The organism is Cupriavidus sp. FW306-01-F10A, assembly GCF_058782785.1.
This window is the reverse complement of the sequence record NZ_JBYSYA010000007.1, coordinates 1-110,846: the sequence shown is the minus strand read 5'-3', so window position 1 is coordinate 110,846 and position 110,846 is coordinate 1. Positions and strand designations below refer to the sequence as shown.

Here is a 110,846-nt window from a genome sequence, read left to right as displayed (position 1 = left end):
TGGGCGTTGCTGATGACCAGCGGCTGCGGCTGCACGCCTGCGCCGCCAGCCACGCCTGCCGGATAGCCGGTCACTTGCAGGCCCTGCATATTGGTGATGCGGCCGTCTTCCTGGCGCTGGAACTGGCCATTGCGCGAGTAGTAGACCGCGCCTTCCGGGCTGGTCAGGCGGAAAAAACCATTGCCGTTAGTGATGGCCACATCCAGCGAGCGGCCGGAGGCCTCGATATTGCCCTGGTTGAACGACTGGACCACGGAGTTCACGCGCACGCCCAGGCCGATCTTGGTGCCCGCGTAGATGTCGGCAAACTGCGCTGCCGATTGCTTGTAGCCAACCGTGTTGGCATTGGCGATGTTGTTGCCAATCACGTCCAGATTGGACGCGGCGGCGTTCAGGCCGCTTACCCCTTGACCGAAACCCATGATTGCTTCCTTTTGACTAGGCTGTCGTTGAAGCCGGCCGGCGCCTGTGCGCTGCCGGCACCTGCGTACTAGAGAATGCGGCGCACGTCGTCGACGTTCGCGGTCTGTCCGTCGCCCAAGTCCACCAGCACGCCGCTGGCGTCGCCGCTGATGCTCTGGACCTTGCCGTAGACCAGCGCCACCGGCTGCACCGAGGTGCCGTTGGCGGTGGCGGTCACCTTGAAGGTGTAGTCGCCGTCGGCCACGGCCGCGCCGGCGTTGTTCTTGCCGTCCCATGCGACGTTGTGCACGCCCGCGGTCTGCCCTTTCATGTCAATGGTGCGCACCACGTTGCCGTCCTTGTCGAGCACGTCGACGGTGACCGCATCCGCGGTCGACGGCAGGTCCAGGCCGAACTTGCCCGGCACGCCGCCTGCCACCGACACCTGCTTGCCCGGCACCATCACGGTATGGCCGATCAGCGCTGCGGAGTCCATGGCGCGGCTGGCGCTGACCTGCGACAGCAACTGCGACAGCGTGGCGTTCATGGTCTGCATGCCGCTGACCGTGCTGATCTGCGCCAGCTGCGAGGTCAGCTGCGCGTTGTCCATCGGATTGAGCGGGTCCTGGTTGTTCATCTGCGTGACGAGCATGGTCAGGAAGTTGTTCTGCAGCTCGGACGCGCTGGCGCTGCCGCTCTTGAGGGCGTCGTTGATGCCCTGGGTGTTGCTGCCTACCGCGGAGGTGGTTGTCATGTCGGTTCGTTGTCTGCGTGCTGGTGGAGGCGTTGCCGATACAGGCCGGGGCTTGTCACTGGCCGATCGTCAGCGTCTTGAGCATCATGTTCTTGGCGGTGTTGAGCACTTCCACATTGGCCTGGTAGGAGCGCGAGGCCGAGATCATGTTGACCATCTCTTCCACCGGATTGACGTTGGGCATCACCACGTAGCCCTGGGCATTGGCCATGGGGTGCGTGGGGTTGTGCACCATGCGCGGCGGCGACGGGTCTTCCGACACGCCTCGCACCTGCACGCCGCCGATGTCCGTCTGCCCCGGCGTGGGCGCCATGCCAAACACGACCTGCTTGGCGCGATAGGCCTGGCCGTCGGGGCTGACCACGCTGTCGGCATTGGCCAGGTTGGAAGCGGTCACGTTCATGCGCTGCGACTGCGCGGCCATGGCCGAGCCCGCGACGTCGAAGATGTTCATTGCCGGCATGCGCTCTCTCCCTTACTGCTCGATTTATTGCTGGATCGCGGCCAGCATGGTCTTGATCTTGGAATTCATCACCGTCAGGCCGGACTCGAAGTGCACGGCGTTGTCGGCGAAGGCCACGCGCTCGGCATCCATTTCCACGGTGTTGCCGTCGACGCTGGACTGCAGCGGGATGCGGTAGGCCAGGTCGAATTCCTCGCGCCCCGGGGCCTGCGCGGGCAGATGGCGCACCGAGGTGGTGGACAGCGACATGCCTTCATTGCGGTGGCCGCGTTCGACGCTCTGCGCCAGCGTGCTGGAGAAATCAAAATCGCGCGCCTTGTAGCCGGGCGTGTCCGCGTGCGCGATGTTGGAGGCAATCACCGACTGCCGCTGGTTGCGCAGGCTCAGCGCTTCCTGCTGGAAACGTAGTGCCGCGTCGAGTCTGTCAATCATCCTGGCATCTCCCTGCTCACATGAACGGAGCGAACGACCTTCTTCAGGGTTGCCATCTTAGGCGGCGACCTGTCACGCCAATCGGATGAATAAGGACGGGAAATCCATGCATTTCGGCCCGCCCTCGCGCGAGGGGCTGCCTACAATGGGACCCCGATGACAGATGTAGACGGGGCGCGCAGCCAGTCACGGGGCCGGGCGCCAGGCATGCCGTGCATGCCGTGCCGTCCTTGCCGGGAAGTCCAGATGAAACAGAATCGCCGCAACGCCCGCAGCCTGGCGCAAGCCCTGCTGGCGGCCTGCCTGCTTGGCCCGGCCGCCGCCGGTGCCGCGCCCGCGCAGGTCATGCCCGTCGCCATGCAGGCGCCGGCCGCGCACGGGCAGCAGCAGGCCGCTCATGCAGGCAATCCCGCTGCCAGCCCCTTTGCCGAAGACCCCGCGCGCGTTGCCGTGGAACGCTTCCTGCTGCAGCAGACCGCCGGCCTGCCGGGCAAGGTCAGCGTGCAGGTGGCACCGCCTTCGGGTGGGCGCGCGCCGGATTGCCTTGCGCCCGACCCGTTCCTGCCCGCCGGCACGTCGCCGTGGGGCCGCGTCTCCGTCGGCGTGCGCTGCGGCGGTGAGCGGCCGTGGGTGCGCTACATGCAGGCGCGCGTGGCGGTGCTGACCGATTACTACGTCGCCGCGCGCGCGCTGGGCCCGGGCGAGCCGGTCGGCCAGGCCGATATCGAAGTCCGCCAGGGCGACCTGGGCACGCTGCCGCGCGCGGTGATCACCGACCCGGCGCAGCTTGCCGGCGCGCTCACCGCCAACCGTATTGCCGCCGGCTCACCGATACGCGCCGACCTGCTGCGCAAGGCCATCGCCGTGCGCCAGGGCCAGACCGTCACCGTGGCCGTGGAAGGCGATGCCTTCCAGATCACCAGCGAAGGCAAGGTGCTGGCCGACGCCGCCACCGGCAACACCGTGCAGGTGCGCCTGCGCAGCGGCCAGGTGGTCAACGGGCTGGTGCGCAGCGGTGACACCGTGGTGCTGCAGTAACCCCCCGAAAGTGCCTTGATCGTGGCCAAAAGACTGGAAACCCGTGGCGGGCGGCATGCGAAAATGCCGCCGAAACCGCCGCGCGGCGAAATCGGGGCGAGCGCCCTAAAGAATTCGCCGGCGCGACCGTAATGCCATAGGAAACCAGCAAGGAACGCCCCGTGAAGATCAACCACACCGCCTCGTCCCGGCCCGCCGACGCCCCTGCGGACGCCGCCGCCGCCCGGCCCCAGGCCGCGCCGGCCAGCGCCGCGGCGCCGTCCGCCGGCCTGAGCGTCAGCCCGCTGGCCGCCCAGGTGCGCGACATCAGCGCCCGCCTGACGCAGCCCGCGGACGACGATATCGACACCGCCAAGGTCGAAGAGATCCGCCAGGCCATCGCCGAGGGCCGGATCAGGATCGACCCGGGCAAGATTGCCGACGGCCTGCTCGCGACCCTGCGCGAGCTTGGCCAGGCTGAACCCCGATAGCCCAAATGAACCAGAGCCTGATCCAGTCCCTGCAGCGCGAAACCGAAGGCATCCAGGCCTTCGGCCAACTCCTCGCCGAAGAGCGCGACGCCCTCAAGCGGGGCGACTTCCAGTCCCTGAGCGGACTGCTGACGCGCAAGGTTGAACTGGGCCAGGCCCTGTCCCGCCAACTCAAGGCCCGCGAAGCCCAGATGGGCGCGCTGGGCCTGCGCGCCGGCCCCGAAGGCCAGCTGCTCGGCCGCCAGGTCGACCCGGCCGTGGCCGATGCCTGGCGCGGGCTGATCTTTGCGGCCTGCACCGCGCGTGACGCCAATGCGCTCAACGGGGCGGTTGTGGACGCCCATCTCGACTTCACCCGTGAAGCCATCCAGGCGCTGCGCCAGCATAGTGGCGGGGATGCGGGGTTGTATGGGAAGGATGGGAAGGCGGCGGCTGGGGTGGGTGGGGTGAGTCTGGCGGCGGGTTGAGGGGATCGCCAGATGTTCCGTTCTTTCGTCACTTATTCAGAAGTGACGAAAGAACGGAACATTCACTCCTACCGAAACCCCACCACCACCTCATTACTCCGCCCCTGAAGCACCGGCACCAGGCTCCCCTGCCCCGGCACCCGGAACGCAAATACAAAGCCCTTGGTGGCATCATCCCCGAAGAACGCATCGGTCTTCCCTTCCGCCTGCGGCAGCAGCACGCAGCGCTGGGCATTGCAGAGATAGGCTTGCAGTTCCAGCGGTGGGGTCTTGGCGAAGCTGTAGCGCCAGCGCACCGAGGTGATGACCCCTTCTGACTGCGGCAAGACGCCGGTGGGCAGGATCGGCGGCGACACCGCGCGCTGTCCGCGGCAGTGGAGTGCCGGCCCGTTGACCGATCCGGTCCAGGCATGGCGGGTGCCGCCCTCAATGGCGGCCCAGGCGCAGGCCGATACGGCAGCCAGCAGCCAGCAAGCGCCGCGCGCGGCGCGGCCCAGCGCCTGCATCACAGCAAGCCGCGCAACTGGTTGCGCAGCCGCGTGATCGCCTGGCCGCGGATCTGGCACACGCGCGACTCGGTCACATCGAGCACCGCGCCGATTTCGCGCAGGTTCAGTTCCTGGTCATAGCACAGCGACAGCACCAGCTTTTCGCGCTCGGGCAGGCGTTCGATGGCGCGCACCAGTGCCTCGCGCATGCCGCTTTCCATCAGCACGGTCAGCGGGTTGCCGTCATCGCTGCCGCCAAGGTGCCGGTCCAGGAAGTCTTCTTCGCCGGAGCGCTCGAAATCCTCGTAGTGCAGCAGCTGGCAGCCATAGACCTCATTGAGCAGCAACTGGTATTCGTCCAGCGCCATCTCCATGGCCTCGGCCACTTCGGAGTCGACCGGTGCGCGCCCGAGCTTCTGCTCCAGCCCGCGCTGCGTGCGCTCGATGCGCCGGGTGAACTGGCGCAGGCTGCGCGACTGCCAGTCGTTGGCGCGCACCTCGTCAAGCATGGCGCCGCGGATACGCTGGCTGGCATAGGTTTCGAAGCGCGCGCCGTGGGTGTCTTCATAACGCTTGGCGGCATCCAGCAGGCCGATCATGCCGGCCTGGATCAGGTCGTCGATCTGCACGCTGGCAGGCAGCCTGGCGGCCAGTTGCAGGGCGATGCGGCGCACCAGCTGTGCATGCGCCTTGACCACATCGGCCTGTTCGAGCTTTCCCTGGATCGTGTACATGGTGCAATTCTCGTGAATGCTGGATTGCTGGACCGCCGCAACGTGCGGCGGGGGCTGGCTCAGGGTCTGGTTCGGTTGGATGGCATGGCTGGCAGGCTCAGGCCATTGCGGCTGCGGGCGCGGGGGCGGACGTGTCCGCGCGCAGCGGCCAGGCGCCGATGCTGCCGGCGGTGCGGCGCAGCGCGGTGGTGGCCGGCGCCGCCGGAAACGCCTCGACCACGCAGCGCCCCAGTTGCACGCCGCGCGCCACCAGCGGGTCCGACGGCAGCCAGCCCGCGCACAGCGCCTCGACGCCCAGGTACTGGCTGGCCGTGCGCGCCAGGTTGCGCAGGATCGCCTGCACCGTAGCCTCGCTCGCCGCCATGTTGACGATCAGGTGGAACTGGCGCCAGGCATACAAGTGGTGCAGGCGCTTGATGCAGGCATAGGCGGCGGTGATCGACGCCAGCTCAGGCCGCATCACGATCAGCACATTGTGTGCGCTGCCCGCTAGCGCCGACAGCGCGCCGTCGGCATCGACGCAGGCATCCACCAGCACGCTGCGGAAACCGCTCGCAGCAGCAGCCGGCAAGGCGCTGCCCGGCACAGGCCGGCCAGCCGGCAGCACCGACAGCACGCCACCGGGACCGGTGCCTGCCGCAGCGTCCAGCGGCAGTCGGCCTGCGCTGACATCGGCCAGGGTGCCGGCGGGCCTGGCGCCGGACAGCCGCGTGGCGCGCGCCGCGGCGGCGTCTTCGTCGACCAGCAGCACGCGTTCGCCCTGCATGGCCAGCGCGTGCGACAAGCCCAGCGCCACGGTGGTGGCGCCGGCACCGCGTTCGCTGGCGACCACGGCGATGCGGCGCGTCGTGCGCGGCGCCAGCATCCGGCGCAGGCTCTCGGCCTGGTCCATGGCGAGGGCGCTCACTGCAGCACCTCCATCGTTTCAGCGGACACGGCGCTGCCGCGGCCCGGATAGTTTTCCAGCACGTCGAGCAATGCCAGCATGCGGCCCATGCCTTCATTGAGCACCGTGCCCGGCACCGGCACGCCCTGGCGCACGGTGCGGCCAGCCAGGCGCGCGAGGAAGGCGGGCGCGGCCGCGGTCGGCGCGTGTTCCAGGCGCAGCACGGACAGGCCCAGCTGCAACGCGGCCAGCGCGGCGCCGGCGGCGTGGCCGTTTTCGGCGTCCTGGGCGAAGTGGTCGATGGCGTGGCGCAGCGTGCGCAGGCGCGCATCGGCTGCGTCGGTCCACAAGGCCCAGCGCGCTACCTGTGCGGCGTCCTGCGCCAGCGCCGGATCGCACAGCAGGTAGCGGGTATCCAGCAGTTCGCCGGTGGCGCGGTCGGCCAGGCGTGCCACCACCAGGCAGGCATCGATGCCGCCTTCGGGCGTGCCCTTGCCACGCGCCGGGCTGTCCGGCACGCGCACTTCGGCGCTGGCCAGCCAGCGCACGGCTTCACGCTCGCGCACGGTGTCCTCGCCCACGGCGTGGAAGGTCAGCGTGTCGGCCAGCGCATCGAGCTTCCAGGCGGCGCCGGCGCTGACCACGCGCGCGGTCTTGCGCGCGCCGGCCACCCAGCGCTCGCCGGCCTGCTGCCAGCGCGCCAGCGTGGCGGCGGTCGGCACGGCATCGATCAGGTTGACCACCTTGCGCGCGGCGCTCATGGCGGCGCGCAGGCTGGCGGCATCGGTCTCGGCCTCGCCCAACGGCTGGCCGGCACGGCCGGTCGGGGTCACAGTGGCGGCCAGCGGCATGCCGTCGCGGTCGGCGAGCCACAGCGTGTGCTGCATCGGCTGCGGCGTGCGGCGGCCGGGCACGGCCACTTGCAGCGTGGCGGCGCAGGCCAGCACGTACTGCTCGCACTGGCGGGTCACGTCGCGGCAGACCGCTTCGCGCACCTGCTGCGACATCGCGCGCAGGGCCGGGGCGCCGGCGCTGCGCTGTTGCCACAGCGAGCGGGCCAGGTCGAGGCCCAGGCCCGCGCCATTGAGTTCCGCCACGCACTGGCTCAGCGCGTCGGCGCTGTCGGTCAGCGAGCGCAGCACCTCGTCGGCGCCGCCACGCGCGGGCGCCTCGTCGTCGGTGCCGGCGCTGCGCCGGCGTGCGGCGTCGGCATCGGCAAACACCGAACCGCGGCGCGGCGTCAGGAAGGCGCGCTCCACCAGCGCGGTGCTGTTGGCCAGCTCAAGGTGCTCGGGCACGCGCTGGCCGGTAGAGGCGTAGAACACCGGCAGGCGGTGGCGGATCACCACGTCCAGCACCGAGCCCAAGTGGGTGGCTTCGTCCAGCTTGCTGATGATGCAGCCGTCGATGCCGCCGCCATCGGGCGCGGCGTCATGGCGGTAGGCATGCACCACTTCATTGAGGGTATCGCCGTGGCTGACACCGTTGAGCAGCAGCACGCGCTGCACCGGCGCCGGCACGCCGGCCAGCATCGCGATCTGTTCCGACAGGCTGCGGTCGCGCTGGCTCATGCCGACGGTGTCGATGATCACCAGGTGCTTGTCCTTCATCGCCGCCAGCGCGAAGCGCAGGTCGGCGGCATCCTTTACCGCATGCACCGGCACGCCCAGGATGTCGCCGTAGATGCGCAGTTGCTCGTGCGCGCCGATACGGAAGCTGTCGGTGGTCAGCAGCGCCAGCTTGTCGGCGCCGTGGCGCAGCACGAAGCGCGCCGCCAGCTTGGCCGTGGTGGTGGTCTTGCCTACGCCGGTGGGACCCACCAGTGCCAGCACGCCGCCTTGCGCGAACAGGCTGTCCTCATCGCCCAGCACCGGCAGCTTGCTTGCCAGTTCGGTGCGGATCCAGCCCATGGCCGCGGGGCGGTCATAGCCCAGCGGCAGCCGCGCCAGCAGCGTGCGCGCCAGTTGCCCGGAGAAGCCGGCGCCGACCATCCATTCAAACAGGGATTCGCGCAGCGGGTCGCTGGCGGCCACGCCGTGCGCTGCCGCGCTTGGAACCGCGCTTGGGGCAGGGCTGATCCCGGCCAGCTGGCGCTCCAGCATCGCGCGCATCGATTGCAGCTCGCCGCGCAGGTCGCCGATAGCGGCGGGCTCGACCACCGGCGCGGGTGGCACGTAGACCTGCGCGGTGGCCTGCACGCTGCCCAGATCCGTATCGCGCATGGCGACGATCTCCACGCCGCCCTCGACGGTGCGGTTGGACAGCACCACGGCGTCCGGACCCATGGCTTCGCGCACCTGGCGCATGGCTTCGCGGCCGTTGGCCGCGACAAACTTGGCTACGCTCATCTTTGACTCCTCACGCGCCGATCATGGCGGTGATGCGGATATTGCGGTTGTCCGGGACTTCGGCATGCGACAGCACCCTCAGCTGCGGCATGGTGCGCCGCAGGAAGCGCGCCATCAGCGGGCGCAGCTGCGACGGCACCAGCAGCACAGGGTCCATGCCCATCTGCTCCTGGCGCGTGACCGCGCCCTGGGTCTGCTGCAGCAGCGCGTCGGCCAGGCCCGGCTCGATTCCGCCGCCATTGGTCAGCGCCTGCGACAGCACGCGCTCCAGGCCGGCATCGAGGCCGATCACCTGCAGATCGGCATTGTTCGGGAACAGCTGCTGCGTGATGGCGCGGCCCAGCGCCACACGCACCATCGCGGTCAGCTCGTTCGGGTCGCTGATCTTGGGCGCGTGCTCGGCCACCACATCCAGGATGGTGCGCATGTCGCGGATGGGCACGCCTTCGTCCAGCAGGTTCTGCAGGATCTTCTGCAGCGCGGTCAGCGAGATGGTCTTCGGCACCAGGTCTTCGGTCAGCTTGGGCGAGTCCTTGGCGATGCGGTCCAGCAGCGCCTGCACTTCCTGGCGGCCCAGCAGTTCGGCGGCGTGCATGTGGATCAGGTGGTTCAGGTGCGTGGCCACCACCGTGCTGGCATCGACCACGGTATAGCCGTAGGACTGCGCCTGCTCCTTGATGCCCGCATCGATCCACACCGCAGGCAGGCCAAAGGCGGGATCGCGCGTGGCCGCGCCCGGCAGCGTGCCGCTGACCTGGCCCGGGTTGATTGCCATCCACTGGCCCGGCATGGCTTCGCCGCGGCCGATCTCCACGCCCTTGAGCGTGATGCGGTAGGCGTTGGGCTTGAGTTCGAGGTTGTCGCGGATATGCACCACCGGCACCAGGAAGCCGATCTCCTGCGCCACCTTCTTGCGGATACTCTTGATCCGGCCCAGCAGCTCGCCATCCTGCGCGCGGTCCACCAACGTGATCAGGCGGTAGCCCACTTCCATGCCGAGCGGGTCGACCAGCGTGACATCGTCCCAGCTGGCTTCGGTCGATTCCTGCGCCACCGCCGGGGTGCGCTCTTCGCGCTGCCTGGTCTGCGCCTGCGTGGCCGCGCGGCGCGCGACGTAGCGGCCCATCCACACCAGCACGCCAGCCAGCAGCAGGAAGGCAAAGTGCGGCATGCCCGGGATGATGCCCATCAGGCCGATGATGCCCGCGGTCAGGTACAGCACGCGCGGGTTGGCAAAGAGCTGGCCGGTGAGCTGCTCGCCCACGTCCTGCTCGTTCGACACGCGCGACACGATCACGCCCGCGGCAGTGGAGATCACCAGCGCCGGGATCTGCGCCACCAGGCCGTCGCCGATGGTCAGCAGCGTGTAGTTGTGCACGGCGGTGCCGAAGTCCAGGTCGTGCTGCACCATGCCCACCACCATGCCGGCGGCGATATTGATGAACATGATCAGCAGGCCCGCCACCGCGTCGCCGCGCACGAACTTGCTGGCACCGTCCATGGCGCCGTAGAAGTCCGATTCCTGCGCCACCTCGGCGCGGCGCTTCTTGGCGGCGGCTTCGTCGATCAGGCCGGCGTTCAGGTCGGCGTCGATCGACATCTGCTTGCCGGGCATCGAATCCAGCATGAAGCGCGCGCCGACTTCGGCGATACGCCCCGCGCCCTTGGTGATCACCATGAAGTTGATCACCACCAGGATGGCGAACACCACTATCCCCACGGCAAAGTTGCCGCCCACCAGGAAGTGCCCGAAGGCCTCCACCACCTTGCCGGCCGCATCCGGACCGGTATGCCCTTCCAGCAGCACCACGCGCGTGGACGCCACGTTCAGCGACAGCCGCAGCAGCGTGGTGAACAGCAGCACCGCCGGGAATGCCGCAAAATCCAGCGGCTTCTGCGTGTACATGCTGACCAGCAGCACCATGATCGCCAGCGCGATATTGAAGGTGAACAGCAGGTCCAGCACAAAGGCCGGCAGCGGCAGGATCATCATCCCCAGGATCATGATGATCAGCAGCGGCCCGGTCATGGCCTTGAGCTGGCCGGCGGAGCGCAGGCCGGGCAGGTTGAACAGGTTGCTCAGAGCGTTCATTCGCGCATTTCCGGTACGGCGAGTTCATCGGGCACCGGCAGGTCCGCGGGCGCCTGCGGCTGCGGGCCCTGCGAGTAGTGCCAGTGCTTCAGTTGATAGACCCAGGCCAGCACTTCAGCCACGGCGGTATAGAGTCCGGCGGGGATTTCCTGGCCCAGCTCCACGTGGCGGTGCAGCGCGCGCGCCAGCGGCGGGGCCGACATCAGCGGCACGCGGTGCTCGGCGGCCAGCTCGCGGATGCGGGCGGCAATGTCGCCGGTGCCCTTGGCCACCACGCGCGGCGCGCCCATGCGCCCTTCCTCATAGCGCAGCGCCACGGCAAAGTGGGTGGGGTTGGTCACCACCACGTCGGCCTTGGGCACCTCGGTCATCATGCGGCGGCGCGCCATGGCGCGCTGCTGCTGGCGGATGCGGTTCTTGATATGGGGGTCGCCCTCGCTCTCCTTGAATTCCTGCTTGACCTCTTCCTTGGTCATGCGCAGCTTCTTGAAGAATTCCCAGTACTGCCACGGCACGTCGATGGCCGCCACCACCAGCAGCGACAGCGACACCACCAGGCAGCAATGCATCACCAGGTCGACCATATGCAGCAGCGCTTCCTGCACCGGCGCATTCATCAGCGCGATGGCCTCGGGCAGGCGCTTCCACAGCACCCAGGCGCCCACGCTGCCTACCAGCAGCGACTTGGCCAGGGCCTTGAGCAGTTCCACCAGCGAATGCGCCGAGAACATCCGGCCCAGCCCCGCCAGCGGCGACAAGCGCGAGAACTGCGGCGCGAAGGACTTGGTCGAGAACACCCAGCCGCCCAGCAGCAGCGGCGCGGCCAGCGCGGCCACGCCGAACAGCAGCAGCAAGGGCAGGAAGGCGAGCAGGCTGTCCCACACCATCAAGGCAAAGCGCGACAGCATGCGCGAGGTATCGAACGCCGTCGCCGGCTCGAAGCGCAGCGCCCCCTGCATCACCTGGTTCAGGCTGCGGCCCAGATGGCCACCCAGCGTCCACAGGCCGGTCACGCCGGCGATCAGCATGATGAACGTGGCCAGCTCGCGCGAACGCACCACCTGCCCCTCCTCGCGCGCCTTTTCCAGGCGCCGGGGTGAGGCGGGTTCGGTTTTCTCGAGGTCGCTTTCTTCGGACATCCATGCTCCGTGCGAAGCGGCAGGCCGCTATTCGTCAGCAGGGATTATCGAAGCGTGGGGGGGTTCCCATTCCTGGGAAAAGGCGGGGGAATTGGGTGTTGTTTGGGAAATGGGGGGTGATTGGGGGTTAACGGCGGGCGGGTTGGGGGACTTTAGGGGGAATGTGGGGAAGCCATTGACCGGCGAGAGTCCTGAAGCAAGCAACCGGCCGTAGCCTTCCAACGGCCGTTCTACATGGTCGCGTAGCCGTTCATGCAGCCACAGACTTCCGGCATCGACCGCAAGCGGAACCTGACCGGCCACTGGTCTAGGGATAAATCGTTTCGCCGCGATTGAGCATGCCGATGAACTCCTCGATCTTGCGCACCCGTGTTGCGGGCTTTTTGGCATTCTGTATCCGAAACAGGATGGCGTAGCGGTTTCGGCCGTTCAGCGTCGCAAAGAACGCGCTGGCCTTGGGATTGGCATCCAGTGCGGCCTGCAGGTCGTCCGGCACGACCGAGTTGCTGGCCGACGTATAGGCAGCCTCCCAGCGGCCGTCCTCTTTGGCTTTCTCGATTTCTCGCATGCCCGAAGGAAGCATTCTGCCTGCAGCAATCAGCGCTTCGGCCCGGTCTTTGTTGAGCTTGGACCAGATACTTTTTGCGGAGCGTCGGGTGAAGCGTTGCAACCAGTATTCTTCACTTTCAGTCTGTTTTTGACCATCGATCCAGCCATGACAAAGGGCACTTTCCAGCGCCTGTTCGTAGGTCAAGGTTGGCTGCCCGGCGCCCTTTTTGGCAAGGCGCAGCCATATCCCGGTCGAGGTACCGCCGTTTTGCGTCAACCAGTTTTCCCATTCATTCTGGTCAGGGAATGTCAGACGAGGCTCAGTCATGGAGGATCCGAAAGGTTGCATTCAGGCAGCGAGGCCTTTTCGTTCACTGAAACCTCGCAGATTACCGATTTGCGCGGATTTTGGAATACCCGATTTATCGACAATTCAGCGTGTATCCATCGGAGGAACCTCTGCCATTGCCATCGGTTCCGGCGACGACCGGTAGGGGTCGTCTCCAGCCCCACGCGGGCCACTGCGGCCAGGAATGCTCTGTTGTGTTCAGCGTTGGTCCGCATGCGGCCAGGAACGGCCCTTGGAAGTCCGACGCCCGCTTTGTCGAATGATCAAGTGCTAGTCGAGCCGCTGGAATGCGGCGCGAAAGCTAGAGTTACGTTTGCAGCGGCCGCACCTCATCGCAGAGGAACTCCGTAAGGTTCAAAGGCCCCTTGGGCGGGCGAGGGAACCACTCCGAAGCGCCGGGAAAGGGATCGTATTCCGCGAGCGCTGTGATTAGGTCATTGGCTAACTCAAGGCGGGAGATGAAGACGCCTTCGTCTACGATCCAACCGGTTCCCCCGCGAGACGTCGCTGGACGAGCAATCGAGTAGCCCTTGAGCTTCCTATTGCCTTTGTCTCGCTGAGGTTCAAATTTTGCCAAGGGCACGCGTACAGTGCCAAACCTATCGCAGAGCGCGGCAAACGTTTTCTGTTGAGGATGCTTGAATTCCTTCAACCTATCTTTGAAGGTGCGAAGCCATTCATACGCGCCCATGAGCCACAGGCCCGAGAGCGTCACCTGATCTGTCAGGGTATCGGCGTAATATTGATCACGATTCGCACACGCCAGTAGTCTTCGATCGCCTTCAATTAACCTAGCGTCAAGCCTGGCAAGGCCCTGCAGACTCTCGTAGAACCACAACTTGTTCCCATACCAAGTCGAAACGTCCGAACTATCCATGGCGTCGACTGGCACCCTCATATCTCGGTGCCGAGCGTCCACGTGCTGGACCTGCAATAGCGGAACCATCCAATTCTGCAATCTGTCTTTGTCCATCCCCACCCACTTATAAGTCCATGTCTTTACCGTGCGCTTTCAGGTGCACGCGCCTGCTCCGACCTAGAACACCAGATGATCTGTTTTTGCCCACAAGTGACGGGTGAGCTCATCCGATTCTCAATCGGTGACGGATCTACGCTGCAGTACGCAGGTCTTGCACATCTCGTACGACGGCTGCCGACCGAGACTCGGCGAGACGACTGTCGTTCGTCCGGAAGAAATTTTTGGTCACGCTACCTAACGGTAGGATCTCGATTCAACGACACCCCACGGGAGGAGGGGAGGGCGGCGGCCAAATGATTTCGAGATGGGGTTATTCCGCTACATGATTAGGACGGTAAAATCTTACCTATCTCGATTGCGCCCCGCTCGCTCTTGGAACGGTGGCAGGCTACATACCAACGGAGCTTTTCTTGCTAACCGAATCAACAAATCAAGCCTTGGCCGAAGCAAAGGCAGCTCGTGCTCAGATATCAAAGGTACCAGGCCGCATGGTCGGTGATGTCCAGAATCCGCCGGCAGGCATGTACCTCGAGAATTACGCTCAATGCTTGCTTAATCGTCAGATCGACATATTCGATGATGCCGTTTTTTTGCTGGATAACAATCGCTTCGCTTCGGCGTGCTCCATCAGTCGAGGGCTAATCGAGACATACGCATCCGCCAAATTTATCGATGATCAAATCGAAAAAATTCTATTGGATTCCGAAGGACAGAAAAGCGTCGATAAATGTTTAGAATTTGTTGTCAAATCTGTAAATAGTTCAAGACTAAAACAAAGCGAACAGGACAAAATAGCTAAGGGCGTTTTTGAAATAGAAGATTATCAATTTACCGAACAAGCCGCTGAGAGAATGCGTGAAGGCCTTGCTTCAAGCGCGCATGTGCTAAAAGCACTTCGTGCGCTTTACCAAGCAGAAGTCTCACACACCAGTCGAAAAGAAAGCCATTTCGAGTTTCTCTATGATGCTTTGAGCGAGTGGGTGCACCCCTCCCAGACCAGTATCTTCCACCAGTACACGCCGGAGACCCATCTAATTCCCACGTCTTTTGGCGACGTTCATTTGTTTGATGGCGCGAAGATGAATTGCGTCAAGGCACTGCATTTTATTACCGACTCATTTTCAGTACACACCGGACTTCTCGAGCTGTCTGCGGAGATTACGCGACGCGACGAAAATAGCAAGGGTCGAGATATATTTAGATTATTGGATCAGCTTTTTTCTTCGGCCGTCATGGCGTCAAAGGACAGCGAATAGCTTTCCCAATGGATGCTGAACAAAGTCCTCGGAAGACTTTCAAACACCGGCGACTTAGCTGGAGCGATGTGCCTTGATACTGCGTCAAACAGAAAAAGGTTCGCAGTGGTCCTGGCCTCAGTTCTACCAAGAGCGAACTGCCGGCACAACTGCCGCCGGAGACTGAGTTCGGCCAGAAGCGGTCGCTTCAAATAGAGCCCTAGATTGTGTGAATTTTTCGCCGGAAGTACACTCGCGGTCTATATCGACTCTCGGACAGGCGGCGGGCGAGGGAGAACGCTAGCCATAAGCCCCGATGAACAGGAACCCCGGCCAATTCCGCCGCCGGCCGTTCGGCAGCAGACGCCCAACAAGTGCGTTGAACTGTTTAAGCGCCTCTGCTATAGCCTTGTTGCTTCGACCTCCCTATGGGGGACTGGACTTTGCGTACATAGCACCGGATCGAGGAAATTAGATAAATGACCCAATCAGACGACAAACTAAGGCTGGTAGCTGAGCAGATAAAGAACGGCGTCGCTCCGCAAAATGAAACGGTGCGATCCTTCTTGGCTTGGTTCAATGTCGCACGCAGAGGCTATCGTGCTACACGACGGATCAGAGGTGCGTTGCGTAGGCATGGACTGACAACCGACCCTGATTTCGAGTGGGCATACATTGATCGTCAGATTTCCTTTCAAAAAGCGCCGCCGGATGGAAATGCGGTCCCTGATGACTCCGCGGCCGACCCAACTTATAGAATAAATTTTCTTTCTTCGGCCAACAGAGTACCTGTATCTGTAAAACCGGATTCGACGTTCCAACAGGTTGTCACCGTTCTACTCACCAATGATTTCTCGCAAGTCCCCGTTATGACGGGACCGAGAGATGTAAAAGGCGTCATAAGCTGGAAGAGCATCGGTACTCGGCTCGCCTTGAAACGGCCAGCAGATCACGCAAGGGATTGTATGGAGGACGCGCGGATATTGAATCACCGAGAATCGTTATTTTCCGCCATCTCAATAATATCCGATAACGATTATGTACTTGTAGAGGCAAATGACAAGAGCATTTGCGGAATCATTACCGCAAGCGATCTCAACGATCAATTTCAATTGCTGGCAGAGCCATTTTTACTTGTCGGTGAGATCGAAAACGGGGTCAGGCGCCTCTTGCATGCAAAATTTACATTACAAGAACTCAATGATTCAAAAGCGCCCGGAGATGATGATCGGAAAATTGAAACGCCGGCGGATCTTACTTTTGGCGAGTATATAAGGCTAATAGACAACCCTGGCCGCTGGATAAAACTGAAACTTGAAATTGATAGGGTAGCTCTTGTAAGTCAATTAAATCGAGTAAGAGATATCAGAAATGATGTCATGCATTTTGACCCCGACGGTCTAGATGACGACGATCTCAAATTTTTGCGGGAATTCGCGGCTTTTCTAAAACGACTCCGAGAAGTGGGTGCTGTATAGATTAAACCCTTCGTCTCAGCGATGTCCGTTTGGGAGAATGTCGAGCGGCAGCTTCGGGTCATTCTGCGACCCTCAGTCCCAAGGCCAAACTGCCAATGCTCCAAGGATGGGGCGGCAGCCGATTACACGGCTGCACACCCCGCCCCAACATCACTCATCCTGCAACGCCTGCCCCTGCACCACAGCCAGCTCACTCAAAACCTGCGTCTCATGCGCCAGCCAGGCCGCGAGGGAAAGCACGCTTTCCCAAGTGCCCTGCTCCAAATCCACCGGATCCAGACTCGACGCCCCATGATCGCTAGCCATAAGCAACAGGCCATGAAGCTGCGCCGCACGTTGCACAGCAAGACTCAGCGGATTCTCCCCCGGGCTATGGGCGGTCACGAGCATGTCGGCACCATTGTGTTCCGCTGTAATACCGTGATGACTATGGCTATACATGGCACACCTCCGCATACGCGTCTAGCTCGCGCTGCTGCATTGTGCAGATACTGAAGATTGCCAATCGCCCAGAATGGGCAAGTAAGAACTGAAGCATGGGAATGCCCCCTATCCATACAGGTTCAGTCCCGCTCCCCGGGTGCTGATAGGGGTGGGCGGGCGCAAGGCAGGGTTAGCAGACCGGGAAAGAGGCGAAAGCCGGCGAGCCCGAAGGCTCCCCTGCCAGGGCCCGCCCAAAGAAGGGGCGTGCGCAGGCACGGCGAACGTAAGGATACCGCCAGGAGGCGGTCGTTCGGCCCTTTCGTCCGGGCTGCTAAACCCGGTCGCCACGACGCAGCGACGAACCCAGTATGAAGAGAGACAGCAAGCGCGAGTATGGGCAAACTCTTAAAAAGCGAGCCCAACCAAAACCTCAGAACCCCAAACTCGCCAACAAATCATCCACCTGCGCCTGGTCCGACACCACATCCGGCTTCCCTTCCGGATTCACCTGCGGCCCATTCATCAGCGTCGACGGCGCCTGAACTTCCACGCGCCGCTCGGACGGCACGTTATCGATCAGCACTTGCAGCAGTTCCTGCTCCAGCGTGCGGATCATGTCCATCATCTTCTTGATCACCTGCCCGGTGAGGTCCTGGAAGTCCTGCGCCATCATGATGTCGAGCAGGTGGCTGTTGGTGGCGCGGGCTTGCCCCGGCACCTCGGACAGGAAGGCGCGGGTGTCCAGCACCAGCGAGCGGGCGTCGGCCAGCTCCACCGGCTTCTCGAACCAGGCCTCCCAGCGCTTATCCAGCGTCTCGGCCTGCCGCTCGATATCAGACTGGATCGGCTGCGCCAGTTCGACCGCGTTCAGCGTACGCTCGGCGGCCTGCTCGGTCATCGCGGCGATGTAGTTGAGCCGGTCGCGCGCATCGGGGATGGCCTGCGCGGCGCGCTCGATCTCCTTGTCCAGGCCGAGCTCGCGCATATTGTCGCGCAGCATGCGCGTCAGGTTGCCGATGCGGAGGATCAGTTGCTCGGCGGAATCATTGCTCAGGGTGGGGGTCATGACAAACGCGCCTCCGCCTCAGCCGCCGAGCTTTTCGAAGATCTTGGTGATCTTCTCGTCCAGCGTGGCGGCCGTGAACGGCTTGACTACGTAGCCGTTGGCGCCGGCCTGGGCCGCTGCGATGATGTTTTCCTTCTTGGCCTCGGCCGTCACCATCAGCACGGGGATCTTGCCGATATTCGCGTCGGCGCGGATCGCCTGCAGCATCGACAGGCCGTCCATGTTGGGCATGTTCCAGTCCGAGATCACGAACTGGAAGCTGCCGTCCCTGGCCTTCTCCAGGCCGGCGGCGCCGTCCTCGGCTTCCTCGACGTTGACGAATCCCAGCTCCTTGAGCAGGTTGCGGATGATCCGGCGCATGGTCGGGAAATCATCCACGACCAGGATCTTGATGCTCTTGTCCACTTTGAGGGCTCCAGGTAAATGCAATATTGGCTAGTCGGTCCAGCTTGTTGTTTCAGCTTGTTGTCTGGTCTTGTTCAGGTTTCCGGGTCCGTTCAGACCCGTTGCGCGCGCGTGCCGTACGTGGCCAGGCGCGCCATCACGCGCTGGGTCATCGCCGGCAAGGGCACGATTTCATGCACGCCGCCGGCGGCAATCGCCTCCTTCGGCATGCCAAACACGATGCAGGTGTGCTCATCCTGCGCCAGGTTGTAGGCGCCGGCCTCGCGCATGCGCAGCATGCCGCGCGCGCCATCCTTGCCCATGCCGGTCAGGATCACGCCGATCACGTTCTTGCCGCCATGTTGCGCGGCCGAATCGAACAGCACATCGACCGACGGCCGGTGGCGGTTGACCGGTGCCTCCTGCGACAGGTGCGCGACGTAGTTGGCGCCGCTGCGTGCCAGCAGCAGGTGCGAGTCGCCCGGGGCGATATACGCATGGCCCGGCAGCACGCGCTCGCCGTGCACGGCTTCCTTGACCGTGATGCGGCACAGGCCGTCCAGCCGCTGCGCGAACGAACGCGTGAAGCCGGCCGGCATATGCTGCACGATCAGCACCGCGGGGCTGTCGGGCGGCAGCGGCATCAGGAATTCCTTGATGGCCTCGGTGCCGCCGGTGGAGGCACCCAGGATGATCAGCTTCTCGGTCGACAGCAGCGGGCTGCGCAGCATCGGCACGGGCGCGGTGCCGGTGGCGGATGGCGCGGCCGGCTGGGCTGCTGCTCGCACGCGCGCGCGCGACGCGGCGCGCAGCTTGTCGGCGATGGTGTCGGTGTATTCCAGCAACCCGTCGCGGATGCCCAGCTTGGGCTTGGTGACAAAGTCCACCGCGCCCAGTTCCAGCGCGCGCATGGTGATTTCCGAGCCGCGCTCGGTCAGCGACGACACCATCAGCACCGGCATCGGCCGCAGCCGCATCAGCCGCTCCAGGAAGTCCAGGCCGTCCATGCGCGGCATTTCGACGTCCAGCGTCAGCACGTCCGGGTTCAGGCGCTTGATCAGGTCGCGCGCGACCAGCGGGTCCGGCGCGGTGCCCACCACTTCCATGTCGGGCTGGCTGTTGATGATCTCCGTCATCAGGCTGCGGATCAGCGCGGAGTCATCCACGCAGAGCACCTTGATCTTGGCGGCAGTCATGATTGATCGTGCTTGTAAGGGTTTCAGGGAAGCGGGCGCGGGTAAGGCTGCTGCCGCGCAAACAGTTCAGGCGTGCGCGCGGGCTCTCGCGCCGAGGTGGCAATGGCCCGCGCCAGCGCGCGTTCGTCGCGCGCCACCGAAACCTGGTCGTCCTGCCGCGTCAGGCGGCGCACCAGCGCCAGCCCGCCAATCGGAAAATAGCTGACGCGGCGCGCATGCGGGCCGCGCAGGTCCTGCGCCGCCACGCGCACCTCTTCGGTCTTCAGGTAGCGCAGCACGAAGTCCGCATTGCGGTCGCCGATGTTCAGCGTGGTCATGTTGGCCAGCACCGCCCCGCCGCCGAAGACCTTGGCCTCCAGCCGCTCGCGGCGCGCGCCCATCTTGAGCAGTTCGTTGATCAGTACTTCCAGCGCATAGCTGCCGTAGCGCATCGACGCCGACAGCATGCGGTCGGCGCTGCCGTCGTCGTCGGGCAGCATGAAGTGGTTCATGCCGCCCACGCCGGCGGTCTCGTCGCGGATGCAGGCGGCCACGCACGAGCCCAGCACGGTGGTCAGCACCACGTCCTCACGGGTCACGTAATACTCGTTGGGCAGCAGCTTGATGGCCTGCTTGCCGAACTCGCGGTCGAAGTAGGTGCGCGTGGCGAGGGCTTCGGGCAGATGGGGCGTGCGCATCACGGCCTTCCTGCCGCCGCGGCGGGCGCCAGTTCATAGACGGTCTGCCCGCGCAGCTGGAACGCGCGCGTGACGTAGGAGAAGTTCTCCGAATGGCCGGCGAACAGCAGCCCGTGCGGCTTGAGCAGCGGCACGAAGCGCTCCAGGATGCGCCCCTGGGTCGGCTTGTCGAAGTAGATCATCACGTTGCGGCAGAAGATGGCGTCGAACTGCTCGCGGATGCCCCAGTCGGGCGCGAGCAGGTTCAGCGGCTCGAACGCGATGGTGGCGGCCAGCTCCGGCTTGACCTTGACCGAGCCGGTGCGCGGGCCCGTTCCCTTCAGGAAGAAGCGCTTGAGCCGTTCCGGCGACAGCCGCGCGACCTGGTCGGCCGAATAGACGCCGCTGCGGGCCTTGGCCAGCACCTGGGTGTCGATATCGGTGGCCAGCACCGTGCCGGCGCGATCGCCCAGCGCCTCGGCCAACGTGATGGCGATGGAGTACGGTTCTTCGCCGGTGGAGGCGGCCGAGCACCAGACACTGTAGGGCCGGCCGGTTTTCTTCGCGTGCTCGGCCAGCAGCGGGAAGTGGTGCGACTCGCGAAAGAACGAAGTCAGGTTGGTCGTCAGCGCGTTGGTGAAGAATTCCCACTCCGGCGACCGGTCATCCGCATCCAGCAGCGCCAGGTACGAGGCGAAGTCCGACAGCTGCAGCGTGCGCAGCCGGCGCGCCAGCCGGCTGTACACCATCTCGCGCTTGTGGCTGCCCAGCGAGATCCCCGCGCGCCGGTGGATCAGCGCGCGGATTTTCTCGAAGTCGCGTTCGGTCAGCAGGAAGTCGCGCGCTTCGTCGCGCCGCAGCAGGGCGGCCGGCGCGGGAGTCGACCCGGTGTGCCCGGGTACGCTGGCTGCGGTGCGGAACGGCGTCATGGGCTGTGCTTCGGTAATGCGGGAATCAGGCGTATTCGGCCTCGACCAGTGCCATCTCGGGGCTGGTCATCAGCTTCTCGATATCGATCAGCACCAGCATGCGGCCGTCGATGGTGCCCAGGCCGGTCAGGTGCTCGGTCGAGATCGATACGCCGAACTCGGGCGCGGGCTTGATCGCCTCGCCGGTCAGCGTCAGCACGTCCGACACGCCATCCACCACGATGCCCACCACGCGGCCGGCCACGTTCAGGATGATGACCACGGTCTGGTGGTCGTAGCGCACGTTGCCCAGGCGGAACTTCAGGCGCAGGTCGACGATCGGCACGATCACGCCGCGCAGGTTGGTCACGCCCTTGATGAAGTCCGGTGCGCTGGAGATGCGGGTCACGGTCTCGTAGCTGCGGATCTCCTGCACCTTGAGGATGTCGATGCCGTATTCCTCCGACCCCAGCGTGAAGACCAGGAACTCCTGGCCCGAAGCGTCGCTTCCGGGGGTATCGATGTGTCCGATGCCGGCCATGATCTCTTGTTCTCCTGTGATTGGACGATTACTGCTGCAGCGCCGGTTCCTGCCGGCGCACGCCGGTGCGCTGCAGCGCGCCGACATCGACGATCAGCGCCACGCTGCCGTCGCCAAGGATGGTGGCCGCGGAAATGCACGGCACCTTGCGGTAGTTGGTTTCCAGGTTCTTCAGCACCACCTGGTGCTGGCCGATCAGCTGGTCCACCAGCAGCGCAAAGCGCTTGCCTTCGGCCTGCAGGATCACGGCGATGCCCTGCGTGGGCTCCTGCAGCGCGCCGGCCACGTTGAACACGCGGTGCATTTCCAGCAGCGGCAGGTATTCGCCGCGCACGTGCATGACGCGATCGGAGTTGGCGGCGGTGTGGACATCCTCGGCCTTGGGCTGCAGCGACTCCATCACGCAGTTCAGCGGCAGGATGAAGGTCTCTTCGCCCACCTTGACCGACATGCCGTCGAGGATCGCCAGCGTCAGCGGCAGCACGATGCGGATGGTGGTGCCCAGGCCCGGGCGCGAGCTGATCTCGACATGGCCGCCCATCTCCTGGATGTTGCGCTTGACCACGTCCATGCCAACGCCGCGGCCCGACACGTCGGTGACGACCTCGGCGGTGGAGAAGCCCGGCGCGAAGATCAGCTGCCAGACTTCCTCGTCGGTGATGGTCTCGGACACCGGCAGGCCGTTCTGGATGGCCTTGGCCAGGATGCGCTCGCGGTTCAGGCCGCCGCCGTCGTCGCTGACTTCAATGACGATATTGCCGCCATGGTGCTGCGCGGACAGGATCAGCTGGCCGGTCGCGTCCTTGCCGGCGGCCACGCGCTTGTCCGGGGTTTCGATGCCGTGGTCCAGGCTGTTGCGCACCAGGTGCGTGAGCGGGTCGATGATGCGTTCGATCAGGCTCTTGTCCAGCTCGGTGGCCTTGCCGAAGGTGACCAGGTCGATCTGCTTGCCGAGCTTGCTGGCCAGGTCGCGCACCAGCCGCGGGAAGCGCGAGAACACATAGTCCATCGGCATCATGCGGATCGACATCACCGCTTCCTGCAGGTCGCGCGCATTGCGCTCGAGCTGGCCCATGCCGGAGAACAGGCGGTCGAACAGCACCGGGTCCAGCGCCGAGGCGGTCTGCGCCAGCATCGATTGCGTGATCACCAGCTCGCCCACTAGGTTGATGATCTGGTCGACCTTCTCGGTCGGCACGCGGATCGAGCCTTCGCCGTGCGCGGCGCTCGCCTGCGGCTTGGCCTTCTCGCGCGCGGCGGAGGGCGCTGCCGCTGCGGGGGCGGGGGCCGTGGCGACCGGGACGGGCGCCGGGACAGGGGCCTCGACCACCGCGGGGGCAGCAGCAGGGGCCTCGGCTTCAGCTTCGATCACGATCTGGTCCAGGTCGATCACGAAGCAGCACACCGCGATGATGTCGTCGGCGCTGCACTGGGTGTTGAGCCACACCACCAGTTCGCCATTCACCTCTTGCTGGCCGGTGATCTCGCCCAGGTTGGCCAGTTCCTCGCGCAGCAGCGCCTGGTCGGAGGCGGAAACCCGGATCAGGCGGATCTTGAGCCCGCCGCCCGCAGGAGCAGCAGCGGGGGGCGTTGCGGCAACAGGTGCGGGCACCGGGGCCGGGGCAGCTGCGCCGGCATGGCCGGCGGCTTCCTGCGCCAGCTGTTGCAGCACGGCGCAGATGCGCGCCAGCGTTTCCGGATCGGGTTCGGTGCCGTTGCGGTAGGCGTTGAGCTGGTCTTGCAACACGTCCTTGGTTTCCAGAAAGGTGTCGATGATGGTCCTGGTCAACGCCAGCTCCTGCCGGCGCGTGCGGTCCAGCAGGTTCTCGAAAATATGGGTGGTCTCGGTCAGCGCCGCGAAGCCGAAGGTGGCAGCCCCGCCCTTGATGGAGTGCGCCGCCCGGAAGATCGCGTTCAGATGCTCGGGATCGGGCGACTCAATGTCCAGGCCGAGCAGCAGCTGCTCCATTTCGACGAGCAGTTCTTCCGCTTCCTCGAAGAAGGTCTGGTAAAACTGAGTGATATCGATATCGACAGACATGGCGTCCTGAGTCACTTGGTTACTGCGCAAGGCGCGCCGGCGGCGCGGCCCCGCGTCATGGTTTGCTGCCCTTGGCTGCCGCGGCTGCCGGTGCGGAGGCTGCCGCCAGTCCTGCCTGCATCTCCTGCGCGGCCTTGCCCGCCTGTGCCGCCACCGAGACCTCCGCGGCGCTGGCGTTCTCGGCCTCGAAGCGCGCCTGCGCCTTCTGGTTGAGCACCACGATGCTGATGCGCCGGTTCACCGGCGCGAGCAGGTCTTCCTTGTCCAGCGGCATGGTCGCGGCCAGGCCCAGCACGCGCAGCACCTTGCCTTCCTGCATGCCGCCCGCGATCAGCTCGCGGCGCGAGGCATTGGCGCGGTCGCCGGACAACTCCCAGTTGCTGTAGGTGCGCTCGCCGTTGGAATAGTTGGCCGCATCGGTATGGCCCGACAGGCTGACCTTGTTGGGCAGCTCGTTCAGCACCGGCCCGATCTCGCGCAGGATGGTGCGCATATAGGTCTCGACCGTGGCGCTGCCGGTGCGGAACATCGGCCGGTTCTGCGTATCCAGGATCTGGATGCGCAGCCCTTCGCTGGTGATGTCCAGCAGCAGCTGCGGCCGGAACTGGCGCAGCACCGGGTTGTTCTCAATGATCTGCTCAAGGCGCTGCTTGAGCGCGCGCAAGCGCTGCGCTTCCTGCTGCTCGTTGCGCCGCTGCTCGTCGCTGGGTTCGTTGTTGCGCGCGCGCATGGTCTCGCCGTCCTTGCGCAGCGCGTCCATGCCGCCGCCCGGGATCACGCTGGGCGACTGGCTGCTCTTTTCGCCGCCGACGATGGCGACCTTGAGCGGCATGCGGAAGTACTCGGCAATGCCTTCCAGCGTCTTCTTGTTGGCGCTGGAGAGCAGCCACAGCACCAGGAACAGCGCCATCATCGCCGTCATGAAGTCGGCGTAGGCGATCTTCCAGCTGTGGTTGCCGTGCGGCCTGGCGTGCGATTTCGCCCGGCGGACGATGATCGGACGCATATCGTGTGCGCTGCTCATGACGGTGCCCCTTGCTGCTTGCGCGCTTAATTCAGGCTCTTGACTTCACGCACGTGGTCGTCGAGCTCAAGGAACGACGGCCGCACCGTGGAGTACAGCACCTTGCGGCCGAACTCCACCGCCACCAGCGGCGCGTAGCCGTTGAGCGAGGCCAGCAGCACCACCTTGATGCATTCGTAGACCTTGACGTTCTCGGACACCTGCAGCTCGATGCGCGCGGCCAGCGGCGAGACAAAGCCATAGGCCAGCAGGATGCCCAGGAAGGTGCCGACCATGGCGTGCGCGATCAGCGCGCCCAGCTCCGCCGGCGGCAGGTCGGCCGAGCCCAGCGCATGCACCACGCCCATCACCGCGGCAACGATGCCAAAGGCGGGCAGCGCGTCGCCGACGCGCGACAGCGCATGGGCGGGGATCTCGGCCTCGTGGCGGAAGGTCTCGATCTCGTGGTCCATCAGGGCCTCGATCTCGAAGGCGTTCATGTTGCCGTTGACCATCATGCGCAGGTAGTCGGTGAGGAATTCCATCACCACCGGATCCGACAGGATGCGCGGGTACTGGCTGAACACGCTGCTGGCGGCGGGGTCCGCGATTTCCTTTTCCAGGAACAGGATGCCCTCGCGCCGTGCCTTGGACAGCAGCACGTACAGCAGCGACATGACGTCCAGGTACAGCTCCTTCTTGTACTTGGAGCTTTTGAACAGGCCCGGCAGCGCCTTGGCGGTGGCCTTGATGGCCTTTGCTGTATTGGTGGCGATAAAGGCGCCGAACGCGGCGCCCCCGATGATCACAAATTCCGCCGGTTGATATAGCGCGCCCATGTGGCCGCCGGTCATGGCGTAACCGCCAAGCACCGCCACAACCACGACGACATAGCCAAGAACTACTAGCACGATCGGATCCCCGTCTAAAAACGCGCGTCAGCCACGCTCATTTGCCCGTTGCACGGGCGCACGGAGAGAATCCGTCCGCCAGCGCAGCAAGCCTGCCAGCCGGCGGACCTTGACCAGGATCAGGCGTTGGTCTGCACGGCGGCGGCGTCTTTCGAGAGCTTCTTCACTTTCCCTGCGCGTGACGGCGGACGGCACAGGCTGCACACAAAATTCGCGTGCGGCTCATACGCGTGCGTGACAAACTGCCCGCCGCAACACGTGCACCGGGACAGCTGCAGCATGTTGCTCTCGAAGAACCGTACTAACGTCCAGGCACGCGTGAAACTTAAGACAATTTCGCCGCCGAGCAGCGAAACATGCTCAAGGTACAGGCGGTAGGCAGCCACCACCGCGCGAATGCCCACGGTCTCGCCCTCCTGCACCATGAACTGGTAAGCAGAGAAGAACAGCGACGAGTGGATATTCGGCAGCCAGGTGGTGAACCAGTCCGTCGAGAAGGGAAGCATGCCCTTGGGGGGCGAGACGCCGCGCAGCTCCTTGTACAGGCGGATGAGCCGGTCACGCGACAGCGTGGTCTCGGCTTCAAGCACCTGCAGGCGCGCACCCAGGCCGATCAGCTCGATGGCGAGCTGGGTCTGGTTGGCGTCCTGGAGCACGCTCTTGCGGCTGGGGACGGAGGTGGCCGTGTAACTCCGGGTAGGCTCGGCCTGCAGGAGCGCGGTCAATTGAGCGACTCCACAGGCTGGCGTGCAAGCAGGATCGCGGCGTGGATCTGCTGCATGTCATGGCTCTTGGCCGTGTGGGTGAGAGTGGACAGAAGCGCATGGTCGTCGAAGCGGAACCTGCACAGCACCATGTTGGATGCCGCCAGCTTGACGAGTTGCGCGGAAGTCAGCTTGGCAAGAATATCCGCGATTTCCTTGCTGACCCCGAGCCGGAACATGGCTTCGACCTGGTTTTCGCGCACCAGGCGTTGCGCGAGCAGCAGATAGGCGAGGTTAACCTCCCTGATCTCCTGGAGAACGTCACTGCTTTCCAATTTATCCCCGCTACCAAAAGCCCGCCGTGGCCGCTTGTCCGGCGCTTACCGATGCCCTCGCGGGCCCGGCGACCAGATCGTTTGTTTGCGGCTGGGCGGGTACAACGTACGACTAAGGAACTACGCCCGTGTCCAACTGTAATCAACCCCGTTACAAGTGTTACAGAGTGTAAGTTAGACTGTTACGTTTATATCGGCAATTCACCCGCAATGCCAATCCCTACTTACGCGGGGGGAACCAAATGTCGCATGAAACATACATGATCGCGCACATTTTGTAACAGTTCACGCCGCTGACACTTGATCTGGCGCAAGCGGGTTTCGCAAACGTCATATCCACAAACGCGCCACGGGTGCCCCCGGTAGCCTGCTGGATTCCTCTATTGACGAGTGCCGTGTGTGGCGTTCAGCACGCAAGCGCCGCCCGTCATCCGTGCACGAAATTCGTGGCCGGATGCAGCGGGCCAGATACCCACCGCGCCCTCAGTGCGCGAACATGCGCCGCAGCCACGCCGCCAGCCGGGCGAACACATCGTCGGGCGCTTCGCGGAACAGCGCCGGGCGCATGCGCTCCACCTGCTCCAGCACCCGCGACGCTTCTTCCGGCCGCACCGAGCCGTACTCCAGGGCCAGGCCCAGCATGCCGCGCAACTCGCCCACGCGTGCGCGGCCCGTGGCTTCGCTGTCTTCGGTCTGCAGCGCGTACATCAGGTCATAGGCGCGCTGGCGCAGGCTTTCGGCCAGGCGCCATGCGGGCGTGCGCATGCGCGCTTCGAGCGCCCGCACGTCTTCCGCCGAGGCCGCCACCTGCGTGGCGAGCGCCTCAGTGAAGGCCGCATCGGCGCCGCATTCTGACAGCACCTGCGCCGCCCATTCGCGCGCATGCGCCAGGCGCTGCTCCGGCGTCCAGTCGGGCTGCACTGCCAGCCCGAAGCCAAAGCGCTGGGCATCGCGCATCAGCGCCGCCAGCGCATTGGGCAACTGCTTGTCGAACACGCGGCGTGCCCAGCCGTATTCACCGCCGGACAGCAGCCGCGAGACCGCGCGCTCGGTGAGCGGGCCGTCATGCTGCAGCAGCCGCGCGCGCAGGAATTCCTGGAAATCTGGCGGCAGGAACTCGCGGTCCAGGCCGGTCGAGACCCCGACGAACTGCTCGAATTCCTTGCGCAGACGGGCCGCATCGTCATGCGGCAGAGCCAGGTTGATCTCGGTCGTCATAGCCTTGCCATCCGGGACGCCGCGCGGCCCGTTGCCAGTGGGGATCAGAACGCGCTCCAGTCGCCGTTGTCGGCGGCTGCCAGCGCGGGCCGCGCGGTCCTGCCTGCCACCAGCCGCGCCGGTTGCGCGGCGACGGCATCAGCCGCCTCGGCTGCGGCGGCATGGTCCGCCGCAGGCGCAGCCGCGGCCTTCGTGCTGGCGGGCAGGGCCTTGGCGACCCGCTTGCCGGCAGCGATGGCGCGCACCGCGCCGGCGGCAGGAGACACCTTGGCCGGCACTGCCGTCGCCGCAGGCAGCGAGTGGGCCACGAACGAATCCGCGCGGGCATCCTCGGCCGCCAGGCGGAACGTCGCCACGGCCGCCTGCAGCCGGCTGGCCTGCTCTTCCAGCGCGCCGGCAGCAGCGGCGGCTTCTTCCACCAGCGCCGCGTTCTGCTGCGTGCCCTCGTCCATCTGCGCCACGGCCTGGTTGACCTGCTCGATGCCCGCGCTCTGCTCGGCCGAGGCCGCGCTGATCTCGCCCATGATGTCGGTCACGCGCTTGACCGCCTGCACGATCTCTTCCATGGTCTTGCCCGCCTGGCCCACCAGCGCCGAGCCGTTGTCCACGCGCTCCACCGTATCGCCGATCAGCCCCTTGATCTCCTTGGCCGCGTTGGCGCTGCGCTGCGCCAGGCTGCGCACCTCGCCCGCCACCACCGCGAAGCCGCGGCCCTGCTCGCCGGCGCGTGCCGCTTCCACCGCCGCGTTCAGCGCCAGGATATTGGTCTGGAACGCAATGCCTTCGATCACGCCGATGATGTCGACGATCTTCTTCGATGCATCGTTGATCTCGTCCATGGTCTGCACCACCCGGCCCACCACTTCGCCGCCGCGCAGCGCCGTCTCCGACGCATTCGCCGCCAGCCCGCTGGCCTGGCGCGCGTTGTCCGCGTTCTGGCGCACCGTGCTGGTCAGCTCTTCCATGCTCGACGCCGTCTGCTCCAGCGCCGCCGCCTGCTGCTCGGTGCGCTGCGACAGGTCGTTGTTGCCCGCGGCGATTTCACGCGAGGCGCTGCCGATGGATTCGGCCGACACCTTGAAATCGCGCACCATGCGCGACAGCTGCTGCTGCATCTGCTGCATCGCATAGACCAGGCTGCCCTTGTCGCCTGCGCGCGTGGCCACCGGCGCGGAGAAGTCGCCTTCGGCAATGCGCGCGGCAATCGCGGCCGCATAGCCCGGCTCGCCGCCCAGCTGGCGCGACAGCGCCCGCGCCAGCAGCACGCCCAGCAGCACCGACAGCGCCAGGCCGCCCAGCACCAGGCCCAGCATCCACAGGCGCGTCGCGTCGTAGACGCTGCGCGCTTCTTCCATGTTGTTGCGGGCGCGGTCGTCGCGGCGCTTGACCATCTGGAACATCACCGCTTCCAGCGCATGGCTGTCCTTGAGCAGCTCGGCGCTCTCGGAGAACACCTGGCTTTCAAACTGCGAGGTATCCAGCGGCTGCTTGCTGACCAGTTCGACGTACTTCTCCATGCGCGCGCGGAACGCCGGCGACAGCTCCTGGTACTGCTTGACCAGTGCCTTGCCCTCGGCCTTCTCGAACGCGCCAGCGACCTGGCGGATGCGCTCGTCCATGGCGCCGAGCGACTTCACGATCTGCTCCTTCTCGGCCGCCCGCTCGCCCATGGTCGATGCCGACAGCAGCCCGATCTGCGCGCGGCTGGCATAGACCAGGTTGATATTGGCGTCCTGCACGGCCTTCAGCGCCTGCAGGTCGCCGTGGTAGATCTTGCCGGTCCAGTCGGCCATGCGCCCCATGTTGACCACACCCAGCAGCCCCATCACGGCGCCGATCACGGCAACGACCAGGAATCCGGCAACCAGCCTGGTCGTGACGCGCAATTGATTGAACCAATGCATAGCAACTCCCCCCTTGTAACTGAAGCCTCGGGCGCGGCGTGCCGCACCCGCTTGGTACGCATGCAGGCCGGTGCTCCGCGCCTGCCTCGTCTTTGATTCGGACTAGGCCTGTGCCAGCGACTGGGCCGCCTCGGCACGCGCATGGGCCGGCAGGCGCTGCGGACGCACCTCGGCCTGCATGCTGACGCGGAAGGTGGCGATGGCGTCGCGCAGGCGCATGGCCTGCTCTTCGAGCGAGCCCGCGGCGGCGGCGGCTTCTTCCACCAGCGCCGCGTTCTGCTGCGTGCCCTCGTCCATCTGCGCCACGGCCTGGTTGACCTGCTCGATGCCCGCGCTCTGCTCGGCCGACGCCGCGCTGATCTCGCCCATGATGTCGGTCACGCGCTTGACCGCCTGCACGATCTCTTCCATGGTCTTGCCCGCCTGGCCCACCAGCGCCGAGCCGTTGTCCACGCGCTCCACCGTATCGCCGATCAGCCCCTTGATCTCCTTGGCCGCGTTGGCGCTGCGCTGCGCCAGGCCGCGCACCTCGCCCGCCACCACCGCGAAGCCGCGGCCCTGCTCGCCGGCGCGCGCCGCTTCCACCGCCGCGTTCAGCGCCAGGATGTTGGTCTGGAACGCAATGCCTTCGATCACGCCGATGATGTCGACGATCTTCTTCGACGCATCGTTGATCTCGTCCATGGTCTGCACCACCCGGCCCACCACTTCGCCGCCGCGCAGCGCCGTCTCCGACGCGTTCGCCGCCAGCCCGCTGGCCTGGCGCGCGTTGTCCGCGTTCTGGCGCACCGTGCTGGTCAGCTCTTCCATGCTCGACGCCGTCTGCTCCAGCGCCGCCGCCTGCTGCTCGGTGCGTTGCGACAAGTCGTTGTTGCCCGCGGCCACCTGGCGCGTTGCCGTGGAGATACTGGCCATGCCTTCCTGGATCTCGTGCACCACCGACTGCAGGCTGCGCTGCATGGTCTGCATGGCCTGCGCCAGCGCGCCGATCTCGTCGGCGCTGCGGTGCTCGAAGCGCGTGGTCAGGTCACCCGCGCCCATGCGCAGCGCAAAGTCCAGCATGTGGCGCACCGGACGGTGCACGCGCGCCAGCAGCATGGTGCCGGCCGCGAACGACGACGCCAGCGCCAGCGCAAAGCCGCCCCACAGCCACGGACGCACCGCGGCCACGCCTGCGCCGCCCAGGGCTTCCACCGCAACCAGTGCGGCCAGGAACCACACCATGCCGCCGGCCTGCGCCCACAGGATGCGGCGCTTCAGGTTCAGGCGCAGCAGGCCCTGCACCAGGCCGCGCAGCCCGGTGCGCACCACGGCGCCGTGGCGGATCGCCAGCCCGTCCGCGCGGCCGCCACGGAAGCGTGCGTAGGCGGCGCCGGCGGCTTCCACCTGCTCGCGCGTCGCCATCGAGCGCACCGAGGTGTAGCCGACCACGCTGCCATCGACGCGCGTGGGCGTCACGGTCGCATTGACCCAGTAGAAGTCGCCGTTCTTGCGGCGGTTCTTGACCACGCCCATCCAGGTGCGGCCGGCCTGCAGGTCCTGCCACAGGTCGGCAAACGCTTCGGGCGGCATGTCGGGATGGCGCACCAGGTTGTGCGCCGCACCGAGCAGCTCCTCGGCCGCAAAGCCGCTTGCCTCGATAAAGGTGCGGTTGGCAAAGGTGATCCGGCCCTTGAGGTCCGTGCGCGAGATCAGGTAGTCCGATGGGGAGAGCTTGTATTCGCGCTGCGTAACGGGTTGGTTGTTTCGCATCTATGACAGTACTGCAGGCCCGGGCGCGGCAAGTTGCTGCACCCCGGGCGGGTTCGGTCCGGCAGGCGGGGCGCCGGCCGGACAACGTTGGCGCTGCCGCGGGATCACGCCACCGCTTCGAGCGCGGCGAGTTCTTCGGTGTTGAGCAGCTTCTCGATGTCGACCAGGATCAGCATGCGCTGCTCGACCGAGCCCAGCCCGCGGATGTAGTCGGTCGCCAGTTCGCCGGAGAAGTGCGGCGTGGGCTTGATCTGCTCGGCGGCGAGGGTCAGCACGTCGGACACGCCATCCACCACGATGCCGGTGGTACGGTCGTTGAGGTCGACGATGATGACGACCGTGTACTGGTCGTAGCTGACGTTCTGCTGGCGGAACTTGATGCGCAGGTCGATGATCGGCACGATGATGCCGCGCAGGTTGATCACGCCCTTGATGTAGTCCGGTGCGTTGGCAATCTGGGTGACCGACTCGTAGCCGCGGATCTCCTGGACCTTCAGGATGTCGACGCCGTATTCTTCCCGGCCCAGCGTAAAGGCCAGGAACTCTTCGCCCGCGCCGTCTGCCTTGTCGATGTGCTTCATCGTCTAGCCCCCCAAATTGGCTGATGCTGGTTTGCTGGCGCTGCCGCGGCCAAGGCCGCTGGCTGGCACCGGGGCATGACTTCGCCCACCAGTGTTTACGGCAGCAATCCGGGGGACTGAAGCGCGACGCCCGGCCTTCCTTACCCTTCCGAGGTAGGGTGCGCGGTGGACAGCAGCGCCGTCACGGCCTGCATCAGCTGGCCAGGATCGAATGGCTTGGGCAGGAAACCCGAGGCGCCGGCGGCGCGGGCCTGCTCGCGGATGGTGCCGTCCTGCTCGGTGGTCAGCATCAGGATGGGAATGCACGCATAGCGCTCGGTGGCGCGCAGGCTGCGGATCAGCGTGAGGCCATCCATGCCGGGCATGACCTGGTCGGTGACCAGCATGCCGAAGCTGGCGCCGGCTGCGAGCGCATGCGCCTGGTCGCCGTCGGCCGCCTCGGTCACGTCAAACCCTCCTGCGCGCAGACAGGCGCCGATCATGCGGCGTAGCGAAGGGGAATCGTCGACGACGAGGATGCTGGGCGATGACATGGAGGCCTCCGGTTTGCGGGACTCGGTTGATCCGCCAGGAAGTTGGACAGCATGGGCAACGCGGCGGCGACGGACGGGCCGGCGCAGGGCTGCGCCGCAAACGCGGGCAGCCTGCCAGACCGGTTATCGGCCGAGTTGCTGACAAACTTTAGGGTCAGGCGCCGCCCTGCCCGCGCAAGGCATCGGCAAAACCGGCAGCATCCAGCGGCAGCGACAGCAGGTAACCCTGCACCTCGTCGCACCCCATTTCATTGAGGATTTCCAGCTGCGATGCCGATTCAACGCCTTCGGCCACCACCTTCATGCGCAGCTCATGCGCCAGCGCCACCATCGAGCCGACGATGGCGCGGCCCTGCGCATCGGTGTCGAGCCCGCCGATCAGGGTGCGGTCGATCTTGAGCGTGCCCACGCGCAGGCGCTTGAGGTAGCCCAGGCTGGAATAGCCACTGCCGAAATCGTCCAGCGCCACCTGGATGCCGAGCGACTGCAGCTCGGCCAGCGTTTCCAGCGACTTGCCGATGTCCTTCATCGCCGCGGTCTCGGTGATCTCCAGCGTGATCGCCGAGGGCGGGATGTCGTGCTGGTGGATCTGCTCGAGCAGGTATTGCGGGAAATTGCGGCTGGCAAAGCGCAGCCCCGAGACATTGATCGCCACCGGCACGGTGGGCACGCCGGCGTCGCGCCACTGGCGCACCTGGCGGCAGACGCTGGTCAGGACCCAGTCGTCGAGCTTGTCGATCTGGCCCGACTGCTCGGCCACGGTGATGAACTCGGCCGGGCTCACCTGGCCCAGCGCGGGATGGCGCCAGCGGCATAGCGCCTCGGCCCCCACCAGCGCGCGCCGGCGCGCATCGTACTTGGGCTGGAACTGCAGCGACAGTGCGTCGTCCTGGATCGCCAGCCACAGGTCGCGCCGGATCACGCGAGTGCGGCGCGCGCGTTCGCCGGCGGCGCTGTTGAACAGGCGCACCTGGTTCGAGCCGCTCTGGCGGGCCTCGGCCAGGCTGACGCGCGCGGCCTGCATCAGCGCCTCCGAGGTCTGCGCATCGCGCGGGTAGATGGCAATGCCGATGTTCACGCCGATCTGCATCTGCAAGCCGCGCGCGGCGATGAACTCGGCCAGCGAGCCGAGCATGCGCGAGCCCAGTTCCTGCGCGCGGCCATGATGAACCAGCTCCGGCACGCCCACGGCAAACTCGTCGCGCGCCAGCCGGGCCAGGAAGTCATGCGGCTCCAGCACGGCCTGCGCCAGCGCGCCGGCGTCCTGGGCCAGGATATCGTCGGCGCGGATCTCGAAGACCTCGTCGACTTCACGGTAGTCGGCAATATGGATCAGCAACACGGCGCAGCCGGTCTCGGCCAGCCGCGCCTGCGCGATGGCCTGGTCCAGCCAGCGGCCGAAGGCGACGCGGTCAGGCATCGTCGTTGCCACGCTGTACTCGCCCACCGTGCCCTGCCCGCGCGCGGCGGCACGCACGGTAAGACGGCCGGGGCGGCCGGGAATGCGCGCGCCGCGCCGCGCCAGGCGGGGCTCGAGCCCGCGCGGCAGGCCGTGCACCTCGTCCGCCAGCTCATCGGCCAGGCCGGCTTCGTGGTGCGCAGCCAGCAAGCCACGCGACTGCGCGCGGTGGACGGCGAACATCAGCGCGCACAGCGCGGTCAGCCCGCCCGCCAGCCAGGCGGGGTGCGGCAGGCCGGCGGCATCGATGCAGCTGCGCGCCGAGACCTGGCCCGCGCTACAGGCGCGGCCCAGGTGGGTGCCAGCCGCGGCCACCAGCCCGGCGCCAGCGACGACCGCCATGATCGCCGCACCACGCCACAGCCGCGTACCCTGGCGCAGCCACTGCACCAGCAGCTTGGCAGCCGCGGTGGCTGCTGCGGCGGCGGCGAAGCTGGCCGCCATCTGCGCGGTGTCGTTGGCCGCCGGCACGCTGCCCGACAGCATCACCACCAGTACAGGCAGGCTTACGCTCAGCTGCGACAACAGTGCCGCCGACCAGGTCAGCGTGCGCAGCGAGCGGCCACCGGCTGACTGGTCCGCACGCCCGGCACGAACGCCGAGGGCGGCGGCCACGCCCAGCAGGGCAGCCAGCAGCAACAGGACGGAACTCAGGGCAATCATTAGGCTGCGCGATGATGAAGAGAATGCGCGAAGAAGGTCAGGACGCGGGGCAAACCCCGCATCATGGCATCTTGCGGTCGCCGTGTGAACAGGGCAATGGTGGGGACAATGGTCTAGAACGCGCTCCAGTCATCATCGGCCCCGGCAACGGCAAGCGCGGGCCTCGCAGCCGGACGGCTTGCCGGAAGCGCCGCGGCCGGGCGGGCGGCAACGGCACGCGGCGCCGCGGCTGCCGCCGGCCGCACCGACATGGTGCGTGCGGTGCGGCCAGCGACAGCCGTCGCGGCCGTGCCTGCCCCTACTCCCGTACCCGTGCCAAGGTTGAACACCGAGACCACGTTCTTGAGCTTCTGCGCCTGTTCTTCCAGCGCACCGGCTGCGGCGGCGGCCTCTTCCACCAGCGCGGCATTTTGCTGCGTCACCTCGTCCATCTGGGTCACCGCCTGGTTGACTTGCTCGATGCCGCTGGTCTGTTCCTGCGACGCGGCGCCGATCTCGTTCATGATGTCAGTCACGCGGCGCACGGCCTGGACGATCTCGCCCATGGTCTGGCCGGCTTCTGCCACCAGCCGGGTACCGCTCTCCACGCGCTGGCCCGACTCGCCGATCAGCGCCTCGATCTCCTTGGCGGCCGAGGCCGAGCGCTGCGCCAGGCTGCGCACCTCGCCCGCCACCACGGCAAAGCCGCGGCCCTGCTCGCCGGCACGCGCGGCTTCCACCGCCGCATTGAGCGCCAGGATATTAGTCTGGAAGGCAATGCCCTCGATCACGCTGATGATCTCGACCACCTTGCGCGAGGCGCCGTTGATCTCGTTCATGGTGTCGACCACGCGGCCCACCACGTCGCCGCCCTTGAGCGCGATCTGCGAAGCCTCGTTGGCCAGCACGCCGGCCTGGCGCGCGTTGTCGGCATTCTGCCGCACCACCGTGGTCAGTTCTTCCATGCTGGCGGCGGTCTGCTCCAGCGACGAGGCCTGTTCCTCGGTGCGCTGCGACAGGTCCAGGTTGCCGGCGGAAATCTGCTGCGTGGCCGATGCCATCGAATCGGCGCCGGTGCGCACGTCGGCAACGATGCCCGACAGGCTGGCCTGCATCGCGGCCAGCGCCTGCATCATGCGGCCGATCTCGTTCTTCGAGACGCTGGCGATGCGCGAGGTCAGGTCGCCGCGGGCGATGCGCTCGAACACAGCCAGCGCTTCTTCCACCGGCGCGACGATGGCGCGGTTCAGCGTGACCGTGCACAGCACCGCGACCGCCAGGCCCAGCACGATCAGCATGATCGACAGCGTGCGGATACGCGCAAAGCTGGCCTGCGCAGCATCGAAGTTGGCCTGCCCGGCTGCCATCTGGAATTTCTGCAGCTTTTCGTGCACGCCCGACATGCTGCGCTGCAGGTCAGGCAGCACCTTCTTCGCCAGCCGCAGGGCCTCTTCCTGGTTGCCCGCCAGCGAGGCCGCCTGCAGCGGCAGCACGCCCTGCTCCATGAACGCCTGGCGCTGCTTGCCCAGTTCCGCGGCGAGCGCCTTTTCCTCAGGATTCTGCGGCAGGTTCAGGTAGCGCTTCCAGGCAGCCTCCGAAGCCTCGACGAACACCCTGGAGCGGTCCACGTGAACCTTGGGGTCGTCCTGCTCGCCCTGCATCACGTTGCGGTCCAGTGCCAGGCGCATACGCGTGGTGGCCTGCATCGCCTCGCTGAGCGCGACGGTGGAGCCGAGCTGGTTGGCATAAGTCTCCCTGAGGGCATTATTGCTTTGTGAAATGCCGTGCAGGCCGGCACCGCCGACCAGCAACAGCAGCAGCGACAGCATTCCCATGGCGCCCCGCAGCAGGGTCTTGATCTGGATATTGTTGTGCAAGGACATGATGAAAGAAGACTGTGGCAACCCGCGGGGCACACCCCTGGCCCCGTTCCGGCAGGATCGACGCCCAGATGATCCGCCCTGCCCGGATAACGGCGCCGCGTTCTCGTACTTGAGCCGCCGCGCCAGTGGCGGGTGCAATTACTCGGCCATAACCGGTATGTCGGATATACGCCACGTAGGCTGCCCCGCTATCGCCGCGAACGCCGTGCCGAATTTGCCGCGGCCGATTATGGCGATTTGATTTTGGCGGCGGCGGCTGGCTGCCGCCGGACCGGTTTGCGCACGGCCGCACCATTTGCGGGCCTGAACCCCGAACTGCAGCCGCAACTGCAGCCGGGCAACATCGTCGTCGACGGAAATGCCGATGACAGACCACGACACCGAAAGTTCACACAATTATCGGCGCCAAGAATTTTCGCAAAAACAGCATCCGATTAGTACGGCAGGATTTGCAGCGGGCGGCGACCCCGTTATAATTGTTTTCAGCATTTTCACCCCCCGCACACACCCACCGCATTCCACTCCACCGGAAACCGAGGACCCAATGGCGACGTATCAGGAAATCGTTCAGAAAATCAGTGAACTGCAGAAGCAGGCCGAGGAAATCAAGGCACGCGAACAAGCCACGGTGATCGCGGATATTCGCGAGAAAATCGAGCAATATGGCCTGACCGCGGAAGACCTGGGTTTTGGCGCAAAGGTGCCGGCCGGCAAGAAGGCGGTCAACCGCAAGGTGCCGGTACGCTATCGCGACAGCGCCGGCAATACCTGGACCGGCCGCGGCAAGCGCCCGGGCTGGCTGACCCAGGCCCTGGCCCAGGGCAAGGCAGTTGAAGACTTCCTGATCCGCTGAAATACGCGATCGGCAGATGGCAAAACGCCACGGAATTCATCCGTGGCGTTTTTGTTTTCTGGCCCTCCGCGGCACATGCACAACACCGCGCAGACCGGCCCGGGCGTCAGGCGTCAAACCCCTGCGGATTCATCGACTGCCAGCGCCATGAGTCCTGGCACATGCGGTCGATGTCATGGCGCGCGCGCCAGCCCAGCAGCTGGTTGGCCAGCGCGGGATCGGCGTAGCACGAGGCGATGTCGCCCGGGCGCCGCGCCACGATCTCATGCGGCACCGGCTTGCCGCTGGCACGCTGGTAGGCCTGCACGACTTCCAGCACGCTGTAGCCGCGGCCCGTTCCCAGGTTCACGGTCATGCTCTTGCCCTGCCCGCGCAGGTAACCCAGCGCCGCCAGGTGGCCGTCCGCCAGGTCGCAGACGTGGATATAGTCGCGCACGCCGGTGCCGTCCGGCGTCGGGTAGTCGCCGCCGAATACCATCAGCTTTTCACGGCGCCCGCCGGCCACCTGCGCCACATATGGCATCAGGTTGTTCGGAATACCGCGCGGATCCTCGCCAATCAGCCCGCTTTCATGCGCGCCGACCGGATTGAAATAACGCAGGTAGGCAATGCGCCAGTCCGGATCCGATGTTTCCAGGTCGCGCAGGATTTGCTCGCCCATCAGCTTGGTCTGGCCATACGGGTTGGTGGCCGACAGCGGGAAATCCTCCAGGATCGGCACCGCATGGGGATTGCCATAAACCGTGGCCGAAGAACTGAACACCAGCTGTTTCACCCCGGCCGCGCCCATTGCCGCGCATACCGTCAGCAGCCCACCCAGGTTGTTGCTGTAATACTCCAGCGGCTGGCTCACCGATTCGCCCACTGCCTTGAGTGCGGCAAAATGAATCACCCCGCTGATGCGGTGTTCGGTAAAGAGCCGGTCCAGCAATGCGCGGTCGCGCACGTCGCCCTGCACAAAATGCGGAGTCTTGCCGGTAATGGTGGCGAGCCGCTCCAGCACCACCGGGCTGCTGTTGCACAGATTATCCAGGCCGATCACGTGGTAGCCGGCATTGAGCAGTGCAACCCAGGTATGCGAGGCGATATAGCCGGTGGCACCGGTCAGGAGCAAGGTTTCAGGCATGGAAAATAGGTGTCGGAATTCGATTCAGGGCCGGGCCTTGGCCTGGCGGATTCAAAACGTGGCGCAAGCACCTCTTTCCGCCGCGTAGGCCGGCGAAGCTGCTTATTATCCACGATCTGCCGATGCGCCCAGGGTAGCCGGCCCGGCGCGCGGGGCTAGACCCGGCTTCCCGGCGCTTCCGCCACCAGCCCCGCCCGCGCCTGCCAGGCCTCATAGGCGGCGCGCAGCCGCCAGCCGGACTCCAGGTCGCGCATGCCCAGGCATTGGGCCACCTCGGCCGGCGCCGTGCCGGCCTCGAAATGCATGGCGGCGCAGGTATTGCGCAGCGTCTGCGGCGAGGCGCGTTCGCTGCGGCCGGCCAGCACACCGGCCTCGTCCAGCAGGATCTCCACGCGCCGGTAGACCGAGGCGGCATGCATCGGCCGGCCCGCCGGCATGGCGGGAAACACCAGGCCGCCAAGCGTGCCGGAGGCTTCGCGCAATGCCAGCCAGGCCCGCAACGGCGCATGGGCCAGGCTGAACAGCGGCACGGTATAGGCCCGGCCGTTGTCCGCGCGGACCATGCGCAGCGCCATCCGGCCGGGTGCGCCAGCTTCGATGGCATCGACCCGCAGCGCCCGGGCTTCGGCGACCTTCAGGCCGCCGCCGAGCAGCACCGCCAGCAGGGCCGCATCGCGGGCGCGCTTCCATTGGGTGGGCGATGCCGCGGTGTGGATGTCGCCGGCCGGCATGCCGGCCGGGCCGAGTATCCGCGCCACCAGCAAGTCGCGCTCGCCCGGCAGCAGGAACGCGGTGGGATCGTTCTCGCCATCGGCCAGGTGGGCGCGCACCGCCTGGCTGGCCGGGTTGTGCATGCCCTCGCGCAGCCGCGCCAGGTGATGGAACACCCGTTCGATCAGCCGCGTATAGCGATAGCGGTGCGATTTGTGCAGCTGCTGCGCGTCCAGGAACTCACCGATCTGCTCCGCCGACCAGCTCAGCGGCGGCAGCCCGCGCTCGGCCGACCAGCGCAGCAGCTTGCCCCACATCGCGCGGTACACCACGCTGGTGCCGTGCCGGAAGCCATGCCGTGCCAGCCAGCCGTCGAACGCGCGCTCCGGATGGTCTCGCCAGGCGGCCAGGTCGGCATCGAACAAGGCCGCCTGGTCGGGATGGGCAGCCGAGGGCTTGGTGGTCACTGACTCTCCTGCCGGGGGCCGGCGTGCGAGGTTGGGATCCCGCCTATTGTAGACAACCCGTCACTGCCCGGCGGGGCGCCGGCACCATTGGCCCCGCATCGCTTGCACGGTGCCCCGGCGCATGCTATTTTTCCACTCACTATGCAACTGGTTGCATATAAACCTGTAACCAGCCCCCTCAACGAGATGCCCGCGCACCGACGCCAGCCAAGGAGACCGACGTGACCACCACCAACCTGATTCCCGCCGCACAGGCCTCACTTGAAGCCTGGCACCAGATGCTGGCCAACGGTTCGATGGCCGGGCTCGACGCCATCGTGGCCGATGAGGTGGTGTTCCGCTCGCCGGTCGCGCACACCCCCTATCCCGGCCGCGACGCGATTGGGCTGGTGCTGACCACGGTGAACCAGGTGTTCCAGGACTTCCGCTATCACCGCAGCTTTGTCAGCGAGGACGGCCACAGCGTGGTGCTGGAATTCAGCGCGGCCGTGGACGGCAAGGCGCTCAAGGGCATCGACATGATCCGTTTCGACGGCGCCGGCCGCATTGCCGAGTTCGAAGTCATGGTGCGCCCGCGCTCGGGCCTGGAGGCGCTGGCCGCCGCCATGGGCGCGCGCCTGGCCAGCCAGAAGGACGTGCTGACCGGTGCGGCCTGACGCAACCCTGTTTCGCAGCACCGCTTTTTCGCTTTACCGAAATACCCAGGAGACTTCACCCATGGCCCTTCCCGCCCAACTCCAGAACCGGCTGTCGCTGCCGGTGGTCTGCTCGCCGCTGTTCATCATCTCCAACCCCGACCTGGTCATCGCCCAGTGCAAGGCCGGCGTGGTCGGTTCGTTCCCCGCGCTGAATGCGCGCCCGGCACCCAAGCTGGAAGAATGGCTGGACCGCATCACCACCGAGCTGGCCGAACACGACGCCAGGCACCCGGACCGCCCGTCGGCACCGTTCGCCGTCAACCAGATCGTGCACAAGTCCAACGACCGGCTTGAACATGACCTGGAGCTGTGCGTGCGCTACAAGGTGCCGATCGTGATCACCTCGCTGGGCGCACGCAAGGAAGTCAACGACGCAGTGCACTCGTACGGCGGCATCGTGCTGCACGACGTGATCAACAACACCTTCGCGCGCAAGGCCATCGAGAAGGGTGCGGACGGACTGGTGGCGGTTGCCGCCGGGGCCGGCGGCCATGCCGGCACGCTGTCGCCGTTCGCGCTGCTGCACGAGATCCGCGAATGGTTCGACGGCCCGCTGCTGCTGTCGGGCTCGATCTCCAGCGGCGACGCCATCCTGGCCGCGCAGGCCGCCGGCGCCGACCTGGCCTATATCGGCTCGGCCTTTATCGCCACGCAGGAAGCCAACGCGCAGGACGGCTACAAGCAGATGATCGTCGACAGCACCGCCAACGACATCGTCTACTCCAACCTGTTCACCGGCGTGCACGGCAACTACCTGCGCGGCAGCATCGAGCGCGCCGGCCTGGACCCGAACGCGCTGCCCGAATCAGATCCGTCGAAGATGAATTTCGGCTCCACCAGCGTCAAGGCGTGGAAGGACATCTGGGGCGCCGGCCAGGGCGTGGGCGCAATCAAGCGCGTGGTGCCCGCGGGCGAGCTGGTGCGCCGCTTTGCCGAGGAATATGCGCTGGCACGCCGCCGGCTGGGCTTGGGCGAGGCCACGCAGGCCGGCACGCGCGCCGTCGACCTGGCCTGACGCAGCCGGTCAGCTGGCCTGGCAGGCCGTAGCCGCCGCCCAAGCGGGCGCGGCTACAGCAGCGGCAGCAGTTCCTCGCCCCAGGCCACCCAGTCCTGCTCGAAGCGGATGCCGCGCTGCAGCAGCGCATAGCGCAACTGTTGCGCGCGGTCCATGTCCGGCGCCGAGAAATCGCGCCGCTCGATGGCCAGGTAAGTCTCCAGCCGGGCCCGGTGCAGCGCGATCAGCCGCCGCATCTCGTCACCGAGGCCAAGCGGCCCGATCACCGCATCGGCGCGCAGCTTGACCAGGATTTCCTCGCGCTGGTCCAGGCTGGCGCCGGGGGTCAGCACCCAGCGTGCCAGTTCTTCACGGCCGGCCGGCAACACCCGGTAGACCTTCTTGCGGTTCTTGCGGTCGCCGCCACCGGCCTCGCCTTCCGCCGCCTCGGTTTCATCCGCGGCAATCCAGCCACTGTCAGCCATCCGTCCCAGCTCGCGATAAATCTGCTGGTGCGTGGCATGCCAGAAATAGCCGATGGAACGGTCAAAGCGCCGTGCCAGGTCATAACCGGACGACGGTTTTTCGATCAGGGAAATCAACAAGGCGTGCTGGGTCGACATGCGTCTGGGCAGTGGCCCGTCGGGGGGCGATGGAAAATGGTTGGAAGCGGATGCGGCAGACCCGGAACCGGGACGCGCCGGCAGCCGCACTTCGCGGGGCTGGCGCTATGGTATCGCAATGCGGGCCTTGGGCAGCACCCTCAGCGATGTCGCCATCGGCGTCGCCAGCAGATGCCATACATTCGTTAAATTTGTCATTTTGGAAATTTCCTGGCAGACAGAATTAAAAAACGCTGAATGGCATTTCTGCGTTGGATGCAATACATTCCATACATTGAAATCCAGTGCGAGCGCATACCCACCCCCGGCCGCACCTTGCAGCAATCCTGGAGTGTGTCCATGACCGGAAGAATCCTGCTTGCCGAAGAGCGCGACGTGGCCTGGGAAGCCGACGCCGTCGAACTCCCGCTCGGCATCCTGCCGCCCATGCGCGACAAGGCGCCCATTTACTACCGCCTGCCCGATACGCCGGACGGGCACCATATCAAGGAATACGCCAGCGGGCTACGCCAGCTAGTGCGCTTTGTCGGCGTCGAAGAACAGGTTGTCAAATTCAGCCTGGGCTGACCGGGCACGTAACCGTTTCCCTGTGGTTGTCTCCTCCGAGCCCGTTCCTGCGGGCAGGGACTTGAACCCGCGAAATTCGCGGGTTTTTTCTTGGCCGGCGGAATCAGAGCTGCGGCGCGCGGCAGGCCGCGCCGTCCGGGTTGGCCGTTTCCGCCATGCCGAACACCGCCCTGGCGCCGCATTGCGAGCCGAACATGCGTGCCTGGTCGTGCCCCACGCCCACCACTTCATAGGCCTGGTGGCGGATCACCAGCCCGGGGCTGGCCAGGTAGCGCTCATAGCGCAGGTAGCCGCGGGCGCGCTGCAGGCGCGTGGGACCTTCGGCCTCAGCGCCGCACGCCTTGTCCAGTACGCGGTGGTTGGGGTCGTTGTCTTCCGTGCCGGCCAGGTAGGTCACCTGACGCCCGGCGTAGCGCTGGTACAGCGACTGGCCATTGGCACCTTTTGCGTAGGGCACGATGTCCTGCATGCCATAGCGGTACTTGTCGTAATCCGGGCACACCGCCTTGTCGTACGGCGCAAACGAGCGGCCGTCCGCGCCGGCCGGGCGCACCGGCGTGAAGTACAGGTAGGACGAGGGGTTGGCCACCACATAGCGCAGGTCGATGCCGCGCGCGCGGATGCGCTCGTCGACATTGTTCAGCACGGCATAGCGATGCACGATCTGCGCGCCGCCCGAATGCCCGGCCACGGTCACCCTGGCCACCCGCGGCAAGCGCGCCTTGTCGGTGACGAAGGCCATCAGGTCATCGAGGACCTGCAGTGAACTGACCGTGAACGGCGCGTTGACCGCGTTCTCGCCACTCATCCAGCCCTGCACCGACCATTGCGGCATGCCGTCGAAGCCCTTGCCGTGGTCTGGCGTGCCGGGGAAGTTGGGCGCGACCAGCAGCACCTCGTCCGGATTGCGTCCGCTGGCCTTGAGCAGCGCAGCACCGGCGGCGTAGTAGTCATCGCCGTTGCGCTGCAGGCCGTGCTGCACGAACACCACCTCGCGGATGCGCGACAGGTCTTGGTCAAGCGGATGGTTGGCGTAGACCGGGAAGTCATAGCCCGCGCCCGTGCCCAGGTGCACGCGCTGCCAGTGCGGCTTCGCCTGGGCCGGCGTGGCCGCCGCCTCTATCGCCCTGGCGGCGGAACGCGTGTCGGGTGCGCTGGCGCAACCGGCCAGTACGGCCATGGCGATGGCGGCACCGGCCAATGCCCGGCATGGTTTGCTTGGCACAACGAGAGCAATGGCTTGCAGCATGGGGAAGGGATTCCTGTGGGAGTGTTTTGCCGGCGGCTGACCCGGACTCGCCGCCCTGGTCAGCCCAGGCGCCTGACCAGCGCCGCCACGTCCGGCCAGGTCACGCGGCGGACCATGACCCGCAGGTCCGGACCGTGGAAATCATCCTCGAATGCCTCGGATTCCTCGCCGCCCAGCCGCTGGTAGAACTCGCGCGCCTGCGTATTGGCTTCCAGCACATAGAGGAACAGCGGCCGCCCGGGCCAGTGCGCGGCCACGCGCTGCGCGCAGTGGGCCAGCAAGCGCTTGCCCAGGCCCTGGCCGTGGAAGGCGGGCAGCACGTGGAGGTTGTCGAGATAGATGCCGAAGCGGGGCTCCGCCTCGGGCAGCAGGCAGGCAAAGCCAGCGGCTTCGCCGTCGACCATGGCCAGCGTGACTTCCACGGGGCCGTCGGCGCCGTTGTGCATGCGGGCGCGCCAGGCGGCCAGCCGTTCCGGGTAGGCCTGGTCCCGCAAGTAAGCAGCCGGCAACATGCCGGGATAGGTGTGCTGCCAGCTGGCGGCGTGCATGGCGGCAAGCCGGTCGGCATCGGCAGCGGTGGCGGAGATCAGCGCAAGATCGGGCATGATAGGCGGCGGTCGGCCTCGGCGCAGCGCCGGCAAGGTGTCGGGAAGCGATCATTGTGCCGCCGCATGCCAAGGCTTGCAAAGCGTGATGCAGGGATTGCAACCGGCGTGCCTTGCCTGCCTCCCGCGCCATCATGCAACACTCCCGGCGCCGGGAACGAAGGTTGCAGGATCCTGCAAAATCGCCTGCCGCAATGAAGAGGAAGCCTTATGTATATGGTCTACTGGTCCGAAGCCGACGGCAGCGGGCTCAGCCCCCACGCGCAGTCATTCCCAAGCGATGCGATGCGTGAAGCCCTGCACTTTACCGAAGCGCTGCGCCAGCGCCAGCATGCGGGCGAGCCGGTGAGCTTTGTCACGCTGTGCTCGGAGAATCCCAACTCGGTAGGACGAGCCGGGGCGGCGGATCCGCCGCCGGACTATGAGTGGAAGAAAAGGCGGCCTTGAAGCGGCGGCGTGCATCGTGAAACATGGCGCGCTGCCCGGCCGGGCAGAGCCCGGCAACTGGCCCGTCAGCCGATGACGTCGAACTGGCTGAAGTACTCCTCGTTCAGCTCCAGGCCCAGCCCCGGCAGGTTGTCGTCGAGCTGCAGGTAGCCGTTGTCCGGCGCCGGATCGCCCTTGAAGATGTAGTAGAACAACTCATTGCCCACCTCCACGTCGTGCACGGGGAAGTACTCCGACATCGGCGAAGCCGTCGAGGCCATGGTCAGGTGGTAGTTATGCATCTGCCCCGCGTGCGGGATCACCGGCACCGACCAGGCCTCCGCCATGGCGTTGATCTTCTGCGCCGCGGTGATCCCGCCGACGCGGTTGGTGTCGTACTGGATCACGTCCACCGCGCGGCGCTCGAGCAGGTCCTTGAAGCCGTAAGAGGTGAATTCATGTTCACCGCCGGAGATCGGGAACGGGCTCGCCTTCTTCAGTTCGGCATAGCCTTCGATATCGTCGGCAATCACCGGCTCTTCCAGCCAGCGCGGGTTGAACTCGGCCAGGCGCGGCAGCATGCGGCGCGCATATTCCAGCGTCCAGCCCATATAGCACTCCAGCATGATGTCGACGCCATCGCCGACCAGCTCGCGCAGCAGGCGCACCTGCTCGATGTTCTTCTGCATGCCGGCGGGGCCGTCCTTGGGGCCGTAGCCGAAGCGCATCTTCATCGCGGTGAAGCCCTGGTCGAGGTAGCGCTGCGCTTCTGCCAGGAAAGCGTCGCGGTCGTCATTGTTGTAGAGCTTGGAGGCATAGCACCAGATCTTTTCCTTGGTGCGCCCGCCCAGCAGCTTGAACACGGGCTTGCCAACCGCCTTGCCCATCAGGTCCCACAGCGCGATATCGACCGCCGAGATCGCCGCCATGCCGATGCCCTTGCGGCCCCAGGCATGGGTGCGGCGGTACATCTTCTGCCACAGGTATTCGTTGTCGAACGGGTCCTGGCCGATCACCACCGGTGCCAGGTACTGGTCAACGATCTCCTTGGCCACGCGCGGCGCCAGCGCGCAGTTGCCGATGCCGACCAGGCCGGTGTCGGTTTCCACTTCCACCACCAGCCAGCCATGGAAGCGGAACGAGCCCATGGCGTCGCCGCGCTCGAACAGGATATCGGTGGCGTTGGTGCAGAAATGCGCCTGCGGCGGCACGGTCTTGCCCTTCCATTCGAAGACACGGGCGCGGACGTTGGTGATCTTCATATTCAGCTCCTGATGGCGATGCGTTGGCGCGAACGCTCCCCGGCCGCGCCGGGGGCGGTCTTGCTGGATTTGGTGTGGTGAAAGTGGTGGCTAGGCTGTGGCGCGCCGCTGCGCACCCATGCGGCAGACGATCTGGAATGCCTGCAGCGTGGCGCCCGGATCGGCGCGGCCCTGCTGCGTGATGTCGAACGCGGTGCCGTGCGCGGGCGTGGTGATCGGCACCGGCAGCCCGCCCTGCACCGTCACGCCGCGCGAGAAGCCCATCAGCTTGATGCCGATCTGGCCCTGGTCGTGGTACATGGTGACGATGGCATCGAACTGCCGCTGCGACGGCCCGCCCTGCACCTTCAGGAAGATGGTGTCGGCCGGGAACGGACCGTCCGCCGCCACGCCGCGTTCACGCGCCGCGGCCACGGCCGGGGCGATCACGTCGATCTCCTCGCGGCCGAAGGCGCCGTTGTCGCCGTTGTGCGGGTTCAGGCCGCACACCGCGATGCGCGGGCGCGCCATGCCGGTGCGGCGCAGGGCCTGGTCGATCAGGTCGATGGCGCCGCCCACGCGTTCCTGCGTAATCATCGCCGGCACGTCCTTGAGCGCCACGTGCGAAGTCACGCGCGAGGTCCACAGCCCGTCCAGAACATTGAACTCGCAGAAGTTGCCGTGGTAGCGAAGCTGCTCGGCAAACCAGTGCAGCTCATCGCTGTGCGCCATGCCGGCGGCGTGCAGCGAGCTCTTGTTCAGCGGCCCGAACAGGATCGCGTCGGCGTGGCCCGCTTGCGCCAGCTGCAGTGCCAGCGCCAGCGTGCCCAGGCTGTAGCGCCCGCCCTCGGCACTGGCTTGGCCGCGCGCATATGCCGGGCGCTCCGGCAGCTGCCAGTGGTACAGGCGCGGCTTGCCATCATCGGCAAAGGCGGGGGCTTCGGTCTCGGCCAGCGCCAGGTCGACGCCTGCGATCCGCATGCCGTGGCGCCATTCGTCGCGGTCGGCGATCAGCAGGATCTCGGCCTGCGCGGCGGTCGCGGGGTCGGCCAGCAGCTTGGCGATCAGTTCAGGGCCGATGCCGGCGGGGTCGCCCAGCACCATGGCGATTCTTGGACGGGAATTCATTGGACTTCCGGGGTTGTTATTGGTCGAGCTTGACGCCCAGTTCAGCGATCAGCTTGCCATAGCGCACATACTCGGCACGCGAGAAGGCATCGAACTGCGCCGCGGTCAGCGCGCCGGGCACCGCGCCCACATCGGCCAGCCGGCGCACGGTGTCAGGGTCCTTGATCACCGTGGCCAGCGCGCTGCCCAGCTTCTGCAGCGTCGCGGGCGGCGTGCCGGCCGGCGCATAGACACCGTACCACGCACTCATCTGGATGCCGGGCACGCCCGCTTCAGCCAGCGTGGGCACGTTGGGCAGCAGCGCCGAGCGCTGGTCCGCGGTGACCGCCAGCGCGCGCAGCTTGCCGGCCTTGATATGGCTGATGACCGACGGCATGGTCTCGAAGCTCATGTCCACCTGCCCGCCCATCAGGTCCACCAGCGCACTGCTGCTGCTCTTGTACGGCACGTGCAGCAGCTTGCCCTTGATCTGCCGCGCGAAGGACGCGCCGGCCAGGTGCTGGGTGCTGCCGACGCCGGACGAGCTGTAGCGGAACTTGTCCGGATTGGCCTGGATCTGCGCCACCAGCGCCTTGACGTCGCGCGCCTGCACCTGGTTGTTGACCACCAGCACATTGGGCACCGACGACACCAGCGCCACCGGCGCCAGGTCCTTGAGCGGATCGAACTGCAGCTTGAGCAGGTGCGGGGCGATCGCTTGCGAAGTCACCACGCCCATCAGCAGCGTGTTGCCGTCCGGCGCCGCCTTGGCGGTGATGTCCGCGGCAATGGTGTTGGACGCGCCGGGGCGGTTGTCGACCACGACCGGCTGCTTCAGCTGCGCGGCGAGCTTGTCGGAGACGATGCGCGCCATCACGTCGGTGCCGCCGCCGGGCGCGGCACCCACCATCAGCCGCACCGGCCGTGTGTCCTGCGCCCAGGCATTGCCCGTGACTGCCGCCACCGTGGCCAGGCCGGCGAGTGCGCCGGCGATCCATGTCTTCATTGCTGTCTCCGTCGTTTTGCTGTCCGGCTCTGCGGCGCGGATGGGCAGACTATAGGAGCATCAGTGATTGGCCACTACTGATGTTTTTTGAACTGGCGATCACCTGGCGTTATACCTCGGCAGCCGCCTGCTGCGCAGTGCGCGGCAATGCCTTCAGGATCGCGACCAGCTGTCGCGCCGCCGCGGACAAGGCGCCGCCGCGCCGCGTCACGATGCCAAAAGTCTGCTGCCGCGACTGCAGCCGCACGGGCAGGATGCGCAGCATCTTCTGGCGCACGAACATCGCCGCCACGCCGGTCGGCAGCAGCGACACCAGCCCGGGGTCGCCCTGCAGCATGGCCACCGTGACGAAGGCCGACGAGGTCGAGATCGCATTGGCGGGGAAGCTCATGCCGGCCAGGTCCAGCTCGCGCTGCAGCAGCGCGTGCATGGGCATATGCCCGGCGTAGGTGATCCAGCGATAACCGGCGAGGTCGGCAAACCCCATCGCACGCGCGCGCGGCGCCGGATGCGAGTGCCCCACCACGACCGCGACCTGCTCATCGTCCAGCGGGTGGTAGTGGTAGCGGGCCGGCTCACCGCTGACCAGCGAGCGGCCGATCACCACGTCGAGGTGGCCGTCATCGAGCAGCCCCAGCAGGCGCAGGCTGGTGTCCTCGATGATCTCCAGCGCCAGTTCCGGCTGCGCCTGGCGCAACTGCGCCAGCGCCGGCACCAGCACCTCCGGCACCGCGCCCATGATCACGCCGATGGCCACGCGCCCGCCGCTGCCGGCGCGGATGCCCGCCACCTCCTCGCACATGGCGCCCAGGTCTGCCACCAGCTGGCGTGCGTGCCGGATCACGCAATGGCCGAAGGCATTGGGACGCATGCCGCGCCTGGAGCGCTCGAACAGCGGCGCTTCCAGCATGCCTTCCAGCTCCTGCAGCGACTTGCTGGCCGCCGACTGGGTCATCGCCATCGCCGCGGCGGCCTGGTGCAGGGAGGAATGCTCGTCCAGCGCGATCAGCAGTTGCAGCTGCTTCATGCGCAACCGGCCGGTCAGGGTGTCGAGGGTGGAGTTCATGAAGGGTCTGTGAGTCGCAAAAGCGATCACCAGATGGAAAGGTTTCAATATACAGCCAGGGGGGCGGCTCGTATATTGGCCCGAACCAATTCACAAGCAGCCGGAGGAGACCATGACCCGCACCCCATCCCCCACCGTCTACCGCGGCGTATTCCCGGTAGCGCCCACCATCTTCGACGCCCAGGGCGGCCTCGACCTCGACGGCCAGCGCCGCTGCATCGACTTCATGATCGATGCGGGGTCGCACGGCATCTGCATCCTGGCCAACTTCTCCGAGCAGTTCGTGCTGAGCGACGACGAGCGCAACGTGCTGATGAAGACCGTGCTGGAACACGTGGACGGCCGGGTGCCGGTGATCGTCACCACCACGCATTTCAGCTCGCGCCTGTGCGCCGAGCGCAGCCGCGCGGCGCAGGATGCGGGCGCGGCCATGGTGATGGTGATGCCGCCCTACCACGGCGCCACCATCCGCGTGCCCGAGCGCAGCATCTATGAATTCTTCGCCACGGTCTCGGATGCCATCGACATCCCCATCATGATCCAGGACGCGCCGGTCAGCGGCACCACGCTGAGCGCACCGTTCCTGGCGCGCATGGCGCGCGAGATCGGCAATGTGTCGTACTTCAAGATCGAAGTGCCGCAGGCCGCGGCCAAGCTGCGCGAGCTGATCGAACTGGGCGGCGACGCCATCGTCGGCCCCTGGGACGGCGAAGAGGCCATCACGCTGATGGCCGACCTGGAAGCGGGCGCTACGGGTGCGATGACGGGTGCGGGCTTCCCCGACGGCATCCGCCAGATCCTCGATGCCTGGCAGGCCGGCGATGCCGAACTGGCCGCGCAGCGCTACCAGCAATGGCTGCCGCTGATCAATTATGAAAACCGGCAAGGCTGGCTGGCCACCAGCAAGGTGCTGATGCAGGCAGGCGGCGTGATCGCGTCGGACGCGGTGCGCCATCCGCTGCAGCCGATGCACCCGGCCACCCGCGAAGGGCTGCTGAAGATTGCGCGGAGGCTGGATCCGCTGGTGTTGCGCTGGGCCCGCTGATCTCATCGAAAGGACAAGGCATGACAATCTCAGGCGAACTCCTGATCGGCCGCCGCGCTGAACGCGGCGGCAACGGCACCATCCACGCCATCGACGCGGCCACCGGAGCCACCCTCGAACCGGCATTCGGCGGCGCCACGCCCGCACAGCTGGACCAGGCCTGCGCGCTGGCATGGCAGGCATTCGACACCTACCGCGAGACCACGCCCGAGCGGCGCGCCGATTTCCTCGAAGCCATCGCCGCCAACATCCTGGCGCTGGGCGATACCCTGATCGACCGCTGCACCACCGAATCCGGCCTGCCGCGCGCCCGCATCGAAGGCGAGCGCGGCCGCACCGTGGGGCAGTTGCGCATGTTCGCAAGCCTGCTGCGCCAGGGCGACTTCCTTGAACTGCGCGTCGACCCCGCGCTACCTGAACGCAAGCCGCTGCCGCGCGTCGACCTGCGCCTGCGCCATATCGCGCTGGGGCCGGTAGCAGTATTCGGCGCCAGCAACTTCCCGCTGGCATTCTCGGTGGCCGGCGGCGATACCGCCTCGGCCCTGGCCGCGGGCTGCCCGGTCGTCGTGAAGGCGCATCCGGCGCACCCGGGCACATCGGAGCTGGTCGGCCGCGCCATCCGCAAGGCCGTCGACGACATGGACCTGCCCGAAGGCACCTTCTCGCTGCTGTTCGATGCCGGGCTGGAGGTCGGGCAAGGGCTGGTGGCCGACCCGCGCATCAAGGCCGTCGGCTTCACCGGCTCACGCGCCGGCGGCATGGCGCTGATGGCGATCGCGGCGGCACGGTCCGAGCCGATCCCCGTGTTTGCCGAGATGAGCAGCATCAACCCGGTACTCCTGTTCCCGCACGCACTGGCCAATCGCGCCGAAGCCATCGGCACGGCGTTTGCGGATTCGCTGATGCTGGGCGCGGGGCAGTTCTGCACCAACCCCGGCCTGGTGCTGGCGGTTGCGGGGGATGACCTGGAGCGCTTCCTGCATGCCGCGGCTGCGCGGCTGGGGGCGCTGCCGGCTGCGACCATGCTGACGCCCGGCATCCATCGTGCCTATTGCGCCGGCGTCGATAGGCTCGCTGGCCATGCGCAAGTGCAGACCGTTGCGCGTGGCGCGGCGGGATCGGCTGCACAGGGACGGGCCGCGCTGTTCGCCACCGACGCCGGTGCCTTCCTGGCCGACGAAGCGCTGCGCCACGAAGTCTTCGGCGCCGCCTCGCTGGTGGTGCGCTGCCGCGACCTCACCGAGATGCGGCGCGTCATCGACGCACTGGAAGGCCAGCTGACCGCCGCCCTCCATATCGACGATGCCGACCACGACGCCGCCCGCACCTTCCTGCCCGCGCTGGAACGCCTGGCGGGACGCATCCTGGTCAATGGCTTCGGCACGGGCGTGGAGGTCGGGCATGCGATGGTGCATGGCGGGCCCTGGCCGGCAACGTCCGACGGCCGCAGCACCTCGGTCGGCAGCCTGGCCATCGCGCGCTTCCTGCGCCCGGTCAGCTACCAGGACATGCCGCCCGGCCTGCTGCCCGCGTCGCTGCGCCCGGACAGCCCGCAACGCCACGCGTGGCGCCTCGACGGCAAGCGCCAAGGCATGCCCGGCTGAGGCTCATCTCGACAACGCCCGCAACGCATCGATCAGCAGGCTCATCGATGCCGTCGGCGGGCGGCCCCGCCGCGTGACGATGCCATAGGGCCCCAGCTTGCGCGGCAGGGGCAGCGGCAATACCGCCAGCGCGCCAAGCCTGCCGTAGTAGGCGGCGACCGACTCCGGCAGCACCGCGATCAGTTCGCTGTCCGCCAGCAACGACGTGGTCATCAGCACCGCCGCGGTCTCGATGGTCGACGGCGGCGCCGGCACGCCGGCATCCTCGAACGAGCGGTCGATCAGCGCGCGCATCGGGCTGGGGCGCGGCTGCATGATCCACGGGTAGCCCGTCAGTTCCTCGAACGACAGCTTGCGGCGCCGCGCCAGCGGGTGCTGCGGCCCGACCACGATGGCCAGGCCTTCGTCGCCCAGCTGCTCGAAGTCCAGGCCGCTGCTGTCCCAGCCATCCGGCACGCGCCCCAGCACGATATCGAGCTGGTCGCGCTCAAGCTGCGGCATCAGCACATCGCTGGTCTCCACGTGCACCGCCACTTCCAGCCGCGGGTGATCGCGATTGAGCCGCCGGATCACATCGGCAAGCAGCCCCGGCGTGGGCGCCATCACCGCCCCGACCCGCACGCGCCCGATCTTGCCGGACTCCAGCGCCACCAGTTCATCGCGCAGCCCGCCCATGTCGGCAAACACCAGCCGGGCATAGCGCGTGGCCGCCAGCCCGAAGCGCGTGGCCCGCAGCCCGCGCGCATGGCGCTCGAACAGCGGCACGCCGAGCAGGTCTTCCATGTCCTGCAGCATCTTGCTGACCGCGGGCTGCGTGAGCGTCAGCGCCTCGGCGGCCTGGCGCAGGGAGCCGCGCTCCTCCACCGCCAGCAGCAGGCGCAGGTGCTGCATTTTCAGGCGACCGTGGAGGGTGCTGACGGGTGGGATCATGGGTGGGACCAAGCGTAGGGAAGCGTGAGGGCAGGCTTTCGCCTGCGATCACAAATTCTTATCGCTTCGCCCCGTATGGTCAAGCCGGATATATCACTGTTCACGCCGACGGCAGCCGGCATCGGATTACTTCTTTGGCGATTCCAGCGTGACTTTCGAGGGGGTGATTTCGCCGACATCCTCCCACGCCTTGGTGTCGAAGCGGAATCTGGCGACGGCGCAGGTCGGCATGTCGGTGATCTCGTCCGACAAGCGATGCGCGAAGTCGGTGAACTCGGGGTTGTGACCGAACAGCATCACGCAATCTAGCTTCTTGTCGAGCGCACGAACGACGGCCAGCAACGCCTCCGCGCTGGTGGCATACAGCTGGTCATCGAGCGCGATGTCCTTGCGTGCATAGCCGAGCTCGTCGGCAATCAGTTGCGCTGTCGTCAGCGCACGCAGGGCCGGACTCGACAGGAGCAGGTCGGGCTTCAGCTTGCGCTCGGCCAGGCGCTTGCCCATTTCCGGGGCGTCTTGCAGGCCACGGTCATTCAGGGGGCGCTCACGGTCGGGCAAGGAGGGATCGTCTTTGCTTGACTTGGCATGCCGGACGAGAAACAGGGTCTTCATGTTTCCTCCTGATCCAAAGGATTGCTGTCGATTGCGCGCGCCAGGAGACCTGCACACGGCGACTGGCCTCGCCGCCACGCCCGCCCTATAGTGGACTTGGATGGGCGCGATTGCAACGCGATGCACGTCTACGCACCACCCGTCGGAGGACTGCGCCATGCCGAGCAATTCAGAAGCCATCGAGGTTGTGATCCCGGCCGGCGGCGTGGACCTGCAAGGCATACTCACGTTGCCGCCCGGCGCGGTCGCATTGGTATTGTTTGCGCACGGCACGGGCAGTTCCCGGCTTAGCCCGCGCAATCGATATGTGGCCGCGGAGCTCAATCGCTGCGGCATGGCAACGCTGCTGATGGATCTGCTGCTGCCGGACGAAGACCAGGTGCAGGCCATCCGCTTCGACGTCGAGCTCCTGGCAACACGGCTGGCGCAGGCAACCAGCTGGGTGGCGCGGCAGCAAGCCGTGCCACAGCGGTTCGGCTACTTCGGCGCCAGCGTTGGTGGCGCCGCGTCGATCCGTGCCGCATGCCAGTCGTCTGTCCCGATACACGCCGTCGTTTCGCGCGGGGGCCGGGTCGACCTGGCGGGCCCCGACGCCCTTGCGAAACTGCTTGCGCCCACCATGCTGATCATTGGCGGGCTGGACCTGAGCGTCCTGGAACGCAATGAATCGGCGTATGCCCAGCTGACATGCACCAAGAAGCTGGTGATCGTGCCCGGCGCCTCCCATTTGTTCGAGGAGCCCGGCGCACTGGAATCGGTCGCTCGCCTGGCGGCGCAGTGGTTCGAGCGTTATCTCGGCAAGGACTCGCCCTGAACAGGGCCAGCAATCTGCCCCTGGCGTCGAAGGTACAATGCCCGGGCCCGGCCTGACGGCCACCCGGGCATTGTCACTTTCACCAACCTCCCAGGGAACAGGACACCACCCATGCGCGAACCCAGCCGGGCGTTCCTCCTCGGTCCGCTGCTCAAAGGCGTCTCGCGTTCGTTCTATCTCACGCTGCGCGTGCTGCCCGAGCGGATGCGCGATCCGGTCGGCCTGGCCTATCTGCTGGCGCGTGCCGCCGACACGATTGCCGATACCTCGCTGATCCCGCCACAACGGCGCCTGGCGCTGCTGTTGTCGTTGCGCGACCAGGTCAACGGTGCAACCGCAGACACGGCGCTGGCCGACAGCATCGCCACCGAGGTGGCAGGCCGGCAGGAACAGTCGGACGAGCGCATCCTGCTCGAGTCACTGGGCCCTGCGCTGGCGGTGCTGGCGCAGCTGGAGCCGGACGACCGGCAAGCGGTACGGCAGATCGTATCGACCCTGAGCGAGGGCCTGGAATTTGACCTGCGCACCTTCCCCGATGAAAACGCAGGCCGCATCGTCGCACTGCGCGAGCCGGAAGAGCTTGACCGTTACACGTACCTGGTCGCCGGATGCGTGGGCGAGTTCTGGACCAGCATGACCGCCGCGCACATGCCTGGCGCGATCGGCAAGCCCGACGCCATGCTGCGCCGCGGGGTCCGCTTCGGCAAAGCCTTGCAGATGACCAATGTGCTGCGGGACTGCGGCAAGGACCTGCGCATCGGCCGCTGCTATCTTCCGGCCACGATGCTGCACCAGCATGGCCTGAGCCCGCAGGATCTGCTGCTGCCGGACGCCTCGCTGCGCGCTCGGGCCTTGATGCTCGAGCTCGTGCGCAAGACGCTGGACCACTTTTGCGAGGCGATGGCGTACACGCTTGCCATTCACCCGCGTTTTATCCGGCTGCGGCTGGCCTGCCTGTGGCCCGTCCTTATCGGCATGGAAACGCTGTTGCTGCTGGTGCGCAACGACGACTGGCTGGACCCGGCAAAGGCGTCCAGACTGCAGCGCGGCAAGGTGTATCGGATCATTGCGTATTCGCTGCCGATGGTCCTGTCGAACAGCTTGTTGCGCATCTGGTTTGCGCGCCAGATGCGCAACATCGATGCAGTCATTCGCGGATTCAATGGCCGGTGAATACCGTCAGCACCCCCGTATAGCCATAGAGGTGATCCCTTGCGATCTCGCCGCCGGCAAAGAAGCCAGCCAGCGGCAGGTCGCCAAGCGCGCGGCGTACGGTCTGCAGCTCGGCATGCGGCGCGCCGAAATGCGGCCCGCCCCGGCCTGAGCAACTGATGTAAAGCGCGCCACGTGCGCGGCTGCCGCCGCGTTCGATCTCCGTGCGGATCTCGGTGGCGACGCGCACCAGGTCCGCGCGCGCCGCGTCAGCATTGCGCATGCAGAAAGCCAGCCGCATGCCGGGCTCGACCATGTCGGCCAGCGCCAGCATGCGATGCTGCACGTCCAGGCCGATCAGGTGGCGCACCAGCGTGTCCGAGCCGAACCTGCCGGGCAGCACCGGGGCATCGTCGGCGGCTGAATTCAGGCCGGCCAGCGTTCCGGCCAGCGCCTCCGCCATGGTCTCCACCTGGGCATCGCGCTCGACGCCCAGGTCATTCAGGATGCAATCCAGGGCCGGCTTGCCGTCCAGCTCGAACAGGAGGTTGTGATCGCTGCGCGTCACGGCGCGCACCGGCCCGATCGGCTGGCAGCCCTGCGTGACGCGGGAGACCAGTTCGATCCCGGGGCCGAACAGCACGCCCGACAGCCCACCGGAGAAGACGCCATCGGCAATATGCAAGGTACGGTTGCGGGCCGACGACAAGCCGCCGAACAGGTAACCGGTGGCCGTGCGCGCGCTCAGCTCGTGCAACAGGTCCTGCACGTCCGGCGTACTGCCCTCGGCATGCACCAGCGCGGTATGGGGAACGAAGCCGGAAGACGCCGGCGGCAAGGGCTGGCGCCCGGAAAACAGCTGGAACGCATCGCGCGGAAACGGCGCCGCCATCAGCACCATGGCCGGCTCGTCGAAATACTCCTTGCCGCTGGCGGATACGCCCAGGCCGACCGTGCCGACCCAGGACACGCCGGGCCAGTTCTGCTGCAGCGCGGCAAGGATGGCCTCGGCGGCCAGCGCGTAGTAGTCGCTCAGGTAGCACCAGCCGAGCGTGAGCGGCGGCGCGTTGTCTGCCTTCGCCTGGCGCAGGAAATCCTGCGTGTCCAGCTGGCGCTGGCAGTCCGCCAGCGCGACCTGCCATTCGACGTGGGCCGCGTCAGCGTGAACGAAGGAAAGGTCATGCATTTTGGGATCCTCCGTATTCAGGCTGGCGACATCCATTGGACTGTTGCCGGCAAGGGGTGTTCAGCCCCCGTTCTGGCAGCCGGTCGGCTGCCGCGGCCGCTCCTGCGCGATCTCCTCCTGTAACGCCAGCGCCGCCCTTGTGAGCGAGGCCGTTACTCCGCCTTCGCCCCCGATTCCCGCGCCACCTTGCCCCACTTGTCGGTTTCGGCGCGGATAAAGGCAGCAAGCTGCGTTGGCGTCATGTCGCCAGCGGTCACGCCCTGCTCGTCAAACCGCTTCTGCACCTCCGGCGCCTTCAGCAGCTTGCCCAGCTCCGCCGAGACGCGCTGCTCGATCGCCGCGGGCGTGCCGCGCGGCGCCATCAGCGCGAACCATGTGGTGACTTCATAGCCCCTGACGCCGCTCTCCGCCAGCGTCGGCACGCCGGGATAGGCGGCGGAACGCTTCGCGGTGGTGACCGCCAGCGCCCGGACCTTGCCGCTGCGCACGTGCTGCGACGCCGACGGGCTGGTCTCGATCGCCATCTGGATCTGGCCCGCGATCAGGTCGGTCATCATCGGCGCGCCGCCCTTATACGGTACATGCGCAATGTCGGTGCCGGTCAGCGCGCGGAACAACTCGCCGGACAGGTGCTCGGTGCTGCCGATGCCGGCCGAGCCGTAGTTGACCTTGCCGGGATGCGCCTTGATATAGGCGATCAGGTCGGACACGGACTTCACCGGGATCGCAGGATTGACCACCAGCACATTGGGCGTCAGCGCCACCAGGCCCACCGGATCGAGGTCGCGCGTGAACTCGTAGGGGAGGCTCTTGTAGATGGCCGGCGCCATGGTGTGGGCCACGGTGGCCAGCAGGAAGGTGTAGCCGTCGGCCGGCGCGCGCGCCACGTTGGCCGCGCCGAGGGTGCCGCCGGCGCCGGGGCGGTTGTCCACCACCACCGGCTGCTGCAGCGCCTCGCCCAGCTTCTGGCCGATGGTGCGGGCGAGGATGTCAGTGGTGCCGCCGCTGGCGAAGGGCACTACCAGGGTGATCGGCTTGGCCGGCCAGTTGTCCGCGGCGAACGCGGCGGGCGCGCCCAGTACAGCGGTACCGGCGAGGCCGGCCACCACGGCGCGGCGCATGCGCGAAACGGTTGTCATGCAGTCTCCTTTGCGGGAAGTCATGTTGTTATGGAATGGCGGCTGCGTAGTGTCGCTTCCGCCGGTTTCTGACCGGTGCGACTCTACGCAGCCGCTGGCAATCGCGCCATCGGGCGGGCGTTAACGGGTCTTCAGGATTCGTGAACTGCGGCAGGTTTTCCGCTACCATGCGGGCAAATTGCGGCAGCGGGGACGCGACATGGAACTGAGGCAACTGCGCTACTTCGTCAGCGTGATCGAGCATGGCAGCATGGGCAAGGCGGCGCTGGAGCTGGGCGTGGTCACGTCCGCGCTGAGCCAGCAGATCAGCCGGCTGGAGAGCGAGCTGTCGACGCGGCTGCTGCAGCGCACTTCCACCGGCGTGGTCGCCACCGATGCCGGGCTGGCCTTCTGGCGCCAGGCCCAGCTGGCGCTGCGCCATATCGACGATGCCGCGCTGGCCGCGCGGCAGGCGCGCCTGTCGGGCCATGTCAGCGTGGGCCTGCCGCCCAGCACCGCCGCGGTGCTGGCGCTGCCCTTCATGCAGGCCATGCGCGAGCGCTACCCCGACGTGCGGCTGCGCATGGTGGAGAGCCTGTCCGGCTACCTCGGCACGATGCTGAGCGCGCGCCAGATCGACCTGGCGGTGCTGTTCAGCGAGGAGCCCGCGCAGCGCTGGAGTGTGCTGCCGCTGCTCGATGAGCGCCTGTTCGTGATCGGCGCCGAGGGGCTGGCCGGCATGCCGCGCGGCGAGCAGACCTCGGTGGCGGCACTTGGCAAGCTGCCGCTGATCCTGCCCAGCGGCTCGCACGGGCTGCGCGCGCTGGTCGCCGCGTGCTTTCGCCAGGCGAAGCGCGAGCCCCAGGTGGTGGCGGAGATCGACGGGCTGGCGATCCTGATGGACGCCGTGCGCGGTGGCCTGGGCGCCACCATCCAGCCGGGCGCGGCGCTGGCGCGCAGCCATGGCACGCCCTACCGCAGCATACTGGTCACCGACGCCGGCGCCACGCGGCCCAACCTGCTGGTCAGCCTGTCCGACGATGAACTGTCGCCGGCGGGCCTGGCCGCGCGCGTGGTGCTGGCCGACGTCGCCACCACGCTGGTGCGCGAGGGGCGCTGGCCCGGCGCCACGTTGCGCCCGCGCTGAGCCGGCCATGCCCCGGCCGGGCTTCACGAAAGCTGAAGCCCCCTTGCCGCGCCCCTGCTGGCGCCGGCCCGCCTTGCCCGCCAAGATGGCGCCAGCAAGGAGACAATCCCCATGGTCGACGTATTGGTAATTGGCGGCGGCAACGCGGCCCTGTGCGCGGCGCTGATGGCGCGCGAAGCCGGGGCCTCGGTGCTGCTGCTCGAATCCGCGCCGCGCGCCTGGCGCGGCGGCAACTCCCAGCACACGCGCAACCTGCGCTGCATGCATGACGCGCCGCAGGACGTGCTGGTCGATGCCTATCCCGAGGAAGAGTACTGGCAGGACCTGCTCAAGGTCACCGGCGGCATCACCGACGAACACCTGGCGCGGCTGGTGATCCGCGCGTCATCGACCTGCCGGCCGTGGATGCGCAGGCATGGCGTGCGCTTCCAGCCGCCGCTGTCGGGTGCGCTGCACGTGGCGCGCACCAACGCCTTCTTCATGGGTGGCGGCAAGGCGCTGGTCAACGCGTACTACCGCAGCGCCGAAGCGATGGGGGTGCAGGTCCGCTATGAAACCCCGGTGGACGCGATCGAGCTGGACGGCGACCGCTTCGTCGCCGCGCGCAGCGGCAGCCAGCGCTTCACCGCGCGCGCCTGCGTGCTGGCCGCGGGCGGCTTCGAATCCAACCGCGAATGGCTGCGCGAAGCCTGGGGCCGGAACGAACGTGGCGAATGGCCCGCCGACAACTTCCTGATCCGCGGCACGCGCTTCAACCAGGGCGTGCTGCTGCGTTCCATGATCGACGCCGGCGCCGACGCCATCGGCGATCCGTCGCAATCGCACTGTGTCGCCATCGACGCGCGCGCGCCGCTGTACGACGGCGGCATCTGCACGCGCATCGATTGCGTGTCGCTGGGTATCGTGGTCAATCGCGACGCCGTGCGCTTCTACGACGAAGGCGAGGACTTCTGGCCCAAGCGCTACGCCATCTGGGGCCGGCTGGTGGCGCAGCAGCCCGGGCAGATCGGCTATTCGATCATCGACAGCAAGGCCATCGGGCGCTTCATGCCGCCGGTGTTTCCCGGCGAGAAGGCCGACACGCTGCCTGAGCTCGCGCGCAAGCTGGGGCTGCCGGAAGCGCAGTTCGCGCGCACGGTGCAGGACTACAACGCGGCGTGCCGCGTCGGCACCTTCGACCACACCGCGCTGGACGACTGCCACACCGAAGGCCTGGCACCGGCCAAGACGCATTGGGCCAGGCCGCTCGACCAGGCGCCGTTCTACGGCTACGCGCTGCGGCCGGGCATCACCTTCACTTACCTGGGGCTCAAGGTCAACGACCGCGCCCAGGTGCACTTTGGCGGCAAGCCAAGCGGGAATCTGTTCGTGGCAGGAGAAATGATGGCCGGCAACGTGCTCGGCAAGGGATACACGGCCGGTGTCGGCATGTCGATCGGCACGGCCTTCGGGCGCATCGCGGGCACGCAGGCTGCATTGGCGGCGGGCATCAACACGGGAGCCGTCCATGCAGAAGCTTGAAGCCCTGGCGCGCGAGGCCGCGCAACTGGCCGGGCAGGACGCTGCCGCCCCGGCGCCGCAGTCCCGCGTCATCCGCGTGCTGCCGCTGACCGACAATGAGGCCGAAGTTGCCCGGCAGATGCAGATCTGCAATGCCTGCCGCTACTGCGAAGGCTTCTGCGCGGTGTTCCCGGCCATGACCCGCCGGCTGGAGTTCGGCAAGGCCGACGTCAACTACCTGGCCAACCTGTGCCACAACTGCGGCGCCTGCTACCACGCCTGCCAGTACGCGCCGCCGCATGATTTCGGCGTCAACGTGCCGCAGGCGATGGCAAAGGTGCGGCTGGAAACCTATAGCGAATATGCATGGCCCGCGCCGCTGGGCAAGCTGTACCAGCGCAACGGGCTGACGGTATCGGTGGCGCTGGCCTTCGGGCTGGCGTTGTTCCTGGTACTCGCCGCCACGCTGGGCGGCGCGCTGTGGCAGACGCATGCGGGCGGCAATTTCTACGCGGTATTCCCGCACAACACGCTGGCGGCATTGTTCGGCAGTGTGTTCGGCTTTGCCGTGCTTGCGCTTGGCCTGGGCGTGCGCCGCTTCTGGCGTGATGTCTCTGCCGGCACAGCGTCGGCACCGGCCGTGGCAGAGGCGGCCCGGAACGTGCTGGCACTGACCTACCTCGATGGCGGCCACGGCGATGGCTGCAACGAGGCCAGCGACCGCTTCACGCTGGCGCGGCGGCGCTTCCACCATTTCACGTTCTACGGCTTCATGCTGTGCTTTGCGTCGACAGTGGTGGCGACCGGCTACCACTATCTGCTGGGCTGGCATGCGCCCTATCCGGTCACGAGCCTGCCGGTGCTGCTGGGCACCGCCGGCGGCGTGGGCCTGCTGGTGGGCCCGGCGGGCTTGCTGTGGCTGAACCTGCGCCGGCACCCGATGCATGGGGATGCCCGGCAGCGGCCGATGGACCGCGGCTTCATCGCGCTGCTGCTGCTGACCAGCGCCACCGGGCTGGGGTTGCTGGCCGGGCGCGGCACCGCGGCGATGCCGCTGTTGCTGGCGGTCCACCTTGGCGTGGTGATGGCGTTGTTTGCGACGCTGCCGTATGGCAAGTTCGCACACGGCATCTATCGCAGTGCGGCGCTGCTCAAATCTGCGATCGAAAAGCGGCAGAAAAACAAGCTGCAGCTTGGCAGCGATTGAGTGGCAGCCGTCCCCGCCCACGCATAAACAAAAAGCCGGTCCCGACAGGGACCGGCTTTTCTTTGGCGCGGCAAGGACGCGAATCAATCCACCGTAGCGCCCGAAGCCTTCACCACCTTCGCCCACTTGGCCGTTTCCGACTTCATGAACGCGGCCAGCTGGGCCGGCTTTTCCGGATTGGGTTCGGCGCCCTGGTCGGCCATCTGCTTCTTCACTTCCGGCATGGCCAGGATCTTCACCACTTCGGCGTTGAGGCGATCGACGATGGGCTGCGGCGTGCCGCCGGTGGCGTACAGCGCAAACCACGAGGTGGCCTCATAGCCCGGCACACCCGATTCGGCCACGGTCGGCACGTTGGGCAGCGCCGGCGAGCGCTTGGCCGAAGTCACGGCGATGGCGCGCAGCTTGCCGGCCTTCACGTGCGGGTACGACGACGGCATGTTGTCGAACATCAGGCCGATCTGGTTGCCCAGCAGGTCGTTCACGGCCGGGGCGCTGCCCTTGTACGGGATGTGCTGGATATGCAGGCCGGTCATGGAGTTGAACAGCTCGCCCGACAGGTGCATCGACGAACCGCTGCCCGACGAGCCGTACGACAGCTTGTCCGGGTTGGCCTTGACGTAGGTGATCAGTTCCTTGACGTTGTTGACCGGCACCTTGGGATTCACCACCACCAGGTTCGGCACCATGGCCACGCGCGTGATCGGCGCGAAATCCTTGACCGGGTCATACGGCAGCTTGGAGTACAGCGACTGGTTGATCGCGTGCGTGCCGATGGTGCCCATGAACAGCGTGTAGCCGTCGCCCGGCGCCTTGGCCGCCAGCGAGGCGCCAATGTTGCCGCCCGCGCCCGGACGGTTGTCGATCACCACCGGCTGGCCGAGCGCCTTGCCCAGCTGCAGGCCGACGATGCGGGCCAGGATGTCGGTGGTGCCGCCGGCCGAGAACGGCACGATCATGGTGATAGGCTTGGTCGGGTAGCCGCCCTGCGCATGGGCCGCACCGGCAAAGCCGGCGATGGTGGTGGCCAGCGCCACGCCAGCGGCAAGCAGGCGGCGGCGCGTGGTGGAGGTCTGGGAATCTTGTCTCATCGGTAATGCTCCGGTGCTATATCGTTCCGGCGGTGATTGGGTACCGCGGGAGGTTGTGCTGAATGGCGTGATTGCCGTTCCCGAACGGATGGCGCGCACATGCGCGCATCCGGAGGGCGGCTCGTGGCCGGGCCGCCATGCGTGACGCTTGGTTAACGTCTCTTCTTGTTGAATGCTTGAATGCGGGATGCCTGGGACGCGCGCTGCTTACACCGGCGCAACGCCCAGCGTGGTGCCGCCGCACACGTACAGCACCTGGCCGGTGACGAAGCCGTTGTCTGGCGACAGGAAGAACAGCGCGGCACGCGCAACGTCTTCCGGCGTGCCCATGCGCTTGACCGTGATGCTGGCCAGGATGCGCCGGGTCTGTTCGGCGCCTTCGGGGTTGCTCTTGCGGAACAGCTCGGTGGCGATCGGGCCCGGGGCCACGGCGTTGACGGTGACGCCGTCGCCGCCCAGCTCCATCGCGAGCGTGCGGGTCATGCCGATCAGGCCGGCCTTGGTGGCGGAGTACACCACGCGCTCGGCCTTGCCCAGCGCGGCGCGCGAGGCCATGTTGACGATGCGGCCAAAACCGGCAGCACGCATCGCGGGCAGGCACGCCTGCGTCAGCAGCAGCGTGGCCTGCAGGTGCAGGCCGGTCACGTAGTCCAGGTCGGCAACGGTGGCGGTGTCGGCGGTGCCGGGGCGCGTGGCGCCGGCGTTGTTCACCAGGCGCGTGACGGCGAAGCGCGAGGTCACCTGCGCGGCCACGGCGCGGGTCGCCTCGGCATCGGTCAGGTCGGCCTGGAAGAAGGTCAGGTTCGGGTGCGACCAGGCCGGTTCGGCAAAGTCGACATTGACCACCTGGGTCACGCCATCGGCCAGCAGCATTTCACAGATGGCGCGGCCGATACCGGAACTGCCGCCGGTGACGAGCGTGGCTACGGGAAGGGACATCTTTGACTCACTTTCAAGACTACTGCGGACTGGCTCCCTCTCTCGCTTGCGGGCGAGGGTTGGGGTGAGGGCGGGCGTGTCGACGAAGTGCAGCGTGTCGGTACGCCACTGCCTGCCCTCACCCCCTGCCCCTCTCTCGCAAGCGGGAGAGGGGAGCAAACCCGCGGGAGGTCAACCGAACTCGCTCAAACGCGCTCGATCACCATCGCAATACCCTGGCCCACGCCGATGCACATCGTGCACAGCGCGAAGCGGCCGCCGGTGCGGTGCAGCTGGTACATCGCGGTGGTGACCAGGCGCGCGCCGCTCATGCCCAGCGGGTGGCCCAGCGCGATCGCGCCGCCGTTCGGGTTGACGCGCTTGTCGTCGTCGGCCACGCCCAGTTCACGCAGCACGGCCAGGCCTTGCGCGGCGAACGCCTCGTTCAGCTCGATCACGTCGATCTGGTCCATGGTCATGCCGAGCTGCTTGAGCAGCTTCTGCGACGCCGGTGCCGGGCCGATGCCCATCACGCGCGGCGCCACACCGGCGGTGGCCATGCCGACGATGCGGGCGCGCGGGGTCAGGCCGTGCTGCTTGAGGCCGGCTTCGCTGGCCAGCAGCAGCGCGCAGGCGCCGTCATTCACGCCCGAGGCATTGCCGGCGGTCACGGTGCCGTCAGGACGGACCACGCCGCGCAGCTTGGCCAGCGCTTCCATGCTGGTGGCGCGCGGGTGCTCGTCGCGCTCGACCACGATCGGGTCGCCCTTCTTCTGCGCGATGGTGACCGGAGTGATTTCCTGCGCCAGCGTGCCGTCGGCCTGCGCGCGCGAGGCCTTTTCCTGGCTGCGCAGCGCCATCAGGTCCTGGTCTTCGCGGCTGATCTTGTAGTCGGTGGCGACGTTCTCGGCGGTCTCGGGCATCGAGTCCACGCCGTAGGCCGCGCGCATGGCCGGGTTGATAAAGCGCCAGCCGATGGTGGTGTCGAAGATCTGCGCATCGCGCGAGAAGGCGCTGGTGGCCTTGCCCATCACGAACGGGGCGCGGCTCATGCTTTCCACGCCGCCGGCGATCATCAGGGTGGCTTCGCCGGCCTTGATGGCGCGCGCGGCGGTGCCGGTGGCGTCCATGCCGGAGCCGCACAGGCGGTTGAGGGTTGCACCGGGCACCTCTTGCGGCAGGCCCGCCAGCAGCGCCGACATGCGTGCCACGTTGCGGTTGTCCTCGCCGGCCTGGTTGGCGTTGCCGTAGATCACGTCATCGATGGCCTTCCAGTCCAGGTTCGGATTGCGGGCCATCAGCGCCTTCAGCGGCACCGCGCCAAGGTCGTCCGCGCGCACCGCGGACAGGCTGCCGCCGTAGCGGCCGATGGGGGTGCGGATGGCGTCGCAGATAAAGGCTTCGGTCATGGTGTGTCTCTCTCTCTTGGTGTGTGTCGGGTCTGCTGGTTATGCGGCCTGCTTGAGCGGCACGCCGGTCAGGCGCTGCAGCTCTTCAAAGCTCAGCCCTTCGACCAGGTCGCGCGCGACCAGCCCGTCGGCGGTCACGTCGATGGTCGCAAGGTCAGTGTAGATGCGGGTCACGCAGCCGATGCCGGTCAGCGGATAGGTGCACTGCGGCACGATCTTGCTCTCGCCCTGCTTGGTCTGGTGCTCCATCATCACGAACACCTGCTTGGCGCCGATGGCCAGGTCCATCGCGCCGCCCACGGCGGGGATGGCGCCGGGCGCGCCGGTGTGCCAGTTGGCCAGGTCGCCCTTCTCTGAGACCTGGAACGCACCCAGCACGCAGAAGTCCAGGTGGCCGCCACGCATCATCGCGAACGAATCGGCGTGATGGAAGAACGAGCCGCCCGGCTTGACCGTCACCGGCTGCTTGCCGGCATTGATCAGGTCGCCGTCTTCCTCGCCGGGCGCGGGCGCGGGGCCCATGCCAAGCAGGCCGTTCTCGCTGTGCAGCAGGATTTCCTTGTCTGCGGGCAGGTGGTTGCCGACCAGTGTCGGCAGGCCGATGCCGAGGTTGACCACGGCACCGTCGGGAATGTCTTTGGCCACGCGGGCGGCCATCTGATCGCGGGTCAGGCGTTGCATCTGGATTCTCCTGTTACCTGTCGCTCAGGCGACCTTGACGACGCGCTTGACGAAGAGGCCCGGCGTCACGATGTGTTCGGGGTCCATCTCGCCCAGCTCGACCACGTGGCTGACTTGCACGATGGCGCATTTGGCGGCCATCGCCATGATCGGGCCGAAATTGCGCGCGGTCTTGCGATAGGTAAGGTTGCCCCAGCGGTCGGCGGTGTCGGCCTTGATCAGCGCGAAGTCGGCGTGGATCGGGGTCTCGAACACATAGCCCTGGCCGTCGATGATGCGCGTTTCCTTGCCCTCGGCCAGCGGCGTGCCGTAGGCGGTGCGCGTGAAGAAGCCGCCGATGCCGGCACCGGCGGCGCGGATGCGCTCGGCCAGGTTGCCCTGGGGCACCAGTTCCAGCTCGATCTCGCCCGCGTGGTAAAGAGAATCGAAGACGTAGGAATCCGCCTGGCGCGGGAACGAGCAGATAATCTTGCGCACGCGCTTGGTCTTGAGCAGCGCGGCCAGCCCGGTGTCGCCGTTGCCGGCGTTGTTGTTGACGATGGTGAGGTCGCGCGCGCCTTGCGCGATGAGGGCGTCGATCAGCTCTGCCGGCATGCCCGCCATGCCAAAGCCGCCGGTCAGGATGGTGGCGCCGTCGTGGATGCCGGCGACCGCCGCTTCCACCGAGTCGTATAGCTTGTTGATCACTTGCGTTCCAGGTCGGAAGATCCGCCAGGCTACCGGAGCGGGCCGCAAGACGCGGCGCATGAAAGGCTGTCTCCGGTAATCCTGCCAGAAGGAGTTTCGTCGCGGCGGGCGGCGCTGGGCGCCTCCCTCTGAACGAGTCCAGCAGTCTGCGTGTGGTCTGGTTTTGTGGTGTGGACCGTTGTTCGTTAACCGATTTGTTCGATATACGAACTCGAATTCGCAGAATGAACAGATTACACCTGCGCGTCGGCGACGGTCAAGCCGACCGGGCGGTCGGCAAACCAGATTGTGCGATAAGCGCGCGCGGGTGACGGGCACACCCCGTATGTAGGACGGGGCCGACATCACAATCGGCACGCACTCGATATGACTCGGGGGCCGCGCGGGCTATTGTGGAATCAGGCAAGGCAACACCCGCACAGCAGCCACCGGACCACCCGGCTGCGCAGGGCGGCCCTGGCAACAAGCAAGAACGAGGAGCCCGTCATGGCCACCGTCCACGTCCCGTTTTTATCCACGCCCCATGCAGCGGCGCTTGCGCGCATCCTGCATGTCACGCAGCAGGCGTGGGGACTGACACCCTGCAAGGATCGACTGCAATCCCCCGCGCCTGCCCCGGGAGGCGCCGGCGTGCAATCCCGCGCGCCCCCGCTGTCGCGCCGTGCGCGCTTGGCGCGGGCAGCCGCCCGCGCGTTTGAAGCGCAAGTGATGGCGATTCGTTGCCGCCAGGTATTTGTCGGCTGACGGGGAAGCCTCGCCGCACTACGCGGGTGTCGCCACGCCCGACATCAGTACCCGGCTGCCGCCAACCCCAGGGCGCACCTCCAACCGCACGTCGATGCGCTCACGCAGTTCGGTGACGTGCGAGATGATCCCCACCAGCCGCCCTGCCTGCTGCAGGTCCAGCAGCGTACGGATGGCAAAGTCCAGGCTCTCGGGATCGAGCGTGCCAAAGCCTTCATCGACAAACAGCGTGTCGAGCTGGATGCCGCCCGCGCGCGACTGCACCACGTCGGCCAGCCCCAGCGCCAGCGACAACGACGCGAGAAAGCCCTCGCCGCCTGACAGCGTATTGGCCGGCCGCGCCGCGCCGGTATCGTGGTCGAACACTTCGATATCCAGTCCGCCCGCACTGCGCTGGTCGGCCTGCTCGCGCACGCGCTGCAGCACATAGCGGCCGCGGCTCATCGCCAGCAAACGCGCGGACGCGGCTTCCAGCACCTCATCGAGCAGCGTGGCCAGCACGAAGCGCTGGAAGGTCATGCGGCGCGGGTTGTTGCCGTTGGCGACTTCGGCCAGCCGGCCCAGCACCGCATAGCGTGCCTCGATGTCGCGCCCCTGCGCGTCAAGCTGCTGCAGGCGCAGCTGGCACTGCAGCAGCGTGTCGCGCGAACGGCCGCGCTCGGCCTGTTGCCGGACCAAGGCTTCCACCGCGGCTGCCGACGCATCGCGCGCTGCGCGCAGGCCGTCCAGGTCTGGCGCGTCCAGCGCTTGCGCGGCGGCCTCGGCGCGTTCGCGCCGGTCGGCGGCTGTGGCCAGCTGGGTATCGAACGCGCGCAGCGTCGCGTCGAGCGTTTGCATGGCATCGTCGCCCAGACAGGCGGCGGCGTGGGCCTGCACATCGGCAAAGCCTTGCTGCGCGAGCGCCTGCACAAGCACGGATTCGGCCTCGGCCAGGCGGTTAGACGCCTGGGCCTGTGCCTGCTGTGCCGAGACCAGTCCGGCCTGTGCCCCGGCCGCGTCCGCCGCTGCCTGGCGCTCTGCCGCCTGCGCACCGGCCAGCGCCTGGTCCAGCGCGGCGAGCATGGCCTGCGCCTGCCGCAGGGCCTCGCCCAGCGCCACGGGGTCGCGTGAATCCTCGGGAACCTGCGCACTGTTGGCCTGCCATTCGCCACGGCAGTGGGCCAGCGCCTGGGCAGCGGCATCGGCGGCGGCGACGGCATCGCGGCTGGCGGCTTCCGCCGCTGCGAGCGCCGTGCGGCAGCTGACGATGGCGGCTTCGCGTTGCGCAAGGCTTGCCGCCGCCTGCCGGCCTTCGGCCAGTGCCGCTTCCAGTCCCGTGATCTCGGCTTTCAACTTGCGGGCGGACTCGTCGCCGACCTCGCCCAGCGCCTGCGCCAGTTCGTCCAGCCGCTCGCGCGCCTGGGCAATGGCGCCTTGTGCCGCCTGGTGCTGGCCGGTGCAGCGCACCACATGGGACTCGGCCTCGAGCGCGGCGTGGCGGGCCTGCTCCAGCGCCTGGTCCGACAGCGGCGCCGCCACGTGCTGCGCCGGTGCCGGGTGCGCGGTGCTGCCGCAGACCGGGCAGGCATCGCCCGCCGCCAGGCTTGCGGCCAACCGCGCGGCCTGCCCGGCGCGCCAGGCGGCTTCAGCTTCGGCCAGCGCGGCGCGGCACTGCTCGCGCTGGCGCAGGGCTTGCTGTTCAGCCGCGGCCGCGGTGACGGCCTGCGCGTTCGCCGTATCCAGCGACCGCGCAGCTTGCTGATGACGGTCAAGCTGCCGCGCGCGTTCCTGCAACGCGGCCAGCTGCAACGCCGTGGCCTGTGCCTGCGCCGCGGCAAGCTGGCCTTGCGCCAGCGCGGACTCCGCGGCAACAGCATCGGCTTGCCGCGTGGCAAGCTGTGCAGCGGCGCGTTCGCGCGCGGTGGCGGCTGCCACCTGCCTGGCTTCGGCCGCCTGCAGCGCGGCCAGCTGCGCACCCAGCTGCTGCGCGCGCGGCAGCATGTCTGCCAGCTGCGTAACCCGGCGCTGCGCGGACTGGCGCGCTTCAGCGCGTGCCGTTTCGGCCTGCAATGCAGCAGCCGCCTGCGTGGCCTGTTGCGCGGCGCGCGCCGCCTGCTCGCCAGACTGCGTCAAGGCAACGGCGCTGGCGGCCTGGTCGCGCTGCGCGGCCTGCCACGCCTGCAGTGTTGGCCTGACACGCGCGGCGCGCTGGGCGGCGTGCAGGCGCGCGCGCTCATCCTCCATGGCTGGCTGGCGCGCCAGCAGCGCGGCGTGCCCGGCCTGCGCCTGCTGGCGTTCCTGCAAGCGCGCCGCCACCTGCTCGCCGGCACCCAGCGCCGCCTGCGCTGCGGCCAGCGTGGCGCGCGCGCCCTGTTCCTGCCCTTGCAGCGCCCGCAACTCGGCCTGCAATGTCTCGATTCCCTCTGCCAGCGCCTGCGCCGATGCCACCCCAACCTGGCGCAGCGCTTCGTCGCGCTGGATGGTGATGCGCTCGGCATCGCGGCGGATGCCGGCGGCCTCGGCCTTCAGCAGCTCTTCCACGCGCCGGTACAGCTCGGTGCGGAACAGACGCTCCAGAATGGCCTGGCGCGCCTGCGAACTGGCGGTCAGCAATTCACGGAAGCGCCCCTGCGGCAGCACGATCACCTGGCGGAACTGGGCACTGTCGAAGCCCAGCAAGTCGCGCACGGCATCGCTGACCCTGGCGGGCTGGCTGGCCTTGCTGACCCAGTCGTTGCCGTCATGCAGGTCCAGCTGGGCCTTGGCCGGCTCGGTCACCCAGCCCTCGCCGCGCTGCTTGGGCCGCTCCTGCACCGGCGAGCGCACCACGCGCCAGCGCTGCGCGCCCAGGCTGAACTCCAGCGTCACCTCGGTGCGCAGCGCGGGCGCGGCGTTGGCGCTGCGCATGGCCTGCGCACTGCGCTCGCCGCCGGAGGTATCGCCGTACAGCGCAAAGCAGATCGCGTCGAGCAGCGTGGTCTTGCCCGCGCCGGTCGGGCCGTGGATCAGCACAAAGGCCTGCTCGCCCAGCCGCGTGAAATCGACCTGCTCGGTCGCGGCAAAGGGGCCGAAGGCCTGCAGCGTCAAATGCAGCGGTCTCATGCCGACTCCCTGTCCGCGGCGGCGATCCCGGTCAGCACCTGGTCGAGCACGGCACGCTGGTCCGGTTCCAGCTCGGCATCCGCCACTTCGCGGAAGAAGTTGGCAAAGAGTTCGCCGGTACCCAGTTGCCGCAACTTGCGCCCGGCCTCCGAAGCCGTGCCGGTGCGCGCCAGCACAGTCCGCTCGATCGCGAGCGCATTGGGATAGACCTGTCGCAGCCTGGCCATCGGGTCCAGCAGCGCGCCCGTATCGGTGAGCCGCGCGTGGATGTAGTCATCGCGTTGCGGATCATCGACACCCGCCGCCAGCACCGCGGCCAGTTCGCCTTCCACCACCCGCACATCGCGCAGGGCCTGCAGCGGCACCGGCGTGATGGCGACCGCCCCGTCCGCGCCCAGTTCGATGCGCGACACCGACTTGTCGTGCGCGCACTCTGACAGCGAATACTTCAGCAGCGAGCCCGCATAGTGGACGCGCCCGCCGCCCAGCGTCTGGGGCCGGTGCAGGTGGCCCAGCGCCACCAGGTCAAAGCCCGCGAACAGGTCCGCGGCCACCGCGCCGCTGCCGCCCACCGACAGCGGCCGTTCCGATTCGCTTGCCGCGCCGCCCACCACGAAGGCGTGGCCCACCACCACGGCACGCACGCCCGGCGGATGCACCGCGCGGATGGCATCGAGCTGCGCGCGCAGCGCGCCTTCATGCGATGGCAGGTCGGTGCCCATGGCATCGCGCACCACCGCCGGTTCCGCGTACGGCAGCGCGTAGATGCGCACCTCGCCGTGAGTGTCGTGCAGCGTCACGCAGGCCGCCTCGGCCAGCGTGCGGCCGGCCACGTGCAGGCCCTGGGCCCGCATCAGCCGCGCGCCGAATTCCAGCCGCTGCGCACTGTCATGGTTGCCGGCGATCATCACCACCGGCACCCCGGTGTCGATGACGATGCGGCCCAGCACGTCGTCGAGCAAGGCCACCGCTTCAGGCGGCGGCACGGCGCGGTCGTAGACGTCGCCCGCGATCAGCACGGCATCGGGGCGTTCGGTGCGGACCAGTTCGACAAACTGGTCGAGGATATGGGCCTGGTCTTCCAGCAGGCTGCGCGCATGGAAGAGCCGGCCGAGATGCCAGTCGGCGGTGTGAAGGAAACGCAATCCGGGATCCGATAGATGCAAAGGCGAAACCCGCATCATAATGCGTTGCGACCTGACTGCCCGTTCAGCAACGGTTCAGGCGGGCGCGCGCATCATGCATGCAGTCGCCCCAAATTTGAAATTTACGGAGAACGCACATGAAACGCATCCTGACCGCCACTGCCCTGACCCTTGTGCTGGGACTGGCCGCCGCCGGCGCCAGCGCCCAGTACACCGGCCCGTCGGCCGTCCCGGTGATGACCGTTAAGGCGCTGCAGGCAGATGGCAAGGACGACCAGCAGGCCGTGCTGCGCGGCAAGATCGTCAGCAGCGTCGGCGACGAGCGCTACCTGTTCTCGGACGGCACCGGCCAGATGAAGGTGAAGATCAAGGCCAAGCTCTGGCCGGCACAGAAGCCGGTGGATGCACAAACCACAGTGGAACTGGTCGGCGAATACGACAAGGAGCTGATCGGCGAATCGCACTTCGACGTGAAGGAGATCCGCCTGCCCTGAGGCGTGTCCTGATGCGCGCGCTCAGACCGGCTCGGCCTCGCTGTCGGCGATCTGGTACTTGCGCATCTTTTCCCACAGCACCTTGCGGCTGATGCCCAGGCTTGCCGCCGTGTCCTGCCGCCGCCAGCCATTGGCATCGAGCGCGGCCAGGATGCGGCGGCGCTCTTCCGTATCGGCACGCAGGTCGTTGCGCTCGCCGCCATCGAACGCACCCGGATGCAGCGAGCGGAACAGCGGCCGGATGCGCTCTTCGTCCCAGTGCCCGGTCTGCTGCACGGTGATGCCCACACGCTCGGCCAGGTTGCGCAGCTCGCGCACATTGCCGGTGAAATAGGCGGTGCCGACCGCGCCCTTGAGCCAGTCAGGCATCGGCGGCAGCGCGTCGAAGCCGGATTCCCCCAGCATATGGCGCAGGAAGGACTGCAGCAACGCTACCTTGTCGGCCTGGCCACGCTCTTCCAGGCTCGGGATGCGCATCTCGATCACCGCCAGGCGGAAGAACAGGTCGGCGCGGAAACGCCCCTGCCGCACCGCGTCGCGCAGGTCCTTGTTGGTCGCCGCCACCAGCCGGAAATCCAGCTTGACCGCCAGGGTCGATCCCAGCCGGGTGATCACGTTCTCTTCCAGCACGCGCAGCAGCTTGACCTGCTGGAACAGCGGCAGGTCGCCGATTTCATCGAGAAACAGCGTGCCGCCGTTGGCCTGCTCGAAATAGCCACGGTGCGCGAACGAGGCGCCGGTGAACGCGCCCTTGGCATGGCCGAAGAACTGCGACTCGAACAAGCCGTCGGGGATCGCACCGCAGTTGACCGCGACGAACGGTCCCTTTCCGTAGGTGCCGTTGCGCTCATGGAACAGGCGCGCAATGCGTTCCTTGCCCGCGCCGGTTTCGCCATAAAGCATCACGTTGCTGCCGAAGTCGGCAAAGGTCTCCACATGCTGCAGCAGCTGGCGCATCGCCGGCGAACCGGCCACCAGGTCCGCCTCGCGTTCGCCGGGCGCATCCGTGGCCAGCAGTTGCGGCAGCAGCTTGCCGATCTGGCTGCGCAGGTCGGCGCCGGTGAAGTCATCGGCAAGGATATGCGCGTACTCCGGCGGAAAGCGCCCGGGATCGGCCTCGCGGCCGGGGCCTGCCACCCAGATCACCGGCATGCCGTGCGCGGCCTCCCAGTCCAGCGAGAAGCGCGCCGCGCCGATCACCGACACGCTGATCACCGCGATGCAGGGCTTCAGGCGCGGCTCGGCGGGCAAGGCTTCGAGCGCGCCGGCGCGGATCACGTCCACGCCCAGCGGCGCCAGGAAACGCGTGACGCGGTCGGCAATCTCGTACTTGCCTTCCCACACGTAGACTTCAAGGTTTTCGTAGGCCCAGCGGTCTGTCTTCATTCGATTTCTGCCATCAGGCGGTTTGGCGCGATCATGGCTCAGTACACCAGTTCGGCATTGTTGCAGTCGATGCTGTGGACCCAGAGGTCGGCGGTGCCTAGCTGGATGCCGAGGCTGGCGAGCAGCGGCGGGATCAATGCGTCGAGCGCTGCCCCGACCGGCGCGAGTAGCGGGCCGAGATCAATGGGCACGCTAAGGATGCCCAGCAGCTTGGTCCGCACCTTCAGGGCCAGCACTTGCGAGAACAACCCGCCAAACGGATCGGCGGTTCCAACTTGCGCATGCCCGCCCGGTGCCAGCGTGACCTCCTGGCCAGCCGTGCTGCCATAGCGTGGGACGTCCGTGGCAATCACGTCCGCAATGTCGAACAGCCCCAGCTTAGCCTGGCCGAGTACCACATCGCTACCCGTGCAGCCATCGGTGAGGCACGCCGTAACGAGACCGCTTTTGACGTGCATCGTGGCACGGCGGTCCCCAGGATTTGCCGCGCATTGCAGCTTGGTCAGGTCGGCGGTGGCGTTGGCCACATCGAGATAGAGCGGCACGTTCAAGTTGGCGTCCAGTACCGGTTTCAGGATATTTGAGGTGATCTGGAGCATCAGGGTCAGTTTTACCTGGGATGAGCTTGCGGTCGTTTGCCAGGTGTCCGGGTTGCTGGAGAGCTGTCGCGCCGGACCTGCCGCCGTCACCGGCGGCTCGATCACGCGCAGGTTGGCGCTGATGCCCCCCAGGCCAAGCGGGAGATTGGGTATGTTCAGCGGCAGGGCAACTGCCGTATCCCCTCGCGCCACCTGCGCGGAGGCGAGCAGCAACTGCGCCACGTTCAGGCCCACCTCCACCGCCGACGATGCCGCAGGCGCCATCACACCAAGATCAAGCAGCCTGGCCAGTGACACCGTAGCAGCCGCCCCGCTGGCCCCGAGCGCGGTTGGCGGGCTGCCCAGCATCGTCGTCAGCAGCGCGTCGCGGCCAGCGGCGCCAAGCACCAGCGCGTAGAAATCACGCAGGTTCAATGAAGTATTCAACAACTGGTCCACCGTGCCGACATCCGCTTTGAGCCGCAACTGGTCCAGCGTCACGGTGGTATTGACCAGTCCCTGCCAGTCCACCAACGACAAGCTCACCGTATTGCCCAACAACACACTCAGCATGCTGTTGGCGGTGGAGACGTCCAGCAACCCAGTACCCAGCGAAAACGCCGCCACCGGCGGACTGCCACTGGCAATCGATTCCGCAAACAGCTGCCGGCCGCTCCCCCCATTGATCACGAACAGGATTGGCACAGTCTGCGTGGCCTGCACGCGCACGGCATTGGGCGAGACCTTGGTTGCTTCATACGTAGCGCTGAAATGCTTCGGGCCGCTGGTCGCCGGATCCCACACGCCAAGGCAGGCAGTCATGGCATCCGCGCCGCCACCGGTGGCATCGCCGCAACCCATTGCAATGCCTGACGGATAGCCGTTCTTCGCGCCAATATTGCTGACGGTGCCCAGCACGGCGCCGTTGAGATTGGCCGGCGTATCCGCCCGCTTAAGCTGCTGCGCCGCCGACATCGCGGCCAGGTCCACCATGTTCTGCAACTGCCGCTGGCGCATGAACACATGCCCCACGTCGATCGACACCAGCGCGGCAATCGCCACGGTGGCGATCAGCAGCGCCGCCATCACACTGATGGCGCCGCGTGCCGAAGTGGCTGCCCGGCGCAGCCGCGGCTGGCGCAAGCTCATTTGCCGCCCATCATCTGGCCGGCGGAGCCGGCACGCGCGGTGCTGGCGTTGGCCTGCCCCGTGTAGAACTCCGGCAGCGCGAAGCGGAAGCTGTTCATGTAGCGCTCATAGCCCAGCGCGGCCTGCTCGCCGTGCATCGGCAGCATGGGGCCGGCCTGCGAGCCTTCGCGCTGGATGGCAAGGATGGCACGCGTGTCGGCGCCAATCTCGCGTTGTGCCGGGCTGCCTGCCGGCATGCCGGTGGCGGCGGCCTCGGTCGTGGCACGGTCGGTCTGCGCCTGCGCGGCGGGCGCCAGCATCAGCAGGCAGAGCGCGGGGATGGCAATGCGGAACGTGGCGGTCATGGGGTAGCCCCTGCGGTTGCGGCCACGGCCGCCACCGAGGTGGCCGGTGCGGTGGTGGCGGGTTTCGATGGCGCCCGCACTGCCGGCGCAGGGCGGGCCGCTGCGCGGTCGCGCGCCGCGGTGGCGCGGGCGATGCGGTCGGCTTCCTTGCGGATGGCGCTGCGCGTGGCTTCCGGCAGTGCGGCCTTCTGCATCATGGCGTTGGCCTGCGCGCGCTTGCCGTCGGCGATCAGCCACACCACGGCGTTGCTGATCACACGCGGATTGCGCGCGTCCAGTTCCAGCGCCTGCATCACCGGCACGCGCGCGTCCTGCAGCGCGCCGGCACGCATCAGCGCATAGCCCAGGTCGCCGGAGATGCGCGGATTGACAGGGTCGAGCGCGGCGGCCTGGCGCAGCTCGGTGACGGCGCGCGCAAAGTCATCCTGGCGCCCCGCCAGCAGGCCGAGCCCGTGGTGCGCATGCGCGGCCTGCTCGCCCTGCGACGTCGCTGCAAGTTGCTGGTAAGCATCGGTGGCAGCCTTGTCCTGCCCGGTCTCGCGCAACGCATCGGCGCGCATCGCCTGGATCTCCGGGCCGGCGCCGAAGCGCTTCACGTAGACCTCGATATGCGCCAGCGAGGCGAAGTAAAGCCCGTCCTGCTGCATCTTGCGGATCAGGCCCAGGTAGACCGCCTGCTCGCTGTATTCGGCGCGCGCGGTCTTGTCGCGCAGCTTGGCCAGTTCCACCTGGGCCTCGGCCCGGTCATGCATGGCCGCGGCCCCGTTCTGATTGGCGGCGCAGCCGGACAGCGCCGCCAGCAGCAGGCACGCCGCCGTTTTCGAGATCCGGCCCAGCGCCGGACCGACTGAGCGCGTCATCGCGTCCCTCCCATATGTGCCAGCATGCGGATCACCCCGAGGAAGCCGGGGCCCGCGGTCAGGATCAGCAGCACCGGCAGCAGGCTCACCACCATCACCGCGGTCATCTTGACCGTGAGCCGGCCGATCTCGTCCTTCATGCGCGATTTGCGCGCCTCCTGCATGCGCAGGCCGAACAGGCGCAGCGGCTCCTGCACCGCGCCGCCGTGCTTGTCCACCTGCGTCAGCAGCGTGATCAGGCTCTTCAGGTCTTCACTGTCGAACAGCCGGCCGATGCGCAAGAGCGTCTGTTCGCGCGAGCGTCCCGAGGCAAACTGCTGGTTGGCGCGTGCCAGCTCCGGCCCCAGCACGCGCAGCATGCTGCCGAACTCGGCCACGATCACCTGCAGGCTCTGGTCGATCGACAGGCCCACGCCCTGCAGCAGGCGCAGCATGTCGATCAGCACCGGCAGTTCGTCATCGACCATGCGCAGGCGCGCCGCGGCACGGCGGCGCAGGTGCCACTTGGGGGCCAGGTAGGCCAGCGCAAACGTGCCGAAGCCCCACGCGACGATGGCGAAGGCACCCGCGCCCACGTGCCAGAGCATGGCAGCCAGCGCCAGGGCCAACGGCAACCCCAGCCGCAGCACGCCGAACAGCATGCGCGACTGCGGCCCGTACCATCCGCATTGCTCCAGCAACTGCTGGTCTTCCGGCGTCACCACCGCGCGCCCGAGGCGCGAATCCAGCCAGTGGGCGTTGATGCGCTCGCCCACGCGCGCGCCCAGTTGCGCCCCGATCGCCGTAGCCGCCCCGCCCCTGCCCTGCGGCGCGGCGGGAGCCGTGGCGTGCGTGGCCTGGGCGGCTTCTGCCGCGCGCTGCCGTGCCAGCGCGCCGTCGATGGTGCGCGCCGCCAGCCGGCGCTGGCGCCAGTCGCGCAACAGCGGCAGCGTCAGTACGCCCACGCCGCAAGCGGCGACCAGCAGGCTGAGCGAAATCAGTGTCAGGCGGTCCATGTTGGCTCTTGTCTGCGTGCTGGCATGCCGCTCAGATCGACTTGGCCAGCCGGTACAGCATGAAGGCCCCGGCAACTTCCAGCGCCAGGGCCGACAGCAGCATCGATTTGCCGGTGGGATCCTTCCACATCATCATGATGTAGCCCGCGTTCAGCATGAACAGGCCGCCGGCCACCACCAACGGCAGCAGCCCCAGGATCCACGCTGACAGCCGGGTCTCGGCCGACAGCGCCATCAGCTCGCGCTGGGCCTGTTCGCGGTCGCGCATGAAGGCAGCGGTGCGCTCCATCACCACATCGGCGCGGCCGCCGTAGCGCACCGACAGGCGCAGCACCGAAGCCACCAGCACCAGTTCCTCGACCTTGTACACGCGCCCGACCTGCAGCACCGCCTGGTCCAGCTCCTTGCCAGCGCGTTGCAGGTGTATTGCCTGCACCAGGCATTGGCGCAGCGGCGCCTCGGTATTGGCGATGGAGTTCTGGAACGCGGCCGGCACGCTGCTGCCGATGGTCATCAGCCGCACCACACCGTCCAGGAATCCGGGCAGTTGCGACAGCAGCTTCTTGTGCAGGCGGCGCACGCGGTTCCATGCCGCGAACGCCGCCACTGCCAGCGCCACGATCAGGGCCGACACTGCGCCCAGCCATTGCCCCGCCACCGCGCCGGCCAGCGTGCACAGCACCACCGGCGTGATCCAGACGATGGCGGTGCGGCGCGTCGGCGCCAGGTCGGCACGCCGCAGGAAGTCGTCCCAGCGGCGGCGCAGGTCGCGCGCGGGCAGTTGCAGCGCCGGATCCGGCGCCTGCGCATAGCGCAGGCGCACCTGCTCGGTCTGCGCCTGCAGGAAGGCCTGCTGCTGCTCGCGGCGCGCACGCGCCTGCGCGCTGGCCAGCAGCAGCAGGCCCAGGCCGGTGATGACCAGGGCCATGGCGGCGAGCAGCAGCGTGGCGCTAGACATCGAAGCGGTCGTCCAGCATGAAGCCCGGTCCGCGCATGCGCGCCAGCTTGGGCGAGTGCGGCAGCAGGCCGAGCGAGAGCCAGCGGTCAGTCTCGGTACCGTCCGGGTTCACGTAGGGCTCGTGGCGGTACAGCTCCTGGGTGGAGATGATGTTGTCGCCCAGCCCGGTGATCTCGGTGATCGAGACGATGCGGCGCTTGCCGTTGGAAAGCCGCGCGATCTGCACGATGAAGTCGATGGCGTTGGCGATCTGCCGGCGCAGGCTCGCCTCGCTGCCCTGGAAGCCGGCAAAACCGGCCAGCATCTCCAGCCGGTACAGGCATTCGCGCGGGCTGCTGGCGTGGATAGTGCCCATCGAGCCGTCGTGGCCTGTGCTCATCGCCTGGAGCATTTCCAGCACCTCGCCGCCGCGCACTTCACCCACGATGATGCGGTCCGGGCGCATGCGCAGGCTGTTGCGCAGCAGGTCGCGGATCGACACCACGCCGGTGCCCTCGAAGCCGCCGGGACGGCTTTCCAGCCGCACCACGTGCGGATGGTTCAGCGCCAGCTCGGCGGTGTCCTCGATGGTGATGACGCGCTCGGTGGTCGGCACGAAGGTGGCCAGCGCGTTGAGCAGCGAAGTCTTGCCCGAGCTGGTGCCGCCGCTCACCAGGATATTGCAGCGCGCCTGCACCGCGGCCTGTAGCAGGTCGCAGATCTCGGGGCTCATGGTGCCCAGCGCCTGCAGGTCAGCAGGCGTCATCGGGTCCTTGCGGAACTTGCGGATCGACACCACCGGGCCCTCCAGCGCCAGCGGCGGGATCACCACGTTGATGCGGCCGCCGTCCGGCAGGCGCGCATCGACCATCGGGTTGGACTCGTCCAGCCGCCTGCCGATCGGCGCCAGGATGCGGCGCACGATGCGCAGCAGGTGGCCGCTGTCGTTAAAGCGCACCGGGATGCGCTCCAGCACGCCGTGGCGCGAAACGTAGACGTCGAGGTGGCCGTTGACCAGGATGTCTTCCACCGCAGGGTCGTTGAGCAGGTCTTCGATCGGGCCGAAGCCGGCCAGCTCCTTGGTCAGCGCCTCGGCGATCTGGCGCAGCTCAGCCTCGTTGATGGGGATACGGCGCAACCGGGTAAAGCTCTCCAGTTCCAGGTCGACAAAGCGCTGGATCGCGGTACGCGACCAGCGGCCGAACTCTGCGCCGAGCTCTTCGATGCGGGTCAGCAGGTGCTCGTGCGCCGCTTCCTTGATGTTCTGGAATTCCTGCGAGACCGGGAACGGTGCGGGGGCGTGGTCGGAAAATTCAATCGCTTGCGTCATGTCAGCTTCCAATGCGTGCCACGCGCACCGCGCGCAGCGCCTCAGGCAGTTTGTCCTTCATGCGCGCCAGCAGGCTGGTTTCCCTGGCCTGCGCCGCGCGGTAGCCCAGTCGTGCCAGCAGGTCGGCCAGCGAGCGCACATAGGGGTCGTGCGGATCGTCGTCGGCCAGCACCGCGCCGCGGTTCATGGCCAGCACCAGCGGTGCGCGGCTGTCGGGCAGCGTGCCCACCGACTGCACGCCCACGCGGTGCGCGATCTGCGCGGCATCCACGCCCAGGCGCGCATCGAAGCGCGACACCAGCAGGTGCAGGTCGTCGCGCTCCACCTCGCGCGCGCGCAGTTCATGCACCAGCTCCGCCGCCGAGACGATCGCGCCCACGCTCTGGTCGGCCACCAGCACCACGCTGTCGGCGGCCTTGACAATCTGCGCGGTGAACTCGGCATTGCCGAAGCCGCCCAGGTCGATGATCTGCATGTCGAAAAACGCGCGCAGCCGCTCCAGCAGACTGATGGCTTCGGAGTAGGAGATGTCGCGCAGCTCGCCCAGCGCCGCGGGCAGCGGCAGCACGCATAAGCCGTTGCCGTGGCGCGTAAGCGCGGTCTGCACGAAGACCTGGTCGAAGCGGCGCAGGTTGCGCACCGCCTCGACAAAGTGGAAGCCCGGGCTCAGGTTCAGGTACAGCGCGCCGTCGCGCGCCGGCAGGCCCAGGTCCAGCAGCAGCACTTCGGCGCGCGCGTCGGTCTTTTCGTTCAGCGGCAGGTGGCGGCGTGCCGCCGCGGCCAGGTTCACGGCCAGGCTGGTCACGCCCACGCCGGGGCGTGCGCCCAGCAGCGCCACGATCTTGCCCTCGCGCGCCGACTCGGCCGGGCGCACCTGCTCGCCCGGCACGGCCAGGCGCTTGACCACGGCCTCGGCATCGGCAGGCGCGTCGCGCAGGTCGATAAAGTCCTTCACACCCACGCGCAGCGCCGCGAGCATGATGCCGGGCTCGTCGGCGTGGCCCACCGCGACCAGCGGCAGGCCTGGGAAGAGCCGCAGCAGCTGCTCGCCCAGCCGCGCCGACGCGCCGGCCAGCTCCGTCGAGAAATGCAGGAACACCAGCCCCGGGCGCAGCTGGGCCGCGCGCTCGAGAAAGGCTTCCTGGGCGCCGCCTTCTGCCACCAGCGTGCCCAGCCCGCCCAGGACCTTGCCCAGCCAGTCCTTCACTTCGCCCTGTGTTGCATGCAACAGAAAATAGTCCATCTCTCTGCCTCAAGCCGTTGGCCATGCCTGCCGGCACGGCCGGCGGCTATTTTGAGAAACCCGGCAAAGTCGGGTCCGCGTATTCGCCCAGCACATACCAGCCCCATACATTGGGGTTGCCGTTGGTGCGGCCATCGGCACCAACAGCTTGCGCCGCCGGCGCGCCCTTGGCCAGCGGCTTCACCAGGCGCGGCGTGACCACGATCATCAGCTCACGGTCTTCCTGGTGGAAATTCAGGTTCTTGAAGAAGGCGCCGATCACCGGCAGGTCGCCCAGCACCGGGACCTTGTTGACGTTGCTGACGGTGTTGCGGCTGACCAGCCCGCCGATCACGAAGCTCTCGCCGTCACCCAGTTCCACCGTGGTGTCGGCGCGCCGCGTGACGATGGCGGGCACCACCGCGCCATTGATCGAGATGCCGCGCGATGGGTCGAGATCGCTCGCCTCCGGTGCCACCTTCAGCGCGATGCGGTCGGCCGACAGCACCGTGGGCGACACCGTCAGCCCGATGCCGAATGGCTTGAACTGGATCGTAGTGGTGCCCAGCGCCTGCGGCACCGGGATCGGGATCTCGCCGCCGGCCAGGAAGCTGGCGCTCTGGCCGGACAGCGCCACCAGGCTGGGCTCGGCCAGCACGCGCGCCAGGCCGTTGGCCTCCAGCAGGCTGATATTGGCGAAGATGCCGTGGGTCAGCGACGCGGCCACCAGGTTGAAGGCATTGCTCATCGGCGACGCGATGTCGGCACTGAAACTGCCCGGCGCGCCGCCGCTGCCGGGCGTAAAGGTGAACTTGTTCAGCGTCGATGGCGAGAACGTGCCGAAGGCAAAGCCGGAGTTGTTGCGGAAGAAGTTGATGCCGACTTCCTTGAGCACGGTCTTGCTGATCTCCACCACCTTGACGTCGACCTGCACGGTGCCGGAGAGCGGCACGGTCGAGCGGTCCACCACCAGGCCGGGCTTGCCATCGGTCTTGCCGTTGGTGGCCGCGCGCGCCGCGGCCTGCGCGCGCGCCGCGGCATAGGCATCGGGCGACTGGCCGGTGATGGAGGCACCTGCCGCGGAATAGCCAAGCTTCGCGCCATCGGCATCGGGCGCGATGGCATCGACCTGCACGTTGTAGGTCAGCGGCTCGGCGCCGCCGCGCGTCCACACCATCACGTCGGTCACACCGGGTTGCTTGGCCACCAGCAGCACGCTGGGGGCACCGCGCGTGCGCAGCACCAGCGCATCGGCCACCGCCGGGTTGCCCACCGCCACGCGCTCCACCGGTTGCGCGCTGCGGATCTCCTTCTGCGCGCCGGCCAGCAGGCGCAACTGGCGCGCGGTCACGACTTCCTGCGCCTGTGCGCGCGGCGCCAGTGCGCACCACCCGGTAGTGGCCAGCATCGCGGCCAGCGCGAGCTGCATCAGCCTGCGGCGCAGGGCCGCCGAATGGGCTGGTTTCTTCTGAATTTGCATAAAGTCGGCGCCCACGTTCTTATTCGATCTCGCGCTTGCCCGCGCGGATGACTTCCACGCCTGCGCTTTGTCTTGCCTGGGCTGGCGCGGGCGGCACGGCAACCTGCAACGGCCGCGGCGCCGGCGCTGCCACCGGCGCGCGCGGGGCAGAGGCACCGGCGGTAGCGGCCAGGCCGGACAGCACCACGCCGGCCATGGCCTTGTCGGGGGCGGCGCGCGGCGCTTCGGCGGGAACGCCGGCGCGCGCGGCCAGCGCGGGCCGGGGTTCGGCAAACATGCCGTCGCTGGGCATGGCTTCGTCCTGCGGATTGCGCAGCGCCAGCAGCAGGCGCCCGGACTGCTGCGCCATCGCCAGCCGGCTGACCTGCTCCAGCGGCACCGACAGCACCGCGGTCTTGGCGCCTTCCTGGCGCGCCATCATCTGTTCCGGCTTGGCGTTCTGCGGCCGGTCGACCGAGGCGACGCCGTAGGCCAGCACGCGCAGGCGCGACAGCAGCATGCGCGCCTGGCTTTCCGGGATCTCCTGCTGGTCGCGGCGCAGCACCAGGAAGACATCGACATAGTCGCCCGGCTGCACCTGGTTGCCGACGCCGATGACTTCATCGACCGACACGGCCACCGCGCGTTCGCCCTCCCGTACCTGCGTGGCCAGGCCAGCCAGCAACTGGCTTTCGAGCACCGGCACGTTGGCGCCAAGCGCCACCAGCGGCACCTGCCCCGTCACGCGCACCACCTCGCTGTAGGCGCCGGTGGGATCGATCGGGAGCATCTCGACCTTGAGCGACTCGGCGGCAAGGGGCTTGCCCGCTTCCACCGCTTGCGTGGTCACCACCACTGCGTGCAGCGGTTTGGCGGATGTCGATGCCGCGGGCGCCTGTGCCGGCTGGCGGCCCACTTGCCACGCCAGTAGCGCAAGCAGCAGCGCCAGGCCAAGCAGCGCCACCGCCAGGAGTCGGATCTGCTTGCTGGTCATGCGGATTTCCTTTGGATGGGCATGGCGGCTCAGATATCAGGAGAAAGCTGGACCATTGCCGAGCCCGACAGCGTTGCGGGGACCGGGACCATCGGCACGGCGGGAAGGATGTTGGTGGTGGGAAGGCTCAGCGTGACCTGCACGCAGACATCGGTGGAGCCGGATGCGCAGGGCACCGCCTGCGCAACGTTGCCGGTGGACAGCAAATTCCTGATGGATGTGGGAAGCGTGCCGCGCGCCATCGCAGCCGCTGCATCGACGCGAGCGCCTTGCGTGGCCGCGAGGCCTGAGCCGGAAACGCCCGCTGGATAGCGCAGCGCAGCGCGCGCGCCCTCTTCGGCGGCCAGCGTCAGCACCTGCTGCAGCGCCAGCATCACGCCGTAGTAGACGATGCCGATCACGATGGCGAGCAGCACCGGCGCCACGATCGCAAACTCGATCGCAGCGCTGCCGGCGCCGTGGCGGCGCCGGTTGATCCCCCTGTTGACCCTTGCGTGCAGCAACATCTGAAACCCCGGTCCCTTGGTGTTCTTTCGCGCCGACCGGCGGCGCAGCCTGCTTGCCACTAGCCTGTCCGGCTAAAGGCCCGCAGCCATCCAGGCCAGCACGCCCACGGCCAGGTACGCGGCATACGGAATGCCGCGCGCCCGCGAAAACTGCGCCGTTGGAATAGGTCCGCTTTCCTGGTGATCGATGGCTTGACTTGTAGCCGGCGCGCGACCGCCCCGTGCAAGCGCCAGCAGCGCGTGCACCAGCCCGAGCAGGTTGCCGACGACCCATGCCACTACCAGTCCTTGCGGCCCGGTGAACAACCCCGCCACCGCCAGGAACTTGACGTCACCCGCCGCCATCTGCCCGAGGGCATATACCGGCAGCGTGACCGCAAGGCCCAGCCCGGCGCCGATCAGGCGCGTGGTCAGCGGCAGTTCCATGCCCTGTCCGGCGAGCAGTGACAGCCCGAGGGCCAGCACGGCAGCCGCCAGTAAGGCGTTGGGAACGCGCCGATGGAGGAAGTCTGTGTAGAGGGTCGCCGCGCAGAGGAGCGCGGCAATCACGCCGGTCTTATGGTTTCGGCTTGTTTACTTGAACCATCCCGAAACCGTGACCGAAAGCCGATCGAAGCTGGCGTTAAGCTCCGTGCCGAGTTTGCCAGCGCCGACGGCAATCGCCAGAGCGACAAGCCCGACGATCAGGCCATACTCGATAGCCGTCGCCCCGCGCTCATCGTTAATAAAGCGTGCAATGAGTCGTTTCATGATTTCCACTCCCGAAGTGATCTGATGCCGCGATCACGCTTCCCCCGTTCGATTATCACGGTGCTCTGTGGCCCGCTCTTTTATCGACTTTTCACGCTTGCTGCGCTTTCTTTTTAAGACATGGAATGTCTCAACCATACCCCTCCTACGGGTGATAGCAATGACCCAAAGGGGTTAAGACGCGCGTTTGAAACGACCCGGCACGCCCGGGTCACAGGTTGTTAAAGAGCAGGCAGACCGGCCGGGAACCGGCCTGCAACTTGGCATTGCGGTCATAGGCCGCAATGCCAGCCAAAATAAAAAGATGCGCTGCGACGGGGTGATGAGCGACAGCGCACCGTGAAAACACCTAGCCGGTATGAGACATTTCAGTGCAGCAGGCCTCCCACCAGCGGCAGTTGCAACGTCTTGTGGTCACCGCTGCCACCCTGGCTATCGTGTGCGCCTTGCTTCAGCCCGCCGACCAGCCCGGTCACCGGCGCCAGCAGCGAGGTCACGGGACCGAGCGCGCCGCCCGCGGAACCGCCCTCACCGCCGCCACCGACCTTGGCCAGCGGCAGGTTGTTCAACACGCCGCCGAGCAGGTTGCCGCCATGGCCGCCATCGCCACCGTACCCGCCGCCCGCGCCTGCCAGCGGCAGGTTGCTCAGCAGGCCACCAAGCGGGTTGCCGCCGCCCTGACCATTGCCGTTGAGGATCGCGCCAGCGGCCGCTACCGTCTTGCCGGCCTCAGTCACCACGCCACCCAGCGGCGAGACCACCGGTGCGTGGGTGTTGCTGATCATGCTGCCGCCGGCCGCCACCGTATTGCCGACCTTGTAGAGCAGGCCGTTGCCCGGCTCGCCCAGGTGCGTGGCTGCGCCCAGTGTCTGCGTGCCGTCGGTGACCTTGCTGGTCAGCGGCACGATGACCTTGCTGACCGTATTCGTGACCTGCGCGACCGGGCCTTCGGACAGCACGCTGTGCAGCTTGCCGCTGCTGTCGTGCACCGCGATGCCCACGTGCCTGACCAGGCCACCCACCGGGGTGGTCACCGGAGCCAGCGGCGCCAGCTTCTCGGTGCCCAGGCCGTACACCAGGTCGCCGCCGCTGATCAACGCCTCGCCCACGTCGTGGACCACGTTGCTGGTGCTGGCCACAGTCACGCCAACCGGGTTGTCGACCGAACCCATCTGCCCCAGCCCGTCGCGCACGCCGGCACCGAGCGAGCCAATGGCGCTACCGGCCTTGATCATCACGCCGCCGGCGCCTTCGCGCGCCTGAGTGGGCAGCAACGGCAGCGGCGCTTCCTGGATGCTCTTGCCGATGTCACTGATGGCATTGCCCGTGGCCACCACGGTATTGCCCGCGCCTTCGGTCACCTTGGCGGTGGGCGTGGTCTCGCCCGATGCGGACGGTCCCGGCGTGACCGGCGTGTCGATGTTGCTGTTGGGCCGCGGATTGGCGCCGCTGCCGCCACCGCTCGACGAACAGCCTGCCATCAGCAAGGCAAGGGCGGCCACGCCTGCCGCGGCCAGTGAGGTCATGCCATGCTGCGACGGATGCTTGATATTCATTGTCCTTCTCCTGTCTTGTTGGCCACGGTGTTGCCGGCCGTCTTGTCTTATGTACGCCGCATGGGATTGCCGACGAGCCTCCCCGGTGTCCCGCTTTGTTCCTCTGGCGGACCGCTCCGAACCGGAACCGCAAGACAGTGGAACGCGAGATCGTCGGCGCGTCTGGACAACCAATGGCAAGGCGCGTGCCAGCGGCGCCAGCGGTGCCGGCACGGAATCGGCCACGGCGCTGCGAGCCTTGCCTGGCGCGGATTAGCGGGTGACGCGGGGTAGCAATCGGGCGGGCACAAACGTCGTTGCGGCGCGGGCCTGATGTGTTACGTGCTACGTAACGTGTTCCGGGATACGGGAACACGGCGGCGCGGATGACCGTGACGGGAGGCGTCGGCAGCGCGTGGCACGCCGCGCTTTCCTGGCTGGTTCGCCGTCGCCGCGAGCCCGCCGTTCCGGCTGTCTTGTTCCCTGCAGACGACACACGTTACGTAACGCGTAACGCGCGGCCGCCCTGACACCCCATCCCCGGCAGCGCCGCAAGCGGTTCCCACGGCTCCCCTGGAAGCCGTACCCGGCAAGGCTTTGCGGGCACCACACCCGACTTCCGCGGGGTCCGTTCCAGGACGCGCCGCAGCGCTGGCATACCGATTGCGCCATATCCGTCACCGCCGCACGCAGAATGCGAACGCGTTGCGCGGCCGAGCGATTTAAACGACGGGAATGAGGGAACAGAACATGCGCAAACAACAACTCGCCGTAACGGCACTCCTCGCAACCTTGCTGGCCCTGGGTGGCTGCGCCAGCGGCAGCGGATCGACCTCCATGGGCACCAGCGACACGGCGGGCACCAATGGCGGCACCAAGACCACGGGTACCGATGGCACCGGCGGCATGGGTGGCTCCGCCGGCAGCACCGACGTCGCCGGCGGCGGTACCGGTGGCACGGGCGGCGGCACGGGTGGTACCGGTGGAACGGGTGGCAACGGCGGCAACACTGGCGGCGGCGAAACGCCTACCGCACTGACCCCGACCGCCACGGTCATCAATAATGCCGGCACGGTGCTGGGCAATACGGGCAGCACCGTCACCGACCTCGGCAACCAGCTCGGCAGCGCCAACCTGCCGCTGGTGCCGACACAGACGCAAAGCGGCCTCGGCGGCGTGGTGGCCTCCACCGGCGATGCCGTGGGCGCGCTGGCCACGGGCCTGCAAGCGGGCCTGGGCAGCATCCCCAATTCGACCAATCCGGTTGGCACCACGGTCGCCAGCACCGGTAATGTGGTCACCGAACTCGGCAAGGCAGTGTCCAGCGCCGGCACCGCTGTCAGCGGCCTGGGCACCGGCCAGCTCGCGCCGCTGGCGCCACTGACCTCGCCGCTGGGCACGGTGGTGGACAAGCTGGGCGACACGGTGAGCAACGCCGGCGGCACGCTGACCACGGTCCTGTCGACCGGCGCAGTCGAGCAGGTGACCATTACCACCAGCAAGCTGATCGTGCCGATCACCTCGCAGCTGACCGGCGCCACGCAGACGCTGGGCGCGGCCACGGGCCTGGGCGCCCCGGCCAACAGCCTGCTCGCAACCGTGGGCGGTGCGCTGGCCACGGCGGGCACCAAGCTGCAACAGACCAACACGCCGGTAGTCTCGGGCGTCGGCGGCGTGGTGAGCGCCACCGGCACGACCGTGGCATCGCTGGGCGGCGCAGTGAACGGGCCCGCCAGCGGCGGCGGCCTGGGCGCGCTGAGCCCGGTCCTGGCACCGGTGACTGCGCTGGCCGGGGGGCTGACTGGCGGTGCAGGCGCTGGCGGTACGGGTTCGCCGCTGGCGCCTGTCACCAGCCTGGTGAGCAGCATCACCGGCGGCCTTGGCGGTGCCACCGGCGGCGGCACCGGTTCGCCGCTGGCACCGGTCACCAGCCTGGTCAGCACCGCCACCGGCGGCCTTGGCAGTGCCACCGGCGGCAGCACCGGTTCGCCGCTGGCACCGGTCACCACCGCGGTCAGCGGCGTGGTGAATGGCGTGGTGGGCGGCGTCACCGGCGCCGCGGCGGGCACCGGCACCACCAGCCCGCTGGCTCCCGTCACCAATGTTGTCGCCGCCGTGACCGGTGGCGCCACCTCCACCGCGGGCAGCACCACCAGCAAGGGTTCGACCACCGGCGCCACCGGCCCGATCGGCGGCCTGGTTGGCGGCCTGCTGGGCGGCCTGACCGGTGCGCTCGGCCAGAAGTAATCCTGCCTCAGCCGCTGCCCTGGCGATCGCCTGATCGCGGGCAGCGGAGCACACCAGATTCAACGTAGCGGCCACGCGCTGAGCCGGCAGCATCGGACAGCAGGCGCCCGGGGGTAGCGGCAATCCCCGCGCCAGTGGCACGCGACGTCAATAGCCGCAGTATTTCCTTACAGGGGTTTTGCCATGCGTGCACGTCATCGCGTTGCCGCGCTGCTGGTCGGCGTCGGCGCGTTCCATCACGGCCTGGTCCAGGCCGATCCGCGCAGCCCGGTCCAGGGCGACCCAACCCAGACGCTCCCGAAGATTGCTCCGGCCCGGCCGGACAGCAGCGTGACCGTGCAGGTCGAACGGCCGCAGGCGGCCATGCAGGACCTGCTCAATACACGCCTGACACCACGGCGCTTTCGCATCGAGGGCGCGAAGACGCTGCCGTTCGAGGAAGTGGCCGCGCAGTTCAAGCCGCTGGCCAACCGCGAGATCACGGTGGCGCAGCTGCTGGAAGCGGCCAACACGGTGACGCAGATGTACAAGGAGCGCGGCTATCCGCTCTCGTTTGCCTTTGTGCCGGCGCAGGATTTTGCCAACGGCGATGTGCTGATCACCGTGGTCGAAGGCTATGTGGCCAAGGTGACGGTCACTGGCAAGGCGGGCCCGGCAGAGGGCCGGCTGCGCGCCATTGCCGAGAAGCTGCAGCAGGACCGCCCGCTGCGCCAGGACCGATTCGAACACTACGTCAATGCACTGGCCCTGCAGCCCGGGCTGCAGGTGGCGGCCACGGTGCAGCCGCCGACCACCACCGACGGCGCCTGCGAGATGGTGCTCGACGTCAAGCGCAAGCCGTTCACCTTCGGCACCGGCATTGAATACATGTCGCCAGGCCTGCGCGCCATTGCCACCGCGACCACCAACAGCCTGACGCCGCTGGGCGAGCAGATTTCGGTCTCGGCACTGTTCCCCAAGGGCCGCGACAACGAGGAGTACTACGCCGCCAGCTACGCGCAGCCGCTCGGCACCGAGGGCATGATCGCGCGGCTCAATGCCTCGCACTACCGAGGCGTGCCGCAGAACGCCACGCTGGAGGCGATCGGGTTCAACCCGCGCTACGTCAACGACACCAAGCGCATCGGCGGCTCAGTCAGCTATCCGCTGCTGCTGTCCAACGCGCATACGCTCACGCTGACCGGCGGCTTCTACGGCGCCGACCAGTTCGAGCGGTACACCCACACCGCCACCGGCACGCGCGTGACGCTGGGCACCAACGTGCGCGTGGGCACCGCGGAGCTGACCTACGTTCAGCGCGGCGAAGGCGTGAGCCGCAACGCCACGCTCGGCCTGTACAAGGGTTTCGATGCGCTGGGCGCGAGCCGCCAGAACAACACCAACGACCTGAGCTTCTTCCGCACGCGGCTGCTGCTGTCGCAGTCGAAAGACCTGCCGGCGGGCTTCGGCCTCACCGTGGCCGCGGCGGGCCAGTACAGCGGCGACCGCCTGGCCTCGGGCGAGCAGATCAGCTTCGGCGGACGCTTCTTCGGGCTGGGCTATCCCGCCGGCGAAGTGGCGGGCGACAAGGGCTGGGGGGCCTCGGCGGAAATCAGCCGCCTGTTCCTGCCCGACATGACCTACCTGCGCACCATCCAGCCCTATGTGTCGGCCGACGTGGCGCGCGTGTTCTCCAACAGCGTGTCGCTGTCGCACCGCAGCCTATCATCGGTAGCCATTGGCGCGCGCTTCTCGGACCGGCGCTACTACACGCTGGATATTTCGGTGGCACAACCGGTGGGTGACAAGCCGACCAATGCAAGCCGTCGGTCGCCGCGGATCAACATGACTTATTCGTACCAGTTCGACTGAGCTGGTCGCGTTTGGGCTGACGACACCAGGTTTCCCTGCACCCGGCCGACGGCAGTCTCGCGTCGGCCGATTTTTTTTATCCCGAAGGCTGCGTCCGGAGCGAGCACGCGCACCAACCCGCACAGGCAGCGCAGCCCGTGCCGGCACGCAATACCGCCGCGCAAGCGCGGCGCCGCACTCAGCTCACGCGAAAACCGATCTTCAGCGTGACCTGGTAGTGCGCGATCTTGCCGTTCGTGATGTGGCCGCGCGTTTCCACCACTTCGAACCAGTCGATGTTCTTGATGGTTTCACCGGCCTTGGCAATGGCGCTCTGGATGGCCTGGTCGCAGCCATCGGGTGAAGATCCGACGATCTCGACCAGCTTGTAGGTATGGTTGCTCATATCCCTCTCCTTGGCGGGCGGACCCGCGGGGGTTCCATCCATCATAGGCGCGGGTGCGGATAGTCCCAAGGGCAGCGGCGGTGCACCGATGCTGCAGCGCATAGCCGGCCGCAGATCCTGTTACACAATCACGCTTTGCCAGTGGCGTATGCGGCTGCTACGCTGCGAACCCGCCCCGACGGCATGCGGCGCGCGGCGCGCGCATGCCGTCATTCACCGACGCAAAGATCCGCCGTGACTTACAGATTCATTCGCCGGGCCGTGCTGGGCCTGGGCCTGGCCGCCGCCGTGTCGGCCTTCACCTCGTTCAGTCCCTTCGCGCTGCTGGCGCATGCCCGCTCGGCTTCCACCTTCGACCAGGTGACCGACACCATCGCCAACAGCATCAGCGAGACCTTCAACGAGGCCGTCGCCAACCACTTTCCCACGCGCACCGGCAAGCCGGCCCAGCCGCCGGATGCGAAGCCGGTGCCGGCCAAGCCGTTTGCCGATGGCAGCGGCTACACGCTGTGCTTCGTGCCCGATGGCGCGAGTTGCCAGGCGCTGCTGATCAATGCCATCCGCAGCACGCGCCAGCGCCTGCTGATCCAGGCCTATTCGTTCACCAGCGCACCGATTGCCGAGGCCGTGGCGCAGGCGCACCGGCGCGGCGTGGACGTGCGCGTGATCCTGGACAAGAGCCAGCAGTCCGAGCGCTATACCAGTGCCACCTACCTCAAGCATGCCGGCGTGCCGGTGGTGATCGACAACAAGCCCGCGATTGCGCACAACAAGGTGATGGTGTTCGACGACCAGGCAGTCTTCACCGGATCGTTCAACTTCACCAAGTCGGCGCAGGAGCGCAACGCCGAGAACGGCATGCTGATCCGCGGCGACGCCGCCGTGGTCAGGGCCTACACCGACAACTGGAACAAGCGCTACCAGCAGTCGCGCGCGTACTGACGGCAGCAGCAGGGCGCCCTGCCCTGCACGAAGCGGCGCGCAGTGGCAAACTTGCAGCTTTCCTGTTCAGAGCCCTTCCGGAGAGCCTTTCCCCATGACAGCCATCCCCGACAGCCAGTGGATCCGCGTTGACACCGCAGCGGGCAGCTTCGATGCCTACCTGAGCCTGCCGCCGGCAGGCGTGCAGCCCGGCGCGCCGGGCATTGTGCTGCTGCAGGAGATCTTCGGCGTCAACGAACATATCCGCGCCGTGGCGGACCAGTACGCCGCCGACGGCTATGCGGTGCTGGCGCCCGACGTGTTCTGGCGCCAGGCGCCACGCGTGCAACTGGGCTACGAAGGCGACGACATGGCGCGCGGCATGGCGCTGCGCAAGGCGGTGGATGTCACGGCCGCGCTGGACGATATTGCCGCCGCGGTGCAGGTGCTGCGCCAGCACACCGGCGCCGGCAAGGTGGCGGCGGTGGGCTATTGCTTCGGCGGCCTGCTGTCGTACCTGAGCGCGGCGCGCGGGCTGGTGGATGCGGCCGTGCCCTACTACGGCGGCGGCATCCAGAACCAGCTGCAAGAGGCGGCGAACATCCGTGTGCCGGTGCAGTTCCACTACGGCGCGCTCGACGCGCACATCCCGCCAGAGGCCGTGCAAGGCGTGCGCGACGCCATGGCCGGCAAACCCGGCAGCGAGATCTACGTCTACCAGGGCGCGGACCACGGCTTCAACTGCTGGGCGCGCGGCTCCTACCACCAGCCCAGCGCCGCGCTGGCGCACGGGCGCGCGCTGGTGTTCCTGTCGGAAGCGCTGTAGTCCACCCCGACGCGCTGTAGTCCCACCCCGAGACGCTGCCGCCTTGCCATGGCCGGGCGGCAGCCTTTATCCTCGGCGCTTGGCTTCAAGACTTGCTGGACCCCAAACCATAACAATGGAGACCACCATGCAGTCAGAGCAGCAGCGCGCCCTGCGCAACACCATTCCCGACGCCATTGCCCGCGCCGTGCGGCGCAGCCCGGGCAAGACCGCGATCCGCTTCGGCGAACGGGCCTGGACCTACCGCCAGCTGGATGAGGCCGCGGCCCGCGTGGCCGGCGCGCTGGCGCAATGGGGCCTGCGCCCCGGCGACCGCGTGGCCGCCTTCGGCAAGAACTCAGACGCCTATGTGCTGCTGTGGCTGGCCTGCCTGCGCAGCGGCCTGATCCATGTGCCGGTCAATTTCTCGATGACGCACGCGGAAGCCGAGTACATCGTCACGCAATCGGGCGCCAGCGCGATCTTTGCCGATCCGGCGCTGGCCGACCGCGTCGAGGGCCTGCCCTGCAAGGTCAGCGGCACGCTGCACGGCGGCAAGGTGCGCGATGTCCTGGCCGCCGCCGCCAGCGGCCCCGCGGCACCGGTGTCCGATTCGCTCACCGACACCACGCCTGCGCAGATCCTGTACACCTCGGGCACCACCTCCGCCCCCAAGGGTGCCGTGCTGACCCATCGCGCGCTGCTGGCCGAATACGTCAGCACCATTGCCGCCTGCGATATCCGCGAATCGGACTACTCGCTGGCCGCGCTGCCGCTGTACCACTCGGCGCAGATGCATGTCTTCCTGATGCCGCTGCTGCTGTGCGGCGGCACCACGCTGATCGCCGACAGCCCCGAGGCCGGCTATTGCCTGCGCACCATCCACGCCGAGGGCATCACCAGCTTCTTTGCGCCGCCCACGGTGTGGATCGCGCTGCTGCGCCATGCGGACTTCGATCCGGCGCGGCTGGGGTCGCTGACCAAGGCCTACTACGGGGCCTCGATCATGCCGGTGCCGGTGCTGCTTGAGCTGCAACAGAAGCTGCCGGCACTGCGTTTCTACAACTGCTACGGCCAGAGCGAGATCGGGCCGCTGGCCACGGTGCTGGGCCCCGACGAACACGCCGGGCGCCCCGCCTCCGCCGGCCGGCCGGTACTGAACGTCGAGACCCGCATCGTCGACGAGACCATGCAGGACGTGCCGCCTGGCGAGCTGGGCGAGATCGTGCATCGCTCGCCGCAACTGCTGACGGAATACTGGGACAAGCCCGAACAGACCGCTGAAGCCTTCACCGGCGGCTGGTTCCATTCCGGCGACCTCGGCTATATGGATGCCGAGGGCTACCTGTACGTGGTGGACCGGATCAAGGACGTGATCAATTCAGGCGGCGTGCTGGTATCGAGCCGCGAGGTGGAAGAGTGCCTGTACACCCACGGCGCGGTGGCCGAGGCAGCGGTGTTCGCGCTGCCGCACCCGAAGTGGGTCGAGGCAGTGGCCGCCTGCGTGGTGCGCAAGCGCGGCCATGAAGACGCCGCCGAGGAAGAGCTGATCGCCCATGCGCGCCAGGCGCTGGCGCCGTTCAAGGTGCCCAAGCGCATCGTGTTCGTCGCGGACCTGCCACGCAACACGGCGGGCAAGCTGCTCAAGCGCCAGCTGCGCGAGGACTACGCGCAGCTGTTCGGCGCTTAGTACGGCACGGCTACGCCGTTCTCGACCTTGACGCGGTCGCCGATGCGCATCTGGTAGGCGTTGGACTGCGTCAGCGTCAGGTAGGCGTTGTCGCTGGTGCGCACGCGCACACGGTAAGCCGCGGCCGAGGATCCGGTGCGCTTCTCGACCTCGTTGCCGGCCACCGCACCGGCAACCGCGCCGCCGATGGTGGCCACGGTATTGCCGCGGCCGCCGCCGACCTGGTGGCCCAGCAGTCCGCCCACGATGCCGCCGACCACGGCGCCCGCGCCGCTGGTCGAAGGCGGCTGGCCGGGCACCACCTCAATCGCCTCGACCCAGCCGTAGCGCACGCCGTAGGCCTGGTTGCCGTAGTTGTTGCCGTAGCTGCCGTCCGGATATGACTGCTGTGGATACGGCTGCTGGGGATAGCCTTGCTGCGGGTAACCCTGTTGCGGATACCCTTGCTGCGGATACCCCTGCGGGTAGCCCGATGCCTGCGGGTAGCCCTGCTGCGCCGGGTAGCCGCTGATGGTGGTGCTGCCGCCATAGCCGCTGCTGCCGTAGCCGCTGCTGCTATAGCCGCCACCGTAGCTGCCGCCGTACCCTCCGCCATAGCCGTTGTCGTAGCCATACGGCGTGGCACACCCGGCCAGCGCACCGGCGCCAAGCACCGCAAGCACAACCGAACGAAGGGGGATGGACATGTCAGGACTCCTGCGCGCTGCGCGTGTTGGGGAATGCGCGCGAGTCTAGGGCCGCCGGCGGCCAGCGGGTGTCACCGGAACTTGTGATTGGTAACTGCCTGTAACCGGCTGGCAGTGCTGGCCTGCCGGGGCTCAGGCGCGCTCGGCGCCGTCGTCGTTGAACTGGGTGATGCGGGCCACGCGGAAAGCGCCGCGCAGCGATTCCAGCTCGGTCCGGTGCAGCATCGCCAGGCGGTTCAGGTAGCGCTCGCCCTTGGCCAGCAGGTGCACCTGCACCACGCGGCGGTCCTCGGGGTTGAGCCGGCGCCTGACCAGCCCCGCCGCCTCGCAGCGGTTGACCAGCGCCACCACGCCGTGCTGCTTTGCCTGCAGCCGCTCCGCCAGTTCGCCGATGGAAGCCCAGTCCTTGTCGGCACAACCGCGGATATGCAGCAGCAACAGGTATTGCTGCACGGTCAGCCCTTCCGCGCGCGCCGCATCTTCGGAAAATCGCAGGAAGCGCCGCAACTGGTAGCGGAAATCGGAGAGGGCCTCGAAGTCGGCCTTGGTAAGCGATGTGGATTTCCGGGACGGGGCGGACTTGCTGGGCATAAGGTGGCGAAAAAACGCAAAGGAGGAGGTAAGCGCTGTAACAACGCGCAAGACCACGGGCACGCGGCCGGTCCCGCAACCGGGGCGCACGCAATTATAGGGGCCGCGCACCGCGCCGCCAGCACAAACCTGTCCGCCAGGTCGCGTGCCCGACGCACAGTTGCATCGTGCCGGCGTCCGGCTATGGCAGAATCTGTGCGGTTGCAGACACCTTCACCCGTCACCGGAAAACGCACCGATGTTCTCGGAAATCGCTCTCTTCCTGCTGGATACCGTCTTCACCCTGTTCGGCATGGCGCTGTTGCTGCGCGTGTGGATGCAGCTCACGCGGCTGCCTACGCGCAATGCGGTGTCCCAGGGGGTGTTCCAGATCACCGACTGGCTGGTGCGCCCGCTGCGCCGGGTCATCCCCGGGGTGGGCGGCATCGACTGGGCCACGGTAGTGGGTGCATGGCTGACCGCGGTGGTGTTCCTGGTGCTGGTCGCGCTGCTCAGCGGCATCGACCTGCTCGGCTTCCTGCCGGCCATGCTGCTGACCGCCCTGCTCTACGTGCTGAAATGGGCGATCAGCCTGGTGATGTGGGTCACGCTGCTGATGGCGATCCTGTCGTGGGTCAACCCGCATTCGCCGATCACCCCGGCCATCGACCACCTGACCGCGCCGGTGCTGCGCCCGATCCAGCGCGTGGTGCCGCGCCTGGGCGGCTTCGATGTTTCGCCGCTGGTGCTGTTCGTGATCGCGCAGATCCTGCTGATGGTGATCGCGCGGCTGGGCGCCAGCATCTTCGGCATGCACTACTGAGCCAGCGGCGGCTCGGCACATTGTCCAGAATCTTGGACAGTGTATCGAGAATTGACCCTTTTTCTGCTCAGTGTGAAGTCCTACATTACAGGCACCGTGGCGCTTCCGCCACGCACCCTGCCTGAGAAGGACCTCACACCATGAAGACCATCGCCCAACGCCGCAGCCTGGCGCTTTCCCTGCTGTGCGCCGCCAGCCTGTCGTTTGCCGCGGCCGCTGCCCACGCCTCCGAACCCGTTTCCGACATCGCCCGCCTGGACGGCAGCATCGCCCACGTCGGCAAGGCTGATCCGTTCCTGGACGGCGCCAGGATCGGCCGGGCCGATCCGTACACCGATGGCGCCAAGACCACCGACCGCCGCGACGCGTTCACCGACGGCGCCTGAGTCCCTGCCCCTTCCCTTGCCACGGCCCCGGCCGTGGCGGCCCGCCAGCGCCCTCAACCCGCCGGACGGGCCTCTCCCTCAGCCTGCACGCTCGCGGCTGCTTCCGCCCCCATCCCCCCGTCCAGGCCCGCCTCGGGCTCCAGTTCGGACACCATCATCGATTCGATCGCTTCCATGAAGGCCCGCACCTTGCGCGGCTGCAGGCGCCGGTCCGGCAGCAGCGCGAATACGCGCAGCGGCGGCAGCGGGTAGTCCGGCAACACGCGCACCAGCCGCCCCTGCGCGATCTCGGCCTCGCAATAAATGACCGACAGCCGGGCGATGCCCAGCCCCGCCAGCGCGCCCTGCAGGCGCAGTTCGGCGTTGTGGGTCTGCATGCGCGGACGGATCGGCACGGACACGGTCTGGCCGTCGCGGGTGAATTCCCAGACGGTGTCGCCGGGTGTGGTCAGCGTCGGCATATTGGCCAGGTCTTCCGGGCGCAACTGCGCCGGCAGGCTGGCCGCCAGCGCCGGCGCGGCAAACAGGCCGCGTTCGACATGGTAGATGCGGCGCGCCACCGTGCCGGAGTCCGGCAGGTCGGTATCGACGACGACGAAGGCCACGTCAAACCCGTCGCGGATCGGGTCGACCAGGCCCTGGGTGATTTCCACGGCCACGTCCAGCGCCGGGTGCGCCGCCAGCGTGCGGCAGATCACGCCACCCAGCTGCTGGGCGCCGAACTCATAGGGTGTGGCGATGCGCAGCACGCCCTGCACGCGCTCTTCACGCGCCAGCGTTTCCTGGCGAATTTCGCGCAGCCGCGCAAATAAGGGGGCGACATCGCGGTAGACCGCCTTGCCAGCATCCGTGAGGCGCATGCGCCGCGTGGTGCGCTCCAGCAGCTTGGCGCCGATGGCGGTTTCCAGCCGCGCCACCGCGGCCGAGACGCGCGACTTGGGGCAGTCCAGCTGCTCCGCGGCGGCCGTGAACGTCCCCTGCTCGACCACGCAGCAGAACGCCTCCCAATCATTCCATTGGATTGTTTCGTTCACCGGACAATGTTTCCCTGACAAGCTGTAGTTCCCGACGGCAGGCCTACATTATGCTTGAGCGATGCAACAAAAGCCTGTCCCGGCTGGACCGGACGCCTCAGCCCCCGCAGTTCCAGCAGCCCCAGCCCCCGCCGCCCCCACACCCCAGCGCCCGCGCATGCAACTCGCCAGTCACCCGGAAATGGGTCACTGGCGTCTTTCATTGTTCGGCCTGACGCTCGGGCTGGTGACCGGCATCGACTTCTCGTCCACGCTGATGATGGGCGTGGCCAGCCAGCATATCCAGGGCGGCGTCGGTGCCGCGCCGGAAGATTACCTGTACGCGATCTCGGCCTACGCGGCCACCGCGGTGCTGATGAACATGGTGCTGGACCAGGTCGCGCGCCGCATCACCTACAAGCGCTTCACCATGGGGTCGCTGCTGGTATTTGTCCTGGGCTCGCTGATCTGCGCCGAGTTTGCCAGCCCCACCGGGCTGATCACCGGCAAGGCGGTGCAGGGGCTGGGCGCCGGCGGCCTGTTCGCGGCCTCGCGCATCCTGGTGCAGCTGGTGTCGACGCCGGCAGAGCGCGGCCCGCTGATGCTGCGCTTCGGCGGCGGCGCGTTCTCGATGCTGGCGATCACGCCCTGGCTGACCAGCATCTTCCTGGACGATATCGGCTGGCGCGCGGTGTTCCTGTTCCAGGCCGGCATTGCGCTGCCGGTGCTGCTGTCGGTGGCGCTGACCTACCCGGCCCGCGCGCCGCGCGACCCGCATCCGCCGGTATCGACACTGGACTGGCCCGCCGCCATCGGCGCCGCGCTGGGCGCGCTGGTGTTCCTGCACACGCTGCAGGAGATGCGCTACACGCGCTTCTTCAGTTCGCTGGAAATGCCGCTGGCCGCGCTGTGCGGGCTGGCACTGTTCGCCTTCAGCGGCTGGCGGCTGTATCGCCATCCGGACCCGTGGATCGACTTCTCGCGCCTGGCCGGGCGCCAGTACCTGTACGGACTCGGCTTCTACACGCTGTACTACCTGCTCTCGTCGGCCTGGTCGTTCCTGCTGCCCTCGCTCACGCAGACCGGCCTGGGGCTGACCTTCCGCACCACCTGCATGCTGTTGTCGACCAGCGGCACGGTGTCGGCCATCGGCGCCATCCTCATCACGCTGGGCATGGCGCTGGTGTTCCGCAAGCGGCGCGTGATCGCCATCGGCTTTGTGGTCTACGCGTGCGCGGCGATGCTGCTGTCGCAGCAGTTGATGCCGGGCGCGCCGGACTACGCGCTGGTGCCGGTGGTGCTGCTTGAAGGGCTGACGCCGGTGCTGCTGATGGTGCAGGTGGCGTCGATGACTTACCTGGAAGTGCCGGTCGAGGATTTCTCGCACGCCTACCAGTTCAAGAACGTGTGCAAGCAGATCGCCTCGGCCATGGGCACGGGGCTGGCAAGCGTGTTCATGCAGGACGGCCTGGCGCAGCACCGCACCCACCTGGTGGAGCACATCACCCGCTACAACCCGGTGCTGCAGGCGCCGGATGCGCTCTCGGCAACGAGTCTGGCCAAAATCTCGCTGGAAGTCGACCGCCAGGCCACGCTGCTGGCCGGCATGGACATGCTGCACGGCTTTGCCGTGTTGTGCGTGGTGGCGGCGGTGTTCGTGCTTGCGCAGCGCAGCTTCCGGTAAGGAACCCACGCGCCAGGCGCCAGGCCATGTCCTGGGCCGGTACTGGCGCAATCCCGCCATTTCCTCTACCCTTTCGGCCTTTCCGTGCCAATCCGGCGAACCGCGCCGGGCTACGCAAATGGCCAGCCCCACCGATTCCCGCCAGAACCCGCCGCAAGCACCGCAGACCGCCGACAGCGCCGCCGCCACGCCCGAAAAGCCGAGCGACAGCTATGTGCAGTCCTTTGCACGCGGGCTGTCGGTCATCCGGGCCTTCAACGCGCAGCACCCGGCCCAGACGCTGACCGAGATCGCCCAGGCCAGCGGCCTGACGCGCGCCGGCGCGCGCCGCATCCTGCTGACGCTGGTGGGGTTGGGCTACGTGCAGGCCGACGGCCGCCTGTTCCGGCTGACGCCCAAGATCCTGGACCTGGGCTTCGCCTACCTGACCTCGATGCCGTTCTGGAACCTGGCCGAGCCGATCATGGAGACGCTGTCGCAGCAGGTGCATGAAAGCTGCTCGATCTCGGTGCTGGACGGCACCGAGATCGTCTACGTGCTGCGCGTGCCGGCGCGCAAGATCATGACCATCAACCTGTCGATCGGCAGCCGCCTGCCGGCCTATTGCTCGTCGATGGGGCGGGTGCTGCTGGCCGGCCTGGCCGAGCCCGAGCTCGACAGCGTGCTGCGCGCCACCGACCTGCGCGCGCGCACCAGCCGCACCGTCACCGACGTGGACGCGCTCAAGGCCATCGTCGCCGACATCCGCAAGCGCGGCTGGGCGCTCAACGACCAGGAGCTGGAAGAAGGGCTGGTGTCGCTGGCCGCGCCGATCCGCAACCGCGCCGGCCACACCATCGCCGCCATCAATATCAGCGGCCAGGCCAACCGCACCAGCGCACAGGAGATGCTGGAGCGTTTCCTGCCGCCGCTGCTGGAAGCTTCGGAGAAGATCTCCGGGCTGGTCGGGCTGCGCACCTGAGCGCAGCCGCGGGGATCAGACTGCCGCGGGCAGCTCCACGCTGCCGAACTCGGCCGAGCGCGTGCCATCCAGCGGCCGGTTGCTGGCCCCGAAATACGCAAACGCCACGGACAGCTTGACCGCGTTGGACACATTGCGGCCCGCCGCATGGAACAGCCGGCTGTCGAAGAACAGCACGTCGCCGCGGTGCAGCGCCAGCGGCTGCGCGGCATCCAGCAGGGGCTGGCTGGCCGGGTGGGCTTCGATCAGGAATTCGGCCGGGTCCAGCTGGCCCGGCTCCAGCTTCGCCTGGTGCGACCCCGGGATGACGCGCAGCACGCCGTTGCGCTCGTCCTCGTCGCCCAGCGCCAGCCACACCGTCACCAGTTCCGGCCGGGCAAACGACCAGTAGCGCGTATCGCGGTGCCAGCCGGTCTGGCTGCCGTAGTGCGGATGCTTGGTCATCACGCAGTTGTGGTGCGCCAGCGTGATGCGGGCGGGCTCGCCCAGCAGCGCCTGCACCACCGCCACCAGCTTCGGGGCGCTGGCCCAGCGGCGGAAGACCTCGTCGCGCCCGTAGGCCTGGCGCAGCCGCCTGACCGTGCCGCCGCCGGCGGCATCGCGCGCGGCCGGCGCGCCGGGGTAGCCCAGGTCGGCCTCGAACTCCACCGGCGGCACCGCCGCGGCCAGGTGCTCACGCGTCACCGCCTCCAGCGCCGCGCACGCCGGCTCGTCGGCAAAGCCGCGCAGGATCACGAACCCGTTGGCGTGGAAGGCCTGCACCAGGCGCGGCAGCGCACCGGCATCGGCAGACAGGACGGAGGAAGGCAGGTCGGCGCAGGGGTCCAGCGAGGTCATTGCAGCAGGCGCGGTACAGGCAGCGGAAAGAGGAATGGGAAGGGCCGGTGGCCCGACAGGCTCATGATGCCAGAACCGGCGCAATCTGGCGCAGACGCGGCACCATAACCATGCAGACAGCACCGGGGCACCCACTCTCCGTACGGAAACAGACGGTGCTGCGTGCCGCCCGCGCCGCTACAATGCGCTGGTCTTCACCCGATATTCCCTGCATCCACCCGCTATTTCCACCTTTGCGCCGAGGTCCAACGTGACAGCTCGCCCACGCATCGTCGCTTCGCTGGCCGAGGCCCAGGCCCAGCTGGGCCGCATCGTTCTTGGCAAGCCGCTGCAGGTGCGGCTGGCGCTGGCCTGCATGCTGGCACGCGGCCACCTGCTGCTGGAAGACGTACCCGGCGTCGGCAAGACCACGCTGGCCCATGCGCTGGCGCGCACGCTCGGGCTGCAATACCAGCGCGTGCAGTTCACCAGCGACCTGCTGCCGGCCGACCTGATCGGGGTTTCGGTCTTTGTCCGCGACGCCGGCGAGTTCCGCTTCCATCGCGGCCCGGTGTTCGCGCAGGTGGTGCTGGCCGACGAGATCAACCGCGCGCCGCCCAAGACCCAGAGCGCGCTGCTCGAGGCCATGGCCGAGGGGCAGGTGACCCATGACGGCACCACGCACGTGCTGCCGTCGCCGTTTTTTGTGATCGCCACGCAGAATCCGCTGGAGCAGATCGGCACGCATGCCTTGCCCGAATCGCAGCTGGACCGCTTCACCATGCGGCTGTCGCTCGGCTATCCCGACCCCGCCTTCGAGCGCGTGCTGTACCTGGGCGGCGCCAGCGCGCCGGAGCTGCCGCCGGTGATGGATGGCAGCCAGGTGCTGGCGCTGCAGGAGGCTGCCGCACAGGTGTACGCCAGCCCGGCGCTGGTGGACTACGTGCTGGCGCTGGTGCAGGCCACGCGCAGCCACGGTGGCTTTGCCGCGGGACTGTCGCCGCGCGCGGGGCTGGCGCTGCTGGCCTGCGCGCGCGCCTGGGCCCTGCTGGCGCAGCGCAACATGGTGCTGCCGGAAGACGTGCAGGCGGTCTTCACCGCGGTGGCCGCGCACCGGCTGCTGCCGGCCGGCGCGGGCGGCCACGCCGCCGTTGCCGGCGAACTGGCCGCGCTGCAGGCCGGCGTGGCCATTCCCTGAAGGCCATGGCGGCGCGCAAAAGCGTGCTCCGCGGCGCGCCGGTCATGACGCAGTGCCGCACGGCGGGCCGGCGCCCTACCGGCGGCATACTGCTGCTGGACCGCCGCCACCTCTATATCCTGCCCACCCGCGGCGGCGTCGGCTTTGCGGTCGTGCTGGTGGCGATGCTGCTGACTTCGCTGAACTACAACATCAGCCTGGGCTTTGCGCTGACCTTCCTGCTGGCCGGCATCGGCATGGCCTGCATGTGGCTGGCCTACCGCAACCTGCTCGACCTCGCCGTGGCCGCGGGCCCGGCGGCGCCGGCTCACGCCGGGCAGGATGCCGTGTTCCAGCTGCGCATCGACAACCGCGATGCCGACGCGCGCATCGGCATCGAGGCGCGCGTGCCGACGCTGCCAAACGTGGCAACCGCCATGCTGACGCTCGATGGCAACTCCGGCGGCATGCTCGCCCTGCACGTGCCGACTGCGCGCCGGGGCCGGCTGGTGCTGCCGCGCGTGGCGATCGCCAGCCGCTTTCCGTTCGGCCTGTTCCGGGTCTGGAGCTATGCGGACCTGGACCTGTCGACGCTGGTCTATCCCGCCCCGGAGCCTGACGCCCCGCCACCGCCTGCCGCATATCGGCCCGACGCTGGCGATGGCGTGCACACGGCCGCGAGCGCGGCAAGCAGCGACGACGGCATCGACCAGCTGCGCCGCTACCGCAGCGGCGACCCGCTGCACCGCATCGCCTGGAAGCACAGCGCGCGCACCGGCCGCTGGCTCAGCCGCGCCGGCGATCCGCCGCAGCAGCCGGCGCGCTGGCTGGACTGGCACGCACTCCCCGCCGGCATGGAAGCGGAAGCGCGGCTGTCGCGCCTGTGCGCGTGGCTGCTGGCCGCCGGTGACGATGCCGAGATCGGCCTGCGCCTGCCCGGCGCAGAACTGCCGCCGGCGCGCGGCGCCAGCCACCGGCGCGCCTGCCTGGAAGCGCTGGCGTTATGGCCGCAACGGCCCGCGGCCTGCCGCGCCGGAGACCGGGCGTGAAACCCGTCGCGCGGCCGCTGCGGCATGACGACCATGGACTGCTGCTGGGCCAGCTGGCGCTGGTGCTGGCGCCGCAGGCGCGCACGCTGCCGGTGGCGGTCAGCCTGCTGCTGGTGCTGCTGCTGGGCTGGCGCTGGCTGCTGTGGCGGCGGCGGGCGCCGCTGCCCTCGCGCTGGATGCTCGGCATCACCGCGGTCATGGTGCTGCTGGTGGCCAGCGCGCTGCTGTGGCAGGACGGCGGCGGCATGGGGCGCGAGCTCGCCGTGGCGCTGCTGGGCGCCTTTGTCATCCTCAAGCTGCTGGAATGCCGCGCGCTGTCGGACGCGACGCTGGTCACGCAGCTGTCGTTCTACCTGCTGCTGACGCTGTACCTGTCCGACCAGCCGTTCTGGCTGGCGCTGTACAGCCTGGCGATCGGCGCCTGGGTACTGCGCAACTGGCTGCTGCTGCACCACCCCGAGGCGCGCAGCCGGCTGGCGATCTGGCCGCTGCTGGGACGCATGGCGCTGCTGGGCCTGCCCTGGGCGCTGGCGCTGTTCGTGCTGTTCCCGCGGCTGGAGCACCCGCTGTGGCAACTGCCGCAATCGGCGCCGCGCGGCACTACCGGCATCAGCGACACCATGCGGCCGGGCAGCGTCGGGCAGCTGATCCGTTCGCCCGAAGTCGCCCTGCGTGCCGAGGTCGCCGGCCCGCCGCTGCCCGCCGCGGCGCTGTACTGGCGTGCGCTGGTGCTGTGGGAATACGACGGCACCACCTGGCACCCGTCGCGGCAGCGCCGGCAGCAACTGGCGCCCGCGCCTGCGGCCGGCAACACGGAAGGCATCGACATCAGCATTACGCTCGAGCCCAGCCAGCAACGCTGGCTGTTCGCGCTGGACCGCGGCCAGGCGCTGTCCGCCGGCATGGACGCCGCCGCCACGCCCGACGGCGAATTCATGGTGCGCCGGCCGGTGGACCAGCGCATGCGCTATCGCACGCATTCCACGCTGTCCCCCGCGCCCGAAGCGCTGACACCCGCCACGCGCCGGCTGGCCCTGAGCCTGCCGGACGGCAATCCGCGCGCCCGCGCGCTGGCCGCCCAATGGGCCGACCGCCATGCCGATCCCGCCGCGCGCGTGCAGGCCGCGCTGCGGCTGTTCGCGGCGGCGCCCTTTGCCTATACGCTGAGCCCGCCGCCGCTGGGCAGCGAACAGGTCGACAGCTTCGTGTTCGACACCCGGCGCGGCTTCTGCGAGCACTACGCCAGCAGCTTCGTCTTCCTGATGCGCGCCGCCGGCGTGCCCGCGCGCGTGGTCACGGGCTACCAGGGTGGCGAGTACAACCCCATCGGCAACCACTACGTGGTGCGCCAGTCCGATGCGCATGCCTGGGCCGAGGTCTGGCTCGACGGCCGCGGCTGGGTGCGCGTGGACCCGACCAGCGCCGTTGCCCCGGGCCGCATCGAACAGGGGCTGGATGCGGTGGTGGGCAGCGAAGCCGCGGACTGGCGGCCGTCTCAGCAACCGGCATGGCTGAAGGACCTGCGCTGGGCCTATGAGGGCATCGTCTACACCTGGCAGCGCTGGGTGCTGCAGTACGACCATGCGCAGCAGCAGCGGCTGCTGCTGGCACTCGGCGCCGGCGTGGGCGCCGGGCAGTTGCTGGCCGGCGTGCTGGGCGCACTGTGCCTGCTGGCGCTGGTGCCGCTGTGGCGGCGCCGCGGGCCGGCAGACCCGGTCGATGCGGCCTATGCCCGCTTCTGCGCCCTGCTGGCCCGCCACGGCTGCGAGCGCGCCCAGGCCGAAGGACCGCAAGACTTCGCCGCGCGCGCCGGCGCACGGCTGCCGCGCGCGGCCGACACGATCGCTGCCGTCAGCGCCGCCTATGTCGGCTTGCGCTACGGCAACCTGCCGGCCGCGGGCCATGCGCAGGCGCTGGCAGCGATGCGGGCAGGCATTCGCCAGATCGCCGCGGCGTTGCGGCATTAAGCCCCCGCCGGCCAGGCCGGCCGGCACGCCCTGTCGGGATTAGCTTCGTTTGATATAATTACATATGTAACTATATCGAATGTAACCGATCCGCCGCTCGCGTGGATCGCAACGCCTCCCGCCATGTCTTTCGAGCAACGCATCGACCGCTTCTGCGCCAGCCATCCCGAGGCCCCGCGCGACCTGATCCTGGCCTCCAGGCTGCTGCTGCGCACCGCGCGCCTGCTGCGCGGCCATATCGACCAGGCGCTGGCCCCGTTCGAACTGGACATGAGCCAGTACCTGCTGCTGAGCATGCTTGCCGTCGACGAAATCCGGCCCAGCATGCCGTCCGAGCTGGGCGCCACGCTGGACGCCACGCGCACGCAGATGACGCGGCTGCTGGACGGCCTGGAAGCGCGCGGGCTGCTGCGCCGGCGGGCGTCGGCCAGTGACCGGCGCAGCCTGGAGCTGACCCTGACCCCGGCCGGGCGCCGGCTGCTGGAGCGCGCCGCGCCGGCGGTGCATGGCGCCTACGGCGAGGCCTGGGCGCCGCTCGGCGCAGGTGGCCTGGCCAGCGCCACGCGTGCGCTGACCCAATTGCACCAGACCCTGGAGGGGCTCCAGCCATGAATCCCGGCTCACCCTGGCAGCCTCTGTGGCGATTGCGCGTCAGCATGCGGTGGCTGCGCTGGCTGAGCCACCGGCAGCGCCAGACCCTGCTGATGATGCTGCTGGCGCTGGCCACCGGCGTGGAGTTCCTCGAGAACATCATGTTCGTGTTTGCCTCCAGCCATATCGTCGGCGGCCTCGACGCCGACCCGCGCAGCTTTGCGCTGGTGCAGGCGGCCTACGCGGTGGGCAGCATGCTGATGATCCTGAAGCAGCAATGGCTGTCGCGCCGGTTCGGCTACCGCTACTACCTGACGGGGGCACTGCTGCTGTTCATGGCGGGCACGGTCGTGGCCGCGACCAGCCATGCGCTGCCGCAGATGGTGGTGGCGCGCTTTATCCAGGGCGTGGGCGGCGGCGCGCTGTTCACCAGCTGCCGCATCCTGGTCAACGTGCTGTTCGGCCCGACGGCGCGTCCGCGCGCCGCCCGCATTTTCATGATCGGCATCTTCTCGGCGTCGGCGCTGGGCCCGGCCTTCGCCGCCGAGCTGATCGACCATGGCGTATGGCAGGACGTGTTTTACGGCGTGCTGCCGTTCGCCGCGCTGGCCACGCTGGGTGCCTGGCTGCTGCTGCCGGATGCGGAGCCGCGCACCGATACCGGCGGCCCCGCGCTCGGGCCGCTGCTGCTGTTCGGCGCCGCCATCGTGACCTTGCAGGCGGCGCTGACCGAGGCGCGCTTCGACGTGTTCTCGCACCCGCTGCGGCTCGCGCTGGTGGCCGCCGCGGGCCTGGCGCTGCTGGCCGTGTTCCTGTGGCACCAGTGGCACCACAGCGAACCCGTGCTGCACCTGCGCGCCCTGCGCCACCCGGTGTACCTGACCGGCCTGGCGATGTACTTCGTGTACTACATGATCAGCAACCTGAGCGGCTACCTGTTCCCGATCTATGCCGAGCAAGCGTTCAAGATCCCGCTGGCCACCACCGGCTGGCTCAACACCTTTGCCGCGCTGGTCAGCCTGGCCGGCATCTTCGTCTACCTGCAGGTGGCGCCGCGCCTGACGCGCAAGAAGCCGCTGATGGTCGCCGGCCTGGTGCTGATGGCCGCCACGGCATGGTGGTTCTTGCAGATGCCGCCCGACGCCGGCCCGCCGGCGCTGGCATGGGGGCTGGTCGGCAAGGGCCTGTTCGGCGTGCTGGTGATCATCCCCATTGCCGGGCTGACGTTCCGGGCGCTGGATCCCGATGAATTCGCCCATGGCTACCGCAGCAAGAACCTGATGCGGCAGGTCGCCAGCTCCTTTGCCTCGGCGCTGGGTGCGGTGCTGCTGCAGAACCGCCAGTTCGCGGTGCACGACAGCCTGCTGCACGCGGTGGGCCAGCGCCCCGCCGAAACCGAACACTGGATGGCTGCCATGCAGGCGGCATTGGCCGCGCGCGGCTTCGATGCGGCGCAGGCCCACCTGGGCGCGCTCGCGCAACTGAGCGGGCTGATCGAGCAGCAGGCCAGGCTGATTGCCTGCGAGGATATCTATCGGCTGATTGCGGTGCTGGCGCTGGGCGCGGCGGCGTACATGCTGCTGCAGCGGCGGCTGCCCTGAAGCCCGCGCGAGCGGCTACGCGCAAGCGGTGCGACGACTGGAACTACTGCGGAACAGACGCGGAATCTTGGGGAGAAGCGAAGGCACCGCGCACGAGGCGATGGCGCGGACGGGTCGCAGTGCCGGCGGATGCGGCACCGGCGAAGTACCTGCTCAGAACAGCGACAGCTGGCGCATGCCGAAACCGATGGTCTCTTCCACGCGCGCACGGGCGTGGGCCAGCGAGCCTTCTGCGCCAGAGTAATTGCCGGCGGCCCAGTGGTAGACCACGGGGATATCGCCGCGCTCGGACAGGCGCACTTCGCCAAGCTTGTCGCCGCGTTCGTTGCGGTAGAAGTGTGAGCGATAGCCGCGCTCCCAGTGGGGGGCGACAATCTTCTTGCGCCGCCGGGGCTTCGGCGCGGAGCCGGCGGTGGACGTCGTGGACGTCAGTCGCCGCGCTCTATCGGTACCCGGCGTGATGGCGCGGGTGAAATCCAACTGCATAGACTTCCTCTTTGTCGATTCAGCAGAACCAGGGTCGGCGGGGGCTACCGCCGCATGCTTCGTGCATCGCAGTCGAGATAATACCTGCTGGCGCGCTTTCTGTAAGCAGTTCGTTGCGCTGAATCCCGCCTCCGGCAAGGCTTAGCGGGCCGTATACCGGCTTCGTATACGTGTCGGTATACGTCGGGGTATACGGCCCGAGCGGGCAGCAAAGCCTTGCCAGTTAACGGCTTGCGGGCAGTCTGGCGTGCCCGCGGCAATCAGCCCAGGTCGAGCGGAATGAAGATGCGCGCATCGTCGCGCTGCACCAGCAGTGCCACCTGCTTGCCCGATTTCGATACCAGCGACCTGAGCTGCTCGGCCGAGCTGATGGGCGTGCCGTTGAGCGACAGGATCACGTCGCCCGGCTGGATGCCGACGCGCGCAGCGGGACCGGCCACGTCCTCGACCACCAGGCCGCCGTCGATGCCGCTGTCACGCTTCTCTGCCGGCGTGAGCGGGCGCACCGCCAGCCCCAGCCGGCCGCCAGCCTCGCTGCTGCCGCCCTTCTGTGCGACGGCCCGGTCCTTGGCCGTGCCCACCGTCACCAACAGCGTCATCGGCTGGCCCTTGCGGATGATCTTCAGCGAAGTCTGCGTGCCCGGCTTGATATCGGCCACGTGCTCGGGCAGGTCGCCCGAATGGTCGATCACGTCATTGTCCAGCTGCATGATGACGTCGCCGGGCTTCAGGCCAGCGCGCGCGGCCGGGCTGTCGGGCTCGACCGAGTTGACCAGCGCACCGGTGGGCTTGGGCAGCCCGAACGATTGCGCCAGCGCCTGGTTCACCTCCTGCACGCTGATGCCGAGGCGCCCGCGCGTGACCTTGCCATGCGCCACCAGCTGCTGCTGTACCTTGGTGGCCACGTCGATCGGGATCGCGAACGACAGGCCCTGGTAGCCGCCGGTCTGGCTGTAGATCTGCGCGTTGATGCCGACCACCTCGCCGCGCTGGTTGAACAGCGGCCCGCCCGAGTTGCCGGGATTGACGGCAACGTCGGTCTGGATGAACGGCACATAGGTATCGTCCGGCAGCGAGCGCGACTTGGCGCTGACGATGCCCGCGGTCACCGTGTTCTCGAAGCCATAGGGAGAACCGATCGCCAGCACCGGCTCGCCCACGCGCACCCGCGAAGGATCGCCCAGGCGCACGGCCGGCAGGTTCCTGGCATCGATGCGGATCACGGCCACGTCGGTCTGCGGATCGCTGCCGAGCACCTTGGCCTTGAACTCGCGGCGGTCGGTCAGCTTGACGGTGACCTCCTGCGCGCCGTCGACGACGTGCGCATTGGTCAGGATCAGCCCGTCCGGGCTCACGATAAAGCCCGAGCCCAGTCCGCGCACCAATTGCTGCTGGCCGCCCTGCGGACCCTGGAGCTGCGGCCCGAAACGCTTGAAGAACTGGAACAGGGGATCGTCCGGATCGATGCCCGGCGGCATCTGCGCCGAGGTGCGCTGGGCGCGCGCGGTGACGCTGATATTGACCACGGCGGGCCCGTACTGTGCCACGATGCCGGAGAAATCCGTCGGTGCGGCCACGGCGGCCACCGGCTGCGCAGGCGCGGCGGCTGGCGCAGGTGCCGCGTACCCCGGCGTGATGACTTCCTTCTGCAGATAGGCATAGCCGCCGCCAAGGGCGGCAAGGGCCGCGATACCAACGGCCGTGCGAGCAATGGTCTGGCGCATCATGTGTGGTTCCTTTCCTTGTGCATCAGGCGTCGGCATTTTGCGACGCAACACGGTCATGCTAGCGACCCAGACTTAAAACAGACTTAAGGGTCAGCACCTGGCCATGCACGGGCGTATCGAGCACATTTCGGGAAATGAAAATTTATATTGCGCACAATCTAATTGCGTCTAATATATCGTCATGGAACGCAACACGGACCCCTCCCCAGATTTGCTGTTACTGGATCGCCAGCTGTGCTTTGCGCTGTATTCGAGCTCACTGGCCATGACCAAGTTGTACAAGCCGCTGTTAAGTGAGCTTGGACTTACTTATCCGCAATACTTGGTGATGCTAGTGTTGTGGGAGGCAGAAACGCTGACGGTCTCGGAACTCGGCGCGCGGCTGGCGCTGGACTCGGGGACGCTGACGCCGCTTTTGAAGCGGCTGGAGACGGCGCGGCTGGTCACGCGCACACGTGACGCAGCCGACGAACGGCGGGTGCTGGTCAGCCTGACCGACTCCGGCCACGCATTGCGCCAGCGCGCAGCGCGTATTCCTGAACAGATGTTGTGCGCCACGCAGTGCCCGGTCGAAGAGATCCAGGCCCTGACGCAGCGCCTGCATGCACTGCGGTCGACGCTTGAACAGGCGCGGACCGATTCCAGCCTGCCGGACTGACGGCAAGCATTGATACGCCCCTCTCGGGCAACAAACCGGAGCCTTAGATGAAACTCGAAAAAGTCGTTTATACCGCCCATGCCACCGCCACCGGCGGCCGTGACGGCCGTGCCACCACGTCCGACGGCCAGCTCGACGCCAAGCTGGCCGTGCCCAAGGAAATGGGTGGCGCCGGCAATGGCCTGAATCCGGAACAGCTTTTTGCTGCCGGCTATTCGGCCTGCTTCCTGGGCGCCATGCGCTACGTGGCCGGCCAGCAGAAGATCACCGTGCCCGCCGATGCCACGATCGAAGGCGCGGTCGGCATCGGCCCGATCCCTCAAGGCTTCGGTATCCAGGTCGAACTGAAGATCTCGCTGCCGGGCTTCGAGCGCGAGGCTGCCGAAAAGCTGGTCGAACAGGCGCACCAGGTGTGCCCGTACTCGAACGCGACGCGCGGCAATATCGACGTGACGCTGACTGTGGTCTGATTCTGCAGGCATGGAAAAGGCCGGTATCGCGAAGGCGATACCGGCCTTTTTGTTTTGTCGCCCTGCGGCTACTGGGCCGGCTCGCCTGTTGGCAGTTGCGCGCAAAATGCGCGCTTCTGCTTCGAACTCAGGCGTTTGATCTCGATTTCCGCCTTCAACGCTTCGGATTTCGTGTCGAAGCGCAGTTGGCCCAGGACGCGTATCGGCTTTCGCGATCGCGTGTATTTAGCGCCTTTTCCGGACAGATGCTCGGCGAAGCGGCGGGCAACATCGGTCGTGATCCCGGTGTAGATGGAATCGCCGGTGCATTCGAGCAGATAAAGGTACCAGGCGCTGTCAGCCGACATGGATGGGTAATGGGGATTCAGCGGTAATGGTATTACGCCGGAGCGGCGGCGGCGAGCCATTCCATCTTGCGCCGCGCCAAAGCAAAAACCCCCAGCCTTTTGGGGCTGGGGGTTCTGCAGTATAAGAGCCTGGCGATGACCTA

General features: G+C 67.6%; 108 protein-coding genes (1 of these 108 running past the window's edge). 35 read left to right on the top strand and 73 right to left on the bottom strand.

The window, feature by feature from the left end; all coding sequences use genetic code 11:
* From flgE to flgB, 4 genes are all read right to left on the bottom strand, one after another.
* Positions 1-422 carry the start of a flagellar hook protein FlgE gene (flgE, locus tag AC3WLF_RS12625; protein WP_492318122.1) on the bottom strand. It extends 805 nt beyond the left edge of the window, so the window shows 422 of its 1,227 coding nt (coding positions 1-422); its start codon is at positions 420-422; its stop codon lies off the left edge, out of view.
* Positions 423-490: 68 nt separating this feature from the next.
* Positions 491-1,156 carry a flagellar hook assembly protein FlgD gene (flgD, locus tag AC3WLF_RS12620; RefSeq protein ID WP_010812666.1) on the bottom strand — a complete coding sequence of 222 codons (666 nt, stop codon included), beginning with the start codon at positions 1,154-1,156 and terminating at the stop codon, positions 491-493.
* Positions 1,157-1,211: 55 nt separating this feature from the next.
* Complete coding sequence (flgC, locus tag AC3WLF_RS12615; protein WP_010812667.1) at positions 1,212-1,619, bottom strand: flagellar basal body rod protein FlgC; 408 nt, start codon at positions 1,617-1,619, stop codon at positions 1,212-1,214.
* A gap of 24 nt (positions 1,620-1,643) precedes the next feature.
* A complete protein-coding gene (gene flgB, locus AC3WLF_RS12610; RefSeq protein WP_010812668.1) occupies positions 1,644-2,051 on the bottom strand; it encodes a flagellar basal body rod protein FlgB in 408 nt (135 codons plus the stop codon).
* A gap of 246 nt (positions 2,052-2,297) precedes the next feature.
* Between flgB and flgA the strand changes: the two genes are divergently transcribed.
* The 3 genes from flgA to AC3WLF_RS12595 all read left to right on the top strand — a co-directional run bounded on the left by flgA (position 2,298) and on the right by AC3WLF_RS12595 (position 4,026).
* Positions 2,298-3,089: a flagellar basal body P-ring formation chaperone FlgA gene (gene flgA, locus AC3WLF_RS12605; RefSeq protein ID WP_492357204.1), complete on the top strand. Its 792-nt coding sequence runs from the start codon at positions 2,298-2,300 to the stop codon at positions 3,087-3,089.
* Between the two features lie 161 nt (positions 3,090-3,250).
* On the top strand, positions 3,251-3,559 hold the full coding sequence (gene flgM, locus AC3WLF_RS12600; RefSeq protein WP_492318125.1) for a flagellar biosynthesis anti-sigma factor FlgM: 309 nt from the start codon (positions 3,251-3,253) through the stop codon (positions 3,557-3,559).
* Between the two features lie 5 nt (positions 3,560-3,564).
* On the top strand, positions 3,565-4,026 hold the full coding sequence (locus tag AC3WLF_RS12595; RefSeq protein ID WP_492358306.1) for a flagellar protein FlgN: 462 nt from the start codon (positions 3,565-3,567) through the stop codon (positions 4,024-4,026).
* Between the two features lie 68 nt (positions 4,027-4,094).
* Here AC3WLF_RS12595 and AC3WLF_RS12590 read toward each other — a convergent pair whose 3' ends face one another.
* The 8 genes from AC3WLF_RS12590 to AC3WLF_RS12555 form a co-directional block, all read right to left on the bottom strand.
* Positions 4,095-4,532 (bottom strand): flagellar protein FlhE, encoded by a 438-nt coding sequence (locus tag AC3WLF_RS12590; protein WP_492318127.1) that lies wholly within the window; start codon positions 4,530-4,532, stop codon positions 4,095-4,097.
* Entirely contained in the window at positions 4,532-5,248 is a 717-nt protein-coding gene (locus AC3WLF_RS12585; protein ID WP_492318128.1) for an RNA polymerase sigma factor FliA, read from the bottom strand. Before AC3WLF_RS12585 ends, AC3WLF_RS12590 begins: the two co-directional genes overlap by 1 nt.
* Positions 5,249-5,345: 97 nt before the next feature.
* Positions 5,346-6,140: a MinD/ParA family ATP-binding protein gene (locus AC3WLF_RS12580; RefSeq protein WP_492318217.1), complete on the bottom strand. Its 795-nt coding sequence runs from the start codon at positions 6,138-6,140 to the stop codon at positions 5,346-5,348.
* Positions 6,141-6,151: 11 nt separating this feature from the next.
* A complete protein-coding gene (gene flhF, locus AC3WLF_RS12575) occupies positions 6,152-8,482 on the bottom strand; it encodes a flagellar biosynthesis GTPase FlhF (protein ID WP_492358305.1) in 2,331 nt (776 codons plus the stop codon).
* 10 nt (positions 8,483-8,492) lie between these two features.
* The gene (gene flhA, locus AC3WLF_RS12570) at positions 8,493-10,574 is read right to left on the bottom strand and encodes a flagellar biosynthesis protein FlhA (RefSeq protein WP_492358304.1); all 2,082 of its coding nucleotides are present in this window, start codon (positions 10,572-10,574) and stop codon (positions 8,493-8,495) included.
* Complete coding sequence (gene flhB / locus AC3WLF_RS12565; RefSeq protein WP_492358303.1) at positions 10,571-11,713, bottom strand: flagellar biosynthesis protein FlhB; 1,143 nt, start codon at positions 11,711-11,713, stop codon at positions 10,571-10,573. The genes flhA and flhB overlap by 4 nt, the downstream gene beginning before the upstream one ends.
* 307 nt (positions 11,714-12,020) lie before the next feature.
* Positions 12,021-12,590 carry a YdeI/OmpD-associated family protein gene (locus AC3WLF_RS12560; RefSeq protein WP_492358302.1) on the bottom strand — a complete coding sequence of 190 codons (570 nt, stop codon included), beginning with the start codon at positions 12,588-12,590 and terminating at the stop codon, positions 12,021-12,023.
* Positions 12,591-12,918: 328 nt separating this feature from the next.
* Entirely contained in the window at positions 12,919-13,503 is a 585-nt protein-coding gene (locus AC3WLF_RS12555; RefSeq protein WP_492358301.1) for a hypothetical protein, read from the bottom strand.
* A 497-nt stretch (positions 13,504-14,000) separates the two neighbouring features.
* On the opposite strand from AC3WLF_RS12555, the gene AC3WLF_RS12550 reads away from it, so the two are divergent.
* Positions 14,001-14,846, top strand: a complete 846-nt coding sequence (locus tag AC3WLF_RS12550) for a DUF5677 domain-containing protein (protein ID WP_492358300.1) — start codon at positions 14,001-14,003, stop codon at positions 14,844-14,846.
* 458 nt (positions 14,847-15,304) lie between these two features.
* Entirely contained in the window at positions 15,305-16,303 is a 999-nt protein-coding gene (locus tag AC3WLF_RS12545; RefSeq protein WP_492358299.1) for a CBS domain-containing anti-phage protein, read from the top strand.
* A 150-nt stretch (positions 16,304-16,453) separates the two neighbouring features.
* Here the strand turns inward: AC3WLF_RS12545 and AC3WLF_RS12540 are convergent, their stop codons facing one another.
* From AC3WLF_RS12540 to AC3WLF_RS12450, 19 genes are all read right to left on the bottom strand, one after another.
* On the bottom strand, positions 16,454-16,744 hold the full coding sequence (locus tag AC3WLF_RS12540) for a hypothetical protein (RefSeq protein ID WP_492358298.1): 291 nt from the start codon (positions 16,742-16,744) through the stop codon (positions 16,454-16,456).
* A gap of 412 nt (positions 16,745-17,156) precedes the next feature.
* On the bottom strand, positions 17,157-17,792 hold the full coding sequence (cheZ, locus tag AC3WLF_RS12535; protein ID WP_492358297.1) for a protein phosphatase CheZ: 636 nt from the start codon (positions 17,790-17,792) through the stop codon (positions 17,157-17,159).
* 18 nt (positions 17,793-17,810) lie between these two features.
* Complete coding sequence (gene cheY, locus AC3WLF_RS12530; RefSeq protein ID WP_116318867.1) at positions 17,811-18,197, bottom strand: chemotaxis response regulator CheY; 387 nt, start codon at positions 18,195-18,197, stop codon at positions 17,811-17,813.
* A 92-nt stretch (positions 18,198-18,289) separates the two neighbouring features.
* Positions 18,290-19,372, bottom strand: coding sequence for a protein-glutamate methylesterase/protein-glutamine glutaminase (locus tag AC3WLF_RS12525; protein WP_492357364.1), 1,083 nt, complete (start codon positions 19,370-19,372; stop codon positions 18,290-18,292).
* 23 nt (positions 19,373-19,395) lie between these two features.
* Positions 19,396-20,049, bottom strand: coding sequence for a chemoreceptor glutamine deamidase CheD (gene cheD, locus AC3WLF_RS12520; protein WP_492352847.1), 654 nt, complete (start codon positions 20,047-20,049; stop codon positions 19,396-19,398).
* The gene (locus AC3WLF_RS12515; RefSeq protein ID WP_492358296.1) at positions 20,049-20,957 is read right to left on the bottom strand and encodes a CheR family methyltransferase; all 909 of its coding nucleotides are present in this window, start codon (positions 20,955-20,957) and stop codon (positions 20,049-20,051) included. Before AC3WLF_RS12515 ends, cheD begins: the two co-directional genes overlap by 1 nt.
* Positions 20,958-20,982: 25 nt before the next feature.
* The gene (locus AC3WLF_RS12510; protein ID WP_092316101.1) at positions 20,983-21,477 is read right to left on the bottom strand and encodes a chemotaxis protein CheW; all 495 of its coding nucleotides are present in this window, start codon (positions 21,475-21,477) and stop codon (positions 20,983-20,985) included.
* Between the two features lie 28 nt (positions 21,478-21,505).
* A complete protein-coding gene (cheA, locus tag AC3WLF_RS12505; RefSeq protein WP_492358295.1) occupies positions 21,506-23,518 on the bottom strand; it encodes a chemotaxis protein CheA in 2,013 nt (670 codons plus the stop codon).
* A gap of 55 nt (positions 23,519-23,573) precedes the next feature.
* Entirely contained in the window at positions 23,574-24,542 is a 969-nt protein-coding gene (motB, locus tag AC3WLF_RS12500) for a flagellar motor protein MotB (protein ID WP_492358294.1), read from the bottom strand.
* Between the two features lie 26 nt (positions 24,543-24,568).
* On the bottom strand, positions 24,569-25,432 hold the full coding sequence (gene motA, locus AC3WLF_RS12495; RefSeq protein WP_114134187.1) for a flagellar motor stator protein MotA: 864 nt from the start codon (positions 25,430-25,432) through the stop codon (positions 24,569-24,571).
* 119 nt (positions 25,433-25,551) lie between these two features.
* Entirely contained in the window at positions 25,552-26,157 is a 606-nt protein-coding gene (gene flhC / locus AC3WLF_RS12490; RefSeq protein ID WP_011616430.1) for a flagellar transcriptional regulator FlhC, read from the bottom strand.
* The gene (flhD, locus tag AC3WLF_RS12485) at positions 26,154-26,471 is read right to left on the bottom strand and encodes a flagellar transcriptional regulator FlhD (RefSeq protein WP_492358293.1); all 318 of its coding nucleotides are present in this window, start codon (positions 26,469-26,471) and stop codon (positions 26,154-26,156) included. Before flhD ends, flhC begins: the two co-directional genes overlap by 4 nt.
* Positions 26,472-26,954: 483 nt before the next feature.
* The gene (locus tag AC3WLF_RS12480) at positions 26,955-27,689 is read right to left on the bottom strand and encodes a DUF4088 domain-containing protein (protein WP_492358292.1); all 735 of its coding nucleotides are present in this window, start codon (positions 27,687-27,689) and stop codon (positions 26,955-26,957) included.
* Positions 27,690-27,733: 44 nt separating this feature from the next.
* Positions 27,734-29,593 (bottom strand): methyl-accepting chemotaxis protein, encoded by a 1,860-nt coding sequence (locus tag AC3WLF_RS12475; RefSeq protein WP_492358291.1) that lies wholly within the window; start codon positions 29,591-29,593, stop codon positions 27,734-27,736.
* A 102-nt stretch (positions 29,594-29,695) separates the two neighbouring features.
* Positions 29,696-31,345 carry a methyl-accepting chemotaxis protein gene (locus AC3WLF_RS12470; RefSeq protein WP_492318148.1) on the bottom strand — a complete coding sequence of 550 codons (1,650 nt, stop codon included), beginning with the start codon at positions 31,343-31,345 and terminating at the stop codon, positions 29,696-29,698.
* Between the two features lie 104 nt (positions 31,346-31,449).
* Positions 31,450-31,926 carry a chemotaxis protein CheW gene (locus AC3WLF_RS12465; protein ID WP_018311878.1) on the bottom strand — a complete coding sequence of 159 codons (477 nt, stop codon included), beginning with the start codon at positions 31,924-31,926 and terminating at the stop codon, positions 31,450-31,452.
* Positions 31,927-32,066: 140 nt separating this feature from the next.
* Complete coding sequence (locus tag AC3WLF_RS12460; protein WP_492318149.1) at positions 32,067-32,459, bottom strand: response regulator; 393 nt, start codon at positions 32,457-32,459, stop codon at positions 32,067-32,069.
* A gap of 154 nt (positions 32,460-32,613) precedes the next feature.
* The gene (locus tag AC3WLF_RS12455) at positions 32,614-34,581 is read right to left on the bottom strand and encodes a putative bifunctional diguanylate cyclase/phosphodiesterase (RefSeq protein ID WP_492318150.1); all 1,968 of its coding nucleotides are present in this window, start codon (positions 34,579-34,581) and stop codon (positions 32,614-32,616) included.
* A 113-nt stretch (positions 34,582-34,694) separates the two neighbouring features.
* The gene (locus AC3WLF_RS12450; protein ID WP_492358290.1) at positions 34,695-36,443 is read right to left on the bottom strand and encodes a methyl-accepting chemotaxis protein; all 1,749 of its coding nucleotides are present in this window, start codon (positions 36,441-36,443) and stop codon (positions 34,695-34,697) included.
* Positions 36,444-36,987: 544 nt separating this feature from the next.
* On the opposite strand from AC3WLF_RS12450, the gene AC3WLF_RS12445 reads away from it, so the two are divergent.
* Positions 36,988-37,296 (top strand): H-NS histone family protein, encoded by a 309-nt coding sequence (locus tag AC3WLF_RS12445; RefSeq protein WP_010809859.1) that lies wholly within the window; start codon positions 36,988-36,990, stop codon positions 37,294-37,296.
* 106 nt (positions 37,297-37,402) lie between these two features.
* On the opposite strand, the gene galE is transcribed toward AC3WLF_RS12445, so the two are convergent.
* Both galE and AC3WLF_RS12435 read right to left on the bottom strand, forming a co-directional pair.
* Positions 37,403-38,422: a UDP-glucose 4-epimerase GalE gene (gene galE / locus AC3WLF_RS12440; protein ID WP_492352840.1), complete on the bottom strand. Its 1,020-nt coding sequence runs from the start codon at positions 38,420-38,422 to the stop codon at positions 37,403-37,405.
* 155 nt (positions 38,423-38,577) lie between these two features.
* Positions 38,578-39,600 (bottom strand): tyrosine-type recombinase/integrase, encoded by a 1,023-nt coding sequence (locus tag AC3WLF_RS12435; protein WP_492357370.1) that lies wholly within the window; start codon positions 39,598-39,600, stop codon positions 38,578-38,580.
* Positions 39,601-39,821: 221 nt separating this feature from the next.
* Here AC3WLF_RS12435 and AC3WLF_RS12430 point away from each other — a divergent pair, with 221 nt between their 5' ends.
* Positions 39,822-40,256, top strand: coding sequence for a nuclear transport factor 2 family protein (locus AC3WLF_RS12430; RefSeq protein WP_492318154.1), 435 nt, complete (start codon positions 39,822-39,824; stop codon positions 40,254-40,256).
* 61 nt (positions 40,257-40,317) lie between these two features.
* Entirely contained in the window at positions 40,318-41,313 is a 996-nt protein-coding gene (locus AC3WLF_RS12425) for an NAD(P)H-dependent flavin oxidoreductase (RefSeq protein WP_492318155.1), read from the top strand.
* A 53-nt stretch (positions 41,314-41,366) separates the two neighbouring features.
* Here the strand turns inward: AC3WLF_RS12425 and AC3WLF_RS12420 are convergent, their stop codons facing one another.
* Complete coding sequence (locus AC3WLF_RS12420; protein WP_492318156.1) at positions 41,367-41,915, bottom strand: PadR family transcriptional regulator; 549 nt, start codon at positions 41,913-41,915, stop codon at positions 41,367-41,369.
* Positions 41,916-42,254: 339 nt separating this feature from the next.
* On the opposite strand from AC3WLF_RS12420, the gene AC3WLF_RS12415 reads away from it, so the two are divergent.
* Positions 42,255-42,482, top strand: a complete 228-nt coding sequence (locus AC3WLF_RS12415; RefSeq protein WP_492318157.1) for a hypothetical protein — start codon at positions 42,255-42,257, stop codon at positions 42,480-42,482.
* Between the two features lie 103 nt (positions 42,483-42,585).
* Here AC3WLF_RS12415 and AC3WLF_RS12410 read toward each other — a convergent pair whose 3' ends face one another.
* Both AC3WLF_RS12410 and AC3WLF_RS12405 read right to left on the bottom strand, forming a co-directional pair.
* Positions 42,586-43,731 carry a hypothetical protein gene (locus AC3WLF_RS12410; protein ID WP_492358289.1) on the bottom strand — a complete coding sequence of 382 codons (1,146 nt, stop codon included), beginning with the start codon at positions 43,729-43,731 and terminating at the stop codon, positions 42,586-42,588.
* Positions 43,732-43,790: 59 nt separating this feature from the next.
* Positions 43,791-44,336, bottom strand: a complete 546-nt coding sequence (locus AC3WLF_RS12405; RefSeq protein WP_492352836.1) for a GNAT family N-acetyltransferase — start codon at positions 44,334-44,336, stop codon at positions 43,791-43,793.
* Positions 44,337-44,546: 210 nt separating this feature from the next.
* Between AC3WLF_RS12405 and AC3WLF_RS12400 the strand changes: the two genes are divergently transcribed.
* On the top strand, positions 44,547-44,783 hold the full coding sequence (locus AC3WLF_RS12400) for a hypothetical protein (RefSeq protein ID WP_492318160.1): 237 nt from the start codon (positions 44,547-44,549) through the stop codon (positions 44,781-44,783).
* 65 nt (positions 44,784-44,848) lie between these two features.
* Here AC3WLF_RS12400 and AC3WLF_RS12395 read toward each other — a convergent pair whose 3' ends face one another.
* The 4 genes from AC3WLF_RS12395 to AC3WLF_RS12380 form a co-directional block, all read right to left on the bottom strand.
* On the bottom strand, positions 44,849-46,024 hold the full coding sequence (locus tag AC3WLF_RS12395) for an L-rhamnonate dehydratase (protein WP_492318161.1): 1,176 nt from the start codon (positions 46,022-46,024) through the stop codon (positions 44,849-44,851).
* Positions 46,025-46,114: 90 nt separating this feature from the next.
* On the bottom strand, positions 46,115-47,131 hold the full coding sequence (locus AC3WLF_RS12390; RefSeq protein ID WP_492318162.1) for a 4-hydroxythreonine-4-phosphate dehydrogenase PdxA: 1,017 nt from the start codon (positions 47,129-47,131) through the stop codon (positions 46,115-46,117).
* A 16-nt stretch (positions 47,132-47,147) separates the two neighbouring features.
* Positions 47,148-48,116, bottom strand: coding sequence for a Bug family tripartite tricarboxylate transporter substrate binding protein (locus tag AC3WLF_RS12385; RefSeq protein WP_035815870.1), 969 nt, complete (start codon positions 48,114-48,116; stop codon positions 47,148-47,150).
* Positions 48,117-48,225: 109 nt separating this feature from the next.
* Positions 48,226-49,182: a LysR substrate-binding domain-containing protein gene (locus tag AC3WLF_RS12380; RefSeq protein WP_492352833.1), complete on the bottom strand. Its 957-nt coding sequence runs from the start codon at positions 49,180-49,182 to the stop codon at positions 48,226-48,228.
* A gap of 112 nt (positions 49,183-49,294) precedes the next feature.
* Between AC3WLF_RS12380 and AC3WLF_RS12375 the strand changes: the two genes are divergently transcribed.
* Both AC3WLF_RS12375 and AC3WLF_RS12370 read left to right on the top strand, forming a co-directional pair.
* A complete protein-coding gene (locus AC3WLF_RS12375) occupies positions 49,295-50,227 on the top strand; it encodes a dihydrodipicolinate synthase family protein (RefSeq protein ID WP_035815873.1) in 933 nt (310 codons plus the stop codon).
* Between the two features lie 20 nt (positions 50,228-50,247).
* Positions 50,248-51,831 (top strand): aldehyde dehydrogenase (NADP(+)), encoded by a 1,584-nt coding sequence (locus AC3WLF_RS12370; RefSeq protein WP_492318165.1) that lies wholly within the window; start codon positions 50,248-50,250, stop codon positions 51,829-51,831.
* Positions 51,832-51,834: 3 nt separating this feature from the next.
* On the opposite strand, the gene AC3WLF_RS12365 is transcribed toward AC3WLF_RS12370, so the two are convergent.
* Together AC3WLF_RS12365 and AC3WLF_RS12360 are read right to left on the bottom strand one after the other, a co-directional pair.
* The gene (locus AC3WLF_RS12365) at positions 51,835-52,761 is read right to left on the bottom strand and encodes a LysR family transcriptional regulator (protein WP_492358288.1); all 927 of its coding nucleotides are present in this window, start codon (positions 52,759-52,761) and stop codon (positions 51,835-51,837) included.
* Positions 52,762-52,887: 126 nt separating this feature from the next.
* Entirely contained in the window at positions 52,888-53,373 is a 486-nt protein-coding gene (locus AC3WLF_RS12360) for a SixA phosphatase family protein (RefSeq protein WP_492318167.1), read from the bottom strand.
* Positions 53,374-53,530: 157 nt separating this feature from the next.
* Here AC3WLF_RS12360 and AC3WLF_RS12355 point away from each other — a divergent pair, with 157 nt between their 5' ends.
* A complete protein-coding gene (locus AC3WLF_RS12355) occupies positions 53,531-54,187 on the top strand; it encodes a dienelactone hydrolase family protein (RefSeq protein WP_492318168.1) in 657 nt (218 codons plus the stop codon).
* Positions 54,188-54,298: 111 nt separating this feature from the next.
* The gene (locus tag AC3WLF_RS12350) at positions 54,299-55,360 is read left to right on the top strand and encodes a phytoene/squalene synthase family protein (protein ID WP_492358287.1); all 1,062 of its coding nucleotides are present in this window, start codon (positions 54,299-54,301) and stop codon (positions 55,358-55,360) included.
* Here the strand turns inward: AC3WLF_RS12350 and AC3WLF_RS12345 are convergent.
* The gene (locus tag AC3WLF_RS12345; protein ID WP_492318170.1) at positions 55,347-56,525 is read right to left on the bottom strand and encodes an FIST signal transduction protein; all 1,179 of its coding nucleotides are present in this window, start codon (positions 56,523-56,525) and stop codon (positions 55,347-55,349) included. The genes AC3WLF_RS12350 and AC3WLF_RS12345 overlap by 14 nt on opposite strands.
* 152 nt (positions 56,526-56,677) lie before the next feature.
* Complete coding sequence (locus AC3WLF_RS12340) at positions 56,678-57,664, bottom strand: Bug family tripartite tricarboxylate transporter substrate binding protein (RefSeq protein WP_035815884.1); 987 nt, start codon at positions 57,662-57,664, stop codon at positions 56,678-56,680.
* 199 nt (positions 57,665-57,863) lie between these two features.
* Here AC3WLF_RS12340 and AC3WLF_RS12335 point away from each other — a divergent pair, with 199 nt between their 5' ends.
* From AC3WLF_RS12335 to tcuB, 3 genes are all read left to right on the top strand, one after another.
* Positions 57,864-58,790, top strand: a complete 927-nt coding sequence (locus AC3WLF_RS12335; protein WP_011616412.1) for a LysR family transcriptional regulator — start codon at positions 57,864-57,866, stop codon at positions 58,788-58,790.
* Between the two features lie 111 nt (positions 58,791-58,901).
* Entirely contained in the window at positions 58,902-60,311 is a 1,410-nt protein-coding gene (gene tcuA / locus AC3WLF_RS12330) for an FAD-dependent tricarballylate dehydrogenase TcuA (RefSeq protein ID WP_492357282.1), read from the top strand.
* Positions 60,298-61,497, top strand: a complete 1,200-nt coding sequence (tcuB, locus tag AC3WLF_RS12325) for a tricarballylate utilization 4Fe-4S protein TcuB (RefSeq protein ID WP_492358286.1) — start codon at positions 60,298-60,300, stop codon at positions 61,495-61,497. The genes tcuA and tcuB overlap by 14 nt, the downstream gene beginning before the upstream one ends.
* Positions 61,498-61,580: 83 nt before the next feature.
* On the opposite strand, the gene AC3WLF_RS12320 is transcribed toward tcuB, so the two are convergent.
* From AC3WLF_RS12320 to AC3WLF_RS12300, 5 genes are all read right to left on the bottom strand, one after another.
* The gene (locus AC3WLF_RS12320) at positions 61,581-62,588 is read right to left on the bottom strand and encodes a Bug family tripartite tricarboxylate transporter substrate binding protein (RefSeq protein WP_010809834.1); all 1,008 of its coding nucleotides are present in this window, start codon (positions 62,586-62,588) and stop codon (positions 61,581-61,583) included.
* Positions 62,589-62,795: 207 nt separating this feature from the next.
* A complete protein-coding gene (locus AC3WLF_RS12315) occupies positions 62,796-63,527 on the bottom strand; it encodes an SDR family NAD(P)-dependent oxidoreductase (RefSeq protein ID WP_492358285.1) in 732 nt (243 codons plus the stop codon).
* Between the two features lie 185 nt (positions 63,528-63,712).
* Positions 63,713-64,915, bottom strand: coding sequence for a 3-oxoadipyl-CoA thiolase (gene pcaF, locus AC3WLF_RS12310; RefSeq protein ID WP_492353021.1), 1,203 nt, complete (start codon positions 64,913-64,915; stop codon positions 63,713-63,715).
* Positions 64,916-64,954: 39 nt separating this feature from the next.
* Complete coding sequence (locus AC3WLF_RS12305; RefSeq protein WP_492318176.1) at positions 64,955-65,596, bottom strand: 3-oxoacid CoA-transferase subunit B; 642 nt, start codon at positions 65,594-65,596, stop codon at positions 64,955-64,957.
* A 24-nt stretch (positions 65,597-65,620) separates the two neighbouring features.
* A complete protein-coding gene (locus tag AC3WLF_RS12300; RefSeq protein WP_492318177.1) occupies positions 65,621-66,283 on the bottom strand; it encodes a 3-oxoacid CoA-transferase subunit A in 663 nt (220 codons plus the stop codon).
* Positions 66,284-66,769: 486 nt separating this feature from the next.
* Here AC3WLF_RS12300 and AC3WLF_RS12295 point away from each other — a divergent pair, with 486 nt between their 5' ends.
* A complete protein-coding gene (locus AC3WLF_RS12295) occupies positions 66,770-67,027 on the top strand; it encodes a hypothetical protein (RefSeq protein WP_492318178.1) in 258 nt (85 codons plus the stop codon).
* Between the two features lie 18 nt (positions 67,028-67,045).
* Here the strand turns inward: AC3WLF_RS12295 and AC3WLF_RS12290 are convergent, their stop codons facing one another.
* Entirely contained in the window at positions 67,046-70,108 is a 3,063-nt protein-coding gene (locus AC3WLF_RS12290) for an AAA family ATPase (protein ID WP_492318179.1), read from the bottom strand.
* Positions 70,105-71,253 carry an exonuclease SbcCD subunit D gene (locus AC3WLF_RS12285; RefSeq protein WP_492358284.1) on the bottom strand — a complete coding sequence of 383 codons (1,149 nt, stop codon included), beginning with the start codon at positions 71,251-71,253 and terminating at the stop codon, positions 70,105-70,107. The genes AC3WLF_RS12290 and AC3WLF_RS12285 overlap by 4 nt, the downstream gene beginning before the upstream one ends.
* A 137-nt stretch (positions 71,254-71,390) precedes the next feature.
* On the opposite strand from AC3WLF_RS12285, the gene AC3WLF_RS12280 reads away from it, so the two are divergent.
* Positions 71,391-71,747 carry a YgiW/YdeI family stress tolerance OB fold protein gene (locus AC3WLF_RS12280; RefSeq protein WP_492318180.1) on the top strand — a complete coding sequence of 119 codons (357 nt, stop codon included), beginning with the start codon at positions 71,391-71,393 and terminating at the stop codon, positions 71,745-71,747.
* Positions 71,748-71,768: 21 nt separating this feature from the next.
* On the opposite strand, the gene AC3WLF_RS12275 is transcribed toward AC3WLF_RS12280, so the two are convergent.
* The 14 genes from AC3WLF_RS12275 to AC3WLF_RS12210 all read right to left on the bottom strand — a co-directional run bounded on the left by AC3WLF_RS12275 (position 71,769) and on the right by AC3WLF_RS12210 (position 85,813).
* The gene (locus AC3WLF_RS12275; protein WP_011616405.1) at positions 71,769-73,133 is read right to left on the bottom strand and encodes a sigma 54-interacting transcriptional regulator; all 1,365 of its coding nucleotides are present in this window, start codon (positions 73,131-73,133) and stop codon (positions 71,769-71,771) included.
* Between the two features lie 38 nt (positions 73,134-73,171).
* Complete coding sequence (locus AC3WLF_RS12270; RefSeq protein ID WP_492358283.1) at positions 73,172-74,860, bottom strand: TadG family pilus assembly protein; 1,689 nt, start codon at positions 74,858-74,860, stop codon at positions 73,172-73,174.
* The gene (locus AC3WLF_RS12265) at positions 74,857-75,204 is read right to left on the bottom strand and encodes a DUF3613 domain-containing protein (protein ID WP_492318183.1); all 348 of its coding nucleotides are present in this window, start codon (positions 75,202-75,204) and stop codon (positions 74,857-74,859) included. The genes AC3WLF_RS12270 and AC3WLF_RS12265 overlap by 4 nt, the downstream gene beginning before the upstream one ends.
* Positions 75,201-76,064 (bottom strand): tetratricopeptide repeat protein, encoded by an 864-nt coding sequence (locus AC3WLF_RS12260; RefSeq protein ID WP_492318184.1) that lies wholly within the window; start codon positions 76,062-76,064, stop codon positions 75,201-75,203. Before AC3WLF_RS12260 ends, AC3WLF_RS12265 begins: the two co-directional genes overlap by 4 nt.
* Positions 76,061-77,059 (bottom strand): type II secretion system F family protein, encoded by a 999-nt coding sequence (locus tag AC3WLF_RS12255; protein WP_492318185.1) that lies wholly within the window; start codon positions 77,057-77,059, stop codon positions 76,061-76,063. Before AC3WLF_RS12255 ends, AC3WLF_RS12260 begins: the two co-directional genes overlap by 4 nt.
* Before the next feature lie 31 nt (positions 77,060-77,090).
* Positions 77,091-78,017 carry a type II secretion system F family protein gene (locus AC3WLF_RS12250; protein WP_035815910.1) on the bottom strand — a complete coding sequence of 309 codons (927 nt, stop codon included), beginning with the start codon at positions 78,015-78,017 and terminating at the stop codon, positions 77,091-77,093.
* Positions 78,010-79,326, bottom strand: a complete 1,317-nt coding sequence (locus AC3WLF_RS12245; protein WP_492318186.1) for a TadA family conjugal transfer-associated ATPase — start codon at positions 79,324-79,326, stop codon at positions 78,010-78,012. The genes AC3WLF_RS12250 and AC3WLF_RS12245 overlap by 8 nt, the downstream gene beginning before the upstream one ends.
* Position 79,327: 1 nt before the next feature.
* Positions 79,328-80,569: a CpaE/TadZ family protein gene (locus tag AC3WLF_RS12240; protein ID WP_492358282.1), complete on the bottom strand. Its 1,242-nt coding sequence runs from the start codon at positions 80,567-80,569 to the stop codon at positions 79,328-79,330.
* A gap of 46 nt (positions 80,570-80,615) precedes the next feature.
* Complete coding sequence (locus tag AC3WLF_RS12235) at positions 80,616-82,028, bottom strand: type II and III secretion system protein family protein (RefSeq protein WP_492353026.1); 1,413 nt, start codon at positions 82,026-82,028, stop codon at positions 80,616-80,618.
* Between the two features lie 19 nt (positions 82,029-82,047).
* Positions 82,048-83,001 (bottom strand): Flp pilus assembly protein CpaB, encoded by a 954-nt coding sequence (gene cpaB / locus AC3WLF_RS12230; RefSeq protein ID WP_492358281.1) that lies wholly within the window; start codon positions 82,999-83,001, stop codon positions 82,048-82,050.
* Positions 83,002-83,030: 29 nt separating this feature from the next.
* Positions 83,031-83,507 (bottom strand): TadE/TadG family type IV pilus assembly protein, encoded by a 477-nt coding sequence (locus tag AC3WLF_RS12225; protein WP_492353032.1) that lies wholly within the window; start codon positions 83,505-83,507, stop codon positions 83,031-83,033.
* 72 nt (positions 83,508-83,579) lie between these two features.
* Positions 83,580-84,056 carry an A24 family peptidase gene (locus tag AC3WLF_RS12220; RefSeq protein ID WP_492318189.1) on the bottom strand — a complete coding sequence of 159 codons (477 nt, stop codon included), beginning with the start codon at positions 84,054-84,056 and terminating at the stop codon, positions 83,580-83,582.
* 24 nt (positions 84,057-84,080) lie between these two features.
* The gene (locus AC3WLF_RS12215; protein WP_492318190.1) at positions 84,081-84,257 is read right to left on the bottom strand and encodes a Flp family type IVb pilin; all 177 of its coding nucleotides are present in this window, start codon (positions 84,255-84,257) and stop codon (positions 84,081-84,083) included.
* A 368-nt stretch (positions 84,258-84,625) separates the two neighbouring features.
* The gene (locus tag AC3WLF_RS12210; RefSeq protein WP_492358280.1) at positions 84,626-85,813 is read right to left on the bottom strand and encodes a collagen-like triple helix repeat-containing protein; all 1,188 of its coding nucleotides are present in this window, start codon (positions 85,811-85,813) and stop codon (positions 84,626-84,628) included.
* A 729-nt stretch (positions 85,814-86,542) separates the two neighbouring features.
* Here AC3WLF_RS12210 and AC3WLF_RS12205 point away from each other — a divergent pair.
* On the top strand, positions 86,543-88,039 hold the full coding sequence (locus tag AC3WLF_RS12205; protein WP_492358279.1) for a collagen-like triple helix repeat-containing protein: 1,497 nt from the start codon (positions 86,543-86,545) through the stop codon (positions 88,037-88,039).
* Between the two features lie 183 nt (positions 88,040-88,222).
* Positions 88,223-89,890, top strand: coding sequence for a ShlB/FhaC/HecB family hemolysin secretion/activation protein (locus AC3WLF_RS12200; protein WP_492353029.1), 1,668 nt, complete (start codon positions 88,223-88,225; stop codon positions 89,888-89,890).
* Positions 89,891-90,068: 178 nt separating this feature from the next.
* On the opposite strand, the gene AC3WLF_RS12195 is transcribed toward AC3WLF_RS12200, so the two are convergent.
* Complete coding sequence (locus tag AC3WLF_RS12195; protein ID WP_010809809.1) at positions 90,069-90,275, bottom strand: dodecin; 207 nt, start codon at positions 90,273-90,275, stop codon at positions 90,069-90,071.
* A gap of 234 nt (positions 90,276-90,509) precedes the next feature.
* On the opposite strand from AC3WLF_RS12195, the gene AC3WLF_RS12190 reads away from it, so the two are divergent.
* From AC3WLF_RS12190 to AC3WLF_RS12180, 3 genes are all read left to right on the top strand, one after another.
* Complete coding sequence (locus AC3WLF_RS12190) at positions 90,510-91,217, top strand: phospholipase D family nuclease (protein WP_492318194.1); 708 nt, start codon at positions 90,510-90,512, stop codon at positions 91,215-91,217.
* A 94-nt stretch (positions 91,218-91,311) separates the two neighbouring features.
* Entirely contained in the window at positions 91,312-92,022 is a 711-nt protein-coding gene (locus AC3WLF_RS12185; RefSeq protein ID WP_492318195.1) for a dienelactone hydrolase family protein, read from the top strand.
* Between the two features lie 127 nt (positions 92,023-92,149).
* Positions 92,150-93,691, top strand: a complete 1,542-nt coding sequence (locus AC3WLF_RS12180; protein ID WP_492353030.1) for an acyl-CoA synthetase — start codon at positions 92,150-92,152, stop codon at positions 93,689-93,691.
* On the opposite strand, the gene AC3WLF_RS12175 is transcribed toward AC3WLF_RS12180, so the two are convergent.
* Entirely contained in the window at positions 93,688-94,377 is a 690-nt protein-coding gene (locus tag AC3WLF_RS12175; protein WP_492318197.1) for a glycine zipper 2TM domain-containing protein, read from the bottom strand. The two genes, AC3WLF_RS12180 and AC3WLF_RS12175, sit on opposite strands and share 4 nt — an antisense overlap.
* A 132-nt stretch (positions 94,378-94,509) precedes the next feature.
* Positions 94,510-94,968 carry a MarR family winged helix-turn-helix transcriptional regulator gene (locus AC3WLF_RS12170; RefSeq protein ID WP_011616392.1) on the bottom strand — a complete coding sequence of 153 codons (459 nt, stop codon included), beginning with the start codon at positions 94,966-94,968 and terminating at the stop codon, positions 94,510-94,512.
* Between the two features lie 238 nt (positions 94,969-95,206).
* Here AC3WLF_RS12170 and AC3WLF_RS12165 point away from each other — a divergent pair, with 238 nt between their 5' ends.
* Positions 95,207-95,770, top strand: coding sequence for a YggT family protein (locus AC3WLF_RS12165; protein WP_492318198.1), 564 nt, complete (start codon positions 95,207-95,209; stop codon positions 95,768-95,770).
* 140 nt (positions 95,771-95,910) lie between these two features.
* The gene (locus AC3WLF_RS12160; RefSeq protein ID WP_492353031.1) at positions 95,911-96,156 is read left to right on the top strand and encodes a hypothetical protein; all 246 of its coding nucleotides are present in this window, start codon (positions 95,911-95,913) and stop codon (positions 96,154-96,156) included.
* 53 nt (positions 96,157-96,209) lie between these two features.
* Here AC3WLF_RS12160 and AC3WLF_RS12155 read toward each other — a convergent pair whose 3' ends face one another.
* Entirely contained in the window at positions 96,210-97,190 is a 981-nt protein-coding gene (locus tag AC3WLF_RS12155; protein ID WP_492318200.1) for a LysR family transcriptional regulator, read from the bottom strand.
* 61 nt (positions 97,191-97,251) lie between these two features.
* Between AC3WLF_RS12155 and AC3WLF_RS12150 the strand changes: the two genes are divergently transcribed.
* Together AC3WLF_RS12150 and AC3WLF_RS12145 are read left to right on the top strand one after the other, a co-directional pair.
* Positions 97,252-98,853, top strand: coding sequence for an MFS transporter (locus AC3WLF_RS12150; RefSeq protein WP_492358278.1), 1,602 nt, complete (start codon positions 97,252-97,254; stop codon positions 98,851-98,853).
* 118 nt (positions 98,854-98,971) lie between these two features.
* Positions 98,972-99,814 carry an IclR family transcriptional regulator gene (locus tag AC3WLF_RS12145; RefSeq protein ID WP_492318202.1) on the top strand — a complete coding sequence of 281 codons (843 nt, stop codon included), beginning with the start codon at positions 98,972-98,974 and terminating at the stop codon, positions 99,812-99,814.
* A gap of 15 nt (positions 99,815-99,829) precedes the next feature.
* On the opposite strand, the gene AC3WLF_RS12140 is transcribed toward AC3WLF_RS12145, so the two are convergent.
* Entirely contained in the window at positions 99,830-100,651 is an 822-nt protein-coding gene (locus AC3WLF_RS12140; RefSeq protein ID WP_492353361.1) for a phytanoyl-CoA dioxygenase family protein, read from the bottom strand.
* 250 nt (positions 100,652-100,901) lie between these two features.
* Between AC3WLF_RS12140 and AC3WLF_RS12135 the strand changes: the two genes are divergently transcribed.
* The 5 genes from AC3WLF_RS12135 (at position 100,902) to AC3WLF_RS12115 (ending at position 107,015) form a co-directional block, all read left to right on the top strand.
* Positions 100,902-101,828 carry an AAA family ATPase gene (locus AC3WLF_RS12135; RefSeq protein WP_492353360.1) on the top strand — a complete coding sequence of 309 codons (927 nt, stop codon included), beginning with the start codon at positions 100,902-100,904 and terminating at the stop codon, positions 101,826-101,828.
* Between the two features lie 5 nt (positions 101,829-101,833).
* Entirely contained in the window at positions 101,834-102,856 is a 1,023-nt protein-coding gene (locus tag AC3WLF_RS12130; protein WP_492358277.1) for a DUF58 domain-containing protein, read from the top strand.
* Positions 102,853-104,823: a transglutaminase TgpA family protein gene (locus AC3WLF_RS12125; protein ID WP_492358276.1), complete on the top strand. Its 1,971-nt coding sequence runs from the start codon at positions 102,853-102,855 to the stop codon at positions 104,821-104,823. Before AC3WLF_RS12130 ends, AC3WLF_RS12125 begins: the two co-directional genes overlap by 4 nt.
* Before the next feature lie 123 nt (positions 104,824-104,946).
* Positions 104,947-105,435 (top strand): MarR family winged helix-turn-helix transcriptional regulator, encoded by a 489-nt coding sequence (locus AC3WLF_RS12120; protein ID WP_492358275.1) that lies wholly within the window; start codon positions 104,947-104,949, stop codon positions 105,433-105,435.
* Positions 105,432-107,015, top strand: coding sequence for an MFS transporter (locus tag AC3WLF_RS12115; RefSeq protein ID WP_492358274.1), 1,584 nt, complete (start codon positions 105,432-105,434; stop codon positions 107,013-107,015). Before AC3WLF_RS12120 ends, AC3WLF_RS12115 begins: the two co-directional genes overlap by 4 nt.
* A gap of 153 nt (positions 107,016-107,168) precedes the next feature.
* Here the strand turns inward: AC3WLF_RS12115 and AC3WLF_RS12110 are convergent, their stop codons facing one another.
* A complete protein-coding gene (locus AC3WLF_RS12110; protein WP_492358273.1) occupies positions 107,169-107,501 on the bottom strand; it encodes a hypothetical protein in 333 nt (110 codons plus the stop codon).
* Positions 107,502-107,761: 260 nt separating this feature from the next.
* On the bottom strand, positions 107,762-109,228 hold the full coding sequence (locus AC3WLF_RS12105) for a DegQ family serine endoprotease (protein ID WP_492358272.1): 1,467 nt from the start codon (positions 109,226-109,228) through the stop codon (positions 107,762-107,764).
* A gap of 181 nt (positions 109,229-109,409) precedes the next feature.
* Here AC3WLF_RS12105 and AC3WLF_RS12100 point away from each other — a divergent pair, with 181 nt between their 5' ends.
* Positions 109,410-109,886, top strand: coding sequence for a MarR family winged helix-turn-helix transcriptional regulator (locus tag AC3WLF_RS12100; RefSeq protein ID WP_492357571.1), 477 nt, complete (start codon positions 109,410-109,412; stop codon positions 109,884-109,886).
* A gap of 47 nt (positions 109,887-109,933) precedes the next feature.
* Complete coding sequence (locus AC3WLF_RS12095) at positions 109,934-110,356, top strand: organic hydroperoxide resistance protein (protein ID WP_010809789.1); 423 nt, start codon at positions 109,934-109,936, stop codon at positions 110,354-110,356.
* A 68-nt stretch (positions 110,357-110,424) separates the two neighbouring features.
* Here AC3WLF_RS12095 and AC3WLF_RS12090 read toward each other — a convergent pair whose 3' ends face one another.
* Positions 110,425-110,703: a GIY-YIG nuclease family protein gene (locus AC3WLF_RS12090; RefSeq protein WP_492357577.1), complete on the bottom strand. Its 279-nt coding sequence runs from the start codon at positions 110,701-110,703 to the stop codon at positions 110,425-110,427.
* Positions 110,704-110,846: the final 143 nt, after the last annotated feature.

Bases quoted from the DNA above. Each gene is read 5' to 3' on its own strand.
- flgD (WP_010812666.1), bottom strand. From the start codon at position 1,156: ATGACAACCACCTCCGCGGTAGGCAGCAACACCCAGGGCATCAACGAC.
- flgC (WP_010812667.1), bottom strand. From the start codon at position 1,619: ATGCCGGCAATGAACATCTTCGACGTCGCGGGCTCGGCCATGGCCGCG.
- flgB (WP_010812668.1), bottom strand. From the start codon at position 2,051: ATGATTGACAGACTCGACGCGGCACTACGTTTCCAGCAGGAAGCGCTG.
- flgA (WP_492357204.1), top strand. From the start codon at position 2,298: ATGAAACAGAATCGCCGCAACGCCCGCAGCCTGGCGCAAGCCCTGCTG.
- AC3WLF_RS12595 (WP_492358306.1), top strand. From the start codon at position 3,565: ATGAACCAGAGCCTGATCCAGTCCCTGCAGCGCGAAACCGAAGGCATC.
- AC3WLF_RS12590 (WP_492318127.1), bottom strand. From the start codon at position 4,532: ATGCAGGCGCTGGGCCGCGCCGCGCGCGGCGCTTGCTGGCTGCTGGCT.
- AC3WLF_RS12585 (WP_492318128.1), bottom strand. From the start codon at position 5,248: ATGTACACGATCCAGGGAAAGCTCGAACAGGCCGATGTGGTCAAGGCG.
- AC3WLF_RS12580 (WP_492318217.1), bottom strand. From the start codon at position 6,140: ATGGACCAGGCCGAGAGCCTGCGCCGGATGCTGGCGCCGCGCACGACG.
- flhF (WP_492358305.1), bottom strand. From the start codon at position 8,482: ATGAGCGTAGCCAAGTTTGTCGCGGCCAACGGCCGCGAAGCCATGCGC.
- flhA (WP_492358304.1), bottom strand. From the start codon at position 10,574: ATGAACGCTCTGAGCAACCTGTTCAACCTGCCCGGCCTGCGCTCCGCC.
- flhB (WP_492358303.1), bottom strand. From the start codon at position 11,713: ATGTCCGAAGAAAGCGACCTCGAGAAAACCGAACCCGCCTCACCCCGG.
- AC3WLF_RS12560 (WP_492358302.1), bottom strand. From the start codon at position 12,590: ATGACTGAGCCTCGTCTGACATTCCCTGACCAGAATGAATGGGAAAAC.
- AC3WLF_RS12545 (WP_492358299.1), top strand. From the start codon at position 15,305: ATGACCCAATCAGACGACAAACTAAGGCTGGTAGCTGAGCAGATAAAG.
- AC3WLF_RS12540 (WP_492358298.1), bottom strand. From the start codon at position 16,744: ATGTATAGCCATAGTCATCACGGTATTACAGCGGAACACAATGGTGCC.
- cheZ (WP_492358297.1), bottom strand. From the start codon at position 17,792: ATGACCCCCACCCTGAGCAATGATTCCGCCGAGCAACTGATCCTCCGC.
- AC3WLF_RS12525 (WP_492357364.1), bottom strand. From the start codon at position 19,372: ATGACTGCCGCCAAGATCAAGGTGCTCTGCGTGGATGACTCCGCGCTG.
- cheD (WP_492352847.1), bottom strand. From the start codon at position 20,049: ATGCGCACGCCCCATCTGCCCGAAGCCCTCGCCACGCGCACCTACTTC.
- AC3WLF_RS12515 (WP_492358296.1), bottom strand. From the start codon at position 20,957: ATGACGCCGTTCCGCACCGCAGCCAGCGTACCCGGGCACACCGGGTCG.
- AC3WLF_RS12510 (WP_092316101.1), bottom strand. From the start codon at position 21,477: ATGGCCGGCATCGGACACATCGATACCCCCGGAAGCGACGCTTCGGGC.
- cheA (WP_492358295.1), bottom strand. From the start codon at position 23,518: ATGTCTGTCGATATCGATATCACTCAGTTTTACCAGACCTTCTTCGAG.
- motB (WP_492358294.1), bottom strand. From the start codon at position 24,542: ATGAGCAGCGCACACGATATGCGTCCGATCATCGTCCGCCGGGCGAAA.
- AC3WLF_RS12480 (WP_492358292.1), bottom strand. From the start codon at position 27,689: ATGACGACCGAGATCAACCTGGCTCTGCCGCATGACGATGCGGCCCGT.
- AC3WLF_RS12475 (WP_492358291.1), bottom strand. From the start codon at position 29,593: ATGCATTGGTTCAATCAATTGCGCGTCACGACCAGGCTGGTTGCCGGA.
- AC3WLF_RS12470 (WP_492318148.1), bottom strand. From the start codon at position 31,345: ATGCGAAACAACCAACCCGTTACGCAGCGCGAATACAAGCTCTCCCCA.
- AC3WLF_RS12465 (WP_018311878.1), bottom strand. From the start codon at position 31,926: ATGAAGCACATCGACAAGGCAGACGGCGCGGGCGAAGAGTTCCTGGCC.
- AC3WLF_RS12460 (WP_492318149.1), bottom strand. From the start codon at position 32,459: ATGTCATCGCCCAGCATCCTCGTCGTCGACGATTCCCCTTCGCTACGC.
- AC3WLF_RS12455 (WP_492318150.1), bottom strand. From the start codon at position 34,581: ATGATTGCCCTGAGTTCCGTCCTGTTGCTGCTGGCTGCCCTGCTGGGC.
- AC3WLF_RS12450 (WP_492358290.1), bottom strand. From the start codon at position 36,443: ATGTCCTTGCACAACAATATCCAGATCAAGACCCTGCTGCGGGGCGCC.
- AC3WLF_RS12445 (WP_010809859.1), top strand. From the start codon at position 36,988: ATGGCGACGTATCAGGAAATCGTTCAGAAAATCAGTGAACTGCAGAAG.
- galE (WP_492352840.1), bottom strand. From the start codon at position 38,422: ATGCCTGAAACCTTGCTCCTGACCGGTGCCACCGGCTATATCGCCTCG.
- AC3WLF_RS12425 (WP_492318155.1), top strand. From the start codon at position 40,318: ATGGCCCTTCCCGCCCAACTCCAGAACCGGCTGTCGCTGCCGGTGGTC.
- AC3WLF_RS12420 (WP_492318156.1), bottom strand. From the start codon at position 41,915: ATGTCGACCCAGCACGCCTTGTTGATTTCCCTGATCGAAAAACCGTCG.
- AC3WLF_RS12415 (WP_492318157.1), top strand. From the start codon at position 42,255: ATGACCGGAAGAATCCTGCTTGCCGAAGAGCGCGACGTGGCCTGGGAA.
- AC3WLF_RS12410 (WP_492358289.1), bottom strand. From the start codon at position 43,731: ATGCTGCAAGCCATTGCTCTCGTTGTGCCAAGCAAACCATGCCGGGCA.
- AC3WLF_RS12405 (WP_492352836.1), bottom strand. From the start codon at position 44,336: ATGCCCGATCTTGCGCTGATCTCCGCCACCGCTGCCGATGCCGACCGG.
- AC3WLF_RS12400 (WP_492318160.1), top strand. From the start codon at position 44,547: ATGTATATGGTCTACTGGTCCGAAGCCGACGGCAGCGGGCTCAGCCCC.
- AC3WLF_RS12395 (WP_492318161.1), bottom strand. From the start codon at position 46,024: ATGAAGATCACCAACGTCCGCGCCCGTGTCTTCGAATGGAAGGGCAAG.
- AC3WLF_RS12390 (WP_492318162.1), bottom strand. From the start codon at position 47,131: ATGAATTCCCGTCCAAGAATCGCCATGGTGCTGGGCGACCCCGCCGGC.
- AC3WLF_RS12385 (WP_035815870.1), bottom strand. From the start codon at position 48,116: ATGAAGACATGGATCGCCGGCGCACTCGCCGGCCTGGCCACGGTGGCG.
- AC3WLF_RS12380 (WP_492352833.1), bottom strand. From the start codon at position 49,182: ATGAACTCCACCCTCGACACCCTGACCGGCCGGTTGCGCATGAAGCAG.
- AC3WLF_RS12375 (WP_035815873.1), top strand. From the start codon at position 49,295: ATGACCCGCACCCCATCCCCCACCGTCTACCGCGGCGTATTCCCGGTA.
- AC3WLF_RS12370 (WP_492318165.1), top strand. From the start codon at position 50,248: ATGACAATCTCAGGCGAACTCCTGATCGGCCGCCGCGCTGAACGCGGC.
- AC3WLF_RS12365 (WP_492358288.1), bottom strand. From the start codon at position 52,761: ATGATCCCACCCGTCAGCACCCTCCACGGTCGCCTGAAAATGCAGCAC.
- AC3WLF_RS12360 (WP_492318167.1), bottom strand. From the start codon at position 53,373: ATGAAGACCCTGTTTCTCGTCCGGCATGCCAAGTCAAGCAAAGACGAT.
- AC3WLF_RS12355 (WP_492318168.1), top strand. From the start codon at position 53,531: ATGCCGAGCAATTCAGAAGCCATCGAGGTTGTGATCCCGGCCGGCGGC.
- AC3WLF_RS12350 (WP_492358287.1), top strand. From the start codon at position 54,299: ATGCGCGAACCCAGCCGGGCGTTCCTCCTCGGTCCGCTGCTCAAAGGC.
- AC3WLF_RS12345 (WP_492318170.1), bottom strand. From the start codon at position 56,525: ATGCATGACCTTTCCTTCGTTCACGCTGACGCGGCCCACGTCGAATGG.
- AC3WLF_RS12340 (WP_035815884.1), bottom strand. From the start codon at position 57,664: ATGACAACCGTTTCGCGCATGCGCCGCGCCGTGGTGGCCGGCCTCGCC.
- AC3WLF_RS12335 (WP_011616412.1), top strand. From the start codon at position 57,864: ATGGAACTGAGGCAACTGCGCTACTTCGTCAGCGTGATCGAGCATGGC.
- tcuA (WP_492357282.1), top strand. From the start codon at position 58,902: ATGGTCGACGTATTGGTAATTGGCGGCGGCAACGCGGCCCTGTGCGCG.
- tcuB (WP_492358286.1), top strand. From the start codon at position 60,298: ATGCAGAAGCTTGAAGCCCTGGCGCGCGAGGCCGCGCAACTGGCCGGG.
- AC3WLF_RS12320 (WP_010809834.1), bottom strand. From the start codon at position 62,588: ATGAGACAAGATTCCCAGACCTCCACCACGCGCCGCCGCCTGCTTGCC.
- AC3WLF_RS12315 (WP_492358285.1), bottom strand. From the start codon at position 63,527: ATGTCCCTTCCCGTAGCCACGCTCGTCACCGGCGGCAGTTCCGGTATC.
- pcaF (WP_492353021.1), bottom strand. From the start codon at position 64,915: ATGACCGAAGCCTTTATCTGCGACGCCATCCGCACCCCCATCGGCCGC.
- AC3WLF_RS12305 (WP_492318176.1), bottom strand. From the start codon at position 65,596: ATGCAACGCCTGACCCGCGATCAGATGGCCGCCCGCGTGGCCAAAGAC.
- AC3WLF_RS12295 (WP_492318178.1), top strand. From the start codon at position 66,770: ATGGCCACCGTCCACGTCCCGTTTTTATCCACGCCCCATGCAGCGGCG.
- AC3WLF_RS12290 (WP_492318179.1), bottom strand. From the start codon at position 70,108: ATGAGACCGCTGCATTTGACGCTGCAGGCCTTCGGCCCCTTTGCCGCG.
- AC3WLF_RS12280 (WP_492318180.1), top strand. From the start codon at position 71,391: ATGAAACGCATCCTGACCGCCACTGCCCTGACCCTTGTGCTGGGACTG.
- AC3WLF_RS12275 (WP_011616405.1), bottom strand. From the start codon at position 73,133: ATGAAGACAGACCGCTGGGCCTACGAAAACCTTGAAGTCTACGTGTGG.
- AC3WLF_RS12270 (WP_492358283.1), bottom strand. From the start codon at position 74,860: ATGAGCTTGCGCCAGCCGCGGCTGCGCCGGGCAGCCACTTCGGCACGC.
- AC3WLF_RS12265 (WP_492318183.1), bottom strand. From the start codon at position 75,204: ATGACCGCCACGTTCCGCATTGCCATCCCCGCGCTCTGCCTGCTGATG.
- AC3WLF_RS12260 (WP_492318184.1), bottom strand. From the start codon at position 76,064: ATGACGCGCTCAGTCGGTCCGGCGCTGGGCCGGATCTCGAAAACGGCG.
- AC3WLF_RS12255 (WP_492318185.1), bottom strand. From the start codon at position 77,059: ATGGACCGCCTGACACTGATTTCGCTCAGCCTGCTGGTCGCCGCTTGC.
- AC3WLF_RS12250 (WP_035815910.1), bottom strand. From the start codon at position 78,017: ATGTCTAGCGCCACGCTGCTGCTCGCCGCCATGGCCCTGGTCATCACC.
- AC3WLF_RS12245 (WP_492318186.1), bottom strand. From the start codon at position 79,326: ATGACGCAAGCGATTGAATTTTCCGACCACGCCCCCGCACCGTTCCCG.
- AC3WLF_RS12240 (WP_492358282.1), bottom strand. From the start codon at position 80,569: ATGGACTATTTTCTGTTGCATGCAACACAGGGCGAAGTGAAGGACTGG.
- AC3WLF_RS12235 (WP_492353026.1), bottom strand. From the start codon at position 82,028: ATGCAAATTCAGAAGAAACCAGCCCATTCGGCGGCCCTGCGCCGCAGG.
- cpaB (WP_492358281.1), bottom strand. From the start codon at position 83,001: ATGACCAGCAAGCAGATCCGACTCCTGGCGGTGGCGCTGCTTGGCCTG.
- AC3WLF_RS12225 (WP_492353032.1), bottom strand. From the start codon at position 83,507: ATGTTGCTGCACGCAAGGGTCAACAGGGGGATCAACCGGCGCCGCCAC.
- AC3WLF_RS12215 (WP_492318190.1), bottom strand. From the start codon at position 84,257: ATGAAACGACTCATTGCACGCTTTATTAACGATGAGCGCGGGGCGACG.
- AC3WLF_RS12210 (WP_492358280.1), bottom strand. From the start codon at position 85,813: ATGAATATCAAGCATCCGTCGCAGCATGGCATGACCTCACTGGCCGCG.
- AC3WLF_RS12205 (WP_492358279.1), top strand. From the start codon at position 86,543: ATGCGCAAACAACAACTCGCCGTAACGGCACTCCTCGCAACCTTGCTG.
- AC3WLF_RS12200 (WP_492353029.1), top strand. From the start codon at position 88,223: ATGCGTGCACGTCATCGCGTTGCCGCGCTGCTGGTCGGCGTCGGCGCG.
- AC3WLF_RS12195 (WP_010809809.1), bottom strand. From the start codon at position 90,275: ATGAGCAACCATACCTACAAGCTGGTCGAGATCGTCGGATCTTCACCC.
- AC3WLF_RS12185 (WP_492318195.1), top strand. From the start codon at position 91,312: ATGACAGCCATCCCCGACAGCCAGTGGATCCGCGTTGACACCGCAGCG.
- AC3WLF_RS12180 (WP_492353030.1), top strand. From the start codon at position 92,150: ATGCAGTCAGAGCAGCAGCGCGCCCTGCGCAACACCATTCCCGACGCC.
- AC3WLF_RS12175 (WP_492318197.1), bottom strand. From the start codon at position 94,377: ATGTCCATCCCCCTTCGTTCGGTTGTGCTTGCGGTGCTTGGCGCCGGT.
- AC3WLF_RS12170 (WP_011616392.1), bottom strand. From the start codon at position 94,968: ATGCCCAGCAAGTCCGCCCCGTCCCGGAAATCCACATCGCTTACCAAG.
- AC3WLF_RS12165 (WP_492318198.1), top strand. From the start codon at position 95,207: ATGTTCTCGGAAATCGCTCTCTTCCTGCTGGATACCGTCTTCACCCTG.
- AC3WLF_RS12160 (WP_492353031.1), top strand. From the start codon at position 95,911: ATGAAGACCATCGCCCAACGCCGCAGCCTGGCGCTTTCCCTGCTGTGC.
- AC3WLF_RS12150 (WP_492358278.1), top strand. From the start codon at position 97,252: ATGCAACAAAAGCCTGTCCCGGCTGGACCGGACGCCTCAGCCCCCGCA.
- AC3WLF_RS12145 (WP_492318202.1), top strand. From the start codon at position 98,972: ATGGCCAGCCCCACCGATTCCCGCCAGAACCCGCCGCAAGCACCGCAG.
- AC3WLF_RS12140 (WP_492353361.1), bottom strand. From the start codon at position 100,651: ATGACCTCGCTGGACCCCTGCGCCGACCTGCCTTCCTCCGTCCTGTCT.
- AC3WLF_RS12130 (WP_492358277.1), top strand. From the start codon at position 101,834: ATGGCGGCGCGCAAAAGCGTGCTCCGCGGCGCGCCGGTCATGACGCAG.
- AC3WLF_RS12120 (WP_492358275.1), top strand. From the start codon at position 104,947: ATGTCTTTCGAGCAACGCATCGACCGCTTCTGCGCCAGCCATCCCGAG.
- AC3WLF_RS12115 (WP_492358274.1), top strand. From the start codon at position 105,432: ATGAATCCCGGCTCACCCTGGCAGCCTCTGTGGCGATTGCGCGTCAGC.
- AC3WLF_RS12110 (WP_492358273.1), bottom strand. From the start codon at position 107,501: ATGCAGTTGGATTTCACCCGCGCCATCACGCCGGGTACCGATAGAGCG.
- AC3WLF_RS12105 (WP_492358272.1), bottom strand. From the start codon at position 109,228: ATGATGCGCCAGACCATTGCTCGCACGGCCGTTGGTATCGCGGCCCTT.
- AC3WLF_RS12100 (WP_492357571.1), top strand. From the start codon at position 109,410: ATGGAACGCAACACGGACCCCTCCCCAGATTTGCTGTTACTGGATCGC.
- AC3WLF_RS12095 (WP_010809789.1), top strand. From the start codon at position 109,934: ATGAAACTCGAAAAAGTCGTTTATACCGCCCATGCCACCGCCACCGGC.
- AC3WLF_RS12090 (WP_492357577.1), bottom strand. From the start codon at position 110,703: ATGTCGGCTGACAGCGCCTGGTACCTTTATCTGCTCGAATGCACCGGC.